Source organism: Leptospira congkakensis (assembly GCF_004770265.1).
GTDB lineage: Bacteria > Spirochaetota > Leptospiria > Leptospirales > Leptospiraceae > Leptospira_A > Leptospira_A congkakensis.
The window spans coordinates 115,344-230,686 of sequence record NZ_RQGQ01000017.1; the positions used below are offsets into that span (position 1 = coordinate 115,344).

General features: G+C 38.4%; 102 protein-coding genes, 1 tRNA gene and 1 pseudogene (2 of these 104 cut by a window edge). 52 read left to right on the forward strand and 52 right to left on the reverse strand.

Features of this window, described 5'->3' with window-relative positions; translation table 11 throughout:
- On the forward strand, positions 1 to 3 hold the 3' portion of the coding sequence (locus tag EHQ70_RS14030; RefSeq protein WP_135588487.1) for a MutS-related protein. The gene continues 1,521 nt to the left of window position 1, outside the view; only the last 3 of its 1,524 coding nucleotides appear in the window; its start codon lies beyond the left edge, outside the window; it ends in the stop codon at positions 1 to 3.
- A gap of 82 nt (positions 4 to 85) precedes the next feature.
- Here EHQ70_RS14030 and EHQ70_RS14035 read toward each other — a convergent pair whose 3' ends face one another.
- Genes EHQ70_RS14035 through EHQ70_RS14065 form a run of 7 tightly spaced genes read right to left on the reverse strand, consistent with a single transcriptional unit; the run spans position 86 to position 9,185 of the window.
- On the reverse strand, positions 86 to 2,164 hold the full coding sequence (locus tag EHQ70_RS14035) for an AsmA family protein (RefSeq protein ID WP_135587431.1): 2,079 nt from the start codon (positions 2,162 to 2,164) through the stop codon (positions 86 to 88).
- A 7-nt stretch (positions 2,165 to 2,171) separates the two neighbouring features.
- Entirely contained in the window at positions 2,172 to 3,128 is a 957-nt protein-coding gene (locus EHQ70_RS14040; protein WP_135587432.1) for an ABC transporter ATP-binding protein, read from the reverse strand.
- Positions 3,121 to 4,110 carry an ABC transporter ATP-binding protein gene (locus EHQ70_RS14045; protein ID WP_135587433.1) on the reverse strand — a complete coding sequence of 330 codons (990 nt, stop codon included), beginning with the start codon at positions 4,108 to 4,110 and terminating at the stop codon, positions 3,121 to 3,123. Before EHQ70_RS14045 ends, EHQ70_RS14040 begins: the two co-directional genes overlap by 8 nt.
- Entirely contained in the window at positions 4,107 to 5,156 is a 1,050-nt protein-coding gene (locus tag EHQ70_RS14050) for an ABC transporter permease subunit (RefSeq protein ID WP_135587434.1), read from the reverse strand. Before EHQ70_RS14050 ends, EHQ70_RS14045 begins: the two co-directional genes overlap by 4 nt.
- Positions 5,153 to 6,163: an ABC transporter permease subunit gene (locus tag EHQ70_RS14055; protein WP_135587436.1), complete on the reverse strand. Its 1,011-nt coding sequence runs from the start codon at positions 6,161 to 6,163 to the stop codon at positions 5,153 to 5,155. The genes EHQ70_RS14050 and EHQ70_RS14055 overlap by 4 nt, the downstream gene beginning before the upstream one ends.
- A 3-nt stretch (positions 6,164 to 6,166) precedes the next feature.
- Entirely contained in the window at positions 6,167 to 7,213 is a 1,047-nt protein-coding gene (locus EHQ70_RS14060) for a carotenoid 1,2-hydratase (RefSeq protein ID WP_135587438.1), read from the reverse strand.
- Complete coding sequence (locus EHQ70_RS14065; RefSeq protein WP_135588488.1) at positions 7,206 to 9,185, reverse strand: SpoIIE family protein phosphatase; 1,980 nt, start codon at positions 9,183 to 9,185, stop codon at positions 7,206 to 7,208. Before EHQ70_RS14065 ends, EHQ70_RS14060 begins: the two co-directional genes overlap by 8 nt.
- 138 nt (positions 9,186 to 9,323) lie before the next feature.
- Here EHQ70_RS14065 and EHQ70_RS14070 point away from each other — a divergent pair, with 138 nt between their 5' ends.
- Complete coding sequence (locus EHQ70_RS14070; RefSeq protein ID WP_135587440.1) at positions 9,324 to 9,776, forward strand: hypothetical protein; 453 nt, start codon at positions 9,324 to 9,326, stop codon at positions 9,774 to 9,776.
- On the opposite strand, the gene ispF is transcribed toward EHQ70_RS14070, so the two are convergent.
- Genes ispF through EHQ70_RS14085 form a run of 3 tightly spaced genes read right to left on the reverse strand, consistent with a single transcriptional unit; the run spans position 9,773 to position 11,793 of the window.
- Complete coding sequence (gene ispF, locus EHQ70_RS14075) at positions 9,773 to 10,267, reverse strand: 2-C-methyl-D-erythritol 2,4-cyclodiphosphate synthase (RefSeq protein ID WP_135587442.1); 495 nt, start codon at positions 10,265 to 10,267, stop codon at positions 9,773 to 9,775. The two genes, EHQ70_RS14070 and ispF, sit on opposite strands and share 4 nt — an antisense overlap.
- 5 nt (positions 10,268 to 10,272) lie before the next feature.
- Positions 10,273 to 11,259, reverse strand: coding sequence for a quinolinate synthase NadA (gene nadA / locus EHQ70_RS14080; protein WP_135587444.1), 987 nt, complete (start codon positions 11,257 to 11,259; stop codon positions 10,273 to 10,275).
- Positions 11,260 to 11,280: 21 nt separating this feature from the next.
- A complete protein-coding gene (locus EHQ70_RS14085) occupies positions 11,281 to 11,793 on the reverse strand; it encodes a hypothetical protein (RefSeq protein WP_135587446.1) in 513 nt (170 codons plus the stop codon).
- Here EHQ70_RS14085 and EHQ70_RS14090 point away from each other — a divergent pair.
- Genes EHQ70_RS14090 through EHQ70_RS14100 form a run of 3 tightly spaced genes read left to right on the forward strand, consistent with a single transcriptional unit; the run spans position 11,753 to position 14,549 of the window.
- Positions 11,753 to 12,511: a hypothetical protein gene (locus EHQ70_RS14090; protein ID WP_135587448.1), complete on the forward strand. Its 759-nt coding sequence runs from the start codon at positions 11,753 to 11,755 to the stop codon at positions 12,509 to 12,511. The two genes, EHQ70_RS14085 and EHQ70_RS14090, sit on opposite strands and share 41 nt — an antisense overlap.
- 35 nt (positions 12,512 to 12,546) lie before the next feature.
- On the forward strand, positions 12,547 to 13,125 hold the full coding sequence (locus EHQ70_RS14095) for a penicillin-binding protein activator LpoB (RefSeq protein WP_135587450.1): 579 nt from the start codon (positions 12,547 to 12,549) through the stop codon (positions 13,123 to 13,125).
- 17 nt (positions 13,126 to 13,142) lie between these two features.
- Positions 13,143 to 14,549: a COG3014 family protein gene (locus EHQ70_RS14100; RefSeq protein ID WP_135587452.1), complete on the forward strand. Its 1,407-nt coding sequence runs from the start codon at positions 13,143 to 13,145 to the stop codon at positions 14,547 to 14,549.
- A gap of 3 nt (positions 14,550 to 14,552) precedes the next feature.
- Here EHQ70_RS14100 and ftsZ read toward each other — a convergent pair whose 3' ends face one another.
- From ftsZ to EHQ70_RS14135, 7 genes are all read right to left on the reverse strand, one after another.
- Positions 14,553 to 15,743 carry a cell division protein FtsZ gene (gene ftsZ, locus EHQ70_RS14105; protein ID WP_135587454.1) on the reverse strand — a complete coding sequence of 397 codons (1,191 nt, stop codon included), beginning with the start codon at positions 15,741 to 15,743 and terminating at the stop codon, positions 14,553 to 14,555.
- Positions 15,744 to 15,753: 10 nt separating this feature from the next.
- On the reverse strand, positions 15,754 to 16,992 hold the full coding sequence (gene ftsA, locus EHQ70_RS14110) for a cell division protein FtsA (protein ID WP_135588489.1): 1,239 nt from the start codon (positions 16,990 to 16,992) through the stop codon (positions 15,754 to 15,756).
- A 1-nt stretch (position 16,993) separates the two neighbouring features.
- Positions 16,994 to 17,725 (reverse strand): cell division protein FtsQ/DivIB, encoded by a 732-nt coding sequence (locus EHQ70_RS14115; RefSeq protein ID WP_135587456.1) that lies wholly within the window; start codon positions 17,723 to 17,725, stop codon positions 16,994 to 16,996.
- A gap of 120 nt (positions 17,726 to 17,845) precedes the next feature.
- Positions 17,846 to 18,211, reverse strand: a complete 366-nt coding sequence (locus EHQ70_RS14120; protein ID WP_135587458.1) for an LIC_10421 family protein — start codon at positions 18,209 to 18,211, stop codon at positions 17,846 to 17,848.
- Positions 18,212 to 18,506: 295 nt separating this feature from the next.
- Positions 18,507 to 20,216 carry a caspase family protein gene (locus EHQ70_RS14125; protein ID WP_135587460.1) on the reverse strand — a complete coding sequence of 570 codons (1,710 nt, stop codon included), beginning with the start codon at positions 20,214 to 20,216 and terminating at the stop codon, positions 18,507 to 18,509.
- Positions 20,217 to 20,287: 71 nt separating this feature from the next.
- On the reverse strand, positions 20,288 to 21,553 hold the full coding sequence (locus tag EHQ70_RS14130; RefSeq protein WP_135587462.1) for a DUF1574 family protein: 1,266 nt from the start codon (positions 21,551 to 21,553) through the stop codon (positions 20,288 to 20,290).
- Complete coding sequence (locus tag EHQ70_RS14135; RefSeq protein ID WP_135587464.1) at positions 21,543 to 23,099, reverse strand: MBOAT family O-acyltransferase; 1,557 nt, start codon at positions 23,097 to 23,099, stop codon at positions 21,543 to 21,545. Before EHQ70_RS14135 ends, EHQ70_RS14130 begins: the two co-directional genes overlap by 11 nt.
- Positions 23,100 to 23,159: 60 nt before the next feature.
- Here EHQ70_RS14135 and EHQ70_RS14140 point away from each other — a divergent pair, with 60 nt between their 5' ends.
- The 8 genes from EHQ70_RS14140 to EHQ70_RS14175 all read left to right on the forward strand — a co-directional run bounded on the left by EHQ70_RS14140 (position 23,160) and on the right by EHQ70_RS14175 (position 35,197).
- Positions 23,160 to 25,067, forward strand: a complete 1,908-nt coding sequence (locus EHQ70_RS14140) for a RecQ family ATP-dependent DNA helicase (RefSeq protein WP_135587466.1) — start codon at positions 23,160 to 23,162, stop codon at positions 25,065 to 25,067.
- A gap of 120 nt (positions 25,068 to 25,187) precedes the next feature.
- On the forward strand, positions 25,188 to 26,432 hold the full coding sequence (locus EHQ70_RS14145; protein ID WP_135587467.1) for an amidohydrolase family protein: 1,245 nt from the start codon (positions 25,188 to 25,190) through the stop codon (positions 26,430 to 26,432).
- The gene (locus EHQ70_RS14150; protein ID WP_135587469.1) at positions 26,422 to 28,506 is read left to right on the forward strand and encodes a sensor domain-containing protein; all 2,085 of its coding nucleotides are present in this window, start codon (positions 26,422 to 26,424) and stop codon (positions 28,504 to 28,506) included. The genes EHQ70_RS14145 and EHQ70_RS14150 overlap by 11 nt, the downstream gene beginning before the upstream one ends.
- Before the next feature lie 42 nt (positions 28,507 to 28,548).
- Positions 28,549 to 30,948: a phenylalanine--tRNA ligase subunit beta gene (pheT, locus tag EHQ70_RS14155; protein WP_135587471.1), complete on the forward strand. Its 2,400-nt coding sequence runs from the start codon at positions 28,549 to 28,551 to the stop codon at positions 30,946 to 30,948.
- A gap of 47 nt (positions 30,949 to 30,995) precedes the next feature.
- Positions 30,996 to 32,957: a 7TM diverse intracellular signaling domain-containing protein gene (locus EHQ70_RS14160; protein ID WP_135587473.1), complete on the forward strand. Its 1,962-nt coding sequence runs from the start codon at positions 30,996 to 30,998 to the stop codon at positions 32,955 to 32,957.
- Between the two features lie 25 nt (positions 32,958 to 32,982).
- Entirely contained in the window at positions 32,983 to 33,540 is a 558-nt protein-coding gene (locus EHQ70_RS14165; RefSeq protein WP_425270049.1) for a gamma carbonic anhydrase family protein, read from the forward strand.
- 44 nt (positions 33,541 to 33,584) lie between these two features.
- Positions 33,585 to 34,823, forward strand: a complete 1,239-nt coding sequence (locus tag EHQ70_RS14170) for an MFS transporter (protein WP_135587477.1) — start codon at positions 33,585 to 33,587, stop codon at positions 34,821 to 34,823.
- A 53-nt stretch (positions 34,824 to 34,876) separates the two neighbouring features.
- A complete protein-coding gene (locus tag EHQ70_RS14175) occupies positions 34,877 to 35,197 on the forward strand; it encodes a DUF1330 domain-containing protein (RefSeq protein ID WP_135587479.1) in 321 nt (106 codons plus the stop codon).
- Positions 35,198 to 35,199: 2 nt separating this feature from the next.
- Here the strand turns inward: EHQ70_RS14175 and EHQ70_RS14180 are convergent, their stop codons facing one another.
- Positions 35,200 to 35,703, reverse strand: a complete 504-nt coding sequence (locus EHQ70_RS14180) for an acyl-CoA thioesterase (protein ID WP_135587481.1) — start codon at positions 35,701 to 35,703, stop codon at positions 35,200 to 35,202.
- An 89-nt stretch (positions 35,704 to 35,792) separates the two neighbouring features.
- Between EHQ70_RS14180 and EHQ70_RS14185 the strand changes: the two genes are divergently transcribed.
- Both EHQ70_RS14185 and EHQ70_RS14190 read left to right on the forward strand, forming a co-directional pair.
- The gene (locus EHQ70_RS14185) at positions 35,793 to 37,685 is read left to right on the forward strand and encodes a putative bifunctional diguanylate cyclase/phosphodiesterase (RefSeq protein WP_135587483.1); all 1,893 of its coding nucleotides are present in this window, start codon (positions 35,793 to 35,795) and stop codon (positions 37,683 to 37,685) included.
- 82 nt (positions 37,686 to 37,767) lie between these two features.
- Positions 37,768 to 38,694 carry a cation diffusion facilitator family transporter gene (locus EHQ70_RS14190; protein ID WP_135587485.1) on the forward strand — a complete coding sequence of 309 codons (927 nt, stop codon included), beginning with the start codon at positions 37,768 to 37,770 and terminating at the stop codon, positions 38,692 to 38,694.
- Here EHQ70_RS14190 and EHQ70_RS14195 read toward each other — a convergent pair.
- Both EHQ70_RS14195 and EHQ70_RS14200 read right to left on the reverse strand, forming a co-directional pair.
- A complete protein-coding gene (locus EHQ70_RS14195) occupies positions 38,686 to 39,288 on the reverse strand; it encodes a glutathione S-transferase family protein (protein ID WP_135587487.1) in 603 nt (200 codons plus the stop codon). The two genes, EHQ70_RS14190 and EHQ70_RS14195, sit on opposite strands and share 9 nt — an antisense overlap.
- Complete coding sequence (locus EHQ70_RS14200; protein WP_135587489.1) at positions 39,272 to 39,928, reverse strand: DAPG hydrolase family protein; 657 nt, start codon at positions 39,926 to 39,928, stop codon at positions 39,272 to 39,274. The genes EHQ70_RS14195 and EHQ70_RS14200 overlap by 17 nt, the downstream gene beginning before the upstream one ends.
- Positions 39,929 to 40,055: 127 nt before the next feature.
- On the opposite strand from EHQ70_RS14200, the gene EHQ70_RS14205 reads away from it, so the two are divergent.
- Positions 40,056 to 40,712 carry a TetR/AcrR family transcriptional regulator gene (locus tag EHQ70_RS14205; RefSeq protein ID WP_135587491.1) on the forward strand — a complete coding sequence of 219 codons (657 nt, stop codon included), beginning with the start codon at positions 40,056 to 40,058 and terminating at the stop codon, positions 40,710 to 40,712.
- Positions 40,713 to 40,825: 113 nt separating this feature from the next.
- On the opposite strand, the gene EHQ70_RS14210 is transcribed toward EHQ70_RS14205, so the two are convergent.
- Positions 40,826 to 41,932 carry an MltA domain-containing protein gene (locus EHQ70_RS14210; protein ID WP_135587496.1) on the reverse strand — a complete coding sequence of 369 codons (1,107 nt, stop codon included), beginning with the start codon at positions 41,930 to 41,932 and terminating at the stop codon, positions 40,826 to 40,828.
- A 436-nt stretch (positions 41,933 to 42,368) separates the two neighbouring features.
- Here EHQ70_RS14210 and rpmH point away from each other — a divergent pair, with 436 nt between their 5' ends.
- The 8 genes and pseudogenes from rpmH to EHQ70_RS14250 all read left to right on the forward strand — a co-directional run bounded on the left by rpmH (position 42,369) and on the right by EHQ70_RS14250 (position 49,213).
- Positions 42,369 to 42,530 (forward strand): 50S ribosomal protein L34, encoded by a 162-nt coding sequence (gene rpmH / locus EHQ70_RS14215; RefSeq protein WP_081431642.1) that lies wholly within the window; start codon positions 42,369 to 42,371, stop codon positions 42,528 to 42,530.
- A gap of 29 nt (positions 42,531 to 42,559) precedes the next feature.
- Positions 42,560 to 42,862 (forward strand): annotated as a pseudogene (locus EHQ70_RS14220) (ribonuclease P protein component); the annotation flags it as partial.
- A complete protein-coding gene (gene yidD / locus EHQ70_RS14225; protein ID WP_135587499.1) occupies positions 42,859 to 43,086 on the forward strand; it encodes a membrane protein insertion efficiency factor YidD in 228 nt (75 codons plus the stop codon). The pseudogene EHQ70_RS14220 and the gene yidD, both read left to right, overlap by 4 nt.
- Before the next feature lie 3 nt (positions 43,087 to 43,089).
- Positions 43,090 to 45,045, forward strand: a complete 1,956-nt coding sequence (gene yidC, locus EHQ70_RS14230) for a membrane protein insertase YidC (RefSeq protein ID WP_208729561.1) — start codon at positions 43,090 to 43,092, stop codon at positions 45,043 to 45,045.
- 28 nt (positions 45,046 to 45,073) lie between these two features.
- Positions 45,074 to 45,805, forward strand: coding sequence for an RNA-binding cell elongation regulator Jag/EloR (gene jag, locus EHQ70_RS14235; protein ID WP_135587501.1), 732 nt, complete (start codon positions 45,074 to 45,076; stop codon positions 45,803 to 45,805).
- The gene (gene mnmE / locus EHQ70_RS14240; protein WP_135587503.1) at positions 45,798 to 47,183 is read left to right on the forward strand and encodes a tRNA uridine-5-carboxymethylaminomethyl(34) synthesis GTPase MnmE; all 1,386 of its coding nucleotides are present in this window, start codon (positions 45,798 to 45,800) and stop codon (positions 47,181 to 47,183) included. Before jag ends, mnmE begins: the two co-directional genes overlap by 8 nt.
- Before the next feature lie 80 nt (positions 47,184 to 47,263).
- On the forward strand, positions 47,264 to 47,515 hold the full coding sequence (locus EHQ70_RS14245) for a hypothetical protein (RefSeq protein ID WP_135587505.1): 252 nt from the start codon (positions 47,264 to 47,266) through the stop codon (positions 47,513 to 47,515).
- Positions 47,516 to 47,578: 63 nt separating this feature from the next.
- Entirely contained in the window at positions 47,579 to 49,213 is a 1,635-nt protein-coding gene (locus tag EHQ70_RS14250) for a hypothetical protein (protein ID WP_135587507.1), read from the forward strand.
- A gap of 30 nt (positions 49,214 to 49,243) precedes the next feature.
- On the opposite strand, the gene EHQ70_RS14255 is transcribed toward EHQ70_RS14250, so the two are convergent.
- Both EHQ70_RS14255 and EHQ70_RS14260 read right to left on the reverse strand, forming a co-directional pair.
- Entirely contained in the window at positions 49,244 to 50,155 is a 912-nt protein-coding gene (locus EHQ70_RS14255; protein WP_135587509.1) for an ankyrin repeat domain-containing protein, read from the reverse strand.
- Positions 50,152 to 51,909 carry a GMC oxidoreductase gene (locus EHQ70_RS14260; protein ID WP_135587511.1) on the reverse strand — a complete coding sequence of 586 codons (1,758 nt, stop codon included), beginning with the start codon at positions 51,907 to 51,909 and terminating at the stop codon, positions 50,152 to 50,154. The genes EHQ70_RS14255 and EHQ70_RS14260 overlap by 4 nt, the downstream gene beginning before the upstream one ends.
- A gap of 132 nt (positions 51,910 to 52,041) precedes the next feature.
- Here EHQ70_RS14260 and EHQ70_RS14265 point away from each other — a divergent pair, with 132 nt between their 5' ends.
- A complete protein-coding gene (locus tag EHQ70_RS14265; protein WP_135587513.1) occupies positions 52,042 to 53,073 on the forward strand; it encodes a DUF2804 domain-containing protein in 1,032 nt (343 codons plus the stop codon).
- Positions 53,074 to 53,083: 10 nt separating this feature from the next.
- Here the strand turns inward: EHQ70_RS14265 and EHQ70_RS14270 are convergent, their stop codons facing one another.
- Both EHQ70_RS14270 and EHQ70_RS14275 read right to left on the reverse strand, forming a co-directional pair.
- Positions 53,084 to 56,170: an efflux RND transporter permease subunit gene (locus tag EHQ70_RS14270; RefSeq protein WP_135587515.1), complete on the reverse strand. Its 3,087-nt coding sequence runs from the start codon at positions 56,168 to 56,170 to the stop codon at positions 53,084 to 53,086.
- A gap of 63 nt (positions 56,171 to 56,233) precedes the next feature.
- Positions 56,234 to 56,908: a DsbA family oxidoreductase gene (locus EHQ70_RS14275; protein WP_135587517.1), complete on the reverse strand. Its 675-nt coding sequence runs from the start codon at positions 56,906 to 56,908 to the stop codon at positions 56,234 to 56,236.
- A 52-nt stretch (positions 56,909 to 56,960) separates the two neighbouring features.
- On the opposite strand from EHQ70_RS14275, the gene EHQ70_RS14280 reads away from it, so the two are divergent.
- Positions 56,961 to 58,145 carry an Acg family FMN-binding oxidoreductase gene (locus tag EHQ70_RS14280; RefSeq protein WP_135587519.1) on the forward strand — a complete coding sequence of 395 codons (1,185 nt, stop codon included), beginning with the start codon at positions 56,961 to 56,963 and terminating at the stop codon, positions 58,143 to 58,145.
- 34 nt (positions 58,146 to 58,179) lie between these two features.
- Here EHQ70_RS14280 and EHQ70_RS14285 read toward each other — a convergent pair whose 3' ends face one another.
- From EHQ70_RS14285 to EHQ70_RS14295, 3 genes are read right to left on the reverse strand one after another with little or no spacing between them, the layout of a single operon-like run.
- Positions 58,180 to 59,166, reverse strand: a complete 987-nt coding sequence (locus tag EHQ70_RS14285) for a sulfite exporter TauE/SafE family protein (protein ID WP_135587522.1) — start codon at positions 59,164 to 59,166, stop codon at positions 58,180 to 58,182.
- Positions 59,167 to 59,171: 5 nt separating this feature from the next.
- Positions 59,172 to 59,744: an LIC12231 family lipoprotein gene (locus EHQ70_RS14290; RefSeq protein WP_135587524.1), complete on the reverse strand. Its 573-nt coding sequence runs from the start codon at positions 59,742 to 59,744 to the stop codon at positions 59,172 to 59,174.
- Complete coding sequence (locus EHQ70_RS14295; RefSeq protein ID WP_135587526.1) at positions 59,725 to 60,165, reverse strand: hypothetical protein; 441 nt, start codon at positions 60,163 to 60,165, stop codon at positions 59,725 to 59,727. Before EHQ70_RS14295 ends, EHQ70_RS14290 begins: the two co-directional genes overlap by 20 nt.
- Before the next feature lie 152 nt (positions 60,166 to 60,317).
- On the opposite strand from EHQ70_RS14295, the gene EHQ70_RS14300 reads away from it, so the two are divergent.
- Positions 60,318 to 60,731 carry a hypothetical protein gene (locus EHQ70_RS14300; protein WP_135587528.1) on the forward strand — a complete coding sequence of 138 codons (414 nt, stop codon included), beginning with the start codon at positions 60,318 to 60,320 and terminating at the stop codon, positions 60,729 to 60,731.
- Here the strand turns inward: EHQ70_RS14300 and EHQ70_RS14305 are convergent.
- Positions 60,716 to 61,552 (reverse strand): YihY/virulence factor BrkB family protein, encoded by an 837-nt coding sequence (locus tag EHQ70_RS14305; protein ID WP_135587530.1) that lies wholly within the window; start codon positions 61,550 to 61,552, stop codon positions 60,716 to 60,718. The genes EHQ70_RS14300 and EHQ70_RS14305 overlap by 16 nt on opposite strands.
- Positions 61,553 to 61,662: 110 nt before the next feature.
- On the opposite strand from EHQ70_RS14305, the gene EHQ70_RS18595 reads away from it, so the two are divergent.
- From EHQ70_RS18595 to EHQ70_RS14320, 4 genes are read left to right on the forward strand one after another with little or no spacing between them, the layout of a single operon-like run.
- Positions 61,663 to 61,824 (forward strand): hypothetical protein, encoded by a 162-nt coding sequence (locus EHQ70_RS18595; protein ID WP_165779465.1) that lies wholly within the window; start codon positions 61,663 to 61,665, stop codon positions 61,822 to 61,824.
- A gap of 48 nt (positions 61,825 to 61,872) precedes the next feature.
- Entirely contained in the window at positions 61,873 to 63,813 is a 1,941-nt protein-coding gene (locus EHQ70_RS14310; RefSeq protein ID WP_135587532.1) for an ABC-F family ATP-binding cassette domain-containing protein, read from the forward strand.
- The gene (locus EHQ70_RS14315; RefSeq protein WP_020776119.1) at positions 63,813 to 64,154 is read left to right on the forward strand and encodes a rhodanese-like domain-containing protein; all 342 of its coding nucleotides are present in this window, start codon (positions 63,813 to 63,815) and stop codon (positions 64,152 to 64,154) included. Before EHQ70_RS14310 ends, EHQ70_RS14315 begins: the two co-directional genes overlap by 1 nt.
- A gap of 2 nt (positions 64,155 to 64,156) precedes the next feature.
- Positions 64,157 to 65,206: a 3-deoxy-7-phosphoheptulonate synthase gene (locus EHQ70_RS14320; protein WP_135587534.1), complete on the forward strand. Its 1,050-nt coding sequence runs from the start codon at positions 64,157 to 64,159 to the stop codon at positions 65,204 to 65,206.
- Between the two features lie 3 nt (positions 65,207 to 65,209).
- On the opposite strand, the gene panB is transcribed toward EHQ70_RS14320, so the two are convergent.
- The 3 genes from panB to EHQ70_RS14335 are packed head-to-tail and all read right to left on the reverse strand — an operon-like array spanning position 65,210 to position 67,332.
- On the reverse strand, positions 65,210 to 66,016 hold the full coding sequence (panB, locus tag EHQ70_RS14325; protein ID WP_135587536.1) for a 3-methyl-2-oxobutanoate hydroxymethyltransferase: 807 nt from the start codon (positions 66,014 to 66,016) through the stop codon (positions 65,210 to 65,212).
- A complete protein-coding gene (gene folK / locus EHQ70_RS14330) occupies positions 65,991 to 66,464 on the reverse strand; it encodes a 2-amino-4-hydroxy-6-hydroxymethyldihydropteridine diphosphokinase (protein ID WP_135587538.1) in 474 nt (157 codons plus the stop codon). Before folK ends, panB begins: the two co-directional genes overlap by 26 nt.
- A gap of 4 nt (positions 66,465 to 66,468) precedes the next feature.
- Positions 66,469 to 67,332, reverse strand: a complete 864-nt coding sequence (locus tag EHQ70_RS14335) for an ATP-binding protein (protein WP_167481720.1) — start codon at positions 67,330 to 67,332, stop codon at positions 66,469 to 66,471.
- 233 nt (positions 67,333 to 67,565) lie between these two features.
- Here EHQ70_RS14335 and fcpA point away from each other — a divergent pair, with 233 nt between their 5' ends.
- On the forward strand, positions 67,566 to 68,468 hold the full coding sequence (fcpA, locus tag EHQ70_RS14340) for a flagellar coiling protein FcpA (protein WP_135587542.1): 903 nt from the start codon (positions 67,566 to 67,568) through the stop codon (positions 68,466 to 68,468).
- A gap of 158 nt (positions 68,469 to 68,626) precedes the next feature.
- Here the strand turns inward: fcpA and EHQ70_RS14345 are convergent, their stop codons facing one another.
- Positions 68,627 to 71,170, reverse strand: a complete 2,544-nt coding sequence (locus EHQ70_RS14345) for an ABC transporter permease (protein ID WP_135587544.1) — start codon at positions 71,168 to 71,170, stop codon at positions 68,627 to 68,629.
- Entirely contained in the window at positions 71,167 to 71,943 is a 777-nt protein-coding gene (locus tag EHQ70_RS14350) for an ABC transporter ATP-binding protein (RefSeq protein ID WP_135587546.1), read from the reverse strand. Before EHQ70_RS14350 ends, EHQ70_RS14345 begins: the two co-directional genes overlap by 4 nt.
- 553 nt (positions 71,944 to 72,496) lie before the next feature.
- On the opposite strand from EHQ70_RS14350, the gene leuS reads away from it, so the two are divergent.
- A complete protein-coding gene (gene leuS, locus EHQ70_RS14360; protein ID WP_135587550.1) occupies positions 72,497 to 75,100 on the forward strand; it encodes a leucine--tRNA ligase in 2,604 nt (867 codons plus the stop codon).
- 5 nt (positions 75,101 to 75,105) lie between these two features.
- Here leuS and EHQ70_RS14365 read toward each other — a convergent pair whose 3' ends face one another.
- From EHQ70_RS14365 to thrC, 3 genes are read right to left on the reverse strand one after another with little or no spacing between them, the layout of a single operon-like run.
- Positions 75,106 to 76,266 carry an LIC10486 family protein gene (locus EHQ70_RS14365; RefSeq protein WP_135587552.1) on the reverse strand — a complete coding sequence of 387 codons (1,161 nt, stop codon included), beginning with the start codon at positions 76,264 to 76,266 and terminating at the stop codon, positions 75,106 to 75,108.
- The gene (locus EHQ70_RS14370; RefSeq protein ID WP_135587554.1) at positions 76,266 to 76,976 is read right to left on the reverse strand and encodes a hypothetical protein; all 711 of its coding nucleotides are present in this window, start codon (positions 76,974 to 76,976) and stop codon (positions 76,266 to 76,268) included. The genes EHQ70_RS14365 and EHQ70_RS14370 overlap by 1 nt, the downstream gene beginning before the upstream one ends.
- Before the next feature lie 50 nt (positions 76,977 to 77,026).
- On the reverse strand, positions 77,027 to 78,376 hold the full coding sequence (gene thrC / locus EHQ70_RS14375; protein WP_135587556.1) for a threonine synthase: 1,350 nt from the start codon (positions 78,374 to 78,376) through the stop codon (positions 77,027 to 77,029).
- Positions 78,377 to 78,471: 95 nt separating this feature from the next.
- On the opposite strand from thrC, the gene lepB reads away from it, so the two are divergent.
- Genes lepB through EHQ70_RS14390 form a run of 3 tightly spaced genes read left to right on the forward strand, consistent with a single transcriptional unit; the run spans position 78,472 to position 82,790 of the window.
- Positions 78,472 to 79,071, forward strand: coding sequence for a signal peptidase I (gene lepB / locus EHQ70_RS14380; RefSeq protein WP_244288350.1), 600 nt, complete (start codon positions 78,472 to 78,474; stop codon positions 79,069 to 79,071).
- A gap of 2 nt (positions 79,072 to 79,073) precedes the next feature.
- Positions 79,074 to 80,885 carry a penicillin-binding protein gene (locus EHQ70_RS14385; protein ID WP_135587560.1) on the forward strand — a complete coding sequence of 604 codons (1,812 nt, stop codon included), beginning with the start codon at positions 79,074 to 79,076 and terminating at the stop codon, positions 80,883 to 80,885.
- Positions 80,886 to 82,790 (forward strand): motility associated factor glycosyltransferase family protein, encoded by a 1,905-nt coding sequence (locus tag EHQ70_RS14390; RefSeq protein ID WP_135587562.1) that lies wholly within the window; start codon positions 80,886 to 80,888, stop codon positions 82,788 to 82,790.
- 9 nt (positions 82,791 to 82,799) lie between these two features.
- Here the strand turns inward: EHQ70_RS14390 and EHQ70_RS14395 are convergent, their stop codons facing one another.
- Genes EHQ70_RS14395 through EHQ70_RS14420 form a run of 6 tightly spaced genes read right to left on the reverse strand, consistent with a single transcriptional unit; the run spans position 82,800 to position 91,351 of the window.
- Positions 82,800 to 83,843 (reverse strand): OmpA family protein, encoded by a 1,044-nt coding sequence (locus tag EHQ70_RS14395; protein ID WP_135587564.1) that lies wholly within the window; start codon positions 83,841 to 83,843, stop codon positions 82,800 to 82,802.
- Between the two features lie 48 nt (positions 83,844 to 83,891).
- Positions 83,892 to 85,403, reverse strand: coding sequence for a sigma 54-interacting transcriptional regulator (locus tag EHQ70_RS14400; RefSeq protein ID WP_135587566.1), 1,512 nt, complete (start codon positions 85,401 to 85,403; stop codon positions 83,892 to 83,894).
- Positions 85,404 to 85,407: 4 nt separating this feature from the next.
- Positions 85,408 to 86,535 carry a peptide chain release factor 2 gene (gene prfB / locus EHQ70_RS14405; RefSeq protein WP_135587568.1) on the reverse strand — a complete coding sequence of 376 codons (1,128 nt, stop codon included), beginning with the start codon at positions 86,533 to 86,535 and terminating at the stop codon, positions 85,408 to 85,410.
- 25 nt (positions 86,536 to 86,560) lie between these two features.
- A complete protein-coding gene (locus EHQ70_RS14410) occupies positions 86,561 to 87,400 on the reverse strand; it encodes a hypothetical protein (RefSeq protein ID WP_135576242.1) in 840 nt (279 codons plus the stop codon).
- Entirely contained in the window at positions 87,400 to 88,677 is a 1,278-nt protein-coding gene (gene purD, locus EHQ70_RS14415) for a phosphoribosylamine--glycine ligase (protein WP_135587571.1), read from the reverse strand. Before purD ends, EHQ70_RS14410 begins: the two co-directional genes overlap by 1 nt.
- Entirely contained in the window at positions 88,667 to 91,351 is a 2,685-nt protein-coding gene (locus tag EHQ70_RS14420) for a valine--tRNA ligase (protein ID WP_135587573.1), read from the reverse strand. Before EHQ70_RS14420 ends, purD begins: the two co-directional genes overlap by 11 nt.
- A gap of 116 nt (positions 91,352 to 91,467) precedes the next feature.
- Between EHQ70_RS14420 and EHQ70_RS18600 the strand changes: the two genes are divergently transcribed.
- From EHQ70_RS18600 to EHQ70_RS14440, 5 genes are all read left to right on the forward strand, one after another.
- Positions 91,468 to 91,617 carry a hypothetical protein gene (locus tag EHQ70_RS18600; protein ID WP_002972862.1) on the forward strand — a complete coding sequence of 50 codons (150 nt, stop codon included), beginning with the start codon at positions 91,468 to 91,470 and terminating at the stop codon, positions 91,615 to 91,617.
- Between the two features lie 3 nt (positions 91,618 to 91,620).
- The gene (locus EHQ70_RS14425) at positions 91,621 to 92,094 is read left to right on the forward strand and encodes a thioredoxin family protein (RefSeq protein ID WP_135587575.1); all 474 of its coding nucleotides are present in this window, start codon (positions 91,621 to 91,623) and stop codon (positions 92,092 to 92,094) included.
- Positions 92,095 to 92,160: 66 nt separating this feature from the next.
- The gene (locus tag EHQ70_RS14430; protein ID WP_244288392.1) at positions 92,161 to 92,703 is read left to right on the forward strand and encodes a hypothetical protein; all 543 of its coding nucleotides are present in this window, start codon (positions 92,161 to 92,163) and stop codon (positions 92,701 to 92,703) included.
- 120 nt (positions 92,704 to 92,823) lie between these two features.
- Positions 92,824 to 94,254 carry a flavin-containing monooxygenase gene (locus tag EHQ70_RS14435; RefSeq protein WP_135587580.1) on the forward strand — a complete coding sequence of 477 codons (1,431 nt, stop codon included), beginning with the start codon at positions 92,824 to 92,826 and terminating at the stop codon, positions 94,252 to 94,254.
- On the forward strand, positions 94,199 to 94,978 hold the full coding sequence (locus EHQ70_RS14440; RefSeq protein WP_135587582.1) for a M23 family metallopeptidase: 780 nt from the start codon (positions 94,199 to 94,201) through the stop codon (positions 94,976 to 94,978). Before EHQ70_RS14435 ends, EHQ70_RS14440 begins: the two co-directional genes overlap by 56 nt.
- A 25-nt stretch (positions 94,979 to 95,003) precedes the next feature.
- On the opposite strand, the gene EHQ70_RS14445 is transcribed toward EHQ70_RS14440, so the two are convergent.
- Together EHQ70_RS14445 and EHQ70_RS14450 are read right to left on the reverse strand one after the other, a co-directional pair.
- Positions 95,004 to 95,315 carry a hypothetical protein gene (locus EHQ70_RS14445; RefSeq protein WP_135587584.1) on the reverse strand — a complete coding sequence of 104 codons (312 nt, stop codon included), beginning with the start codon at positions 95,313 to 95,315 and terminating at the stop codon, positions 95,004 to 95,006.
- Between the two features lie 79 nt (positions 95,316 to 95,394).
- Positions 95,395 to 96,987, reverse strand: a complete 1,593-nt coding sequence (locus tag EHQ70_RS14450) for a sodium:solute symporter family protein (RefSeq protein WP_135587586.1) — start codon at positions 96,985 to 96,987, stop codon at positions 95,395 to 95,397.
- Between the two features lie 678 nt (positions 96,988 to 97,665).
- Between EHQ70_RS14450 and EHQ70_RS14455 the strand changes: the two genes are divergently transcribed.
- The 10 genes from EHQ70_RS14455 to EHQ70_RS14500 all read left to right on the forward strand — a co-directional run bounded on the left by EHQ70_RS14455 (position 97,666) and on the right by EHQ70_RS14500 (position 106,200).
- Positions 97,666 to 98,838, forward strand: a complete 1,173-nt coding sequence (locus EHQ70_RS14455; protein ID WP_135587588.1) for an ACP S-malonyltransferase — start codon at positions 97,666 to 97,668, stop codon at positions 98,836 to 98,838.
- Positions 98,838 to 99,794, forward strand: a complete 957-nt coding sequence (locus tag EHQ70_RS14460) for a WYL domain-containing protein (protein ID WP_135587590.1) — start codon at positions 98,838 to 98,840, stop codon at positions 99,792 to 99,794. Before EHQ70_RS14455 ends, EHQ70_RS14460 begins: the two co-directional genes overlap by 1 nt.
- A 1-nt stretch (position 99,795) precedes the next feature.
- A complete protein-coding gene (locus tag EHQ70_RS14465) occupies positions 99,796 to 100,713 on the forward strand; it encodes a 4-(cytidine 5'-diphospho)-2-C-methyl-D-erythritol kinase (RefSeq protein ID WP_135587592.1) in 918 nt (305 codons plus the stop codon).
- Positions 100,714 to 100,717: 4 nt separating this feature from the next.
- Positions 100,718 to 100,793: transfer RNA gene (locus EHQ70_RS14470), tRNA-Gln, on the forward strand.
- Between the two features lie 27 nt (positions 100,794 to 100,820).
- Positions 100,821 to 101,582: a sugar phosphate nucleotidyltransferase gene (locus EHQ70_RS14475; RefSeq protein ID WP_135587594.1), complete on the forward strand. Its 762-nt coding sequence runs from the start codon at positions 100,821 to 100,823 to the stop codon at positions 101,580 to 101,582.
- Positions 101,579 to 102,520, forward strand: coding sequence for a ribose-phosphate pyrophosphokinase (locus EHQ70_RS14480; protein WP_004784340.1), 942 nt, complete (start codon positions 101,579 to 101,581; stop codon positions 102,518 to 102,520). Before EHQ70_RS14475 ends, EHQ70_RS14480 begins: the two co-directional genes overlap by 4 nt.
- Positions 102,521 to 102,537: 17 nt before the next feature.
- The gene (locus EHQ70_RS14485; RefSeq protein ID WP_004785697.1) at positions 102,538 to 103,170 is read left to right on the forward strand and encodes a 50S ribosomal protein L25/general stress protein Ctc; all 633 of its coding nucleotides are present in this window, start codon (positions 102,538 to 102,540) and stop codon (positions 103,168 to 103,170) included.
- A 19-nt stretch (positions 103,171 to 103,189) separates the two neighbouring features.
- Entirely contained in the window at positions 103,190 to 103,753 is a 564-nt protein-coding gene (gene pth / locus EHQ70_RS14490) for an aminoacyl-tRNA hydrolase (RefSeq protein ID WP_004786830.1), read from the forward strand.
- A 29-nt stretch (positions 103,754 to 103,782) separates the two neighbouring features.
- On the forward strand, positions 103,783 to 105,735 hold the full coding sequence (gene ftsH / locus EHQ70_RS14495; RefSeq protein ID WP_135587596.1) for an ATP-dependent zinc metalloprotease FtsH: 1,953 nt from the start codon (positions 103,783 to 103,785) through the stop codon (positions 105,733 to 105,735).
- 9 nt (positions 105,736 to 105,744) lie between these two features.
- Positions 105,745 to 106,200, forward strand: a complete 456-nt coding sequence (locus EHQ70_RS14500; RefSeq protein WP_135587598.1) for an EVE domain-containing protein — start codon at positions 105,745 to 105,747, stop codon at positions 106,198 to 106,200.
- A gap of 16 nt (positions 106,201 to 106,216) precedes the next feature.
- Here EHQ70_RS14500 and EHQ70_RS14505 read toward each other — a convergent pair whose 3' ends face one another.
- From EHQ70_RS14505 to EHQ70_RS14525, 5 genes are read right to left on the reverse strand one after another with little or no spacing between them, the layout of a single operon-like run.
- A complete protein-coding gene (locus tag EHQ70_RS14505) occupies positions 106,217 to 106,612 on the reverse strand; it encodes a response regulator (protein WP_135587600.1) in 396 nt (131 codons plus the stop codon).
- A complete protein-coding gene (locus tag EHQ70_RS14510) occupies positions 106,605 to 108,638 on the reverse strand; it encodes a PAS domain S-box protein (protein ID WP_135587602.1) in 2,034 nt (677 codons plus the stop codon). The genes EHQ70_RS14505 and EHQ70_RS14510 overlap by 8 nt, the downstream gene beginning before the upstream one ends.
- A 53-nt stretch (positions 108,639 to 108,691) precedes the next feature.
- On the reverse strand, positions 108,692 to 109,534 hold the full coding sequence (locus tag EHQ70_RS14515; RefSeq protein ID WP_135587604.1) for a CAP domain-containing protein: 843 nt from the start codon (positions 109,532 to 109,534) through the stop codon (positions 108,692 to 108,694).
- Between the two features lie 8 nt (positions 109,535 to 109,542).
- On the reverse strand, positions 109,543 to 110,115 hold the full coding sequence (locus EHQ70_RS14520; protein WP_208729562.1) for a hypothetical protein: 573 nt from the start codon (positions 110,113 to 110,115) through the stop codon (positions 109,543 to 109,545).
- A gap of 48 nt (positions 110,116 to 110,163) precedes the next feature.
- Positions 110,164 to 111,549 (reverse strand): SLC13 family permease, encoded by a 1,386-nt coding sequence (locus EHQ70_RS14525; protein WP_135587607.1) that lies wholly within the window; start codon positions 111,547 to 111,549, stop codon positions 110,164 to 110,166.
- Positions 111,550 to 111,656: 107 nt separating this feature from the next.
- Between EHQ70_RS14525 and EHQ70_RS14530 the strand changes: the two genes are divergently transcribed.
- On the forward strand, positions 111,657 to 114,077 hold the full coding sequence (locus EHQ70_RS14530; protein WP_135587609.1) for a 1-acyl-sn-glycerol-3-phosphate acyltransferase: 2,421 nt from the start codon (positions 111,657 to 111,659) through the stop codon (positions 114,075 to 114,077).
- A gap of 56 nt (positions 114,078 to 114,133) precedes the next feature.
- Here the strand turns inward: EHQ70_RS14530 and EHQ70_RS14535 are convergent, their stop codons facing one another.
- Positions 114,134 to 114,616 carry a DUF4442 domain-containing protein gene (locus EHQ70_RS14535; protein WP_135587611.1) on the reverse strand — a complete coding sequence of 161 codons (483 nt, stop codon included), beginning with the start codon at positions 114,614 to 114,616 and terminating at the stop codon, positions 114,134 to 114,136.
- A protein-coding gene (locus EHQ70_RS14540; protein WP_135587613.1) for a DMT family transporter crosses the window boundary here: on the reverse strand, positions 114,613 to 115,343 show its 3' portion. Its footprint extends 163 nt past the window's final position; 731 of the gene's 894 nt are visible here — the last part of the coding sequence; its start codon lies off the right edge, out of view; the stop codon is at positions 114,613 to 114,615. Before EHQ70_RS14540 ends, EHQ70_RS14535 begins: the two co-directional genes overlap by 4 nt.

Sequence of the window (115,343 nt, forward strand, 5' to 3'; positions counted from 1 at the left end):
TAAAACTCCCGTAAACTCGAAGATCAGATTTAGGATTGGTATTGGAATCAAAGTAAAATCCTTCCTCGAGAAAACTAGAACTAAGTTATTTTTCTGGCTCTTCCTCTTCCTTACCACCAAACAGTGACTTGATTCCCTTCCAACCTCTTTGAACACCACCAGTCACATTATCCACGGCTTTATTCACATATTCAGACATAGCTGAGCCTGCAATCCCACCAACAGCGGCACCTGCAGGACTTGCCAAAAATATTGTCCCCACATAAACAGAACCAAGCCAGATCGGATCAATAAATGGTGCCGAAACTCCGTAAGTTCCGCGATAGATAATGGGAAGTTTTAAAGCCTTACCCGCAACACCAGGCATAGCAATGGTAAATCTCATATCTATATTTTTATTGAATCCAATTTTACCACCACCAGAACCTACAATTCCATCTGCTTTTAGAGCAAAGTTTTTAACTTCTATTGTTTCTTTAGAATATTGAAAATCAAACTTTAGTTCGTTATACGGTGTTGCTCGACTGAAATCTATTTTTTTTAAGTTGATAACACTTCCAATAGAACTGATTGGTTTTAAAATATTGGTATAACTTAACAATTCACCATTTTTAGCATTGATATTCCCAGTGATTTGTAAATTTTTTATGAGTCCATCTTCTGTATCAGCTGGTGAGGATAAAAGAAATTCTGAATCTAATTTTCCGGTTATGGGTGAAATATTAAATAAATCAGATAGGATAGGAGCAACGGCTAAATTTTTAATATTCCCTTTGATCTCGAGACCAGCATTTTTACCCCAAAGATAGTGGCCTGTACCAATAGCATTTCCTTCGTAAGCTCTTAATTCATATTTAGTAATATTTAACTTTCGTTTTGCATAATGAAGATTTAGTTTCAATGAATCAGCATGAAAATCGCCTGCATTTAAATTTCTTAAATTAAAATTCAAATACACATTCATTCGATTCACATAACCAGTGCTTGGAATGTTTCTTGTTAAGATTGATTTTTCTAAATCGGGATCTACCCAAATTTTAATGACTTTGATGAGACTCGGAACATCCAAATAATCTGATGTCCCTTCAAATGATATTGTTGGCGATAGAGGTGGTTTTAAAAAGTTAACAAACCCTGATCCGTTTAATTTAGATTTTCCTTTCCAATCCACTACGATATCAGCAAAAGACAATTTGCTCTCCAGAATATCATAGTTCATGATTGTAGAAGCATAACCATCCGCGAATGGTTTTCCATCCTTTAATGCTAAATCACGAATGTGTACCCGATCAGCAATGGCATAAATTTTGGTTTCATCCCGTTTGTAAAAAGGAATGGCGCCACTTGCCCTTGCAAATCGCAAATCTCCATACGTAAAAATGATGAGTATATCGTGAAGATCGATTCCTTTAATATTCTGGAATGTAAACTCTCCTTCCAAACGTGCCGATTCATAAGACATTTCATCAGTCACAAAAAAGATATTTGTGCTAAAGGAAATGGTTTCTTCGTTTAACTTTCCGTAGATGTAAATATCTAAGTTTCGTAAGTCTTGGTCCAACTGAAATGTTGTTTCCCAAAGATACAATTTGATATTTCGTGCATACAATTTGTCTTCAAAGAGAATTGTAACATTTTTAATTTCGATTTGATTTACAAAGTTTGCAAAGGTTTTAGAAAAATAGGTTTTTGAATTGGTGTTAGCCGACTCTTCCGTTTTAGTTTGAGTTTCTTGGAGATTAGTTTCTGATTTGGAAAGGATTCGTTCAAACAAAGGAAAGGATTCATCCTTTTCTCGTACCAGTTCGACAGTACCTGTATTCAGATAAATTTTTCTAATTTCGAGTGCTTGTCCTACAAAAACACCATAGTACACTTCGATCCTAAGTTTGTGAACTTTAATCAACTCATCGTCATTTTTGGCTACTGATACATCCGCTAGTTCAATTCCCGGAAATGGAAAAAAAACAGGTTCCGAAGTTTGATAGTTTACCTGAAGTCCTGTTAGTTGGTATGTCGTATCTAAAATTAATTTTTTATAATAATCTGGATCTGCAAGCAGCGGATACAAAATAAAAAACATCGTCATCGATAAAACAAAAATTCCCGTTAGCAGGATTTTGCCGACAACACCTTTGATTTTGTCACGGATACTTAATTTCATCAGAATTTTACTTTAAAGGGAAATGACATTTCACTCTACGTGTTGGTGTAGGAAATGTTTCCATAGGTTCTTGGATTTTACAAATATCTTTTACAATGGGACATCTTGTATGAAATCGGCAACCGGTGGGTTTGTTCATCAAACTAGGAATTTCCCCCGTTAAAGGTTCAGAAATTTTGGTTCGATCCTTTAAATCAAAACTGGCAGAAAATAATGCCTTTGTATAAGGGTGGAGTGGTGTTTTGCTAATCTCATCACGACTACATTCTTCGACGATTTGTCCTAAATACATGACAGCGATGCGATCTGATACGTGTTTTACAATGTTCAAGTCATGAGATATAAACAAATAAGATAGTCCATATTTCTCACGTAATAACAAAATATTATTAATTACTTGAGCTTGAGTAGAAATATCCAATGCAGAAACTGCTTCATCACAAACAACAAGACTAGGTTCTAAAATCAATGCTCTTGCGATTGCAATCCTTTGTCTTTGCCCACCACTAAATTCATGAGGATATCGGTGTAAAATATCGGAAGGCAAATTGACTTCCGCAAGAGCCTTAATCGCTTTTTCTTTTTTTTCTGCGATACTTAAATTTCGGAAATGGATTTGTAAACCCTCAGTGACAATTTCTTCTATCGTAAAACGTGGGTTTAACGAAGAATATGGATCTTGAAATACAACTTGAATCTTTCTTTTGAGAGCTTTCTGTTCTTCTTTGGGAATATTTTTAATTTCCTTAGATTCAAACTGGATAGAACCAGAATCAAAAGGTAATAAAGATAATATCGCACGGCCGATTGTGGACTTACCACAACCAGACTCACCAACGAGGCCTAAAATTTTTCCTTGAGGAATTGTGAAACTAACTCCCTCAACTGCCACAAGTCTTTTAGTAGAGAAGGAAAGAGATTGGGATTGTTTATAAGAAACAACTAAGTCTTTTACATTAAGCACTTTCTTTCCCTCCATATAAAAAACATTCTACTGATTGGTTTTGAGACATCAGAATCGCCTTGGGAATAGATGTATGACAAACTTCTAATTTTTGATTACAACGAGTGTGGAAACGACAACCTGAAGGATATGATTTTGGTGAAGGAACGATCCCTTCTATTGTAACTAATTTTTCACCTATATTTTCATGGCTTGGGTAGGCAGCAATGAGTGCCTTAGTGTATGGATGTTTGGGATTATCGATCACCTCATCCACAGTTCCTTGTTCGATCATTTTTCCTGCATACATTACCGCAATTCGATCGGCGATATGACTCACAAGTCCAATATCGTGAGAAATAAAAAGAACAGACATTCCATTTTCTTTTCGTAACTCTTTGAGGAGTTCAATCAATTGTAATTGAATGGTGACATCGATGGCACTTGTTGGTTCGTCTGCGATCAAAATTTTGGGATCACACATGAGAGCCATAGCAATACAAACTCTTTGTAACATACCACCAGAAAATTGATTTGGGTATTGATCCAGTCTCAGTTTTGCATCTGTAATCCCAACTCTTTCTAGTAGATAAATTGCCTTCTTTTCTGCTTCTTCTTTGGAACCAAGGCCATGTAATAAAAAACCTTCCGTGAGTTGGACTCCAATTTTATGAAGCGGGTTTAGTGCTGAAAATGGTTCCTGAAATACATAAGAAATTTCTCTCCCACGAACTGATCTTAGGTGATCCGAAGAGGTTTTTAATAAATCCTCACCTTCAAATAAAATAGAACCTGTAGGGTACAAAGTAGTGTTCGAAGGAAGGATTTGTGTCAGTGCCAAACTTGTGATCGATTTTCCACAACCGGATTCCCCAACAAGAGCTAATGTTTCCCCTTTCACCAAATGAAAATTTACATTGTCAACAATTGGCAAAACTCCATCATCTGTTTTGATTTGGATGGATAGATCTTTGACTTCGATGGCTTTTGTGATACTGGTCATTCGTAAACCACCTTATCCTTAGGATCGAACGCATCGCGTAATCCTTCTCCTACAAAAGCAGAAAACAAAATGGTGAGAAATAGTGCCACTGATGGAAAAGTAATCAACCACCAAGCAGTTAACCTTTCCCTTCCTTGTCCAATAAGTTCTCCCCAAGAAGGATTAGGAGCAGGAATCCCATAACCTAAAAAGTCAAGTGCCGACAAAACGGAGATGGCAGAGATTAAAATAAAAGGTAAAAACGTAACTAGCGGCGTAATGGAGTTTGGTAACAAATGGCGCATTATGATTGAGAAGGAAGAGGCTCCTAATGTTTTTGCCGCATCGACAAACTGTTGTTTGCGTAGCTTTAAAAATTCACCACGCATATAATAACTAAGCCCTATCCAACTAAGTGATCCATAAGTTACAATTAATACAAAAAACCCTCGCCCAAAAAAAGAACCCATAATCAAAATCAGATAGAGAAAAGGAATCGCCGATAGGATTTCAATGATTCGTTGCAAAAACAAATCAAGTCGCCCTACAAAATAACCTTGAACCCCTCCAATAAAGGAAGCAAGAAAAATCTCCACGATGATCAGGATCAAACTAAAGGTCATTGCAAGTCTATATCCATAAATAATACGAGTGAATACATCCCGACCCCGATCATCAGTTCCCATCCAATGACTGAACGTAGGTTTAGAAGGTGGATTGGTTCCTTCTTCTAAACTTTCTAAATTGTCTTCATTCACACCAAAAGGTATTGGAGGAAATATCATAACATTGGAAGAATCATGGAACCTTGATTCCTTACTTAGTTTTTTATAATTGGGTTCCGTGAGATTTGCTCCCCCAAACTTTGTTTCTGGATAAAAACTAAAAATAGGGAAAGATAAACTCCCTTCATACAAAACAAATAGCGGTTTGTTATTGATCAGAAGTGGAGAAAACAAAGATAGAACATAAGTATAAAAAAGAATTAACATCGAGTAATAGGCTCGTTTATTTTTTTTAAACTTTTCCCACTTACGAATGTTTGCCGGGTTTGAAATAAAATTCATTCGAAATCAATCCTCGGGTCAATGAGTATATAACAAAAATCAGAGATGATTTTTCCAATCAGTCCTAAAAAACTTTGAGCAAGAAGTAAACCCATCATTAGATCTGTATCTCTTTCTCTGACGGCTTCAAAACTAAGAAGACCCATCCCATCAATATTAAATACAAGTTCGATAAATAAGGATCCAGAGAAAATCAAAGTTAAATTACTTCCGAAACCTGTGGCAATTGGAATAAGGGAATTACGAAAGGCATGGCGAAAAATGGAATCTGAAAAACTAAGTCCTTTGGAAACAGCAGTTCGAACATATTCCTTTGCAATTTGATCGAGTAGACTGTTTTTCATAAGTAAGGTAAGGACAGCAAAACTTCCTACCACATAACAGATCACAGGTAAAAACATATGAGTTAAACGATCATTTACCTTTCCCCAAAAACTCAAATCTTCATAGAAGTCGGAGACTTCATGTCCCAAAGGAAAAAAAGAAAACACTTCACCAGAGGCAAAAACATACAAAAGTAACATCGCAAAGGCGAAAACAGGAAGGGAATAAGTAAAAAAGATGATAAAACTAGAAATGAAATCAAAACGGCTGCCTTCTTTAAGGGCCTTTTGGATCCCTAAAGGAATACAAATCAAATACGTTAGAAAAAAACCAGAGAGTCCAAAAAAAAGTGATACGGGAAGTTTTTCTACAATGAGATCAGAAACTTTTCTGGAATGCAAACGAGACTCACCCAAGTCAAATTGAACAATTTGTTTTAACCAAAGTAAGTAGGCCACGGGTGCTGGTTTGTCTAAATGAAGCCTTTGTTTGATGAGTTCAATTTCTTCCTGGGAAATTTGTTTGGTAGAAGCACCCGCTAAATTGCCACTACCTTTCAATTTTGCAATTTCGCTATTGAGTGGGCCACCGGGAGCAAAATGGGAAATCAAAAAAACAAGGAAAGTAATTCCAAGTAAGGTAGGAAAGATGAGTAAAAACCGTTTTAGAAAATATTTCCACATATCTTAGAACTCCCACCACTCTTTCGGTTTTTTATAACCTTTCAATTCTAAATATCCTTTCGCAGACTTTTTTTGTTTTGAATCTACGGCCGTCACCCCACCTTCCCAATAGATAGTCGCGGTTGATTTGGTTCCATCAAACTCTTGTTCATTGAATAGAGGAGAAACCATCCAAATACCACCTGGATATTGGATTTTCCAGTGTAGGGGATATTTGATTTTAGTATTTGGACTTTTCCAATAAGGCTTTGTGGGTTCCATTTGGATTTGACCAGGCTTCGTCCAAGAAGTAATTTTTCCTTCTGGATTTCGATAGGTTCCAAAAATCTCTGGGGGACGTGTATCCGATTCGCGAAATCGAAAAAAAACATAATCACCACCGAAATCATCTGATAAACAAATCCAGTCCCAGCTGGTTTTTCCTGTGGCAAGACTAGGAATGGACTTTGCATTTTTTTCGCTCCATTCATGATCCATCCAAGAACTTCCCGAAACAATGGTTTCTTGTTTTCCATTTACTGATAGTTTTCCTGTAGATTTCAACCTCGGATAACTATAATAATACGAAAATATATTTGGATTTCGATTGGATTTGATGGAAACACCATCTTTGCCATGAATCAGAATTTTTCCATTCCCCACTAAGTTCAAATCCAAACGCAAATCTTTTGATTTTGATTCGGCCAAGATATGAAACTGGTCTTTGGAAATGATTTTTAATTGGTAATCACCGCTATAAATGGTTTTGTCTGTATACCCAGCAAGGTCACCTATGGTTCGTTTGATGGATTGCGACTGATAATGTTTTTTAGAGGAAAAATCAGAAATGGCAAAATGAACAGGAAAAATTTCAGGATTCCAATCTGTATCATCCGAAAACTTCAATCGGAAAAAAGAAAGTTCGTAACCATAAAGATTTCCCGACTTAGATTCTACAAACCCAACGAAGTAACACCACTCCAATCCATAATCAGAATGGAAACTATGGTCTTTAGGAAAACTAAAATGAAAAAAACAAAGTGATAAAATTAAAACTTTAATTCTATTCATCGGATAAAGACTCCCACTTCTTTTCAAGTGGAAGGATATGAAGATAAGTTCTTTCAATCGATTTCATCTTTTCGATGATATCTTTCATTTTTTTCTTTTCATTTAATTTTTTATAAAGTAACGCCATGTTGTATAAGTTAGATAAATTAGAATCATTAATGGAGTGCGCTTTTTTCCATTCAAGTTCCGCTTTTTCAAATATTTCCATTTGGTAATAACAATATCCCAAAACAGAATGTGACTTAAAATGATTGGTTTTGAATTTATTATAAGATTCTAACAATTGAATGGCTCTTTCAAAACTACCACTATAAGCCAATGCTTTTCCATATAGAAGTTGGGTATCTAGTTCGCGAGGTAAAATTTGATGTGCTTTTTCATAAAAGGTAACTGCCTCTGAAAATTGTTTGTTCCGATAAGCTTCATCACCTTTGGATTTGATCAAATTAAATTCTGATAATCTGGGTGATAACTGAAGGCCGAGAAGAGTGATATCATCCATGGGATCTGTACCCATAGTAAATTCTTTGTGGATGCTAAGAATGGTTTCTACCGTTTCTTGGATGGATTTTTCCGCGCAAGATTCTATGATTTCGATAAGTTTGTCTTCTCCAAAAGCTTTTCCTTTATCATTTTCTGCCTCTGTGAGTCCATCAGTGTATAAAAATAATTTATCACCAGGTTCCAATTGGATTTGAAAATCCGAAAAAGTTTCGCCAGCATCAGGGAACATTCCGAGGAAAGTTCCATCCCCTTCACAAATTTCAGTTTTGTTTGTTTTCGCACGAAACAATATTGGCCTTGGATGTCCGGCAATGGAATACAAAACTTTATAATCATCATGAATTAAAACATAAACACAAGTTGTATATCCTTGTTGTTTGACTAAATCTAAAAGTTCTCGATTGATGAGTTTGAATGTTTCCGATGGTTTTGGTTTTTTATAATTCGAAAACAATAACTTAGACAAAGCAGTAATGAATGCCGCAGGAACTCCGTGACCGGACACATCACAAACAGCTACCCCCAATTTATCCATGTTATACGGAAAATAATCATAATAATCACCGCTGACTTCTTGCATCGGAGTAAACCCAGTCCAAAACTGGATTCCATTCCAGTCGGGAATGATTTCTGGAATTAATCCTTTCTGTATGTTTTTTGCCAGACGTAAGTCTTTTGCCATGGAGAGTTGTTTTTTTTCCAACTCTTGTTTGAAAGATTTTAAAACTTCAACGGCTGCTTCCAAATCCCTGTTTTCAATCGCAAGTTCCCTGGACCTTCTTACTACATCTTTGACATCCACAATCGAAATTTCTTCCAACTGAGAATCCATACGAGATGTCACCATCACACGATGGCGGTTCGATACATCGTCTTTTGTCAATCGAGATCTAGACAAAAACATTTTATCTTCCGACCACTCCAACTCATACTCATTGGAGTCGGCTCCGAACTGAATGTCTTCACCTAACTCTTTATGCGAAACATGGATTCCAAAAAGCCGAGTTTTTGTCATCCGGATCGTAAACGTTTTAAGTTCAAAAAGAACGGCTAGACCGTTTAGCATTCCTTGAAAAAAGACAGCATCATACCATTTCTCTTGGTACTCTGGTAAATACTTGAATATAAATAAAACTTTACGATCCGAAATTGGTTTTAGATTTAAATAAACTGCGCGTGTTAGTCGACCAATTAAAATAGGAAGACGTTGGATCATTTCCTCTAAATCAATCCTTGAATCATCAAGAGGTAATAAATCATAAGCATTGGTGATGAGACTTTCTGTTCCCAGATGGTATAAAATTCCAGAAATGTCCAGAGACTGAGCTATGATTTGGATGATTTTATCTTCCAAATCTTGAGAGATCCAGTAATTAGGATCTTTCAGAATTCGAACATAAACCGTATCATCTAAAATTTCAGGAAATGGATTGTTGTGGCGTGATAGATGATTCTCGCGTTGGTACACCTGCACCAGTCCCGAGACACGTTTTGATGATATTTCTCTTCCTGCTTGCAGTGGCAAAACCCTCACCTAGGGTTTCCCTTCGGTAGGAGAAAAATAAATTTCAATCGATCCCTAGGCAATAGATTTTTCAATGGAGATATGATTTGGTATCTTCGTGTCTTTGGCGTTTTTGTTTTGGTTTTTGCGGTAGCCGTATTCCGACAAAGTGAAACAAGAGTCGAGCGGACTTGGGACGTCACAATCAAACCGGAACAAGTACAAAAGATTCTTTATGAATCCTTCCAACCCAAATCCTTTCGCGCCCCTGTAGTGGGGGAAACCTGGGAATCCAAAATAATGGGTGAACCAGTAAAAAGCACAACCACCTTAACAAACGCACAAAATTCTGGATTCCAAATCTCTACAGAAGGATTCAAACATTACCGAATTCTAAAAGAGTCATACCGTTGGGAGATCATCCAGAACGGTGTTCGCATTCATGGAACCTGGGAAGCCGAAACTAGTCCCAATACCCTTTCCAAACTTTTATTTTTATTTTTTAGCACTGCGGATCTAAACCACATTGCTGATGGAAAACAAAAATTGTTCTAAGATTTAGCCTTCGTACTTTCGAGTAAAACGGTCGCCATCACCATCGCACCTTCGCTTCGTCCAAGAGAACCCATTCCTTCCGAGGTAGTTGCCTTAATCGAAACACAATCTAACGGTAATTTGATGATATTGGCCAAAGATTCGTTCAGTTCCGCACGGATCGGATTGATTTTAGGATGATCACCCACATAAGTACAATCAACGTTCACAAGTTTGAATTTTTTTTCTGCGATGAGTTCTAAACATTTATCAATGATACGAGTGGACTTCATGTTTTTATATTGAGGGTCTGTATCAGGGAAATGAACTCCAATATCCCCGAGAGCCAAAGCTCCGAGAATGGCATCTGCCACTGCATGTAAGACGATATCAGCATCGCTATGACCAAGAAAGGCAAATTCTGATTTTATCTCTACACCGGCAAGTATGAGCGGGCGAAAAGGTTCATGGATTAATTTATGAAAATCGATTCCGTTTCCAACTCTAAACATAGTTCCTACTTTTTATAACTCAATTCTAACATTCGGTTCACAGACTTTTGTGCGAGACGAATCACTTCTTCATCCAAAAAGATTTCATATTGTTCTTTGAGAAGTGCGTCTCTTACTTTTTCCAAAGTAATTTTTTTCATGTGGGGACAGGTTTGACAAGTGGATACAAATTCTTTTTCTGGAAACTCGGCCCGAAGGTTGTCACCCATCGAACATTCTGTCACTAACATAATTTTGTTTGTTTTGCTTTGGCGAATGAAATCCACCATTTGCGAAGTAGATCCAGAAAAATCCGCTTCTTTTACAACATCCTCATGGCATTCAGGATGAGTGATGACAGTTAAATCACCAGAGAACAATCGTTTTGCGGATTTAATGTCTTCAGGAGTGTACATTTCATGTACCATACAACGACCAGGATGGGAAATAATAGTTTTAGTTGTATGATTGCGAACATTTCCTGCCAAATATTCATCCGGCAAAAAAATAACAGTATCTCCTTCTACTGCATTGACGATTTGTAAGGCATTGGCCGAAGTACAACATACATCAGTTTCTGCTTTTACTTCCGCCGAACAGTTGACATACGTAACTACGGGAACACCTGGGTATTTTGCTTTGAGTGCTTTGACATCGTCTCTTGTGATGGCTTCTGCCAAAGAACAACCAGCTTTTAAGTCTGCGATGAGAACTCTTTTTTCTGGAGATAAAATTTTAGCAGTTTCTGCCATAAAATGAACCCCATTAAAAAGGATCATATCGGCCTTTGTTTCCTTTGCCATTTTGGAAAGATACAAAGAGTCTCCAATGATATCGGACACTCCCCAAAAAACATCGGGAGTCATGTAATTATGCCCAAGGATGACTGCATTTTTTTCTTTTTTAAGGCGGTTTATTTCTTCCGCTAGTGGAATGATCCGTTCCTCGATTTCGTGAGGAAGATAAATAGGATTTAATTTTTGAACCAACTGGTCTTTAGTAACTAGAGACATATAACACTCCTTAAGTGAAGATTAAAACGGATCAGAACGAAGCATAGTGTTCGTTTCCGCAATTCCAGAATCGGAAGGTGGAACTTCATTTTCCAAAGATCCACATTTGTTGAAGGCTACACGCCAAGATATTTCTGCCTGAGAAGTCCCTACTCTTTGGACTCTTCGGTAATCAGAATTAGAATTAAAAGAATTTTGGCTACAAGCCTTGGAAAAGTTATACGCATAATTAGTTTTTGTAAAACAATCAAAGTATAAAATGGCTACCGAATCTGTACTCAACTCTTGTGGAAGGATTTCTCGTTTTAGGTTCGAAATCAGCCCAGAACAAACATTGGAACTGGAATCGGAAGCTGCCACGCAGTTTGATTCTGATAAAATAAATCTTTGACAAGCGGCTTGGATCGCGCTTCCTTGCGATAGAATCGAACCCAGTAATTCTGTTTCAGAATCCTCTGTTGATTCTTTTTTACAACCATTCGCCGAAAAGACAATGCCTGTTAATAAAAAGAAAATAACTATCTTCCTTTTCATACTGATTCTACTTTCCCTCCTTTTGGGTGGTCTTGTCTATTTCCTTTTTCAGAAAAAAACGAACCCTGATCATAAAGAATCTTCTTACGATTCCCGCTCTGAGGTCTATTGGCAGAGGTTACAAAATCGTCCAGAGGTTCTACAAGGGCCTGGATATCCTTCCGATTTACGTGATTTTTTAGAAACCCTTCGCGGAAAGGAATCCTATCAATGGGAAGGGGACAGGGACAAAACCTATGCCCATTTACTCGAAACCTATCCAGACGAAAGAGGCCATGTCCTCTACGCAGTGTATGTTGCATTTATGAATTGGAAGGAAAAAACTTTGGAAGTGGAACAAACAGAAGGTCTTTCTTCCTTTGAAAAACTAACAGCCGTGAATCGCCTGGCAGAAGAAATTTTTCCCCTTGTACTTCGTAATCTCATTTTTCCAAAACACCCGACAACCCCACCAGTTTGGCTTCTTTCTTATCTCGAAGATTATATTCAGAAAAATCCCTACAGTTATTCCAGGGAACGAAAGAGAATTTTTCTAAAGAAAAAAGCCGAACTCTACCAAAAAGAAAAATGGGAAATCCAATCCTGGGAAAGCCCTATGTTTTTCCGCAAAGTGGTAGACCTGATCTATGCTAGGGAATTATTAGAAATGTCCGAAGAAGAAAAAACTTCTTATCGCAGTGCAAAACAGGAAGAACTGAAAGTCGATTTTTGGAATTGACAAGACCGCTTTTCATACCCCATATAAGTGGGGTTATGAAACAAATTCTTTTCTCGTTTCTCTTAGTAGGATTCTTATTCCAATGCAGTAGCAGTCCCAAACGACTCGACAACGCTGATGATTATATCTCCGACTCAGGTGGGCTTACAAGCCAGGAATTGGTGAAAGCCGCAGACAAACTTGCAGGCCAAATTGGGGAGTACTTTAAAGAAAACCCACATGAAGAAGGTGTCTTCGTTGCTCACTTCCCCACTCGTAACGATACATCCGAACAAATCCAAACCGAACTTTTTGATAATGCTTTTGTTTCCAAACTCATCAAAGGTAAAATTTTTACAGTTCGCACAAAAACAAGAGAACAGTCTCTCAACGAAATTCAATTCAGTTTGTCTGGACTCACATCCAATAGACTTTCCATCGGTAAACTCAAGTCACCTAACTTCTTTGTTCGTTGCGAAATCAATGAAAACATGTTTACTTCTGATGGAGAAAAAATCGTAGAACAATCCATCAATATTGAACTTGTGGAAGTAGAAACTACGATTGCTGTTTGGTCCGAAAAAGTATCTTACCGCAAACTCGCCGTTCGAGGAAATAAAGGGGTTAGCTGGTAATCTCTGCCCATCACTCCATGAAAAAATCGATCCTTCTCCTTTCTTTTCTCATTCTCGGTTGTGCCAGTGATTATAACAAAATCATCCAAGCAACCGAATCGGCATACTACGGGCAAAACTATGATTCTGCCATTCCTAAAATTAGAGAACTCTACGAGGGTTCTTCCAATAAGGACAAACTTTTGTTTTTGATGGAAGCTGGTATGATCTTTCATACCAAAGGGGATTACGTTACCTCTAATAAAGTTTTCAAAGATGCAGAAGATATCGCAGACAATATCAAAGTCAGTATGACGCGGTCAGGGTTATCGTTTATTTTATCAGATAACGAATCCAATTATACCGGGGAAGACTTCGAAAGAGTGATGATCAAATTTTACATTGCGAACAATTACCTACTCCAAGGTGATACAGCCAATGCAAAAATCTATTTCAGAAGACTCGATTTCGAACTAAAAGAAATGCGTTTTTTGTCAGCAGATTATCGCCAAAACAATGCTGCTCGTCTGATCGATGCTTATGTTTCTGAAAGTCTTGGTCGTTACAATGACGCTAGAGTCCAATACAAAAATATGGAACAACTCATTGGAAAAAGCCAAAATCTAACTGCCGACAGGTATTTGTTAGCTGCAAAAGAAGGTGATTCTACTGACAAAGCAAAATACGCAGCTGGACGTTCTAGTTTACAGGCTTACAATAGTTCTATGCAAAGAACTTCCCCAGAAAACGACAAACTTTCTGAGGTCATCATCATCCATGAAGCTGGGAAATCTGCCATCAAAATGTCTCGGGGAAAACTCATCGAAGATGAATACTTTGCTGCAGTCCTTCGTGGTGCTGTGGAAAAAGGGCTTATCGCCAAGGGAGCCGGTGCTTCTCTTGCAGGTGCCATTGCTGCGTTAGCAGTTGCAGAAAACCCAATTCCTATTTACAAAGAAAGAGATCCAAAAGGTTCCCTTCCTAAAAAATATTACGTCAATGGTGTGGATGTTGGGTATTCGGACGTCATGAACAATTATTCTGAAACAGCGATGAATAACTTCAATGAAAGTTATAAAACTCTCATCACAAAGAACCTAACTTCTTTGGCAGTTAAGGTCGTGGCTGCGGTCATTGCATCGGAAGCTTTGGCTCGTGCCATTGAATCTGGTGGAAAAGGAAAAAACAATGATTTGGTATCTAGTTTGATCCGAGTTGCGGCCGGTGCTGCTGCTGGACTTGCTGTTTCACAAACGATTGCTCCTGACTTACGTTGTTGGAGGACCATTCCTGCCAACTTCCAAGTCAAACGAATCCTTCTCGCTCCTGGAGAATACGATTTTAAAGTAGAATCTCCAGGATCAGTAGTCACTGCGGCTCCGAAAAAACTTCTTGTAGAAGCCGACAAACCTTTGTTTGTTTCTGTTCGCTCTTATTCGAACTAATTTTTAATCGTTCTTTCTTCTTAAAAAAGCAGGGATATCGTAATCCTCTCCGTAGTTTTGAAACGGGGAGGATTGTTTTTGCGAAGAAAATCCTCGGTTTGTTTGGCGGATGGAACGAGTCGAATCCACATCCTTTCCAAACCCAGATTCTTTTTCTTCCGACTTTCGGATATAAACCATAGGAGAAATGGATTCTTCTGAACCCACAACCTTTTGTTCTCTTTGGTATTGTTTTCCTTTTTTGTTAAATCCGGTTGCAATCACAGTCACTCTAATTTGTTCCGAAAGAGACTGGTCTTCATTCAATCCAATGATGATATTGGCATCGGGATCTGCCTGTGCTGTAATGATTTGAGAAACTTCATTCCATTCATGGATGGTAAGATCATTTCCCCCAGTCACATTGATAAGAAGAGACTTAGCTCCTTGGATGCTGGAATCCTCTAACAGAGTGTTGTTGATGGCTTGTTCTACAGCCTCACTCACACGAGTTTCTCCACTTCCCTCACCAACACCTAAAATTGCATCCCCAGTATCCTTCATGATAGTTTTTACATCAGCAAAGTCTACATTGATGATCCCTGGATGGTTGATAATATCACTAATCCCACGAACACCGTTTAACAATATATCGTCGATCACTCGAAATGCCATATCCACAGGAGTGTTTTTGTCCACCACTTGGAAGATAGAATCGTTACGAATGGTGATGAGTGTGTCTACGTTTGCGCGAAGTTGATCGATTCCTTGTTTTGCAAGTTCTGCTCTGCGTTTTCCTTCAAAAGAAAAAGGAACCGTCACCACACCCACAACCAAACACTTTAGTTCTTTGGCAATGGCAGCAATGATGGGAGCAGCCCCTGTTCCCGTTCCACCACCCATTCCTGCGGTGACAAACACCATATCAGCACCTTTTAGTGCAGATACAATTCGTTCCTTGTCTTCTAGAGCTGCTTTTTCACCGAGTTCTGGATCACCGCCAGCACCCATCCCTCTTGTTACTTTGTTACCTAATTGAATTTTTACTTCTACAGGAGATTTTAATAATACTTGTTCGTCGGTGTTCATAACAATAAAGTCAACACCTGTCATTTTAGAATGAACCATTCGTGTGACGGCGTTCATCCCGCCTCCACCGACTCCAATGACTTTAATAATTGCTGGGCTTGTTTTTTCTTCTTCTAGGTACAACATTCACTTATCCTTAGAGATTATTCTCCATCCAACGACGAACCTTCTTCATCCATCCGTCTGAATCAGATCCGGAGTGCATGTTTCTTTGTTCTAGATTTTGTATTTTTGAACTATATTTTATGAGACCAACAGCTGTGGCATATTCAGGAGAGGAAATTTTATCCACAAGTCCACTAAGGCCTGCTGGTTTCGCACGACCAACTGACAGACGTAATACTTCTTCTGCAGTGGCTTCAATTCCTTGTAAAAGAGAAGTTCCTCCGGTAAGGATCACTCCCCCCGCCAAACTAGACTTAAATCCTGATCTTACAAGTTCGTGATCAATCATCTCTAAAATTTCGCGAACCCTTGGTTCTAAAATTTCAACAAGCTCCTGCCGAAAGACAGAACGAGCTGGCCTACCCGAAATCGATGGGATTTCGAATTTTTCAGTAGGATCCACCATATCAATGCGGGTATGGCCGTATCTTTTTTTAATGACTTCCGCTGTTTCCACAGTGGTTTTTAATCCAATGGAAATATCGCTTGTGATATGGAATCCACCAAACGGAACCACGGAAGAGAAAGCAATTCCACCATCCACATAGATAATGATGTCGCAAATTCCGGCACCTATGTCAATGACAGCAGTTCCTAAATCCTTTTCACCTGAAGTGAGGATTGCTTCTGAAGAAGCAAGACTTGATAACACTCGGTCCATTTGCAAAAGACCAGCTTGTTCCACACAACGATCAATATTATTGAGAGCCGTATTCCCGCAGGATACAATATGTACTTCTGCTTCTAAACGAACCCCTGTCATTCCGATGGGATCTTTGATATTGACTTGGTCATCAACTTTGAATTCTTTTGTGAGGACATGGATGACTTGTTGGTCGTTGGGAACATGTACTGCTTGTGCAGCTTCTACAACTCGCATGATATCGGTTTCGGAAACAATCCGTTCTCTGTTTGTTACGGCGATAATTCCTTTTTCATTGAACCCATACACTGACTTTCCAGAAACATTTACTACAACAGTACTTACTTCTTGGCCAGCCATCAGTTCCGCATCACCAAACGCTTCTATGATGGACTTGGTTGTGGTTTCTATATTAACAATGGAACCATTTTTAATTCCAGCGGAAGGATAAACTCCCGTTCCAATAATTTCGATTTCGTGATCTCCTACCAGTCGTCCAATGACAACTTTGACAAGTGAGGATCCTAAATCCAAGGCCGTTATGATAGGTGCATCATCATAGCTCATATTAGTGGTAAATGGCATCCTCTCCTCTTAAATCAATAGAAACCGCTTTTACAGATTCGGTTTCCATATAAGCCAAGGATGCATATAACTTGCGAAAAATATTTAATTCTAATTTATCACCTAAGTATACTTTTATGGAGTTTGGTGATTTTAAATACATTGTAAAATTGCCGTCTCGTTCAGCGACAAGTTCTGAAATTCTAGACTTGAGTGGTGGATATAAGGAGAGAGCCTGTCGCATTTCTTTGGTGATATCAAAAATCTGTCTGCCTTCTAGTTTCCCATCCCCAACAGTGAACTGCCCACTAATCACAATTATATGATCAGCTAACACCCGATCTCTGGAAAGTATCTCCAGGTCTTCATCCACTTCATACAGGGAATTTCCTACATGTATGACAAATTCGGCGACTTTCTCCTGTACATTGATAATCAAAAATCCATCGGGGTCTCTAGTAACTCGGACTCTCCGAATTCTAGGATGGGTTGCGAGTTTTTTCTCCCAGTCCTTCCAATCTCCAATTTTAGGTGATTCCGGATCCACCTCTAGAAACGTAAGAATCAAAGTTGGGGAAAGAGCCACAAGACCTTCCCATTCCAAACGAACTACCGGCTTCGCTGGTCTGCCCCAACGGAAGACAAGTCCCAGAGCCACAAGACCCACAAAGACAAGTAAGATTGGAACTACACGCCCAAATCGTTTTTCTTTGATTTCTTGGGGAGTGTCAACCATATATTGATTATGTCACATAGTGAGGCTGTATGGAAAGCATTAATATGAATTGGGTGGGTACAAAAAAAGGCCAGGCGAACCTGACCTTTCTCATAAATCTCAAACTGAAGTTGAGGTTGATTAGTTTTGTGCTACCAACATGGACTTTTGGCTTAGGTCCATGGAGACAGTGCGGTATTTTTGTGCTTCTTTTTCAAGAGCCTCAGCACGGCGAAGAAGTTCTTTCTTCTCGTTCATTTGGCTAAGAATTTTTCCACCGCGAGGAGATCCCGCTCTGTCACGAAGTGCCTGAGCGAGCTCTACTTTTTCTTTAGCGACGTTCGCTAGGTATTCCGAAACAGCAGATTTTTGCGCTGGAGTAGTTGCTTGTTCAATCATAGCAGTCTCCAAAAGCTCTAATCTTTCGTTTGTATCTAAAGCTTGAAGATTTGCAGTAGCAAGTCCGAAAGCTAAGATCCCTGTTGCGATTATCTTTGTTGTTTTCATGTGATCCTCTCTAGAGTGGGAACCTCTTTTTCCGATTCCCTATTTGTATTCTATGACTCTAAAACTCTTCTCATTAGGATTAAATTCAATCGGAAATTACGTAGAATTTCCCCACCAAAGGCCAAAAAAAAGAAAAAACAATGAATTTTGATTAATATTAATCAAAATTAGATTAAATTTAATCATTTTGATTGATAATCTGGTTCCAAAGGGCGATTTCAGGTTCCTTTTGGGTATAAAAAAACCCTCCGAAGAGGGTTTTCTAAAAAATCAAAATCCTAAATGAGGCTTTCGATCAGTATTTTGTCTTTGTATAACTCAATTTTTTATTGAGGATGATGTCCACATTGGTCACTTCGCCTGGTTTTACGTGAATCTCTGAATTTTCAAGTTTCATTTCTTCCATGAAACTAGCACGGATTTCGTATTTTCCTGGTTTTAGGTTGGTGAACCAAAAGTAGCCATCTTTGTCGGTGGTAACCTTGAAGATTTGGTTTGTGGAAACCACGGTTGGCATATAGATAGGGTGTTTTTCTATCGGGTTGTCCAAGGTTTTGTAAAACACTCGGCCTCGAATCGCACCAAATCCATCCATAGAGTTGACCGCGTCCACAGTGACAGTTTGTTTCGGAAGCACTGCCGTTGCGGTTTTGTAAATCGGATACTTGTCTGCACGGATTTCAATTTGGTGTACTCCGGCAGGAAGATTGTCTATTTTTACATTATAGATATCGCCCTGGATCAGAGTTCCATTTTTTGTAACCGAACCCCAAATTTTGGATTTCTCGGTAGTGACTTGGGAAGTGTACTCCTGATCATCCACAAGAACCTTAATCGATCTTACTTTGTCTTCGGCAGGGGAAGATTTTAATTTCCCTTGTTTGTTGAGCAGGTCATAAGGCGATTTTGTTGCAGCTCCCCCAAAAGATTTGTCTTTGATGATGGAAGTGCGAATGAGGATACTTCCTGTTGTGACAGATGGTGGTGCCGGTGGTTCTACTTCCACAATGGGTGGAATGACCACAGTCGTATCGTTGGCAGGAGTTGGCTCCGGCTCTGGAGTTACGGGAGGGGTCGTTGTGTTGTTGTTTGGCGGAGTTGTGGTTTCCACCGGTGTGATTGGCACGTTGATGACTACATTGGGTGGTTTCGGTGGAGGGGTTTGTGGTTTAGGAGAACCTGACAAAAAGATCCCTGCCGCATTCCCAGAAACCTGTGGGGTTTGTTCATGGTTGAACTGACGAGCCATCTTCACTGTATCTTCTTTTGCTACAAAGAAGGCTTCGAGGGCTGTGACCACGCTATCTTTGTTTAAATCCCCTTTTTCAAGGGCGTTTCCAAAGTTATAAGTGAAAATACCATGGTTGATGGTTCCACCTACTTCGATGGAAGTTTGGTCATCGTCAGAGGAAGAAATGACAGCTTTGTCTTGGAAAAAATAGTCTTCTGCATTTTGGCGAACCACCCCATCATTTCCTTGGGCAATTGGGATTTCTGCGGCCCCACGAGTATTTTTCCCTTTTTTGGCAATCCCTCCCGAGTAACAACAGTCCATAACTAAAACCGTTTTTTGGGATTTGATTTCTGTTAAAAATTCATTTAACTCTTCATCAGAAATATGAGGGCGATCGTAACAAATCAGATAGTTACGCATTCCGTTTTTTGCTTTCGCATCTTTCATATACATTCCGTGACCGGAGAAGTATAAAAAAACAGAATCTTCTTTTCCCACAACTTTACCCAATTGGGTAATTGCATTTTTGACATTATCACGTGTGACCATGGAACCTAACAGGACTTTGATATCCTTGAAGTTTCCTTTCTTTTGGATTTTTTCTTTTAAGAAAGTAGCGTCCGCTTCACAAAGATTTAACTCAGGGATTTTAGCTGTGTTCCCTTTATAGTTAGAGCCAATGAACAACGCATAACGGTTCTGCCCAAACACCGGTAAACCGATGAGATAGGCCGATAAAATACAAACAAATATGTTTCGAAACGAAAACATGGTTGGGTTCCCTCTTATCCGGATGGAGTGCCTAATTCTCCATCACCGGAAATCGGAAATCAATTGGATTTTTATTTAGAATTCAAAAAACGAAACACTCGAGGGAGAACATAATTACGAAATTCTTCGTTTACCCGTTTTTCCCCTCGGCAATCGTAATGGATATTATCTACAAATTGGTCCGCTGGATAGGAAGAATCGGGAAACATAAAGAGTTCCACATCTGGATAGTCTCTAAAAAAAAGTTTAAGATCCGCAAGTAAATCTTTAGATTCTCTGGATTCTTGTCTTTCTTTCATCCAAGGCATATAAACCATTCCAAATCGAATCCCATTCGCTCGTGTATATTCAATCAGTTCTTTTATTACAACAAAGTCTGGTTTCTTATAAACATATGGCTTTGGATTGCTTAGTTCAAAATCCAATTCCTTTCGAATCATTTCTTTAGAAAACAATACAAGTTCTGGTTTCAATCGATTGGAAATATTATACTTTCCGAAATGGCGATTGATTTGGTCTTCGATTGTACGATTGTCTTCCAATTGTGATGAGGCAGGTTTACAAAGTCCTGCTTCCACATTTTCACAAGACTCACAAAATAGAGATCGTTCTTTGTAATTTTTATCCACTTTCCAATTGGAAACACTTAGGCCATTGCGAATGGCTCCATGAAACCGATAAGATTCATATAAAAGTGGCATTGCTTTCGAAAGAATATACAAACGTTCTACGCCAGAATACTGATTGGATAATTCGGAAAATGTAAATTGGTGGAGATAACGATGCCCAAAAAATTCCCAAAGGATTTGGTTTGCATCTTCTTGTTTTCCACTGTAACTGATGATATTTGTAGGAGTGACTGTTCGGAAAAAATTCTTCTGGATTCCTTCGTTCCATCTTCGATTGAGATAGGTGGAAACAGATTCGTTTTCCTCCACTTGTTTTGCATCCGGATCATAAAGTGGCGGACCATATCCCGTCGAATAGAGTTTAGGTGATGCAGCAAACAAAATCATTTTTGGTTTGGCATTTCCCTTTTTTAGATACTTATCCAAAAAGAAACGATAGTATTTGGGTCCCATGGCCGGTAAACTATGATTATAAACCGAATACTCAATACCTGGTTCTTTTGGGTATCCCGCAAGTGCCATTGAGCGAGAATCACCTAACACGATGATATCGGCATCACCTTTGCCAGATTCCACGAAGTTTTTCTTTAAGTTTACAAAAAAGATTTCTGGTTGTTCTAAATAGTGAATTCCTGTGAATCGAACCACAATTTCCAAAACCAAAAAAAACAAGAGGGTAATCCCTATTCCTAAAAATTTAGAACGCAAAGTAAATTACCTCCTTTCCGAAAACTCCACGTGTAAGGATGAGAAATCCCATGAAGGATAAAATAAAAGCCTGCACAATTGGATGAGTCAAAAAAATCCAGTATCTTTCCTTTTTGAAATAAGAGATTCCATCGATGATAAGGAGAGGCAAAAAGATTTTAAAATATTCACCAAAAAGACCCAACATATCTTTTATATTGTTATTTGGATATAGATCCCAATCCCAAACAAATAAAATCTTTTGCATATAAAGAAACATCATGTGAGCATCATATGCACGAAATCCGACTCCACTAAATGCAACGAGTGTATAAATTAACACTCTTGCAAAAGTTCCTGAAAGGATACTTTTGATTTTATCAACTAAGGAATGTTTTGTGGTTTCTGCAACTTCGGTTTTGTCTTCTTTCTTTTTAGCAAAAGCTACAAGATAAACAATGGTATAAACACCTTGTAAACAACCCCAAGTGATAAAGGTCCAATTGGCTCCGTGCCAAAGTCCGGACAAAAAGAAAATAATGAATAGGTTTCTGTATTGCGCAAACTTACCATATTTACTCCCTCCAAGGGAAATATAAATATAATCGCGAAACCACCTGTTTAGCGTTACATGCCAGCGATTCCAAAACTCTGTAGGTGTTTTGGAAAATTCAGGTGTTTCAAAATTAACGGTGAGAGTGACACCAAGAAGCCTAGAAACACCAAGAGCAATAAAGGAATAACCTGCAAAGTCACAATATATTTGTGTTAAAAATAAAAATCCACCAGCAAAAACTTGAGAGCCGTCCATGGCTTGGATGATGTCTGGATTTTGTGTATAAAGAGATTTTCCTGCTAGGAAAACTTGGTCTACGTACGTGGACAAATTATCAGCCACATACACCTTCATAAAGTAACCAAGAAGGATATCATACAATCCTTTCTGCACCCCATCCCAGGTGGGGAATTTTGGTTTTTTCAATTGAGGAAGGAGGTCTTGGGCGCGTTCGATGGGACCTGCCACAAGTTGTGGAAAATAATTCACAAAGAGAGCAAAGTCAAAAAAATCACGTTCCGCTTTGATTTGTCTGCGAAACACATCGATGGTATAGGACATGGTTTGGAAGGTATAAAAACTAATCCCCACCGGCAGGATGATATTTCTTAACAAGTATGTATTCGAATCGGTAGCAGCAGTGGAACCCATCCACAAGGCCAACTGGTTCCAAGAGTCAATGAGGTTCACTGCGAAAAAATCGTAGTACTTCATTGTAAAAAGAAGGCCCAAGTTGGCAACAATGGAAACCGATAGATAGAGGCGACGACGGATTTGGTTTTCTGTACTTTCAATGAAGATGGCAGCACAGTAGTCGATGATGGTACTAATGAGGATGAGAGTTAGAAAAAACCACTCCCACCACCCATAAAAAAAATAGGATGCTAGAAGGAGCCAAAGGTTTTGTGCACGGTAGGCCCATTTCTGTTTTCCGGCAAACCATCCGAATCCCAAAAAGACCGAATACACGACCAGAAAGAATAACAAAAAGACAAAAGTATTAAAAAGCATCGGTCTTCGTTACAATTTCCGGATCACTCGATTCTGTAAAATTGAAAAAATGAGGGTAAAATGGGGAATCTTATCGTTGACCCTTTCGGATTTACGGAAATCTTGAGAGTTACCTTGGATCTACGTTCGGAACTCAAAACCAAATTCGGTTTTTCGGAATTTCGCCCAGGCCAAGAAGAGGCCATTCGTTCTGTACTGGATGGGCAGGATACCTTGGCCATTTTACCAACTGGTGCGGGAAAATCTCTGATCTACCAATTCCCCGCCAGCATTCAGAAAAATAAACTAACCCTAGTTATATCTCCTCTCATCGCTTTAATGAAAGACCAAACCGAGAGTTTGCTTGCCAAAGGAATTCCCGCTGCTTTTTGTAATTCCACTCAAGATGAAGTGGAACAAATGACCATCCTTGCCAAGTCGGTGAAAGGAGAAATCCGAGTCCTACTTGTTTCCCCAGAGAGAGCTTTGTCGAATGGATTCTTACGTATCTTTCGGGAACTGGATTTATTTGCCCTTGTTGTGGATGAAGCCCATTGTGTTTCGCAATGGGGACATGACTTTCGTCCCGAATATCGCCAAATCCATATTTTGCGGGAACGCCATCCTCGTCCCCATTTTCCCATCCTGGCACTGACTGCCACAGCCACAGGGAAAGTACAAACCGATGTCCAAGCAGCATTGGGAATGAAATCACCGAAAGTGGTGCTTTCTACTTTTTATAGACCCAATTTAAAATTCAGTGTGGAATATCCGGCTGCCGAAAGGGACAAAGCAGATCGATTGATCGAACTATTGGAACCTTGGAAAGATGGAAGAAAATTTCCGGGTCGTGCCATTGTTTATTGTGCCACAAGAAAAAAAACCGACGAAACGTATGATCTTTTAAAAGACTTCGGATTCTCTGTGGGAAAATACCATGCCGGCAGGACTGATGGAATCCGAGAACGAACGCAAAATGCTTATACTTCAGGGAAGGTTCCTATCCTTGTAGCCACCAATGCCTTTGGAATGGGAATGGACCAACCTGATGTTCGTTTGGTGGTGCATTACCAAGTCCCTGCCTCCCTCGAAGCCTATTACCAAGAAGCAGGTCGAGCCGGAAGAGATGGACTTGGTTCGGAATGTGTTTTGTTTTTTAAAGCAGGTGACGTGGCCACACAAGCCTTTATGTTATCAAAGGAAACAAACTTTAAAGGGGGAGACACTCTCCTCAAATACATCAAAGAATATGCTGGCAAAGAAGAATGTCGGCAAGTCCAACTCTGTTCTTATTTTGGTGAATCCATTTCTCCTTGTGGAAATTGTGATATCTGTACGGAAGTGGGAGCAAACCTCCATCGTACTCATTTTTTAAAATCAGAAGCTGCCAAAGTCCAAAAGAAAAACGAAAAAAGAGAGTATCCTCTTTCCGAATGGGAAGAAGATACCATTCAAAATTTTTTAAAGGAACATCCAGCTGTATTTGGAAAAACCATCATCGCAAAAACTCTTGTGGGTAAACGTACAAAAGATGTGCTCCGGTACCGAATGGAACGAAATCCATATCACGGAAAGTTAGATGGGATTCCCGAAGAAGCAGTGGTGGCAAAATTAGAAACTTGGGTAGAGGAAAAAAAAGTTTTAGTAGCTGGTGCCAAATACCCTAAACTGTATTTACCCAATTTTGCAAAAATAAAATCTAAACTATCATCATCTAACTCTGATGAAACGAATAGTTTAAAAACAAAACTAAAAAAACCTCCCACTCTGAATTCACAAATTTTAAAAGAACTCATCAACTACCGAGACAGAAAAGCAAGACAACTCAAATGGAAAAAATTTATGGTATTTCAAAATCCCGTTCTCAAACGAATTGCGGAAAGAAAACCAAAGAACCTTTCTGAATTAGAAGCCACAAAAGGTGTGGGACCTGCCAAAGTAGAACGATTTGGAAATGATATCATCGAGATCTTATCTAAATGGGACTAAGATTCTAATTTTTGATCCGTACCTTTGGAACTAGGAACAGGGTTCTAGACTCTCGAATCCAAAGTAAATTCCCTTGAAACTTTCCAAGTCTCTTAGAATCTGCAGATTCATAGGGGCAAAATGGGAAAAATTGCAGGGAAGATCGTAACTCACGAAAGGGAATTCGAAGGCACAATCGAGTTTGATTCGAATACTGGGCTTATCACAGATGTGAAAGATGGGATCGATGCCGATGCTCGCCAGTTTTCTGATGGTTCGGTGATTTTTCCTGGTTTCGGAGATATCCACATCCATGCAAGAGAAGATGTGAGTGGAAAACATACTTACAAAGAAGATTTTATCTCAGCTGGTAACGCTGCCATCAATGGTGGTGTGATCCATGTGGCGGATATGCCAAACAATCCGGTTCCTCCTATTGATGATGAATCTTACGCCGCAAAACAAGCGCTCACCAAAAAAGCACCCATCCATATCACATTGTATGCAGGGATTGGACCTCATACCAAACCACTAACAAAAAAAGTTCCCTATAAAGTGTTTATGGGTCCGTCGATTGGAGAATTATTTTTTCATGACAATGCTTCTTTAGAAGAAGTCATCAAACACTATGTGGGCCAAGACATTAGTTTTCACTGCGAAGATCCAGAGATTTTAATCGCCAACCAATCACAACCCACACATGAAGAAAGACGTCCCAAAGAAGCAGAAACAGTGGCTACTGATTTTGCTTTGTATTTGATCGAAAAATACAACCTCAAAGGCAAACTTTGCCACTACTCGACAAAAGACGGTCTTTCTAAAATCATCGCGGCTAAAAAACGAGGAGTGAATGTAACTTGTGAAGTCACTCCCACTCATTTGATGTTTGATACGGATATGTTAACAGAAACCAATCATAAATGGTTTCAAATGAATCCACCACTTCGTGGCAAAGAAGATCGCGAAGCTATGGTAAAAGGAATTTTGGATGGACATATTGACTATTTAGCAACGGACCATGCCCCTCATTCCATAGAAGAAAAACAAAAAGGGACCAGTGGGATCTCTCAACTTGATACATATGGGTTGTTTGTCACCTATATGATACTCAAACTAAACATTCCTTTGCAGACCATAGCAATTATATGTTCCAAAAACCCAGGGGAATTTGTGGCTCCCTACCTACCTGACCAATTTGGCAAAGGAGTTGGGATCATTAATCAGGGTTATGCGGCGAATTTTTCTATCCTAAATTTAAAAAAACCAGTTGAATTTAAAAAATCAATGGTTAAAAGTAAGTCCGGCTGGTCACCCTTTGAAGGATTTAATTTTCCTGGATCCATTGAAGCAGTTTACTTTTTAGGCAAAGAAATACATGCAAAATGAGCCATTAGGCAGTAAAATTCTCTCTGGACTCACAGTTAAGTCACTCCTTGCCGAATATCCGAATAGTTTTCAAGTATTAGATTGGGAAGGAAATTTTGTTTCTGTTACCGAACGTTTTGCTCGGTTTTTAGAATTTGAACCCAAAAACATTGTCGGTAAATCTATCGTCGATTTTGCACACGAAGACGACAAAGAGAACACAAAATATACGTTTGATAGTTTGGGTGAAAATCCGAATATTTTAAACTTTGAAAACCGACTGGTCACCAATTCAAAAGAAGAAGTGTGGATCATTTGGTTGCTCATCCCTTTACGTGAGTCCAAAATCATTTTAGGTTTTGATCGCGATGTCACCATCCAAAAAGACATATCGTTTGAATTCCTCCTCCAACAACAAAAGTACAAATCTATTTTTGACAACTTACCGATGGGCATAGCCATCACTGATGAAAAAGGGAAAATTGTTGAAACCAATAAAACAGCAAGAACCTATTTTAACATCCAAGACGGGGAACTTTTAAATCGGACTTTAAACATTCGTAAATACACTCTCATCCAACCGAATGGAAATAAAATTTACCCGAGAAATTCCAGTCTGATGCGGGCGCTTCGTCACAAAGAAGTGATTCGTAATTTAGAAATTGGTCTGATCAAAGAAGATAAAATTACTTGGTTTGATATTTTAGCAACTCCCATTCCTATGGAAAACTTTGGGCTGGCGGTTGCTTTTCTCGACATCACACAAAGAAGGCATGCAGAAGAAAAAATTGCTTATATGGCATTTTTTGACCAACTCACAAACCTTCCCAATCGTAACTCTCTCATCGATAAACTATTTCCTATCTTTGAAGAAGCAAGAAGACATGGAAACCTTGTGGGAGTTCTTGCCATTGATTTGGATAATTTCAAAATCATCAATGATTCCAGAGGCCATGACTTTGGTGACAAAATCATCAAACTCGTTGCTTATCGAATCCGGGAAAGTATACGAGTGTATGATTTGATTAGCAGACAAGGTGGAGATGAATTCACCGTTGTACTACCTGATCTTTCGAACGAACGTGATGCGGCCGTCATTTCAGAATCCATTTTGGATGCGATGACCCATCCCTTTGTTATTGATGGAGAAAGAATATTCGTAAATATTTCCGTTGGGATCGCCTTATACCCAACAGACGGAAAAGACTCCAATACACTTCTAAAAAATGCAGACAGTGCCCTCAACTTGGCGAAATCCCAAGGAAAAAACTGTTATGTTTTTTTTACAGAAGAACTCCAAACCGTAGTCGCTGAACGATTAGAAATCGAAAATCGAATGCGGATTGCCATCATCGAAAATCAATTCACTTTGATGTACCAACCCAAAATCGATCTTTATACAAAAAAACCAACAGGTGTAGAAGCTCTCATTCGCTGGCGTCATCCGGAACGTGGGCTTATCTCTCCGAATGTTTTTATTCCTATCTCTGAAGAAACAGGAATGATTTTAGCAATTGGGGAATGGGTGATTAAATCAGCCATCCAAACCATGAGGTATTGGAAAGATGAAGGGGTCAGCGATGTTTCTATGGCGGTGAATATCTCCACCAAACAGTTCAAACACGAAAGACTCATCTCGACCATTGCAGAAAACTTAAAATTATTTAAAGTGGATCCACATGATTTAGAAGTGGAACTTACCGAAAGTTCTGTCATGGAAAATGCTGATGCTGCCGTTCGTACGATGCAAGAGATTCGAAAACTCGGGGCTAAAATCGCCATTGATGATTTTGGAACGGGATACAGTAGTTTGGGGTATTTGAAAAAACTTCCGATTTCCTCCTTAAAAATTGACCGTTCCTTTGTTTCCGAAATCACATCCGATAAAGATTCCAAAACCATCATCCATGCTGTTTCCAACCTAGCACATAACCTTGGTTTGAGTGTAGTTGCGGAAGGTGCAGAAACCGAAGAACAGGTGCAATTACTTGCAGAAAGTGGAGTTGACCTCATCCAAGGATTCTATTTTGCCAAACCGATGACTTCTGAGGATTGCCTTCAATTTCTGAAGGCAGAACTTGGAATTTCGGATTGACCCGTTCGCTTTCCCACCGTTTTTATCAATTAAGGATTTCACTTGAAACTTTCAGTTGATTGGTTAAACGAATTTACCCCGCTCTCCCAGATTCCGTTCGAAAAGGTTCTGGAAAAAATTAATACATCCATTTGCGAAATTGATGATGTGGAAGAATTTAAAGTCCACCTATCTTCGGTTATCACTGTCAAAATCAAATCACTGGAAAAACATCCCAATGCGGAAAAATTGCAAACAACCATCGCCACAGATGGTTCCAAGGAATACCAAATTGTCACTGCCGCCACCAATGTAAAGGTGGGTGACATTGTTCCTTTGGCCCTTCCAGGAACCAAACTGGATGGAAAAGAAATTTTAGATTCTGAACTTAGGGGTGTTCGTTCCCAAGGGATGTACTGTTCCGAAAAAGAATTGGGTCTCGCATTAGAATCCTCAGGAGTTTTGATTTTTCCCGCTGACACAAGTCTTGGAATCTCCGTTCGCAAACTTTATTTATGGGAAGATACCATTCTCACGATTGATAATAAATCCATCACACATAGACCAGACCTTTGGAATCATTTTGGATTTGCACGTGAACTCGCATCCCAACTCCAATTGCCTTTGAATGATTTTCCTTTCCAAGCAGATACAAAATGGGAATCCGGAAATGAAGGATTGGTCGTGGAAAAAACAGACAATGCACACGCATATTTTGTTTGTTCGATCCAAAACGTAAACATCAGTCCATCAAATACTAAAATCAAATCTAGACTCGAAAAATGTGGAATTCGTTCGATCAATAATGTTGTGGATGTTTCTAACTATCTTTTGTTAGAGCTTGGACAACCCACACATTTTTTTGACCGCGAAAGATTAAAGTCCACATCCTTTTCTGTTGTAAAATCAAAAGACGGCGACTCCTTTCCTTTGTTAGATGATACAACCCCTAAATTACAAAAAGATCTACTTCTCATTCAAAATGGAAAAGATTCCGTTGCCCTCGCAGGTGTGATGGGAGGAAAGGATTCTGCGGTGATCGATTCTACCAAAAACATAGTCATGGAATCGGCAGTTTTCAAAAGAGAAGATGTTCGTTATACAATCCGTAAAACCAATATTCGTACAGAATCGGCAGTTCGTTATGAAAAAGGTTTAGATAGTTATACTTGTTTGCCTGTGATGAAACGTGCTGTGCAATTATTAAAAGAAAACGGAAATCCAAACATCAAAGTATATGAACCACAGGGTTTCAACCAAACAGAATCAAAATCGGTTTCCATTCAAACGAATCTAACTTTCCTACGTAATAAATTAGGTAAAAACATTTCACAAAGTGAAGTGACAGAAATCCTAAACAGACTTGGATTTAAAGTCACAAACAAGGAAGAAGAATTAACAGTTCTTGTTCCTAAATACAGACAAAACTACGATGTTACCATCCCTGAAGATCTTGTGGAAGAAATTGGAAGGACCATTGGTTATGCTTCTATCAAAACCGAAGCACTTTCTATGGCAGTAGAAACACCAATTCGTAATCCATTACGTGAATTAGAAAGAAGAGTCAAAAACTTTCTCGCTTTAGAAGTGGGATTCAATGAAGTTTATAATTATTCTTTTGCTTCCCCTACTGATTCTAAATTTGAATCAAAAGAAGAAAGTTCGTCTTTAAAAATTGCGAATGAAATGCCCGACGAATATTCCTTACTCCGAAATAGTTTATTTCCTGGCCTTATCAAACAAGCCAAACTCAACCAAGACCGATTCGAATCTGTTAATTTGTTTGAATTAGGTAGAACCTATCACAAAGAAGGAAAGGGAACGGAACTCGCAGAAGAAAGACGTTGGGTGTCGATCCTTTCTCTTTCCAAAAACAAACCAAATGATCTAACAGCGGTTGAATTGGAATTTTTACAAATCAGAGAAACCATTTCTGAACTTTTCCAATATTTAAACTTACCTAAATTCGAATGGGCAAAAACCAATAGAAATTACTTCCATCCTAACGCCGGACTTGTTCTTTCTTATGATGAAACAGAAATCGTGGAATTAGGAATCCTTCACACTCGTTATGCGGATGAATATGATTTAAAACGCAGAGCCATTCTTTCTAAAATCAATATGGAAACGTTAGTGGAAGTTTGGGAAAAGTATGGAAGGAATTCGCATTTTGTTCCACCATCTAACTTTCCACAAGGTCAATTGGATCTTTCTCTACTGATGAACGAAAAAGATTCGACTGAGTCTTTTGCAAACTTAGTACAAACGATGAAGATTCCAGAGTTAGAATCAGTATTTGTTCAAACCATCTTTAAAGGTGAAACAGTAGGTGAAGGAAAAAAATCTGTTACCTATCGTTTTAAACTTATGTCCTATGACAAAACGTTTACCCAAGAAAGGTTTAAAGAACTTTCGGATTCACTTGTAGAAACAGCAAAAGCGAACGGCTATAACTTACGATAAATTTGTTTTGACAACTCCCGATTTTTATCGGGAAATCATCCGAGTTTATGCGGACACTCCTAACAGTCATTTTGTCGGGTTTGGCACTATCATGTTCCCGATTGGAAATTCAAAAGTCCATCACAGATGATAGTTTTGTTCCGCAAAAAATCGATTATGCAATCTCTTCTGCCACTGAAGTCAATTTTCAAAAACTCCGTTGGACACCTATCTTTAAAAACAACTTAAGTTTGGGTTTCCAATCGGATCATGTATACCTTAGAATCAAAGCAACCAACCAAACTTCCGCAAACAAACTGATTCTCGATTTAGGAAATCCACATTTAGATTTTGTTCGTGTATATGAAGATGGAAACCCTGAACCCATAAAAGAAGGTGGTGATTTTATCGCACATTCACACTGGGATGCGTTTTCAAAATCCATCGCTTTCGAATTGGATTGGAAAGAAAATGAAACCAAAACATTAATTTTAGAAACCAAATCTTCATCAAATGTAAGTTATTTGATTCGTTTTTATTCCAAAGATACTTTTTATTTAAAAGAAAATTTAGAAAACACAATTCTCGGATTTTTTTACGGAACCATATTCATTATGGTAATTTACAATTTATTCATTTATTTTATCTTAAAAGAAAAAGCATACATCACTTATTCCGTATCCATTTTTTTTAATTTGGCCCTACAGATGTATTTGAATGGAATATTAAACCAAGTGATCACTCTTGATCATCCAGAAATTCACAATCGGATTGGTAGCATCATTGTTACCTGTTCAGCTGTATCTGGTTGGACTTTTGCTCAACAAACTTTGAATCTACGAGAATCAAATCCCTGGTCTCATAGACTCATTCAATCTTTAAAAATTATTGTTTTGTTTTATATTTTGATTCCTTATTCTTATTTGCCCATAAACATTGCTGTTCGTTTAGGAAATCTCATTGCGCAGTTATTTGTAGTTTCTGTCCTTGTTGTTGCTTTAATCAATTATAGTACAGGAAACAAACAAGCAAGGTTGTTTCTTTTTGGTTGGATTACATTATTATTTGGAATTTTGATGTATACTTTGATGCAAAATGGTGTTTTGCCAGTAAATCTATTTACGATTTATGCAAATCAAATTGGTTCCACTTTGGAAGCGGGAATTTTATCACTTGCTCTCGCCAATAAAATCAATGAACTAAAAGAAGAAAAAGCCAATACTCAAGCCTTAGCACTTGTCACTCTTGAAGAAAAAGTAAGAGAACGAACCAAAACTTTGGATGAATCATTGAACTTAATCAAAAAGGATTTAAACGTTGCTAAAAAAATCCAAAAAACTTTGTTCTCTGATATCAAAACAAGTGATCCCAGAATCCACTTTCATTCCTATTACCAATCGATGTCAGAAGTCGGTGGTGATTTTTATGACTTAACACAAGTAAAACCTGATTACTATCGTATCTTTGTAGCAGATGCCACGGGGCATGGAATCCAAGCTGCTCTCATTACCATGGCGATCAAAGCCGAATATGAATCACTCAAAATGATTTATGACCATCCAGATGATTTGGTCTTTCATATGAACCAAATCTTTATCAATAAATATAGTAATATCCAAACTATTTTCACATGTTCTGTCTGTGATATTGATCTTAAAAACAAATTATTGTTTTATGCCTCAGCCGGCCACCCAGACCAAATCCACCAAAGAGTTTATGATATCAAATTACTTCCAAGAACTGGAAAAATCATTGGGCTTATGGACCATACCCAGTATAGAATCATCGAACACCAGATCGAAGAAGGGGATCGGATTTTCCTTTTTACCGATGGAATCTTTGAACAGTTCAATGAAGAGAAAGAACTCTTTGGAGAAGAGCGTTTGTATGATATTTTAAAAGAGAACCTAAAGATGAGTTTGGATCATACAATGGCAAAAGTACTCAGTGAACTAGCTTCGTTTACTGAAGGAGACGTAAAACAAGACGATATTACATTTATCGGTTGCGAAATTCAAAGTCTAAGTTGATTTTGATATCATGTCCTATTCAGAAATTCCTGTTTTTACTAAACCGTTCATCCACCCTTCTGCAACTGCCTTTGGTATGATCGAATATGGAACTTCCGTATCTTTATGGCCAGGTGCAGTGGTACGAGCCGATATGAACACAATCAAACTAGGAAGTTATGTCAATATTCAAGACAATTCCACATTGCATACAGATAGCACAAGCCCCATTTCGATCGGAGAATGGACGTTAGTTGGCCATAATGTAATGATACATGGTTGTAAAATTGGGAGAGGAGTTCTTGTTGGAATTGGTTCTGTCGTTTTAGATAATGCAGAAATAGGTGACGGTTCCCAAATTGCTGCGGGTTGTATGATTCGCGGAGGAAAAAAAATCCCGCCAAGATCCCTTGTGGTTCCCAATGGTTCGGATATCAAAATTTTTCCGGGTAAGGCAAAACCAGAATTAACAGTAGCAGGTTGTATCGAATACGCCCATCTTTCTGTTCGTTTTGAAAAAAATATCTTTGTTCCTTTTCAAAAAGAAGAAGAAACCCATTTTGTAAACCAAGCGAAAGAAATCATTTCAAACTTAGGAATCTAAGTTTTCAAAATACGATTTCCGACTGTCTAAAACATGTCTCCCTTATGAAAAAAATTATAGATAAACTGCAAATTCTGGGAATTTTTTCGATCACACAAACTGTCTTTCAAATTGGAACTGTTATGATTATGGCAGTCTCTGCGTTGGCAGGGCAAAACATAGCACCCTCTCCTGAATCTGCTTCTTTACCCATATCCTTTGTGATTTTAGGAACCCTGCTCGGTTTAATTCCTGCTTCCAGAATCATGAAATGGAAAGGAAGTAAATTTGGATTACTTACAGGAACAGTCATTGGAATTTTTGGTGCTGCCCTTATATCTTACGCTATGTACGAGAAAATTTTTATTCTTTTCTCCATTGCACATTTGTTATATGGATTTCACCAAGCCTTTGTCCAGTACTTACGATTTGTTGCCATGGAATCGGTTCCTACTCATGATAGAGCCAGTGCCTTGTCTTGGATTTTAATCGCAGGAATTCCTGCGGCTTTTCTCGGCCCACTTGCAGGCCTCTATGGAAAAGAACTTTTTCCAAATTCATTATATTTAGGATGTTATCTAATTTTAATTTTTAACTTATGTTTGCAATTTTTCTTTATTCTGTTTTTACCAACACCTAACAAAGAATCTTCAAACATAACGAAACATCAAACGGAACCTTCGCCCAGATTCGCCATTCGTCCGTTCTCTTATCATATTCAAAATTTTGGACTATGGGTTTCCATTTTAGCAACTGCCTTTAGTTTTGGAATCATGGCAATGCTTATGTCTGCTTTACCAGTGGCAATGAAATCACATGGCCACGAAATGCATGCATCTACATTGGTATTACAATGGCATATTTTAGGAATGTACATTCCTTCTTTTTTCTCAGGTCAATTGGTGCGGAAAATGACAGCACCCTATTTGATTCTTTTGGGAATTTTTGTGATGGCACTGGAAAGTTTTGCCGCAGTTCAAGGAACTGATTTTTTACCCTTTGCAACAGCCTTGATTTTACTCGGTATTGGTTGGAATTTTATGTATGTAGGTGGAACAAACCTACTTGTCGAACAATACCATCCTTCTGAAAAAAACAGCATCCAAGCAGTAAATGATACAATCGTTTATTCTTTTGCAATCCTTTCCACCTATAGCGCAGGTTATTTGGAAAACAAAATTGGTTGGCTTTCTCTCAATTTAGTAAGTATTCCTTTTTTGATTATAATGGCTGCATTGGTCATTTTCTTTATCATACACAATCGCAAAAAATCAAAGATTATATCCACGATGGTTGGTACATAAAACAACTTTGAGATGATTCAAAACATGGCTTAATTTTAAATAGGGCAAACGATATGGAAAAAAATTTATTATCTTATGAAACGATTGTTGGTTTAAAAGTAAAAGATGACCAACTGTATTCTGAATACCGAAAGGCAATGGGTAGTATTTTAGAAAAGTATGAAGGTGGATTTCGTTATGATTTTAGAATAGAGGAAACATTAAAATCAGAAACGGAAAACCCTATCAATCGAGTTTTTTTGATTTTTTTCAAAAACAAGGAAAGAAAGGATCGTTTTTTTGCTGATCCTGACTATTTAAAAGTTAGAGAAAAATATTTTGTTCCTTCTGTGGAAGTGACTACCATAATCGCTGAGTATGAACGGTATTTTTAAATCTATTTTCTTCCGACTTTGATTCTAGCTGCAAATTCCTTTGCCATTTCAATTCGGAGTTTTCCTTCTGCATATCTACGTTTTTCCAGTTCCGATTCCAATCGTAAGGGAGGAACGGGACAAGGTTTTTTATTTGAGTCCAAAGCAACAAACGATAGATAGGCGGTTGTGGCTCGAACCATTTCTCCAGTATATGGATTTTCTCGATTTACTTGCACCCCTACTTCCATCGAAGTAGTTCCCACGTAATTTACCATGGCTTTCAAATTCACATGGTCACCGATTTGAATTGGTGTGATGAAGTTAATTCGATCTATACTTGCCGTCACAGCTTCGTGACCAGAATGTCTTTGTGCTGACATAGCTGCAATCGAATCGATCCAACTCATAATGGCTCCACCGAATGCTGTTCCGTAATGGTTAGCATCATTAGGAAGAACAAGATGTCTAGTTTCTACTGCAGAATCTTGGGGAGACTTGGCCGGTAAATCATTAGTATTCGTCACAATGAGGATAACTTAGTCCTGACCAATCATTAAGAAAAGGCTTTTTTAAAGTTTTCTCAGGTAAGTTCAAGTCGTCTAATGATAATCAAATGGTAACAGAGAAAGCTAACTATGTCTATTGGACGAAATTCAGGAAGGATACAACCCCCCTGCTTCGTCGTTTTATATTCATTGCAGCGACTTTGTTTATTATTGCAGCTTTTTTGCATGTAGTTCCATTTTTTACAAACCAAGGAGAAATTGATTATATTTTCTTTTTTGTAGATCTCTCGATTGCAGTCATTTTATATCTAGAATATCTATTAAAAAATAGAGTCCCTCTGATCATCAGAGTTTTTAGTTTAATTGGTACCGCTGTTTTTATTTCTGTTTTATCTTTTATCCGAAGTGGACTACTCGGAACTGGTGAAATCTCATTAGCATTCATCATTATTTCTTTTTTTGTTTTTCTTCCACCTATCATCAGTTTAATTTCATCTCTCTTAATTTCCATGCTTCCTGGAATATTTGGTGTTATGGTGTATTTTTCCTGGATACAATTTCCAGAATTCTTAGGAATGAGAAACAATAGTCCAAGAGAGTGGTATTTTAAATCCATTAGTCTTGTTATTTTTTCCATTCTAAGTGGATTTTTAATCCAAAGGCTTAGAGCAAAGTTAATTAAAAATATAGTTTATCTCAAAGAATCGAGAAGCAAAATATTAAAATCTCAAAAACATATCGATAAACTTGCATTTTATGATTCCTTAACTCATCTTCCAAATCGTTATCTTTTTGAAAAGTTGATTCAAAACAGAATTCATTCAGGTGTTAAGGAGGCATTTTTACTTTTAATCAATTTAAAAGGATTAAAAGTAATCAATGCACTTCATGGAATAGGATTTGGTGATCAAATATTAGCATTAACTGGTTGCGTGTTAAAATTATATTCAGATGAACAACCAGATTTATTAGTCGCAAGTTTAGGAGGAGATCAATTCATTCTTTGGATCGAAAATTCATCTAAAACAAAAATTGAAGATGCAATTATCAAATTTGATCTTAACAACAACGAATTACTCACTCCAGAAAATTTAGGTCATCGATTACAATACCGAGCATCGGGAATTCAATACCCTATTGACGCGAACCATATTGATGAAGTTATTCGTAAACTTTCTATAGCAATGAATGTAGCAAGAGAAGAGACTTTGCCAAAATTAGTTTGGTTTCAACCTGGAATGGAATTAAAAATCGAAAGAGAACAAAAACTCAAAATATATTTAGAAAAAACCATTAACGAAAAAAACTTTAAAATTGCTTACCAAGAGAAAGTTGATATCATTACGAAAAAAACAATTGGACTCGAAGCTCTGGCCAGGTGGAATGCACCTGAATTTGGAAATGTTCCTCCTGATGAGTTCATCCCCATTATCACAAAATCAGAGTTAATTGTTCCATTTGGAAAATGTATTTTTGAGAAAGTTCTTTCTCACATCCCAAAACTACTAAAATCTTTTGGAAATGACATCCAAATTTCGATTAACATTTCACCTATTTTCTTTTTATATCCAAACTTCAATGAATATATCATTCAATGTTTAACGGAACAAAAAATTGAACCGAAAAACATTATATTCGAAATCACAGAGGATGTGTTTTTAGATGAAATTGAAACCATACAGAGAATTGTTTCCGAACTTAGATCCAAAGGTATTTCTGTTTCACTGGATGATTTTGGAAAGGGGTATTCATCACTTCATTATATGCAGAAAATTCAATTTGATGAATTAAAAATTGATAAATCGTTTTTAGATGATATTGCAAGTTCTGATAGGAATTTTTCACTACTAGAATCGATTTGCCGTTTAGCAGATTCTTTGGGATTAAAAACAATTGCAGAAGGAATTGAAAACGAAGAACAAATCCTTCGTTTAAAACAAACCTCTTGCCATGTAGTCCAAGGTTATCTATATTCAAGACCAGAAATACTGTTTGATTAACAAATTCGAATTTCCAATTAACATCTATTTTCCTTCTCTTTCTTAGTTGCAGAGAAAAATCAAATCTAAAAATATATCCTGTATGGGACAAGGTCATAATCATTCTAAACACGACCACCACGTGCACGATCATAACCATCTTCATACAACTTCCACTTCTAAAAATTTAGCCTGGGCTTTTGCACTTAACTTAAGTTTTTCTCTTATAGAATTGGTTGGAGGAATTTTTTCCAATAGTATTGCCATCATTTCCGACGCCTTCCATGATTTTGGCGATGCATTGTCATTGGCTCTCGTTTGGTATCTACAAAAAGTTTCAACAAAACCTAAAGACAATTTATTTGACTATGGATACAAACGTTTCTCCATACTTGGTGCACTCATCATTTCAGTAATCCTTTCTGTTGGATCCATATTTATGATCATCGAATCTATAAAAAGATTCATCACTCCAGAAGAAACTAAAGCAGATGTTATGTTTATACTCGCCATCATTGGTGTTGTTGTTAATGGTGTTGCTATGATTCGACTCAACCATGGCAAATCATTATCCGAGAAAGCAGTGTTCCTTCATTTTTTAGAAGATATACTTGGATGGGTTGCAGTTCTTATTGGCAGCGTTGTTATGATGTACTTTAAGTTTCCTTGGTTTGATCCATTATTATCTCTGCTTATTGCTTTATGGATTTTATGGAATGCTTACGGTAATATCAAACAAGTAATGATTGTGATGTTACAAGCAGTTCCAGAATCTGTTGATCGTACTGACCTTATCGAACATTGGGAAAAAATCAAAGGAATTCAGTCGGTTCACGATATCAAAATCTGGAGTTTAGATGGAAGTCATCATGTAGCTTCTTTACATGTACTCATAGACAAATCAGTCAAACTAAATGAATTTCAAAATATTAAAGAAAAGATTAGAGAAATTGCCTTGGAGTTTGAAATTATTCACACTACTATCGAATTAGAAACTGACGTCGAACAATGTAAACTTCATTCAGACTGAATTCATTGGTCTGAATTTATCTAAAGATTGGATTTGTTTGATCCAATCTAAGATTTTTGGATATAACGATAAATCAAATCCACCTTCATGAGCAACATGAGTGTAAGCAAACAAAGATATATCTGCGGTAGTTATAAAATCTCCTACCAGAAATTTAGTTTTTGTTAGCTGTGTTTCCATAACTTGTAAGGCTTTATGACCACCCACTTGTTTTGATTCGTATTCGGCACGCCTCTCCTCAGGAATTCCCAAATAATGGCTGATAAATCTTGCTACTGCAATGTATGGTTCATGACTGTACTGTTCAAAAAACTGCCATTGTAACACTTTAGCTCTTTCAAAGTTATCTTTGGGAAGCAGATGACTTCCTTCCGCTAAAAAATTTAGAATGGCATTGGACTCAGATAAAATCCTTCCATCGTTCCAAATCAAAACGGGAATTTTTCCATTTGGATTCATTTTTAAAAATGAATCGGTTTTGGTTTCTCCTTTTTTGATATCAACATCTAACCATTCATAAGGAATTTCTAAGAACGAAGTTACAAGTAAAAGTTTATAACTATTTCCTGATTTTTTGTCACCGTAAATTTTCATTTTCTTTCCTATAAAGATTTGGCAAAAATCTTTCGAACTGACCCACCTCTTCAATGTTATGTTTGATCCAAAAAAAACCGTGTTGTTTGTCAAAAAACAAAAACTCAAAGAATGGTCGTATCAACTTAAAACTCAGTCCCTTCCATCCAACAATCAAACAATTTTCATAACGAGTTCCTTCGTTACTGTCCTTAAAACTATATTCCATTCTTGCTATAGGCAAAAACCCATAAAGTTTTGGATTATGAACGAAACCTTCTTCATCTAATTTTTCGATAGGACTCACTACATTTACTAAATAACTCTTATTCCTACCTAAGTATTCTACAATTCGAAGTTCCGCCCCTGGTCCCACACTGCCATCAGGTTTTCGTTTTTCATAACTGACATGGACATGATCTTCTGGATGCCATACATGATAACGATTGTAAATCTTTCCTTCATATTCGATTTCCCCTTCCAAATGTTGGAACCACCAAACCAACATTTTTGGATGTACGCCTCTGATTGTATCATGGCGAATCCAATATTTGACCCGTCCATCCGCAAGTATCTCCCTTCCTGATTCCGCGGATTCCACGGACTTACGATTCCATTGAATTTCTAACTTTGGTAGTAAACCCAACTTGACTTTTTTCATTTCGACTCTCCTTGTACAGTAATCACTATACCTAGTTATTTCAATGTAAAGTAAATACTATACAAAAAATCAATCGAAAAAATTACCCATGTATAAAAAATGATTCCAAACGGACTCGGGTGAACCCATGAAACTGACCTTAAAATTACTACAAAATGAATTTAATGCTTATCAAAATCCAGAGTCGGAAAAGGAAAAAGACATAGTAAAAGCGGCTGAGGATGTATTTGCTGAATTAGGATTTACCGGCGCCACAACAGCAGAGTTAGCGAAAAGAGCTGGCGTTACAGAACGTACACTCTTTAAATACTTTCCTTCAAAAAATGATTTATACAGACGGGTTTTATCGGGATTACTTCTTTCAACGATTGTACCTGGTCATATGTCCGATCTAAAAGAAAGACTAGAATCGCTGAAACCAAATTTCAAAGATTGGTACATTTCAATTTTAAAAGCAAGGTATGATGCCGTAGCACAAGAACCCAAAAAATTAAAACTACTTCTTGGTGCCCTTCTTTTCTCCAAAGAATTTTCCGAGATCTTTGGTAATCTTTGGAAAATAAACCTATATGATACTTCCGTAAAAGCCATCCAATACTTTCAAGAAATGGGTGATATCAGAAAGGATTTAGATGCAGAGCAAATTGTTAGAGCCTCTTTTAGTTTGGGTGCTAGTTTTTTGATTACAAAATTTGTATTAGCACCAAAGTTTCCCTTGGATCCAAACCAAGAAATCGAAACTCTTTTTGTGATTTTCTTTCAAGGAATAAAAAATGAAAAGTAAAAGTTCTCAAATATCGCGAAGGCTCTAAAACCTCAGATGATGTTCTTCAAAATTATTTTATGACTATTTAATTCATTTTTAAACCATTTGAATTATCTAGTAATAGAAGAGACTTATTTATTTCTAGTTTTCTCCTTTTTGGGAAGTAACAAAGTTACTTTTCCTTTGGTTAACAAATTGTTTGCCATTTCTTCCACACCATCACCACTTCCCAAATAATAATCCAAACGACCCGCACCAGTAATTGCATTGCCTCTATCATGAACAAACACCAACCGATTGTTTATTACTTCTCCTCTCGATGAAAAGGAAAGTAATATGGGTAATCCTAACGGAATTTGTTTGTCCATAGCAACGGATCGAAATGAGACCAATCGAATTCCAGCACTACCCAATGGTCCAAAGAAACTTTCATTTAGTTGTGTTTTTGGCAAAGATTCTTTTTCAAAAAATATATATCTTGGATTCATTAAAATGGCTTCAGTAACTTCTTTAGGTTTGGATTGAATGCAATTTGAAAGATGGTATGGTTTTAAACTGGGGCAAATTCCTTGTAGGTGAACAGAAGGACTAATATAATTCTGATCATTGTCGGCTGCATAATTGATTCGAAATTTTTCTTTTGTTTCTGTTTCAACAAATGCGGATCCTTCCAACTGAGCTAAATGTAAGTCTGTCAAACGCAAAAAAACAATTGGTTTGGAATATTTTTCCCAAACAGACCTTTGATTCCACTTTTCCCTAAGAAAGAATTTTGGATTTTCGGACATCGTTTGATCAGATTTTGGCGGAGACAATGCAGGGTATTGATATTCTCCTTCTGGTTTACTTTTTCCATTAATTCGTACTTCATAATATCCTGTTATAGTGGGAGGACCATCAGAAGGGCTCAATTCAATGAATAAAAATTGTTTTTTGATTTCATTTTGAATTTTGTGAGAGGGTGTATCTCGGATTACCGTTTGGAGATTTTCTAAAGAATGAAGAATCTCTTCATTTGTATATTCCTCATCCCCAAAACGTAATTTGGTATCTTTTGGCATCCGCTTAAAATGTTGGATGGACTCTTTGAAAGCAAACTCTAGATTTGGATCTTTTGTTGGCTCGGCAAGTAAAGCCATAGTCGAAAGGAAACCGATCACAAAGGAAACCGAGGTAATTTTGAACATCAGGCGAAAAGGTAAGTCACTTTCTTTTTTCAGCTGGTTACCTTTGCACATAGAGTATGGTTTCGTTTGGCACCAAGATTTTGAATACCTTTAAAAGAATGGAAACGGAGAGCGAGAAATTCAGGAAAGAGAGTTTCCGATTTTCCTTAGAAAGTGATGGGAAAAGGTAACTCGGTTTCCAAAGAAAGCGATACTATAAAGAAACTCACTATCGAACGAAAGTCGCTGTAAAAGGTAACTCGATTTCCAAAGAAGGTGGCAAACAAACCCAGTTCCCATGATAAGCCCAAGAACGAGCCAACCACCAAGGTAAGGAAGTGGAAAAACTAAGTCCCTCACCTAAAACTGAATGTTTTTGCCTTATGTCTCATAAGAAAGTCGCTGTCCAATCATTTTTCCCAATTCCCCTTGACTTCCATGGGGGTACCAAAAACCTTTCAAAAGACCTCATATTTTTGCGATCATATATAGATTAATTAGGTGTTTCATGAAACGTACATTCCAACCGAGTAAAATTAAACGCGTGAGAACTCACGGATTCCGAGCCAGAATGGCTACCCCAGGCGGAAGAAATGTGATAGCCAACAGAAGAAGAAAAGGACGTGCTAAATTGACTGTTTCCGACGAAAAAATCGGGAGAAAGTTCTAATTTAGGAGCTTCCTGCGGAGACCCTTCGCGACCAAACCAGGATCCAGGAACTCTTTCGTCAGAATCGTAAAATGGGCAGGCCACCGATGCGATGGCTTGTTCGAAAAAACGGCCTTCCGTTTGCCAGTTTTTTATTTTGTCCCGATAAAACTCACAAAACAGCCGTTGCACGAAACCGTTCTAAACGAATTCTCAGAGAACTGGTTCGGAACCATCTTTCTTTAATACCAGTAGGATACGATTGTGCCCTACTCGTTCAGAAAGAATTTGCGAAGTTATCTAAGGAAGACCGAGAGGTTTTGTTCCTTTCGGCTCTAAAACAATTCCCATGAATCGGCTGTTTTTGGTTCTTATTTACCTCTACAAAAAACTGCTGTCCCCACTATTGCCTCCGGCTTGCCGGTTTACCCCCAGTTGTTCTGAATACGCCAAACAAGCGTTTGAAACCTATCCATGGTATATAGCGTTCTGTCTAAGTGTTGTTCGAATTTCTAAATGCCACCCTTATCACGAAGGTGGGCATGACCCATTACCGAAATCCTTTAACAAGAGTTAACTTATGCAAAATGATTCCACTAACAGACAAAGTCGTTTATTCCTAGCGCTATTCATCAGTTTAGCAGTATGGATGGGGATTAACTACTTCTTCTTTCCACCACAAACACCGAAACCCAAAACCGTTGACGAAGTTTCCAACAAGGAAGTCTCTGAAAAAGAGAAAACGAACGGAACTACTACAGATCCGAAAGCAGAATTAAAAAAACCAACAACTGAAACAACAAAGTTAAATCCGGTAAAACCAGAAGATGTAAAAACCTTTGCTTTAAAAACAGATTCTTTTTTAGTTCGTTTTTCTAGTTTAGGTGGAAGGATCACTGAATATTATATCAAAGATCATAAAGAACCAGATGGTTCCGAATTTGCCGTCGCAAAAGATCCTAAGTTTCAAATTGAATTTGATGGACAAACTGAAAAAGCAGTGGAACTCTCGAGAGGCCAAGGTTTTGACTTCAACATCATTGAAGACAAAGACACAATTCCTTTTTCAGCATACAACTTAGTAAACTTTAGTTCCAGTTACAACGCTGAAACAAAAACTATAATCTTCGAAGCACCTTCGTTAGATGGAAAATTTACAATCCAAAAGAAATTTCAATTTTTCCCTTCTGAAAATTATTTTAAATTTCATTTAACACTTAAAAATAGATCAAACGAAACCATCAATATTTCTTCATCAAAATCTGATGTTTATTTTAGATCCTTTAGTTCCCTTGGTCCAGTACTTAAGAAAAAAGAAGATTTTAATGATCGTGACAATGCTCACTACTTCCGTTATTACTATTTAGATGGAAGTTTTAAAGACCACGTAGACGGAACAACTACACAAGGTTTTTTTGATAACTTTTTTGGTTCAAATGATGGAAAAGACACTCGTTACGAGATCAAAAAAGGCTCTAACGAAAAAGTAGACTTTGTGGGAACAGGTAGCCGTTACTTCATTGGAGTTATCGATCCATTGGATGACAAACCAGCAGGAGTTCTTCTTGATAATCGCAAAGGAAACGAAACAGGAGTTCTTCTTGTTTATGACAATTGGAAACTTGGGCCTGGCGAAGAAGTTAACTTAGATTATGCTGCTTATGTTGGCGTAAGAGAACTTGATGGAACCGCTTTCCGTGACAGCAAACTTGATCCAAAAATCAACAAAGACTCTGTATTTGCAGGCCTTAGTGATTCTCTCGACAAATCTTTCAACCAAGGGATTACAACTCCTCTTCGTAACGGAATTGTTTGGATTCTAAAAAAGATTTATCTCGTCATTCCTAACTACGGTTGGGCGATTGTTATTTTTGCCATACTTTTCAAATTAGCATTTTATCCGCTGAACAAAAAACAAGCGGAATCGATGAAGAAGATGCAGGAATTATCTCCACAAATCAAACTCATCAATGAAAAATACGCAGATGATCCAAAACTCAAACAAGAAAAAACGGTAGAGTTATACAAAAAGAACGGAACCAATCCAATGGCTGGTTGCCTTCCGATGCTCATCCAAATTCCTATCTTTATCGCATTGTATACTGCTTTCTCTGATACAGTGGATCTTTGGAATTCTCCATTTTTATGGATCACCGATTTAAGTGAACCGGACACTGTTTATACAACTCCAAAGTTAGCTTTTATTGGTGCCCTTGCGATCAATATCCTTCCACTCATTATGGTGGCTACACAAGTTGTTCAGTCTCGAATGACAACTGTTTCCTCAGATCCTAACCAAAAGATGATGATGTACATGATGCCTGTAATCATGTTATACTTCTTTTGGTCTATGCCTGCTGGTGTGACAATGTATTGGACAATGCAAAACATTCTGTCCATCGCACAACAATTGTATACGAACAAGTTTGGTAAATCGGAAGATAAAAAACCAAAAAATAATGGGCCAGAACCAGCAAACAACGCTTCAGCGGTTGCAAGACCGGGTTTTAGAAACCAGAACAAAAAGAAAAAATGAAATCATTGTTTAACAAGGAAGATCACAGATGAATAATTACATTTTCGAAGCCGAAGGAAAAACTAAAAGTGAGGCAGAAGAATATTCACTCGAAACACTTCGCCTCCAACCAGGCGATTTACGATTCGAAGTAGTTGATTCCGGAAAATCCGGATTTTTAGGAATCACACAAAAAAAACCAGCCGTCGTACGTGCGTTTGTTGCGAACAACGACATCCCATCCGAAAAAATCATTCATGGAGTGATCATTACTATTTTGAAAAAAATGGGGATCCCTGCCGAAGTGGTTGGAATGGGTGATGTAGATGGAAAAATCTATGTCGAACTTACTAGTAAAGAATCTGGACTCATTATTGGAAAAAGAGGCGGCACATTAGATTCACTTCAATTCCTTCTCAACCTAATGGTCGATCCAAAAATTCGTCATAACCGAAAAATCGTTTTGGATATTGAATCGTATCGTGACAAACGCGAGTTATCTCTCATTCGATTGGCAAAATCAATTGCTGCATCTGTCATCAAATCGGGTAGATCAAAACTACTCGATCCAATGAATCCTTTTGAAAGAAGAATTGTTCACATGGCAATCCAAGAAGACGAAAGAGTGTTCACAAGATCAGAAGGAAACGGAACTTTCAAACGAGTTCGTGTCATCTCAGCAAAAGAAAAACATAAATATAAAGATTTGGAAGATCCAACTAAAAAAGGCCTTCCAGTGGAAGACTTTGCTGACGGAGTAGACCAAGAAGATCTTGATTGATACCATTGCGGCATTGTCCACAGCCTCAGGGCCCGGAGCGATTGGCATCCTTCGGGTATCGGGCTCTGCCGTATTGCCAATTGCCCTTGCCGTTCTCCAAAAAAACGGATCTCCTCTCACCGAAGAATTCATCTCAAACCAAAAACGCACTGCCATCTTCTGTGATTTTATAGATTCAGAAAAACCATTAGACCAAATTGTATTTTTTTACTTTCCGGCACCTAACTCATATACAGGTGAAGATTTAGCCGAGTTCCACTTACATGGAAATCCAATCCTTCTCAAACGTGCCTTACAAATCCTTTTTGAAAAAGGAGCAAGACCTGCGCAAAAGGGTGAGTTTACAAAAAGAGCTTATTTAAATGGAAAAATCAATTTATCCGGTGCAGAAGCGATTGGTCGACTCATTGAAGCTCGCTCTCGATATGAATTAGAGTTAGCCCAAAAAAATGTATTTGGCGAAATTACAAAGTTAAGTTCTAAAATCCGAAGTGATTTGATTTCACTCAAAGCAGAATGCGAAGCAGAAATTGATTTTTCTACGGAAGACTTAACCTTCGAAAGTTTGGAAGAAAGGAAAAATCGAATGATTTCTCTAAAAAATCTTTGTTCTAAACTCATCAAAGATTCGGAACGTGCAGAAACATTAATTTTACAATCCACTGTTGTTTTATTTGGAGAGCCAAATACAGGTAAGTCGAGCCTGATGAATTTACTCATTGGAAAAGATCGTTCGATAATCTCTGACATTCCCGGCACTACCAGAGATTATATCGCTGAGGAATTGAGTTTGGATGGAATTCCGATTCGACTCGTGGACACTGCAGGCATTCGAGATACATCAGATAACATAGAACAAATGGGAATCGAACGAAGTAAACGCGAAGCCGATAGTGCCAATGTAAAATTGCTTCTCATCGACACCTCAATTCCATTCGATAAAACTTTGTTTTTAGAAAAACATAAAGAAAGACTTCGTGGTGCCATCCTTGTTGCGAACAAAATCGATGATCAAAACAAAGATTGGAACAGAAACCAATTAGATGAGTTACAAAATGAATTCGAATTGGAAATTACAGAGATCTCTTGTAAAACAAAAATCGGGATTCCTCATTTATTAGAACTTTTGAAAACAAAACTCACCTCCCAAGATAACTCGGAAGATGTGGTTTTATTAGAAGACCGACAAAGATATCATATTCAAAAAATAGAATCTAGTTTATCCGAAGCCATTCGGCTGATGGAAGATAACGCACCTGCAGAAATTTATATTCAGGAAATCAACACTTCTCTCAAAGAAATTGGCGAAGTCAATGGACATGTGGATAATGAAGAAATCCTCGGTAGAATTTTTAGCAAATTTTGCGTTGGTAAATAATTCACAAAAATCCTAAAATTTACGATTGTCTATTCATCGAAATAGTATCTAATTGGTGCACATTCCATACGAGGTAAAAAATGAAAAAAATTCTTGTGATTCTCTCTATTTTCTCTTTCAGCACTTTTGGTGTTTTTGCTCAAACAGAAGCAGACGAAGAGCCTACAATGCAAACTGAAGAGGCTTCCGAAACCGTTAAACCTAAAAAAGAAAAAATCAATAATAAAGACGGTGAGAAAAAAGAGAAAAAAAATCATAAACATGGCGAGAAAAAAGGTAAAAAAGCTAAGAAAGCCAAAAAAGAGAAAAAAGCAAAAAAAGACGCAGAATAATCTAAGTCTTTCTAAAGCAAGGAACCCCTGGTTACAGGGGTTTTTTTATGCCCTAAAAAACAAATGAAACCCATCACTAAAATGACAACCAATCTTTCGTTAGCCGTAATCCTTCTTTTAATCATTTCCTGTTCTAGTTCTGAAAGGAAAGATACGGAAATTACGAAACCAATATCCGTAAGTTTCCAATTCAAACTCAAATCCATTCCCAAAGAGTTGAAAGGGGAAAGCATTTCTTATCGCTTAAAATTCTATTTTTGTCCAAATACAAGTGCTAAAGACTGTTATACTCCCGTTGCCATCCTATCGCATAAGAACGCAAAAAAAATTCAGTCATCTACGGATCAAATAGGCTTTCAAGAGGTTACACCAAACCAGTGGACTCATCTTTCCATTAGCTTAGAAGGAATAGAAAAAGTTTACGGAAAATATTCACCAGGTCATAATCCATTTTGGATTCAAAATACAGATTCGTTTTCTAAAAATCCAAACATAACTCATGAGTTTACTTTTGTAAGTCAAGAGAACCTAATCCCAAATCGAAAACAAGAGGAGTTAGCATCAAAATTTGCTCCCATCCTTGTCTTTCACAAAGATAAAAAATACTTACCGACGAATATAGAAAAGTATGCAAATTATTTTCAGTCAAAAGAATACACTCTTCCCAATAAAGACATCCGTCGTAAAACCACAGGCCAAACTACTTGGAACTATGTAGAATTTCCTGACCTTAGAGAAACAGAAAAACAAACCCATTTGTACTATCATGTACGTTATGCCAATTCCACTGTATCGGGAACTGGAAAGGAAGCCTTACCTGGATTTAGAGATAATGGAAACTACTGGTATGAAATAGGAAATGGAGATATGGTTATTTCGTATTGGATTTGGTATGATTGGAACGAAGGGCCAACTAAGTTCGGGAATATCCACCAAGGTGACTTAGAATCCTATGCTTTGCTGGTTTCAAAAGATGGAAAACCAAAACGAATTTTACTCACGGGTCATGATCATATCCTTCTCGATACTGATTTTCGAAATATCAACTCCTTAAAAAACCATCCGATCCTTTATGTGGCCAAAGGGAATATGGGCTCCGATGGCGGGAACCCAACATCAGCTTATGGTGGTTATACGGTCAAACTCCATGCAGGGAATGCACTCTTTAATTATATTTCTGATCCTTGGGATGTATTTCCTAGTTTTGATCCGGAAAATTCGATTCTCATCATTCCTAAAGATTTGTCAGAAAAAGATTTAACCAATGTTAAAATTGGATCAGGAATCACGGACAAAACAGCAACATTGGATGATTGTGAATGTAAGGACCTCCCCGAACCAACCCGTTATGTAGATGCACGTAAAATGATCAAAGCAAGAATTGAAAGGCTCGTTTCTTGGGAAGAACCAGGATGGATAGGCCAACCAGCAGACAAAGATCCTGACGGCCACCATAAGGTAGATCCAAAATTATCCTCTTTCTTTCAGTTCCAAGGAAGACTTGGAAAACATCCCAGATCCGATTTAAGAATTAGAGAGTTACACCAATACGGCGAATCTCCGGAGAATGCTCCTTTCAAAACGAATATTGAACAACATTATTCGTTTGAAAGTCCTAAATCGGAAAGATCCTATACGGACAGGGAAGGAAACTATGGGCCAAAATTTTTAGGAGATGATTCCACTCCGCAAAAGTAACAAAACCTGGTCTAATCAAAAGAAATAAAATCAGATCAGATCAACTAACTTAGCTTTGGTTAACTCTTCTGGTTTGAGAGGTTTTTCTTTTCGAAGAAATTCGATCATTTCTTCTCGGCGTACATACCCCGCGCCGAGGATTGCTTTTTGGATCACAAAGTCTTTCCAAGTTTTGAACGAATGACCAAACTTTTCACGGTCAAGTAACCTCGTGATTGATTCCTCATTTTCGCCCCACACAAAAGGATTGGCACCGGCATGAAGAAGGTCAGTCATACATTCAACAGCATCGGCGGAAGCAGATAAAAACAAAGCCGTATTTCCGAAATTATCTTTTGTTTCTAATGAAACTTTTTCTCCTTCCAAAAGAAACGAACATAACTCATGTAAGTTTCTTTCAGCAACCAAATGGAGTGCTGTTTTTCCTTCACGATCTATTTGTTGATCGATATCTGGAAACTTTGACAAAAGTTTGGTGACGATCTCAATTCGGTCTTCGATGATTGCTTCTAAAAATACAGAGCGACCTTCTTCATTTCGCAAAGAAACTATCTCATCCGATAAGGAATTGAATAATACATCCCAAAGAGATTCTGCTGACTCAAGAACTGCCAAATGAAAGATGGTGTTCCCGTTTTTATCTCTGGTGAGAAGATGATTTGAATTTTTCCAAACAGAAACTGTATCCACTAAAATTTGTAGAAAGGATTCTTTGTTTTGGTTGATTACATCAAAGATGACGTTGCCAGGAATGCGATAAGGAGAAGAAGGATCGGCCCCTTTTTGGATGGCGTGACGAAAGAGCTCCGCACTCTCCATCTTTAACATCCAGGAGAGAGCATTCGTTCCATAAGAATCTAATTCATTCGGATCGGATCCGGCACTGATCGCGGCATCCCATTCCTCGATGTTACCTGATTTGGCTATGTCTATCAAACTCATTTAGGTAATGATAAACGTTTCCTCACAGAAGTCGATTTTTTAACGGAAGGATTTTTCGGAATCGAACCAAGGATTTTATCAAAACCTTTTTTGGTTTCAAAAGATAAAAATTGGATCGCTGTTTTATCCTTGGTAGGAACAAAACTCATGGCTCGTTCCGAAAGCGCTGTAATGGTCAAACTAGGATTCACACCTAAGTTTACTGTAAGCATGGACGCGTCACAAACACGTAGGTTCTCGTATCCAAAAACTTTGTTTTCCATATCGATCACACCCCTTTCCGGTGTGTCAGCGACAATACAACCACCCATGATATGGCCTGTCAAAGGGGCACTGAGTAAAGTGTCATTGAAAGAACTGCGAGGAATCCCACCGACAATCTCTGCAAGTTTCCTTGTAAAGGCATTGGCAATCGGAATATAAGTTGGTGTGGGTTCACCAGTGGAAAGAGCCGATGTGATAGTTCTTTGGAAAGGCCAAATGATTCGTCTTTTACGAACAAGTCGTACGCTATTATCAACAGTTTGCATCACAAGTAAGATGATAGAGTTTTTTGCAAACCCAACTGGGTTATGGGCTTTTAAAAAATAAATTGGATGGCGAAGCATCGTCCAAAAAAATTTAAGAGGTCGAGGAAACTTCCCTCCCCCATCGGTCATCACACTGGCAAGGAGAGCAAAAAAATCTGAACCTTTGGAATACCTAACAGGTTCGATATGAGTATTTTCATCGGGATGGACAGAAGATGTAATGGCAATCCCTCGTGAATAATCAACACCCTTACTTGCAGGAACTGTTACCGGTAATACGGTTTCGCTATTGGTACGAACTGTATCACCTAACTTTTCTGATAAACGAATCATTTTGTTTTCAAATTGCATTTTAAGTAGAAGTCCAACTGTTCCCATCACTCCAGCAGAAAGAACTACTTGTTTGGATCGAAACTTTCTTTTCGGATAACCAAACCAACCTGTTGTACTGTTTGATTCTAATTCATATCCGAACTCACCACTGGCTTCTGGGTCAGGAATTCCTTTTTCATTCAGAGGAATGAGAGAAGTGACTTTAGTTTCTGGAAGTATAACAGCTCCCAACTTTTCTGCTAAATACAAATAGTTTTTGTCGAGAGTGTTTTTCGCGTTATGACGACAACCCACCATACAACCACCACAAAAATTACAAGGATCTCGATCAGGGCCGTCCCCTCCAAAAAAAGGATCCTTGAGATCTTTTTTGTTTCCAAAATAAATTCCCACAGGCGTTCTTCGGAAAGTATCTTCTTTACCAAAGGTTTTGGCAGTTTCTAACAAAATTTGATCCGGTTCCCAAAGTTGTGGGTTCTCCGTTACACCAAGCATATGCTTTGCAACATCATAATATGGTAATAATGATTTTTCCCCACCCATTTTAGAATACAAAGGAGAGTTTAAAACTTTCGCTGAAGGAACATATAACGTACAAGCATAAACTAATGAACCTCCACCCACACCTGCCCCACTCACGAGTAAAAAATCATTCAGTAAATTGATCCTTTGGATTCCGTAAAAACCTAACTTTGGCATCCATAAGTATTTACGAAGACTCCAATTGGTTTTTGGGAAGTCGGTTGATTTCCATCTTTTTCCTGATTCAATTACTAAAACCTTATAACCTTTTTGAGATAACCTGTAAGCAGAAACAGATCCTCCAAAACCAGACCCTACTATAATAAAGTCATAATCATAATTTTGTTCTTTTGGAATGGATTGACTCATGGTTCGTTTTTCCTTATTTGCGGTGCGTAAGCGAAACCGAGTCTGCAATGGAATTCATTTCCTGTCAATTCGCTCTTAGTGATTCTAATAAAAACTTCTCGCCGAAAGTGATGAATCCTTTTGAATCAGTTTATGCCTGAGATTAAAAAACAAATCCCTTTACTAAAAACTGATGGAACCCTTACGGAAGAAGGTTGGGCTAGGTCTCCTTTTTGGACTTATAACCGTGAAAGTATCGCCGCCTCCGCATTAAAAATCAAGGAATGGGATTATTACTCTATTTTGTCGCCTACAAAAGAATTTGGAATCACAATAACGGCATCTGATTTAGGTTATGCGGGACTATTTGCAATTTGTTTTTTAGATTTCAAACATGGAACATTCAAACAAATTGATACTCTCTCTGTTTTACCTTTGGGATCTACTGGATTCCCTCGTGTTAATAGCAGTGGACTCGTTCAGTTTGAAGATAAAAAATTACGAATTCGATTTGAAGTCATAAACGGAAAACGAATTTTAGAATTTGAATCCAAATCTTTTGATGCACCCGATGGTCACAAAGGTATCCAGGGAAAAATTGAACTTACCGAACCCAAAATGGATTCGATGAATATCGCAACCTCTTGGAAAGAAAACAGAAAAGCATTCTATTATAATACTAAAATCAATTGTATGCCTGCTTCGGGCCAAGTGTCTGTTGGAAATACCACTTATCAATTTGATTCCAAAAAAGACTTTGGGGCTCTAGATTGGGGGCGTGGTGTTTGGACTTATAAAAACAGATGGTATTGGAGTTCCGTCTCTGCTTGGGTGGATGGGAAACCATTTGGTCTCAATTTAGGATATGGATTTACAGACCGAAGTCCTGCTTCTGAAAATATCATTCTTTATGATGGTAAAATTCATAAACTAGAGGAAGTGGATTTTATCATCGATACCAAAAACTACATGGCTCCATGGAAATTTACTTCCAATAACAATCGTTTGGAATTAGATTTTACGCCAATTGTCGATAGAAATTCTTATATGAATTTTTTAATCATTAAAACAGTCCAACACCAAGTGTTTGGAACTTTTAACGGAACCGTGGTTTTAGACAATGGGAAAAAATTGAAACTTGAGAACATCCTCGGGTTTGCCGAAGATGTTCTCAATCATTACTAATACAACTAACTTACGTTCGTTTTTTTAGTTTGTAATAAGCAGAGAAACTTGCAGGGATAAAGATGAGTGATCCAAAGGTTCCAAATCCAAGTCCCCATGCCAAAGAAAGTGTCATAGGAATGAGAAGAGGATCCGATCCACCGATCGCATAAGCTGTAGGAATCATTCCGGCCATGGTGGTGAGTGTTGTTACCAAAATCGGTCGGAATCTTTCTGCTGATGCGGTAATGAGAGAATTATACAAACCTTCTCCCTTTGCTTGAAATTCTTCGATGGTATCCACAAGTACAATGGAAGCGTTCACGATCACTCCCGCAAGACCAATGATCCCGATCATAGCAAGAAAACTTAAAGCCTTTCCTGAAATCAAAAACCCAAATACAACCCCAACAAATCCTAAAGGAATCGATAACAAAATCAGAATTGGTTTTTTGATACTATTGAAGATGATCGCAAGGATGGCAAAAATTCCAAAGAATGCCAGAACACCAGCGGTAAGAAGTGAAACCATAGACTTGGCAGTTTCTTCTTGTTCTCCTCGAAATTTGATTTTATAACCAGGATACTTTTTACCAATGTTTCCAAACTCATCCACGATTTTAGCATTCACAATAGAAGAACTTGTTTTGGCTTCATCCACGTCAGCAAGGACAGTAATGGCTTTTTCATAATCATTATGATACAACGCTTCAATCCCTTGGACGGTAGTTTTTGTGGTAACCGCAGTGATTGGTGTTAGGAGACCAAATTTATTAGATATTTGAATAGAATCCAAGTCTTCCAATCCATCACGGAACTGGTCATCATTCTGGATTACGATTTTGACTTCATCTTTACCCTTACGCAAGTTAGATGCCTCTAACCCTTCCATCGCAGTTCGCACATAATAAGCAGTAACTTCAGTATCAATTCCCGTAATGGCAGAGGCAGTGTCTTTCATACGAATTTGAATTTCTTCTCTACCAGGTTTGTAATCATCATTGATATTGATCACACCTTCTTGTTTTTTGAGAAAACCTTGCATCTCATTCGAAATTTGTTTCAAAGTTTTATAATCGCGTCCTTCGATTGCAACAGTCACCGCAGCCCCAATTGGTGGACCGTTCACAACCAAATCCACCATAACTGAAACAGCACCTGGAAGTTTTTTTAAATCTGGTTCTAATTCACCAAAAATTTCCTGGGCAGTTCGTTTTCGTTCTGTTTCTGGAACAAGAATGATCTGTGCCATTCCCAACTGTTCCCCAATCCGAGTTAATGGATCTGTTGGATCCGTTTGTTGGATTCCAACTTTTAAAATGATACTTTGTACTTCTTCTTTTGGAATTTTATCCAAAATTGGTTGAAAGTATTGCAGTTGTTTGGTGGTTTCTTGAGCTGAAAAGTCAGGAGGAAATTCCGCACGAACCATTACATAATCAATTCCTTCCTTCGGAAACAAATTGAAGTTCATGAGTCCGACAAGTCCGCAAGAAGATAAAAACACGATTAGAATACAACCTAGTGTGAGAAAAGGACGATTCACAACCTTTGTGATAAAATTTGTGAATCCAGACTTTAAAGATTCAAATCCATTTTCTAAAACAGAACGAAACTTTTCGCGATGTTTCGAACGTTTTTTGACTTCGTGAGATGTGAACTGTGCATAACGAACAGGAAGTAATAAAAAAGATTCAAACAAAGATAAAGTCAAAGCAACGATCACCATAAATGGAATCTGCCAAATGAATTTACCCATAATTCCAGACATAAATGCCATCGGTAAAAATGCAGCAACAGTGGTTAGGTAAGAACCAATGATAGGAACAAACAATTCACTTGCACCAAGAACAGCTGCTTCTTTAGAATCAACTTTTTTAGATCGATGTTTGTAGATGTTTTCAGAAATGATAATACTATTATCAACTAACATCCCCAGGGAAATGATAATCCCGAGCATTGATACTAAGTTGAAAGATACATCAAAAATAGGAAATGCAATGGTAGTTGCAAACAATGTCAGTGGTAAAGATAAACTTGTTAAAAGTGAATCTTTAAAACTAAAAAAGAGGATTAGAACAACAACAACCAAAAACAAACCTTGAAGTGAGTTTGTAATTACAACATCCAATCTTTTGATCGCACGTGCTCCTTCATTGTTTAATTCCGTAAATTGAATGTTTGCTGGAATTTGTTTTTTTAATTCATCAATTCGTTCTTGAACTGCTTCCACTGTACGAATGATGTCAGCACTGTCTTTTTTAATGATTTGTAAGACGTAAGCCGGTTCCCCATTCACAACAGCAATCACACGTGGCCTTTCATAAGTATCTTTTACATTGGCAACTTGCGATAAAAGAATCGTATTTCCGGTTTCATTCGAACGAATGGGGATATTTTTAATATCGTTGATTTCATTAATTTCACCAGTCACTCGAATGTCTTGAGTGATCGGTCTTAAAAAAGAACCTGCAGGAACACTGATATTTCTTTTGGAAATGGCATTGATGATATCTGAAAAACCAAGTGTGTATCGTTTCTTTAATTCAGGATCAACACGAATGCGCCACTCTTCTTTTCGTTTTCCAAAAGCATCCACACGAGAAACACCAGAAACTTTGCGCATTTCATCTTCGATGAATCGACCCATTTCCTGAAGTTCCATTTCATTCATGGCACCATGAATCGCAATCTCTAACACTGGAAAGTTGGAACTCTTTTGTTCTGTAACAATAGGTCTGTCTTTGACTTGCGTAGGTAAATTAGTCACACGATCTACAGCACGTCTGATATCGTTCACAACACCATCAGGATTACTGTGTTCTAAATCGATTTTGATACTGATATCGGATTCGGAGTTACGAGAGATGGAACGAACAGAATCCAATCCTTCTACTTCACGTAATTTCTCTTCAATGGGAATGGTAACTTTTTTCTCTACGTCCACAGGACTTGCGCCAGGATAAACCGTAAGAACACGTACCTGGCGAAAGTTTACCCGAGGGAACGCTTCTCGTTTCATAGATAAAACGGAAATCATCCCCGCAAGGAACAAAAAGATAAAAACCAAATTGGCAACTAATGGTTTGTAGACGAAGAAATGGATAACTTTTTTCATAAATAGAATTCGATTAGAATCAATCTAAAAATCTTGAATGTTGGGTCAAGATGAAACGTTAATTTATTGACTTTGTTTTTCTGACTCGCGTTCTTTTAAAACAGTTTCAATCACTTCCACAAAAACAGATGGGTCTTGTGCCCCACTCACAGCATACTTTCCACCGATGATAAAATAAGGAACCCCACTGATTCCATTTTGATGGTAATAAGCTATTTCTTGTCGGATATGTTCTTTGAGTTCTGGATCTGCAAAAATTGCATCAAACTTAACACGGTCTTTGTACAATGGTTCTGCCACTTTCCAAATGGTTTCTTTGTCAGTAAGATCTTTTCCTTCTGTAAAATTGGCAGAAAAAAACAAATCCACGAGCTTAGCTTGTTCTTCTAAAGTAGAAAGTCCAGCTACAAGTGCATGTAATATAAGTGTGTTCGTGGCTTTCGGTATGGCTTCAAACTGAAAAGGAATTCCAACAGATTTTCCGATATCTGTGAGACGTTGCCAAGCTCCATCCAATCTATCCAAACTTCCAAATTTTTGTGTTAGGTGTTCTTTGTAATCAATTCCTTCTTCTGGAATTTCTGGTGAAAGTTGGAAAGGTCTCCATCGAACTTGTGGATCAATTTTAGTTCCTACAGTTTGGAGAGCCAACTCCAGTTTCTTTTTTCCTACATAACACCAAGGGCAAGCTACATCGGATACGATATCAATGGAAAAAGGTTCAGAGTTGGTTGACATTTTAGATTAGACTCCTATCCAATTAAGGTCTAGAACCATAAATGGGAAAATAATGAAGCTCACAAGAAAAAGATTTCTAATTAACAGTTTTGCCACCGGTGCCTTGGTTTCCCTGTCCACATTACAAAAGAATTTATATGCTTACGGGGCCGAATCTTCCGCCCTACACAGAAAAGACCCACTTGGGTTTGCGGAGTCTTTGGGGTTCACCAAACCGCTAGACCAGATCCTTGTGACGGCCCTACTTGCTCCCAATTCTCATAATTCCCAACCTTGGAAAATCAAACGGGTTTCCGACTCCGAATTTTTGCTTTTTGGTGACGGAGAAAAACAACTCCCAGAAATCGATTCCCTAAACCGGCAATTTTTCCACACACAGGGTTGTTTTTTAGAACTTGCTCACTTAACAGCCGATAAACTAATGTTTGATACCAAAATCGTGTACTTTCCAAAAGGGAAACCAAGTCCAAAAACTTTTTTGTCCACACCTATTGCCAAATTTCAAATTTTTCCCAAATCAAAATGTGTGCATGACTTTTTATTTTCTGGAGTACCTGACCGCCGAATGAACCGTTCCATATATTCGGGAGATTTGATGACTAAAGAAGAAATAGAAGACTTAAAAATGTTAATGGGTCCAAGCCATCATAAATTGCTTTTTATCAATGATCCTAAACAATTAGAATCTATACTTCCGATACTGGATGCAGCTTTCGCTATGGAAACCAATCGTACCGAATCGAATGAACTGAATCGCAAATGGTTTCGCGTTTCTAAAGAAGACATCTATCAAAAACGAGATGGACTCACACTCGAAGGGAATGGACTTTCGGGAATCAAACTTTGGTTTGCCAAAACATTCTTTGTGGATTTATCTAAGGAAGCTTGGCATTCCGAATCTTCCAAAGCTGCCGGAATCCAAATGTTCCAAAACCAAGTTTATTCTTCCAAGGCACTTGTTTTTTTGATTACGGAAGGATCTGACGAAGAACGTACATGGATCGAAACCGGAAGGGATTTTATGCGTGTTAGTTTGGCCTGTGCGGTTCGAAAGGTTGCCTTTCATACCATGAACCAATCTGTGGAAGATTATCCTGAAAGTAGAACTTTCACCAAACACTTGAAAACGATACTCGGACTAAAATCCAAAGAACAAATCCAATTGATTGCAAGGATGGGAAGAAGTTCCTATGAATACGATTCCCCTAGACGTGAATTAGAAAGTTTTATGATTTAAAGAGTTTTTACTGTAGTTTGAATTTTCTAACAAATTAAAACTTTGGTAGTTTTCCAATTACATACCAAATCACTACTAAGAATTGGAATGTGGCTGTAACAAGGAGAATGGTGTATGGTTTGGCATTGATTGCTTTTAAAGAACCAATCCTTGCCCCAAAGATCCCACCAAAACTTCCCACAAGGGCAAGTTCCAAATGTAACTTTCCTTGGAAAAAATACAATACACTGGTTCCAAAGGAAGTGAGAAAAATTCCAAGAAAAGAAGTGGCAACGGCTTCCACAGGACTCATTCGAAAGTAATACACAAATAAAGGGACTGCTAAGAACCCTCCACCAATTCCAAAAAAAGAAGAAAACAAACCAAAGAAGATTCCCGTCAAAAGGACAATCACTACCGATTTGCGAGAATAAGAAAAAGATTCTGAATGATTCTTTTGAGTCGATGCAGACAAACCCGCGTTTGAACCAGAATTGGAATTAGAATCAGAGATTTCGGAAGAGGCCATAAGAGTTGGATAAGAATTTTGGGACTGCACTTCCAAAGATTGGTAGTATTTTTTCCTTCTTTTTAGTGCTGTTATCAAATTATAAATCGCAAGGATTCCTAAAAAAACAGTAAATACAATTAGATAGATAAACTCCGAAAACGGAATCCCATAATACAATTGTTTGCCGAGTTCGGTGTCCTCAAACCTACCAAATTTATAGGCAGTGTACTGGGCTGTAGGGATTGACGTACAAAGTAAAAGGAACCCTTGTTTCCATCTAATTTTATTGTTTTTATAATAAACAAAAAGTCCGGAAAGAGAAGATACCGGCATCTGTGCTAGAGAAACAGCAACTGCTTGAACTGCCGTTAGATGGAAAAAACTATGAAAGAAAGGGGTGTAAATGAATCCACCCCCGAGTCCCAAAAACGATGCTAAATACCCAACAAAGAACCCAACTCCAAATACAACGATGATCCCGGGCCAAAATCCCCAAACAAACTCATTGTATATTTGAAAGTTGAGATCCAATGATTTTAGAAATGTTCCTTGGCATCCTCAAAAAACTTGAGAGTGGTTCTTTCGAATACTTCTCTTTCCGTTGCAGTTTCAAAATTGTACCAAGAGATAGGAACAAATAAAAGCCACTGCGCATAGGTTCTAAAAATATGGTAATCATAAGTTGCTACTTTTTTTCCATCTTTATAGAGAAGGTATTGGATATCGTATCCGTCTTGTGTTGACCATGCAGGAAGTAATGTCGCTGTTAAAGTGGAAATTCCAAGAAACACAGTTGCTTCTGGGGACGGTGAACGGTAGTTAACCTTTACATTCACCAAATACCCTGACTTTGGTACATCCACTCCTTCCACTGTGTTTTTAAAACGAGTTTTGTTTTGAAAATAATTCTTTAAGGCTTCCCTTCCCCCTAAGTTGAGTTGGGGAAAAGTGGGAAGTACATAAACAAAATTTGCATCAATTGTTTTTTCTTCCGCAGGAAGAGGAAGAATTTTTGGATGGTCTTTATAACTAATCAAACAATTGGATAAAACAAAAAATACAGAGATTAATAATCCTAATTTTAAAACTTTAGTTCTGGCTATGGTCATGTAAACCTTCCTCATCATGTCTTCTTTCTAATTCTTCGTACAATTCTTCTTGGTCTTCACTAAAAAATAATTCAAATCCAATTCGTAAACAAACAGGATCATCTTCAATGGAAACATTACTAGGCAAAATTAAATTCATCACATAGAATGTATTGGATTCTGCTTCTTCTAAAAAAACTTCTGTGGCATCCCATTCATCAAATTCTTCTACATCGGGTTTACGAAATTCTTTTAAAATTTCATCAAAGGATTCTGTGATGTAGTTAAATTCGCCAGATTCACTATCGATGATGAATTGAATGTGATGACAACCAGGCCCTTCTTCCTCTAAGGGACTAAGAACAAGGCTCCCACAAGCTGGGCAGTGGATGATGGGATCGATGGCTCCACTAGGCCAATTGATATTGATGGTTTCGATCATATTGCAAACCTCAGGCTCCCCATTCTAATGAATCTCCTTCTTAGGGAAACCGGAATTTGTTTTTCTTTTTCAAAAAACATTTTAAATCTTTCTTAGAAAAAATGAGATAAAATTTGCCTTAATTCTAGGGTTTTATTTCTATCAAAAAAGAAATGGGGATCACAGCCGAATACCAATCTGCTTTTACATCTAGTTTTCAAGAATTTTTTGGAAATGCAAAAGAGATAGGTTGGGAACTCTACCACTTGAGTTCGGAACCAGAAAATGATTTCCCCACATGGCTCACTTTCACCATCAGAAATCCGTTAGGTGGAAGAGCCTTGGTATTTCGTTATCATAGTTTAGAAAATAAATTTTATGCACATCTCAAAGTCCAAGTCATTCCTGGAGAAGAAAACTGGAGCCTTGACCAATTGTTTCACAAAAAAGGATACACCGATCTTGATGCGGATGATATCCTTTCTTCTGGTGGAGAGTGGCTTTTCTTTTCGCTCGCACGCCACTACTTTGGGATCATTATATCCTTTTGTCCAAGGATCTTAGAACCTGATTATTTTTTAGACTGAGATTTTTTATTTCGATCATCCGCTAGGACCTGGTTCCATAAAAATCCCCAAATAAAAAATGTTGAGTTGATATAAGTATACAACATCAAAACTACCATCTTAGATATCAAATCGTAAGCTAAAGAATAATTCACACCTACGTTTTTCATTTTTAAATAAAACTGAAATCCAAAACTCATTCCAAGAACTAGTAGAGATGCAAAAATGGCACCCGGCAAATTTTCTTTTAAAGTGGTTTTTGCTTTGGTAATATAAGCATAATAAAATGTAAAAAGTCCAATGCTATATGGCAAAATAATCAGAGAGACTGATAAATAAGGACTATTTCTAAAAAATCCAAATCGAAACTTTTGGAACAAATATCGTTCTGCGTGAACCATTCCATAGGTTAAATAAAAATACAAAACAAGTAACACAAGAGAGATCACAAGCAATCGAAAGTTGATCCACTGCGAAGCAATAAAACCAACCTTTGTTTCATCCCTTGAAATAAAACGAAGGGCTTTGGATATGGTTCCAAAAATGGTTAAACTCGAAAAAAACGAAATGGCAATGCTCAGAGCAATTACATTGTAACTTTTAACTTTTGTTAGATTTTCTACACTTTTGTCTATAGGTTGGAAAATGGGTGCGGGTAAAAATTTACCAATTTGATCGGTCACTAAGTTGATCGTTCTCGGATCTTGCAAAAGTCCAAGTAAGGTCACAAAAACCACAAGAAGTGGGAAGAGAGTCAGAAGGAAAGTAAACGAAAGTTCCGAAGCCAGACCATGGACATCGTACAAGTACACTTCACTGAAAAATCGTCGGAGTCGTTTCATCCGGTCAGTTTGAAACTTGTCTGTATTTTTGTCTTATTTTTCTTGCAGTCTCATTTACCGAGGAAACTCTGGAAGAATCTCAGTGACGTACCTAAAAGGGGAAAACTTCCATGTCAGAAGAAAAAGAAAAGAAGAACAAAAAAATCGCGAAAATGACTGTAGCAGAAATTGACTCAGCCATCAGCAAATCAGTGGAAACCATGAACGGCGAATCTAGCCTTTATGTAAAACACCTTCGCGAAAGAAAGGCGGAACTTCTAGCCAAGAAATAAGGTTAGTCCCTCCTAAATTCCCCGCCTTACGGCGGGTTTTCACAGCCCTTGATCCAATTCATCCAAATCCACCAACACTTCGGCCCCAAAGTCCTCTTTGAGGGATTCAGCTGGCATATCAAACCAGGGTGTCGCGTAGCGATTGTTGGCCCGAACGGTTCCGGAAAAACCACCCTATTCCAAATGGCGGCCGGAAAGATGAAACCCGAATCTGGGGAAGTCATTCGTTCCAAAAATACCGTCCTTTCCCTTTTCCAACAGATTCCAGAATTCAGTCCCGAGACTTCCGTCATAGACACTGTCCTTGATGAAAACAAACTCTATGCCGAGTATGATGGAAAACGAAAACTCATCGAATCCAAATTCGAAACGATAAATCATGAAGATCCTGCTTTTGAAGATTTACTCCACGAACAAAGTGATCTAGAAGAATTTGCCCACTTACACGACTTACACGGTCTGGAAGCAAGAGCCAAAAAAATTCTATCGGGCCTTGGATTTTCTACGGCTGACTTCCAAAGAAAAACCAGAGAATTTTCTCCGGGTTATCACCACCGGATTGGTCTAGCCATTGCCCTTCTCAATCCACATAATTTATTACTACTCGATGAACCTACAAACCATTTGGATGATAAAACCAAATCATGGTTAGCTGACTTTTTAGTATCTCAAAACCAAGCCTTTGTTCTTGTAACACACGATCCAGAATTTTTAAACCAAACGGTTGATACCATCATCGAAATCAATCCTCATGGAACGTTTGAATTCCAAGGAAGTTTGGAAGAATTCTTTGAAGCCAAAAATGAAATCCAAGAACAACTAAGAGCCCAATTCGAAAAAGAAGAAACCTATCTAAAAAGCCGAATGGAATGGGTGGAACGATTTCGTGCCCAAGCAACAAAAGCAAGGCAAGTCCAATCAGTCATCAAACGATTGGAAAAAAGAGACAAACTGGAAAATCCGGAAGAATCTTTTTGGAATCAAAAACCTGATTACCAATTCCAATTTGTTCCCTCTAGTAATATCATCCTTCGTTTAGAAAATGCCTCCTTTTCTTATCCCGATAAAAATACAGGTGTGAAAAAAACCATCTTTGAAAATGCAGAAATCGAAATTTCTGCTGGCGACAAAGTCGCACTCGTTGGCCCGAATGGAGCAGGGAAATCAACCCTAATGCGTTGTCTTTTAGAAAGGCATAAGTTGGATTCTGGTTCTCTCTATTATGGCCCAAAAACCAAACTAGGATATTTTTCCCAAACTCACGGGGAAGATCTGGATGAAAGCCTAAACCTTGTTGAAACCGTAATCAAAAAATACCCAGAACTCAGTGAAGAAAAAGCAAGAACCTTACTTGGACACTTTGCCTTTCCAGGAGATGGAGTTTTTAAATCCGTAAAACACTTATCAGGTGGAGAGCAGAGTAGACTTCGGCTGGCCCTCCTTGTGAACCATCCGACCAATTGCCTATTTTTAGATGAACCCACAAACCATTTGGATATTGTGATCCGGGAAGCGGTCAAACGGGCTCTCATTGATTTTCCAGGAAGCCTTCTCATCATTAGCCACGATCCTGATTTTATGAAGGGACTTTGTAACCGCACCTTCCAACTTTCTGGCGGTGTCTTACAAAACCTAAATTGCAGCTTTGACGATTACCTCAAGTTCCATAAGGAAGATGAAACGGAATCTCCGGCCCAAAATACCACCGGCAAATCTAAATTTGAAGAAAAAAAAGCCAATCCACAAGCCAGCAAAAACAAACGAAAAAAATTAGAGAAAGAAATTGCCGATTTGGAAGTCCAAATAGAAAGACTGGAAAAAAATAAAAAGGACAAAGAGGAACTTTTACAGGATCCAGAGTTCTTTAAAAACAGAAGTTTTCAGTTGGAAATGGACACTTATAACGATATTAAAAGAGAGATTGCCCTCCTCACGAAACGTTGGGAGGATGTAACTATAGAACTAGAGGAAATGGGCGGAGTCACATAATGGTACCGGAAATCGATGTAGTCAGTTTTAAAAAACGTCTAGATGCACGTGCAGAAGGAAAGGATGATTTTTTTGTATTGGATGTAAGAAACCCGAATGAACAACAAATTGCCCTGGTTCCCGGAACAGACAAACTCATTCCCGTGAGCGAACTTGCAGCTCGGATCGAAGAAATCAAAAACCAAATCGATAAAGAAATTTTAGTGTATTGCCGTTCGGGTGGAAGATCAGGAATGGCCTGTGGCATTTTGGCCCAAGCAGGATTTAAATCCTACAAAAACGTAGCGGGAGGAACCTTAGCCTATTCCGATTTAGTCGATCCTTCCATGCAAAAGTATTAATTATGAAACCTACAGCCAATTTAAGAATTTTAGAACAACATAGTCTGATCCCTCCTTCTGTCATTATGGAAGAATTTCCGTTAACTGACGAAGCTTGTGAAGTAGTCGTTCGCACCAGAAGTGAAATTTCTGATATCATCCACGGCAAAGACAACAAGCGTATGTTAGTTGTTGTTGGACCTTGTTCTGTCCATGACATTGGTGCCGTGATGGAATATGCATCCAAACTCAAACCAAAAATCGAAGAGTTTAAAAATGAACTTCTGATTGTGATGCGAGTTTATTTTGAAAAACCGAGAACCACTGTGGGTTGGAAAGGACTTATCAATGATCCAGATTTAGATGGATCATTTCATATCAACAAAGGCCTCCAACTAGCTCGTAAACTTTTATTAGATCTTAACAATATGGGAATTCCTTGCGGAACCGAATTTTTAGATGTCATCTCTCCCCAGTACATTGCTGACTTAGTGGCATGGGGTGCCATTGGGGCAAGAACCACAGAAAGCCAAGTCCACCGGGAATTGGCTTCTGGTCTTTCGGCACCTATCGGTTTCAAAAATGGAACCGATGGCAATGTTCAAATTGCAGTGGATGCCATTCGTTCTGCAAGTTCTAGTCATCATTTTCTTTCTGTTACCAACCAAGGAAGTAGTGCCATCTTTCGCACGGCTGGAAACAAAGACACTCATGTAATTTTACGTGGGGGAAACAAAGGACCTAACTTTGACGAGGCGTCAGTCAACGAAGTGGGTGCACAAATTGAAAAAGCAGGCCTCCCTCCAAAAGTAATGGTAGATTGTTCTCATGGCAATAGCCAAAAAGACTATCGCAAACAACCAGCTGTGATTGATGTTGTGGCAGAACAATTTGCCAAAGGTAGTAAAAACATTTTAGGTGTGATGATTGAAAGCCACTTAAAAGAAGGAAACCAATCCATCGATGCCAAACCTCTGACTTATGGCCAGTCCATCACAGATGCTTGTGTCTCTTGGGAAACAACAGTTCCTATGCTCGAGAGATTGGCCGAAGCGGCGAGAAAGAGAAAATAAAGTTTAAGTATCTAAAAAAGCGTGGGCTTCCGATGGATACTCACGTTTCGAAACTTCGCGGTGGTATAAATTCACCGCATCCTTCACTGGCCCCGCAAAATTCCCAAACTTCTTTAAAAACTTAGGATGGAAGTCTTCATTCAGACCCAGTAGGTCTTGCATCACAAGCACTTGGCCGGAAGTATATTTTCCAGCACCAATCCCAATCGTCGGAATCCGAATGGATTCGGTGATTTCTTTTCCGAGAGATTCAGGAACCATCTCGAGTAACAAGGCAAAGGCGCCTGCGTCAGCAAGTTCTCTGGCTTTACGAACCATTTTGGAGCGAGCGACTTCGGTTTTTCCTTGGACACGGTGTCCACCGAGAGTGTGAACCGATTGTGGTGTGAGGCCTAAATGAGCAAAAACCGGAATCCCCGATTCTGTCATTCGTTTGGTGAGTTCTATGATAAAATCGGAATCGCCTTCTAGTTTGACACAAGAAGCATTGGTTTCTTTGAGCACACGGCCGGCAGAACGAATCCCCTCTTCAATGGATGTTTGGTAAGATAAAAATGGTAAATCAGCAACGATGGTTTTATCAGGTGCCCCTTTACAAACTGCTTTTGTATGGTAGATGATTTCATCCAGAGTTACGGGAAGTGTCGAATGATTTCCTTGGATCACCATTCCTAAAGAATCACCTACAAGAATACAATCGATTTCGGTTCGGTTAAAGAGAGTGGCAAAAGTATAATCGTAACAAGTGATGACAGAGATAGGTTCTCCGGCATCGTATTTTTTTTTATACTGAAGAATAATGTTTTTCATGGTTTAGTTCCAAAAAGAGTGCATACACTCCAATTTCTCCCATATCGGTTAATAGTTGTTTAATGAATGGTCTTGAATAAAGCGAATGGTGAGGCAGGTGTAAAAAATCTGTTTTCATTACCACTGATTCGTAGGTAAGGATATCGATATCAATTTCTCTTGGCCCTTTCCAAGACCTACGTTTTCGACCCAGTTTGTCTTCGATCCCTTGGAGAGAATCCAACAAACAAGGAAGAGTGAAGGCAGAAGAAACCATCACCTTTAAAATTTGATTTAGAAAATAAGGTTGGTTTGTATTCTCAAGTGGGGCCGTTTCCAATCTTTCCGATTGTTTTAAAATTTGCACTTCTGGTAAGGTAGAAATTTCCCAAATTGCCTGATCCATAAAATGGTGCCTGTCACCGATGTTAGAACCCAGAGACAAAAAGGCAATATTGGAATACTTCATGATCTTACCTCTTTACAAACTTAGTCCGATAGTCCGGACACTTGAGTTCAATTTCCTTTGTCATTTCCATAAGCCGTGAATAAATTCGACCTTGGCCTCTGTCTCTCCACTCCACTAAAGAATGGTTTGAAGTGAGAAGTGTGAGTTTTTCTTGTTCATAACGGCTATCAATTAGATCGTATAACTTTCTATTGTTGAATTCGGATTCTTTTTGGACACCAAAATCATCAATCACAAGTACATCAACGTTTGCAAATTCCCTTTCGATGGAACGTTCTTGTCCATGGGTTTCGCTATCGGATTGGTAAGTATCACGAATGGCTGATAAAAAATCTTTATTCACCTTTGCATACTTACAAGTAATTCCATAACGAAAGATGAGTTCATTTAATATGACGCAAGCAAGTAAGGTTTTCCCAGATCCAGTCCCACCCCAAAGGTAAAATCCTTGTGGGGAAAAATCTGCATTTTTAAATTTATGAACCAGTTCGTTTGCCCAGTCGTGAGCAATGATAAAGGACATATCTGGATCATTGGCTGTGTCTCCAATGTCGATATTGGACAAAAATTGGAAGCGATACCTTGCAGGAATGTTGGCTTTTTCGACCAAATTTTCCCAATTGCGAAGGGAGAATCGGGCATTATGACAAACACAAGGAAGCATTTTGTCCAACTTCCTATCAAAAGTCATAAAAGGTGCCTGTCCCTTCGACTCACAAGTGTTACAGTCACTCCCAATACAATGGCAAAGAACAAGAGCACCAGAACGAGAGCCGCGAACATGTTCCGCTAAGGTAATTCCAACCCCACCACAGGTTTTACACTGTGGATTTCCGTCCCGGATGGCAGTAATTTCGGATAAATTCATCTCCAAGGAGCAATCTTCCCGAATTCTCTAAGCTGTCAAGGAATGAGATTTTTTAGGTGATTCAGGACTTATGTCCCTTTAAATGGAAAAGAATCGAAAGAAAAAGTTCACAATTAGGTTTTTTTCCTCTTTAATTCGTTATTATTGACTCTTGCCATTCCGATACTTTCATTGAAGAAATAGATAAACCTGTTCCTTCAAAATATTGAAAGAGACAAAAGGGTCACACGACTATGAAGATTATTAAGTATCTCCTTATTCTCCAACTGGTGTCCGGCTTCAGTGTGCTTTTCGCACAAACTCAGCCTGCGAACGCTCAAGATAGCCAAGCGGCTAAAGACCAAGTCGACGAACTTCTCAAAGGCGAACTCGTTCCTGAGAATGACGATGCGGAACTTACCGAAGACCAAAAAAAGAGAAAGAAAGAAATTATGGAACAGGAATCTCTTTGGAAGAATCCTGATTTTAAAGGGTATAACAAAACTTTCCAAGAGTTACACCAACTTTCTAAAACTTTTGCAAACAACCAATTCCGTTTAGCACTTTCTAACTACCAATCCGGTGTTAACACCGTTATGAAAAATAGAGATTGGGTAGAGCAGTACCGCAAAGAAGAAGCTGAAAAGAAACGCTTAGATGAAAAATGGTACTGGCAAAAAGTTGATCGTAAAGCTAGAGAAGAACGCGTTGTTTACCGTGAAAAAATGAAAGCGAAACAAGACGCTCTCAACTACTTCTCTAAATCGATCAATCACCTTGATGAAATTAAAAACCCTGACTTAAGAGAAAGACCTGAGTTCAAAAGACTTCTTTCTGACGTTTATCGTTCTTGGATTATGGCTGAGTATGACCTTCAAAATCTTCCTCAAACCATCCCAATTCTTGAACTTTACATCGAAATCGATGATAACGAGAAAGAATATCCTGCTCACAAGTATCTTGCAAGTGCATATAGCTTCGAAGAAAACATGATCAAAAAGACAAAAGGTCCAGATGATATGCTCTTCAAGTATCGTTACAAAAAGAACGTTCACTTATTACGTGCCACTGAGTTAAAATATGGAAAAGATTCTCCTGAATACAAACATATCGTTAACGTAATCAACCGAGATGAGGTTATTTCGGTAGCACAATAATCCCGAAAACATCTCTTTCAATGAGAAAGCCCGGACTGCAAACCCGGGCTTTTTTGTTTTTAACGAGATAGAAATAACTTTCTTAATTTAAATTCTTATCTTTACATTACAAAAGAACTCACACAAATAAGATCTGATTCATACACCGAATCTTCTCTTTATTTAATTTCCTTAAGAACCGTCTTCGTTGGCATTCGAAAGAAACTAAATAGTCCGAGTGCGTATAAACTCACCGTAACAAAACAAATTCCTAAGAACACAAACACCAATTGTCCGTAAGGATAAACACTTCTTAGTTCTAAAACCGAACGATTGAGAACTTCGTTGGATACTATGGAATAAACAAGTCCCAGTAAAAATGAAATCACAGAAACAAGTAAGGCTTCCCTGAGAAAATGTTTTACCATAAAACGACTGTTGGCACCAATCACTCGTAACAAAGCAAATTCACGTTTCCTTTCCGATTGGCTGGCATATAACGTTGTAAATACGAGAACAAAGGAAGCTGCCAAAATAAAAGCAGTCATAAGTGCCATCATCTGTGTGACCTTCTCAAGAATTCCCATAAAGGCTTGGATGGTTTTTTCCGTATCAATCACTGTGATATTCGGAAACTGATTCACAATGACCTTTTGTAATTGGTATCTGTTTTCACTAGAATCAATGAGTAAGGAAACTATATAAAACCTAGGCGCTTTCTCCAAAATTCCCTTAGAAAAAAGCACAACAAAGTTTGGTTTCATATCGGCCCAGTTCACCGAACGTAAGTTTGATATTTTTCCAGAAACTTCACGGCCTTGGACATTAAAAGTCAGCTCATCACCCACTCCCGCTTGCAAATACCCAGCAAAGTCCCGTTCTACCGAAATTTCATTTCGCCCTGATTCCTCCCAAAAGGACCCTTTGGTCACCTCTTCCGTATCATACAACTCGTCCCGATAGGACAAAAAATATTCCCGGGTTCTTGCGGTGGCTCGCCAATTACGATCCATTGCATTTTTGATGGTATCCTCTTTTTTAATGGGCTCTCCATTGACTTTGGAAAGCCTCGCGCCAATCACAGGAGCCAAGTATTGTTTCTCCACAGGAAAGGCCTTAATTGCCGTTAGGAGGTCATTTTTTTGAGTCTCTCGAATGTCCAAAAGAAACATATTGGGTCTACGTTCAATCTCACGGGCACCACTCAGTTCGAGTAAACTCTCTTGTAAGATCAGTGATAAAGTGAGGATAAACAGAGCCGATCCAAGACCAATGATAGAAAGTCGTAAAGCTCCTGATTTACGAGTGACTTTTTTAGTCACAAGACTCCATTCTTTGGACAACCAACCGAGTTTGGAAATTTTTGTGATGAGAAGTCCAAACAATATGTACAATCCGTACACAAGGACTGGCAAAGTTAACAAAACTAATGTAAAAAGAATTCCTTTAAAGAAACTTTCTGTTTCAAGAATGGCAAGACTGGTAAACAAAAGATAAATCAAAAGAAAGGATCCGAATTGCCATTTGGATGTGGATAAATTCCCACTGGTTTGTGATTCCACTTCTTTTAAAGCAGCTAAAGGTTTTACCGATCTTGTTTCTAAAACAAGAGGAATAGAGATAAGAAGTGGTAACACCACTCCAAGAACCACACTCCATAGAAGAGAAGAAAAAGAAAGGCCAAAGGCAATACCAGTTTCTACTGACATCAGTCCGCTGATATCGGGTAAAACAGATTGGATTCCATATCCAAGGACAAGTCCAAGAGTGGTTCCTAGTATTGATAAAATGAATATTTCAGCAAAAACCAAAAGTAAAATCAAATTGGGTTTGGCACCAAGACACATAAGGATTGCAATTTCGTTTCGTTTTTCAAGTAACCGAGTTCTTACTGCTGTATAAACAGATATGGCTCCTAAAAAAAATCCTGCCAGAGCCAGGAGTGCCATATAATCAAAAGTGTTTTTGATAAACTGTTGGGATCCCGAATTGACTTCTGTATTGTGATAGATGGTTAAATCTTCTTTGATGAGGGCTTCAAACTCTTTGTCCTTCCAACCCAAACTGTCTACAGATTCAGGAAATTTCGCATAGATGGTATAACGAATCCGACTTCCTCTCTGCACAAGTCCTGTTTGGTTGGCGGTATCTCTCCGAATGATGGAACCCGGAGCCGAACCTACAAAAGATCCCACAGCACCCGGTTCTTTGACCACAACACCAGCTAACATGAGCAAACTATCACCCAACCGCACTCGATCACCAATTTTTAGTTTGAGATTTTCCACAAGAGACTTATCGAGTAGAACTTGGTTTGGTTTTAAATTACGATACGCAGACTCCGGTTCGGTTTTCATTTCCCCGTAAAAAGGATAATTGGTCTCTACCGCTTTGATAAAACTAAGAGAGTTTTCTTCCCCTGATTCATTGGAAATCATGGATAAAAATTGGATGGAAGCACTGGTCTCCGAACCCTTTGGAAGGCTTGTTTCGACCAATTTTTCTGCTGTTTTTGTGATTTCTTGGGGGGATTGGAGGGCAATATCGGCCCCCATAATTGATTTTGCCTCTCTTCTAATGGCATTTGCCGTATTGTCTTTGTAAGAATGGATTCCAATCACAGAACCCACACCGAGAGTGATGGAGACTACAATGAGTAAAGAATACCGAAACCTAGAGAAAAGCTCACGTTTTAGATAAAAACGAAACAAAGATGCTTTCATCGACGCGCCTGCTTAGAAGTAACGTTCGTATTTTTTTGTTTGGTGGTCTTTTTTGTAGCCAGTTTTTTCAAAGAACCCGACTTACTTTGTTTTTTGTTCCTTGAATCTGAAATAATTTCCCCATCTTTCATTTCTAAAACACGATCTGCAAGTTTTGCTACGTCTGGATCATGAGTGACTACAACTAAAGTTGTGCCTTGTTCTTTATTTCTATATAACAAAAGATCCAAAACTGTTTTACTATTTTTGAAATCTAAATTAGCTGTCGGTTCATCTGCGAAAATAATCTTTGGATCGTTCACAAAACTTCTTGCGATGGCAATTCTTTGCTCTTCACCACCTGACAATTGTTTTGGGAAGTGTGTGGCTCTGTGTGACATAGCAACAGATTCTAATATTTTTTCTGATTTTTTTAAAATCTCAGCCTCTGACAGAGAAGATTTTAAGTATAAGGGAATCCCTACATTTTCAATGGCATTGAGTCCAGGAAGTAATTGAAAGTTCTGAAAGATAAAACCAATCTTATCAGCACGTAAATCAGCTAAATTTGATTCATTTTCCTTGGTAACATCGGTTCCATCCAGTGCCACAATCCCTGTATCAGGTTTATCTAGACCAGCCGCTACACCTAGAAGTGTTGATTTACCTGATCCAGATGGGCCTATAATCGCTACAAATTCGCCTGTTTCAATGCGAAATGAAATATTTTTCAACACATCAATCGTTTCTGATTCATTGTGAAATGACTTAAACACATTTTTAAATTCCAACACTAGGTTTTTCCCCCAAAGATTTTATCACCTAACACATAAGACATGACTAATAACGGGCACTTAATAGAAAAAATACCACCTAACAACGATTTTTTAATTTTTTCCATAACAGTTATAATTTTTTCAATTTTCATTTTCGTTCCAACTATATTGCACCGATTCGAAAAAATTCTGACAAATTTTTACTTATCTTTTTGAGCGTACATCCTAATTTTTTTTGACCCCAAAGGTGGGGTTTCATATAAAGTAACTTCATCGTAGTGTTTCCCCTCCCCTCTTTTTTGGAGATTTTTGGGAGTTATGAACAGCACTGTCGATAAGCGGACTCATACAGGTAAATATAGAATGCTCGAATGCAATACACAGATAAAAAATGCAGACTTTATGAATGTGAAAATTAACAATCTTAAACCTTGTGCGGAATGTGGATCCGTCACCAACCTCTTTCAATACAATCTCTGTAAAGTTTGTCTGTCTAAGAGTTTCAAAAAGCTTGTAAAAATCATCGACTCCGTGAGAAAGTAGAATTACTACACTTTCTCTACGTTAGTCGATGAATTATCCATTCCAAGATATTGAACAAAAATGGCAAAAACACTGGGACGACAACCAGACCTTTCGCACAAACGCCCATTCAACCAAACCTAAATACTATTGTTTAGACATGTTTCCCTACCCAAGTGGCGCTGGCCTTCACGTAGGCCACCCTGAGGGATATACAGCCACCGACATCATTTCAAGACTCAAACGAATGGAAGGATTTGAAGTCCTCCATCCTATGGGTTGGGACGCTTTTGGTCTACCCGCAGAACGATATGCGATGACGACAGGAGTCCACCCTCGCACCACAACAAAGAACAATATCGATACTTTCCGTCGCCAAATCAAAAGCCTTGGCCTTTCTTATGACTGGGAAAGAGAAATATCCACCACCCATCCCGATTATTACCGGTGGACCCAGTGGATTTTCCTGCAAATCTACAATTCCTACTTTGACAGAAAACAAAACAAAGCCCTCCCGATTGCTCAACTCATCAAAACTTTGGAATCAGAAGGATCTGTGTTTTTTGAAGGAAAGGAACTCCCGAAAGGAGTGCAGTTCTCTGCTGCCGATTGGAAGTCCAAATCCCGCAAAGAAAAAGAAGATATTTTATCCCATTTCCGATTGGTGTATGAAGCCAATATCCCAGTCAACTGGTGTGAAGCTCTCGGAACCGTTCTTGCCAACGAAGAAGTGGAAGAATGGACATCGAAAGGGTATTCTGTAGAAAGAAAACCCATGCGCCAATACATGATGCGCATCACAGCTTACGCCGAACGTTTGCTAAATGATCTTTCTCTTTGTGAATGGCCTACTTCCACTTTGGAGATGCAAAGAAATTGGATTGGGAAATCAGAAGGATTGGAACTGTGTTTCCACGTTCCTCACGTTTCCAAAGACATCACCGTTTATACAACAAGACCTGATACCATTTTTGGTGCTACTTACCTTGTCCTTGCTCCAGAACACCCATTGGTAAAAGAACTCACCACTGCAGAACAAAAATCCGCTGTCGAGAAATACCAAAAAGATTGTTCCTTAAAAAGTGATTTGGAAAGAACCGAACTGAATAAAGATAAAACCGGAGTTTTTACAGGATCTTATGCTAGTTTGCCTACGGATTCCTCTGTAAAAGTTCCTATTTATATTTCCGATTATGTTTTAATCTCTTATGGAACCGGTGCCATTATGGCCGTTCCTGCTCATGACCAAAGAGACTATGACTTTGCCGTGAAGTTCCAACTTCCGATCAAACAAGTGATCGATGGAAAAATGGAACCAAACCTTGCTTTTGATTCAAAAGACTCTGTTTGTATCAACTCTTCTTCCGCAGAAGTTAAGTTAGATGGTAAATCTTACAAAGACGCCTTCCAAACAATGACAACTTGGGCGGAAGGAAAAGGAATTGGTCGCAAAAAAATCCAATTCAAACTCAGAGATTGGTTATTTGCCAGACAAAGGTATTGGGGTGAACCCATTCCACTCGTTCACTTTGCTGATGGAACTCCGAAAGCCCTCTCTGAATCAGAACTTCCTTTAGTTCTACCTGACCTAGAAGAATTCAAACCTTCGGGAACTGGTGAATCTCCCCTTGCCTTAGCAAAAGATTGGCTTGTATACACGGATCCTGTAACGGGAGAAGTAGGAAAAAGAGAAACCAATACCATGCCGCAATGGGCAGGTTCTTGTTATTATTACTTAAGGTATATCGATCCAAGAAACAACGATAAACTCATTGATCCAGAGCTGGAAAAAGCTTGGATGCCTGTCGAGGTTTATGTAGGCGGGGCAGAACACGCCGTATTACACTTGCTATACTCAAGATTCTGGCATAAAATCCTTTTTGATTTAGGGCATGTTTCGTCCCCAGAACCTTTCCAAAAGTTAGTCCACCAAGGTCTCATTCTCGGTGAAGATAAAGGAAAAATGTCAAAGTCAAGGGGGAACGTTGTCAATCCAGATGACGTTGTTTCTGAATTTGGTGCTGACACACTCCGACTTTTTGAAATGTTTATGGGTCCGTTTGAAATGTCCAAACCTTGGAGTAAAAACGGAGTGGATGGGGTGTTTCGATTTTTAAATCGAGTTTGGAGACTTTTTCATTCTGGTGAAAACGAAACTTTCTTTGTAGAAGATATCGAACCAAACGAAGCCGAACTCAAAACTCTTCATCGTACCATTAAAAAAGTAAAAGACGATATCGATAATTTCTCATTCAACACAGCTGTGTCACAAATGATGATCTTCATCAATGAGTTCACAAGTAATCCAAGAAAACCTAAAAAAGTTTTAGAACCTTTTGTTCTGGCTCTTTCTCCATTTGCACCTCATTTGGCGGAAGAACTTTGGGCGAAACTCGGTTATCAAGAATCTCTTGCTTACCATCCTTATCCAAAATGGGATGAGAAGTATTTAATTGATGCCAACATCACAATCGTGATTCAAGTGAATGGAAAGATGCGAGGAGAGTTCCTTGCACCTAGAGACATTGAAGAGAAGGAAGTTTTGAGCCTTGCCAAAACAGTGGAAAAAGCAAAACCATTTTGGGAAGGCAAAGAAATCAAAAAAGAAATCTATGTGAAGGGAAAACTCGTTAATATCGTAGTTGCCGGGTGATCTTGTTACAAGATCACCATCACAAAAATCAAAACTCCAAAAAGAACAATCGTAACAAAAGCACCCATTAACATAAATAAGTTGGCACCTGAAGACTTGGATTCTTGTGCCGCGGCATTTCCCGCTTTTTTCTTAGCACCTTGCGCCGCAGAACCTTTGTTTGCACCGCCCGTCATACCGGTTGGTTTAGGAATGGCAACTTTTACAGGATGTTCCTCTATGGAATGAAGTAAATACTGGTTTGGACCTTCCGCGAAGATATGATATTCTGTTTTGTTTCCCGCAATTCCGAGAAACTTTCCCACAACTGGTTCTTTTGAAATTTTACCTTCTTCATCAATCAGGCCCAGGATTTGTGCGTTTGTTAAACCTTCAGGAGTCTCTGTTGGAACTCGAAACAAAATTTCCATACCTTCGATTAAGTTATCAAACTCCACACCATTGATAGGTGAAATGACCGTTTTCATATTTAGTTCTTTAGGGAAGGCAGTTCGGTATTGAGCAATTTGACGATCCAGTGGAGAAAGTTCACCTCTGGTTGGTTCGGTGGAGACACCTGGAACCGAAGCATCCTTGGCAGAAGGAGTTTCATCTTCTGGTTTAGGAATGGGTAAAATTACACCTTTCATCGGATTTTCATAACGAAATTTTGCTGTAGAAAGTTTATCTACTTCTGCTTGGAGTTTTATATTTCTTCCTTTCGTAGCAGCGAGAAGTGGCATTTCCAAAATTTCCGTAATATGAGAAGGATCTTTTTTTTGCCAAAGTGGTAAAAGTTCTTCTAACTTCTCTTTGGTGAAGGCTCTGTGAACCGCACGACCAATGTTCTCGGAAATTGCTGGATCATACCCACCAGATTTTCCAATATCACCTAAGTCAGTAGAAATCTGAACATGATCGGCGAAGGTACGAATTCGTCGGAATGTTGGTGAGGTTCCCACAACAGCATAAAGTTCCATTACATGTTTTCGAATGGAAGACACAAGAATGAGAACCATTCCGTTCAAACTGTCCAAGTCGATTTTGATTTTCACAAGATAACCATCTGTGATTTTACCTTGTAAAACTTCTTTGGCTTGTTCGTCCGTAAACACGGCTTCTCGGGTCAGACCAATTAGGTCTGCTTGTTTTTTGAGTTGGTCTGCTTTTGAACTTAATTCGGACATTATTCTACAAACAATTGTTCGTGAGTTTCAGCGGATTTTGATATTCCACTTAAATGTACTTCCACACGCGCTACTGTTTCCTTTTTCCTTTCTGATGAATATATAGAGAGCAAACGACGGTCAAAACCAGATTGGGACAATAATATTTCTACCATTGTGATTCCCATTCCCGCTCCTTCCGTACTATCGCCGTGTTCCATAAAGAACTCGAATAGATTATCATACTTTTTCGCATTAATAAACTTTTCTTTTACTCGTTCAGCCTCAATAGGCAATAATGGAAAATTATTTCTAATTTCTAAGTCGATTTTATCCTTTTGGTAAATGCAGCTGATTTTTACAAAAAGACCAGTCTCTCTCATTTTCTTTTTATAATTGGGAAATTTTCTTTCATTGAGACTGGTTTTAAATAGTTTCATTCCCTCTTCATAATCTTTTAAATTTTGAATGTTGAGATTGAGTTCTTCAAAGATGATTCGTTTGATTGCTGCTTTGGTTGAATTGACAATGAGTTCTTTGGCGGCTGTGTAAAAAAGTTCCATCAAATCAGCTCGACCCAGAGAATCCAAAATCCGCAACAAAATGTATTTGAGTTTTGCCTCTCCGATATCCCCCATCACGTAAGTGATCATGGAAACCTTTTTTCCCAACTCCACAGCACGATCGACAGAAGTGCAGAATTGAGAAGTTAGTTGGATCTCTTGGGACATACCGGTAAACTGAAAAAATTTGCCAACATGTAGGGGATTTGTCTAGCGATTTATGATTTCTTCAGTTGATTACCTAGGATTTCCATCACTCCTTCAAGAGTTGGTTTGCATGCTTGGATGCGGTTTTTCAATTTCTCGTCAATATTAGGGATTTTCCCTTCATGAAAGGCCAATTTGAATTCTGTGAATTTAAGTCCATTCGCAGTGGAAATCACAACCACGGATTCACCCTTTTTCACCACACCCGATTCCACTGATTTTAAAAGTGCCGCAAGAGCCACACCTGTATGAGGATCATTATAAAGTCCGTACAAATCCCCACGAGCTGCGGCATTGGCCAATTCTTCTTCTGTAGCCACTTCCACAACTCCATTGAATTTCTTTAAAACACGAATTGCCTTTTTGACGGAAACAGGATCACCGATTTGGATCGCAGAGGCTAAAGTTTTTTCTGCAGTCACAGGAGAGAAGTCCGCAAAACCTTTCTTATACGATTCGTAGAGAGGACTTGCATTTTTTGCCTGAGCCAAAATAATTCTTGGTAATTTATCAATAAGACCAAGTTCCAACATCATCTCGAATCCCATTCCGAGCGCGGATACGTTGCCTAAATTTCCACCAGGAATCACAATCCAATCCGGGACTTTCCAACCTAACTGTTGTGTAATCTCAACCGAAATAGTTTTTTGACCTTCGATTCGAAGCGAATTCATTGAGTTTGCTAGATATATCGATTTTTCTTTGGTGAGTTCTTTCACTACCGCCATACAACCATCAAAGTCTGTTTCCAGTGCTAATACAAGAGCACCATTGGAAACAGGTTGGATGAGTTGAGCCGTTGACACCTTGTTAGCTGGTAAAAGTATAATGGAAGGAATTCCTGCTTTGGCCGCATAGGAAGCAAGAGCCGCCGAGGTATCACCTGTCGACGCACAAGCGACAGCTTTGATGGGCACTCCGTCCGCGATCATTTGATTGACCTGGCTCACAAGAACCGTCATCCCTAAATCTTTAAAAGAACCGGTATGAGAAACCCCGCACTGTTTGACATGAAGGCTCGAAAGTCCCAAGTCCTTGGCAAATCGAGAAGCGTCATATAAATGAGAGGTCCCTTCTCCGGAAGTGATGATATTTTCATCGCTAATTCCAGGGAGAACCCATTCTTTTTTCCCCCAAACCCCAGAGGCATTCGGAAATTGACTAGAACGGAACCGAGATTCAAATTCCGACTTCCATTCTTTTGCCGAAACTTGTTTGAGACTGTCTATATCATGTTCGACATTTAAAAGTTCCCCACAAGATTCGCAGGAATAAATCACCTGGTGGAGGGGATAGGTTTTGCCACAAGATTCATTGGTACAACGAAACTGTGCTCGGAATTGATATTTTGTAAGTGACATAGACTTCTCTAGGCTTCAGATTTACGGAAAGTTCCTTTTCCATTCTGGAGAAAGGGGAAAAATGCACGAATGATTTTTATCGTTTTTTGATGGATATGGAAACAGAAACTAAAGTCTCCCGCCTGTGGGCCAAATTCAAACGTTACACTCGGCGTAGCATTTTGATCTTTTTATTCCTCTGTTTCCTCCTATTTGTGCGTATCTTTTTATTCCAAATTTATTCCATCCAAGGAAATTCCATGTATCCGACCTTAGAACACGGATCGGTGGTTTTTGTTTGGAAAGGTGGATTTGCCATTTCTGCCAAATTCTTTGGAACAGAACTTCTTTATACGGATCCCAAAATTGATAAATTGGATTTAGTATTATTTGTCAGCCAAGAGGATGAACTAGTCGTCAAACGAGTGATAGGTTTACCAGGAGAATTTTATTCCATCGAAGCAGGACGGGTTCTGATCGACTCTACAGAATTATTGGAAAATTATCTTCCGAAAGGGACTTACACAAGCGAACCGAGTACATCTATTTTTATCAATCGCCACAACTCTCCTTTTTTGGCTATGGACAGACAAGGAAGGATCCCTCCTGGTTATTATCTTCTTCTGGGTGACAACAGACAGTATTCAACAGACTCCCGTTCGTTTGGTCTTGTCCCGGTTGAAAAAATCAAAGGCAAAGTAATTTTTTATTTCTAACGATGACCGAATACAAACAACGTTTTAAGTATATAATTCTTTTTATACTCTCTCTATTCGCGATTTTACTCTTTCGAGTAATTTATCTTACCTACTTTAACGATAATATCATCAATCTTAAATCGAGTAAGTATGTCCAACGCGGAACCATCTTTGACAGGCGAGGAATTGAGCTCGCCATCTCTCGTGAATCGGCAACCGTTGGAATTGATCCCACAAACATATATGATCCAGAACTCACCGCACAAGAGTTAGGCCCCATTCTCGGGATCACTCCGAACAAACTCATAGATACCATCAGAGAAAAACAAAACTACTTTTTATTAAAAAGAGAAATTGAACTTACCAAAGCAGAAAAAATCAAAGCTTTGTCTCTCCCCGGTGTCCGAGTGGAAAAAGAATACAAACGAATTTATCCGCAAGGAAGTTTGGCCGCAAGTTTACTTGGATTTACCGGTTACGATGATGACAAAGCCCTTTCGGGCCTTGAGATGTTATTCAATTTGGAATTGTTATCCACACCCGATGCCGAATCTAGCAAAGGAAATAATGTCCATCTAACTATCGATAGTATCATCCAATACCGATTGGAAAAATCATTACAAAAAGCTTTTATCCAAACTGCATCCAAACGTGGAATCGGAATGATTATGGATACAGAAACAGGAAAAATTCTAGCGATGGCTTCTTATCCTAATTTTGATCCCAATCATTTTCAAGATTTTCCATTGGAATCTCATACCAATTGGTCGATTCGCCATGTTTATGAGCCAGGATCCACGATGAAAATCTTCATTGCCCTTATGTTACTCAATGAAGGAAAAATCCTTCCTAATGAAAGGTTCCATTGCCCAGGTTATATTGAAATTGGAAAAACAACCATTCGTTGTACGGACAATCATGGTCATGTCAATTTGGATGAAATTTTACAATACTCTTGTAACGTAGGAATCATCAAAGCGGCACAAAAGATTGATGATGCAACTTATTATAGTTATATGGAGAAATTTAAGTTCGGAAAACGAACTAACTTTTCTATCCATGAAGCCAAAGGATATTTACCTCCTTTAAATAAATGGAATAAAAGTACACCCTACTTTTTATCTATAGGCCAAGGACTTTCGGTCACACCCATCCAACTCATCTCCGCAGCTGCTGCTGTTGTCAACGGTGGGATTTTATTTGAACCATCCGTTGTCTCTCAAGTGACCAATTCATACGGCGAACTAGTACATGAATTTTCAATTAGAAATGAATTACTCGGAATCAAAGAAGGGGCTGCCAAAAAAACATTAAATGCGATGGGTAAAGCTGTATCACAAGGAACAGGGAAAAAAGCGTATTTAGAAAACTACTTCATCGCAGGAAAAACAGGAACTTCACAAAAAGCAAAAGCAGGAGCCGGTTACCAAGCAGGTTTATTTACAGCCAGTTTTCTTGGATTTTTCCCCGCAGAAAAACCTAAGTATGTGGGTCTGATTGTTTTTGATGAACCTGGTGGAGAGGCCCATACAGGTGGTGGGATTGCAGCACCTGTCTTTCGTGAGGTGGTGGAAAGTATCATCCCCATCGTAGAAAAAAGTGAGAAGGCTCTAGTCTATCGATTGAAGGGCGAAAGAAATAAAATCTATAAACTGGATCCTAAGGTGATGCCTGACTTAACTGGATTCACTGCTTCTGAAACCATTCAAATTGTAAAACAATTACAACTCGAATATAAAATAGAAGGTTCTGGATTTGTAAAATCACAAGAACCTAAGGCGGGAACTTCACTTTCACCCAATGCCGAAATCAAAATTGTTTTGGAACCGTAAGTGAACGAGTCTTATCTAGAAAAAAATCTAGCAGCCTTACCTTCCCAGTTGGCAGAAGTAATTCAAAATCCAGAGAAAACTTTTACTGCAATCAATTCGCAGAATTTTGAAACGAATCCGTCCTACCAACTAACAAAATCTAAAACAGGAGATCCTACTTTAGAACTAGATGGAGTTTGGATCCATAGTCGTTTTGATCCTAAAAAAGAAGCCGAACGGTTTGCCACCGAACTTCCCCACGATGGAAGTGAACGCATCTATTTGTTGTTTGGTGCTGGACTCGGATACATCATTCCTTATTTACTCGAAAGAGAAAAAGTAACCATTATATGGATGGAACCATATCCGTTTTTCATTAGAGAATCCTTTCAAATTTTTGATTTTTCCAAATCATTCTTAGAGGGAAAGTTAATCCTTATCACAGGAGAAGGATTGGAAGACCAACTCTCCGAAGCAGTTAAGGGAAAAGGAACTCATCCCATTAGTTTTGTTCCTCATCGGGGGGCTTGGCAATGGAGAGAATCGGATTATATAAAACTCCGTCATACCGCCGAACAAATGTTTCACAAAAAAGATGTGAACCTTGCCACCCTCACACGGTTTGAAAAAATCTGGGCGAAAAATATTTGTTATAACCTGCCTGAATTATCCAAGTTTCGTCCCGTTTCGGATCTCTTTGGAATTGCAGAAGGGATTTCAATTGTTGTTTGCGGGGCAGGTCCGAGCCTTTCCGAATCCATACCCGATTTAACAAAATTTAGAAATCAATTTCTCCTACTCGCAGTGGACACGGCCCTTCCTATCCTCACTTCTTTTGGTGTAGAACCCGATTTGATATTTTCTGTCGACCCGCAGGCCTTAAATAGCCAATACCTGGAAGATTATTCGGGAAATGCCATTCTCATTTTTGATCCCACATCTACCTATTTGAGTCTTAGGTTAGAAAAAGGACCAAACAAAGGTTTTGTGACCTCCTCTCCATTTCCTTTGATTGGACTTCTTGAAAGAACAGGTAGTGAAAAAATTGGTTCTGTACCTTTTGGTGGTTCGGTGTCTACCAATGCCGCAAGCCTTGCGACTCTTATGGGTGCAAACTCTGTTTTTTTAGTGGGCCAAGATTTGAGTTTTACTAAGGGTCTCGCTCACTCCAAAGGAGCCGTGCTCGAAGAGCGATTGAATTATTTAGAATCTAGAAAATTTCGCAGAGAAAAACACAACTACAAACAACTGTTTGCTTTACCCCAAAAAAAAGTCACAGGGAATTTGGAAGAAACCTATATCACGAATGAAAAGATGTTAATCTTTAAAAAATGGTTCGAAGACCATGCAAAAGAAAATCCTTGGACGAACCTAACCAAGTTTGGTGCAAAATTAGAAGGTATCCGGCATTCCGAGTTTGAAAAAGAGTTTGCGAGTGATGAAAACGAAATAAAAACCCAAACCAATTTAGTACAATCTGTTCGAAATCGAATCCAATCTCAGTTGAAAATTGAAATTCCTTTTTTCGATCCAAAACAGTTAGTCTCCGAAATTAAGTCCACAACGGAAGCATTGTCGGAATTTGTTTCCATAATCAAACGTGGCCTTGCTGTTTCTCAAAGGATTTACAACCAAATCCAACGGAACCAAATCAATCCCAAAACCTTTTCCGAAGACATCAAACAAATGGATTCAATCGATGAACAAGTATCTGGAAAAAAGGGACTAAATGAAATTTTAAGTTTGGGAATCCAAAGAGTCATTTTAACCATCACGGAAGGTTATGATGATCAATTGACTTTGGAAGAAAAAGAAAATCCCAGGCTAGGTGTGGCAAAAAAATCTTTATTACTTTATGAAGGATTATACGAGTCCGTTCGGTCAACCAAACGGATGCTCACAAAATCACTCTATCGAATGTTGTAACTAATTTTGTTATTCTGTAACAGATAAAACTGTAAAATCAACACGTCTATTTTTGATGCGACCTGCTTCAGTGGAATTGGATTCAATTTCCGCAGTTTCACCAAACCCACGATAGTCGAGTTGTGTAGCGTTGACTCCATTTTTTACCAATTCATCAAAAATAAATTTAGCACGTTCATCAGATAAGATTTTGTTTTCATCCATCTCACCAATAAAACAAGTATGTCCTTTCACTCGAATTCGAACTGCAGGATAAGCTTTTAATGCTTCTGCCAAAGTGGCAATTTTGTCTGCTGCCACATCTTCTGTTTGCATACTTTGTTTGATAAAACGGATTTGAAGTTCGTTGATATATCGAATGGCTGACGCTCTAGATTCAAATCGGTTAGAAACCTTTCCTTCTGAAAGCGCCACTCGTTCTAAAGACCGAGATCCAACTTCTGAAGAAACATTTGAACTTTCGATTTTGGATTGAGATGAATTGCGATTACAACTACGAATTCCAAAGATGATGAGAACAATAAAAAATACTAACACCAACCCAAGTAGAATAAATCTTCCCAGGCGATTTTGTTTAGGAGTGATTTGAAATTTATTTAAAGCGACGAGTTCATTGTATTCTGGTGTTGGTGCAATTTCGTCTTGAGAACTTTCATCAGATTCATAACTTTCGGTATAAGGAGTAAATCCTTCAATTGAGGATTTAGCGGAACGAGCGGAACTTCGTTTTGTTGTGGATTCTTTTTTCGTAGAAACCTTTGAAGAGGATTTTTTCTTAGCAGCAGGAACCGAAATTTTTGCTGCCCATTTACGAATTTCTGTACGAAGGTATTCATCGGCATCAGGAGAAAATTTAAAATTATCGCGAATGTATTTTACAGTACGTTTTTCAACATCTGTATAATCACCGCCATCTTTGATAGCATCAAATAAGGTCTTGGCGACGTTTTTACCAATAGGAGCTTTGCTACGTTTGGTGGCTTTTTCAGCAATTTCTAACAATTCATTATCATATTGTTTACCACTTATGGTACGGTAATAACTATCTGCCACGTGAAAGCTCCTTTATAGATATATCGACAGGTAAGGCCAATCTATCCATTATTTTCTTGGGCTTTCTGCATTGAATCCGTCCAGAAATTGGTTATTTTTGATCTTATATTGCAAAGATCCTCGGCTAATTCCTAGAAGTTTTGCAGCTTCCTCCTGTGTGGAAACTCTTTGGAAGGCTTCTTTGATCCAAATGGCTTCTAATCTTTCTATCGCGCTATTTAAGGATAAATTTTCGGAAGGAGAGAGGATCTCTGTCCCCACACCAAAACTCTGCGCCTTTGCCGTTGGTTCTGATTCGCGTTTCCCATCCTGTAAAAAGGAGTGAGGTTCCAAAACCGTTTCTGGTGGGACAAGAACTGCATATTGAATGACACTTTGTAATTGTCTTACATTTCCACTCCAGGGCATTCCTGTCAGAGCTCTTAAAGCATCTGTTGAAAAAGTTTTGTTTCTTCCATATTGTTTGTTGTATTGGTATAAAAAATGATGTGCGAGAAGCGGAACATCCCCTCTTCGTTCGCGTAATGGTGAGACTCGCAATGGAACTTCCGCTAGGCGATAATACAAATCCATGGAAAAAGTTTCTTTCTGAATATCTTCTAATAAATCTCTTTTACTACCTGTAAAAATTCGAATGTTCAAAACTTCGTCCTTCTTTTTGGCAGAAGGATTGGGCATTGTTTTATCTCTTAAGGTATGAAATAGTCTTGTTTGTAAATTTGATGGTAAATCACCAATGGATTCAATGTATAAGGAACCACCATTGGCCTGCTCCAATTTTCCTGGATTGAATATTTTTCCACTTTGACCGCCAAATAATTCTGCTTCCAAAAGTTCATAACTAAGCCCTGAACAATCGACTGTGAAAAATGGACCATTCTTTCTTTGGGAAATATAATGTAAGGCCTTGGCGATTAAGTTTTTACCAGCTCCCTCCTCTCCAATGATCATGACTGATGTATCAGAGGGACCCACTTGACGAATTCTATGTTTTAAAAATAAAATACTTGGGTCATAACCAAGAATTTCTTCAACAGGATCTTCTTCTCTTTTGGATTTATCAAAGGCTTCTTTCGCAATTCGTTCTTCAAGTATAACAATGGTAAGTTGTGATGCAAAGATTGTGGCTTGATTGATGATGTCTTGTGAGAAAAAATTTACCTTATCAGACTCTAGGTTTAAAACACCAATGGTCGAATCTCTAGTCACAAGGGGGATGGCAAGCTCCGAACGAACCGTTTCGATTAATTTTACATAATCTTTATCCAAAGTTACATCAGGAACGTAGATAATTTCTCTTGTAGAGGCCGCACGACCAGTAACTCCCAAGTTAAACGGAAGTTTGGCAGCAATTTTTTTCTCCCAATCCATTCCTTTGGCCGCAACAATGGTAAGGACTTTTTCTTCTTGGTCCATAATGGAAATACTACCGGTAGAGGCTCCAAACAAAGTTAGAGTCATGTCCAAAATGAAATTCAATCGATCCGTAATATTCGGAAGTTGTTGAATTTCTTTTTGGATTTTCCTTAAAGTACCGGAAATATCCTGTTTTACAGACATTTGATTATACTTTTGCGTTTGCCTTTTGGTTTGTCAGGTATTTTAAGTAAGCAATGATAAAATCTTCCAAGTCACCATCCATCACTGCATGAACGTTTCCTGTTTCAAAATCGGTTCTATGGTCTTTTACCAAATTATAAGGATGGAACACATAACTTCGAATTTGTGATCCCCAAGAGATATCACGTTTTTCACCCGCTTTTTTTGCGTTTTCTTCTTCAGCTTTTTGTTTTTCCATTTCATACAAACGAGCACGTAACATTTTCATTGCGGTGTCACGGTTTTTGATTTGTGATCTTTCCATCTGGCAAGAAACCACAACCCCAGTAGGAATATGTGTGATTCGCACAGCAGAATCTGTTGTGTTGACGTGTTGTCCCCCTGCACCCGAGGAACGATACACATCCACACGAAGGTCTTTTTCTTCGATATTCACTTGGATGTCGTCATCCACTTCCGGTGTTACATAGACAGATGCAAAGGAAGTATGTCGTCTTTTATTGGAATCAAAAGGAGAAATCCGAACAAGTCTATGGACTCCGGATTCACATTTCAAATAACCAAATGGATGATCCCCTTGGATGTAAAGTGTCGCGTTTTTGATTCCGGCAGTTTCACCCGGTTGGTAATCGACGAGTTCTGCACGATATCCTTTTTGTTCGCAGTATCTTGTATACATACGAAGTAACATATCAGCCCAGTCTTGGGATTCTGTTCCACCAGCACCAGGATGGATATTGATAAAGGCGGCTTTACCATCATCTTTACCAGCAAGAGCATCTAACATTTGCAAGTTTTCAAATGCCTCAAACATACGATCAAAATCATCGTTTAAAGATTTTAGGCCTGCCTCGCCCATTTCTTCCGAAGTGAGTTCAATCAAATCAGGAAAATCAATCAGTTCCTTTTTTAAATCTAACCAAGGATCTAACTTTAGTTGTAACTCATTTCGCTTTTGAGTGACTGTTTTTGCTTGGTCAGGTGAGTCCCATAATTTGGGATCGTTTGCTTTTTCGATGAGTGATGATAAACGGTCGTAGTCTTCCTGAAAATTTTGAGCTGTCCAATAGGATTGGAAAGTCTCAATCATTTCTGATGTTTGTTTTTTTAAGTCTTTTAGTGATCTATCCATAATGCGTAAATCCGAAGTGGAAGTTTTAAAACAAAGAATCTTTGCGAAGTCGTTCCACTTCCCATTGGAATGTTGTTTCTCTGAGTTGTGGAGTGTTTCCTTCGACAGTTCCTACAAGAGAATAACTTGATTCTTTTCCGTATGTATCAGGCAAACGTTTGAGTATGAATTTACCTGATTTTATGAGCTCAATGACATGGAGTAAAAAAGGATCTTTTTCTTTTCTGCTCATCTCTTCCATAGAATAATAAAAAGTAGAAAGTCCTTTATAAAACCAATCGATGTATTCGTTTTTGCCTCTTGGCCAAATTTGTTCTAAACGAATTTCTGATTCTTGGACAAGCGACTTACCAAGAAATGGTTTTTGTAAAACACGGCACTGAGAATAAATTTCAAAGTTTAAATCCCGATCTCCACCCTTTTCAAAATCCACACCGATCCAACGGATCCAAGATTTTTTTTCCTTAATGGACAAAGCAGGAATCAGTGCAAACAAATAGCCTTGGTCTTTAAAGATTCGTTCATGAGCCAGATGTTCTAAAATTTCCATCGGAATCATATAATGGCCTTTGGCCCATTCAATCACATAAGGAATGGATTCCAATTGAAGGTACTCAGGGGGAGTTTCCGAACGAATGATATCACCAAATTGAGTGAGGATAAAAATAAAAGATAACAACTCCTGACGACTGAGTCCCGAAAGAACACTCACAGATCCACTTAAGTTTTGAAGAGCCCTACGAATCATCAAATGTTGTTGGAGTTGGGTTTGGTTTTCAGATAAAATGATCCCTAGATGTTTTTCAAAATTGCGAAGGTTCGTACGTTCACAATTTTTAAAATTTCCAGAGATACTAAATGGCATTAGAGAGCACGCCTTCCTATATCTTTTCTATAAAACGTATCTGGTGCTTTGATTTTTGTCAGAAACGCATAACAATCATTAATTGCATCTTTTAAAGAATTACCAAAAGAAGTGATTCCGAGAATCCTACCGCCATTTGCCAAAATTTGATTTTCTTGGCTTTTGGTTCCCGCATGGTAAACCACCACATTTCCTTCGTTAGATGGAATTTCCAAAGACATTCCTTTTTGTGGCGCGTCAGGGTAACCTTTGGCAGCAAGTACCACAACAGCAGAAGAACCTTCTTTTAGTTTTAGGTTTCTCTCCGGAAGATTGCCCACCGCCGAAGCATAAAAAATAGGTAAAATATCTTCATCCAACAAACGAAGTACACACTGAGTTTCTGGATCTCCAAAACGACAGTTAAATTCCACTACATTGGGATTTCCTTCTTTAGTAATCATAAGACCAACATAAAGAAGTCCTTTATAAGGATGGCCGGTGGACCTAAATTCAGCTAACATCGGTTCGATGACTTGTTCTTTTACTTTGGAAAGAACAGAATCGGTGACAATCGGTGCTGGGGCATAAGCTCCCATCCCACCAGTATTGGGGCCAATGTCTCCATCATAGGCACGTTTGTGGTCCTGGGCCGCTGGAAGGCACATATACCTTTCTCCATCGGTTATCACAAAAAGTGAGGCTTCTTCCCCTTCTAAAAAAGATTCCAAAACCACTTTGTTCCCACTTTCACCAAATTTAGATTCTAAAAATATTTCATCTAACGCCTGTTTTACCTCTTTCATTTCAAAGGCAACAGTCACACCCTTTCCAGCAGCAAGACCATCTGCTTTGACAACCAAAGGTAAAATTTCTTTTTGGGCATAACTCCAAGCAGACTCATGGTCTGTAAATACAGCAAAGGAAGCTGTTGGAACTTTGGCCCGTTTCATCATTTCTTTGGCAAAGTGTTTGCTTCCTTCCACTTGCGCACAATAGGCAGAAGGTCCAAAACAAGGGATACCTATTTCAGCACACCAATCCGAAAGTCCATTCACAAGGGGGTCTTCTGGGCCGACCACAACAAGATTTGTTCCCGAAGATTTTATATAATCAAAAAATTTGGATTTATCAGTGATGGATATATCATTTGCATCCAATAATAATTCTTTCGCAAAACCACCGTTACCTGGAAACACCTTAAGAGATTCCAAAGATTTTGATTTTGCGATAGCATCCGCTAACGCATGTTCTCTTCCGCCACTTCCAATGAGTAAAACTTTAAATTTATGTTCCAATTTTTTCTAAAGCCCTTACCGTACTATCTAGTTTCTCTTTCCAAGTATTATACTTTTCTCTTTCTTTTTCTACGACATCAGGTTTTGCTTTTTCTAAGAAAGATGGATTGTTGATTTTATTTTCCAACTTTTCCATTTCCAATTGGATTTGTTTTTTCTCTTTTTCCAATCGTTGTTTTTCTTTTTCAAAATCAAAAATACCTTCCAAAGGAAGAAAAATTTCTCCGATGGAAAAAGCACCTACGGAATCCGTATTTTTTGCTTCATAAGAATCTAAAAATTCCAAACTCTCTGCTTTGGAAAGTTGGAGGATGGATTTGATTTCTCTTTCCATCATTTCTTTTAATTCTTTATGGCTACACTTGATGATGACCTTACATTTTTTCTCAGGTTTGACTCCGAGTTCTGCGCGCATGTTACGGATCTTTGTGATGATCTCACGCACAAGTTCCATACGAACGACTGCCGGTGCGGAATCAGAAACTCCATAAGGTTTTGGAAATTCTGTTTTCGCAAGTTCCGTAGGTTCCAATAAAGAATGGATTTCTTCCGTGATGAATGGCATAAACGGATGTAAAAGCCCGAGCGATTTTTTTAATACACTCACAAGCACAAAGCGAGCTTTTTCTTGTGATTCGGGAGTTACATTCCCATACACACGAGCTTTGGTTAATTCCAAATACCAATCACAGAACGATCCCCAAACAAAATCATAAACAGCATTTGCCATTTCGAAAAATAGATAACCGGAATAAGCTTTTTCATACTTACTAAGCATCCGATCAAATTCATTCAAAATCCAAAGGTCAGTATCTTCTAAAGAATTAATATCTGGTTCTTTGGTTGTGAACTCTTCCGGTAGGTTCATAAATATAAACCGGCTCGAATTCCAAATTTTATTGCAGAAAGATCTATAGCCGTCTAACCTTGATTCGTCGAATAGAATGTCCTTTCCTTCCGGCAAAACGGCTGCGAGAAAAAATCGAAACGAATCCGTTCCGTATTTACTCATCATATCCAAAGGATCCACTACGTTTCCAAGGGACTTACTAAACTTCTTACCATCTTTATCACGAACAAGTCCATGGATGAGAACCTTCTGAAAAGGAACATCACCCATAAATTTAAGACCATTCATAATCATCCGAGCCACCCAGAAGAAAATGATATCAAATCCGGTCACGAGTACTGAGGTAGGATAGTATTGTTTGAGTTCTTCCGAATTTTCAGGCCAACCAAAAACAGTGAAAGGCCAAAGCCCGGAAGAGAACCAAGTATCTAAAACATCTTCATCTTGTTTGATGGTTTCTTTGGTTACGGAAATTCCTTTTTTGGAAAATAAAGATACCGCTTCCTCGACAGATTCTGCAACCACCATCTCACCATTTGGTGCATAATAAGCAGGAATTCGATGGCCCCACCAAAGTTGGCGAGAAATACACCAATCGCGAATATTTTCCATCCACTCAAAATATGTTTTTTCCCACATCTTGGGTTGGAATTGAACCTTACCGGATTTCACAACTTCAATCGCAGGTTTAGCAAGAGATTCAATTTTTACAAACCACTGTGTGGATAACAACGGCTCGATGACCGCTCCCCCCCTTTGGTTGTGGCCTACACTATGGATATGAGTTTCTATTTTTTCAATATAACCATTTGTTTCTAGTTCTTCTACAACTCGTTTACGAGCTTCAAACCGGTCGAGTCCATTGTATTTACCAGTTTGTTCGTTGAGTGTCCCATCCAAGTTCATAATGTTGAGTGGAGTGAGTTTCAAACGAAGTCCTGCTTCATAGTCATTGATGTCATGAGCAGGAGTGATTTTCACAAGACCCGAACCAAATTCTTTATCTACAAAGGAATCAAACAAAACAGGAATTTCTTTTCCAGCGATTGGTAAAAATACAAACTTATCCTTCAATTCCGTATAACGTGCGTCATCTGGATGAGCACAAACAGCCACGTCACCAAACATTGTTTCGGGTCTTGTGGTTGCGACAACAATGTATTCCCCTTTGGCCAGAGTTTTTGGATCTTTCGATTTAAATTCTGCCTTAGGATATTTGATATGATAGAGTTTACCTTGTTTTTCTTTATACTCAACTTCAATGTCAGAAATAGCAGTTTTGGTAACGGGACACCAGTTGATGATTCGTTCACCACGATAAATCAAACCTTCATCATACAAACTACGGAATACTTTGATTACCGCTTTAGAAAGTCCTTCATCAAAAGTAAAACGTTCTCGTGACCAATCTACCGATTCACCGAGTAACCGTTGTTGTTTGGCAATCATTCCACCGGAATGCGCTTTCCATTCCCAAACTTTTTCGATAAATCCTTCGCGAGTAAAATCAGTTCTAGTTTTTCCTTCTTTTCCTAACTCACGTTCCACAACCACTTGTGTTGCAATCCCTGCGTGGTCCATTCCAGGAACCCAAACTACATTTTTACCTTTTTTACGTTCGATGCGAATGATGATGTCTTGGATGGTATGATTGAGTGCATGTCCAATGTGTAAATTCCCTGTAACGTTTGGTGGAGGGATGACGATCGAGAATGTTTCTTTGCGAGAAGAGTCAGGAGCAAAGGTTTGTTTTTCTTCCCAGGTTTGTATCCATTTGGGCTCTACAGATTCGGGATCGTAACGGTCAGGTAGCTGTGATTTCATAGGGTCTTTGGATTTCTTGCACTTTACTATGTTTCGTAAAGAGTTTAGGGGTCAAGGATGAAACAGCAACCAAGGTTCGCATTGACAGAAAGGAGAGGCAAAAGAATCTGGTTGGCATGAACGCAAAAACAGCAAAAATCCTCGGCAAATATGCAACCTTCAAAGGTGTTTCAGAAAAACAATTGAAACGCGATTGGTTGTCTCTTTCCCATATCGATAAAGATAAAAAAAGACAAGAAATCCTAAAAGAAATCGCTAAGAAATAAGATATGCGGAAGTATCCTTCCGCTTTTTATATGGAACACAGATTCCGAATTCTTTTCTCCTTCCTATTTTTTGGATTCACACTTACCGCTGTCTCCTACTGTTCCAAACAAAGTGACATAATATTTTCGAATTACGAAGAAAGTTTGGTTTTGGCAAAAAACTCAAACAGAAAACTCATCGTAGTTTTTGGCGCCGACTGGTGTCCCGACTGTAGAGCATTAGATGGGATCTTTGAAGAACCAGAACCAAAAGCTCTCCTCAAAGAAAATTTTATCCTCTTCAAAGTAGATGTGGGTCGTTTCGACAAAAACTTAAGTCTAAATGATACACTTGGGAATCCCATTGAAAATGGAATTCCTGCTCTTGTTGTCATTGACCCTTCAGGTAAAATTCTCACCTCCACCAAAGGAGGAGAATTCTCTAACGCGAGTAAGATGACAAAAGAACAAGTTTTAGAATATTTATACCGTCTTTAGGAGAAGTTTGTTTTTAACAAACAGTTCGATTTTATGAACCAAACCAAAAACCAATTAACAGATAATATGTTCTCATATAAATTCAAAACAACTTTTCAATTTTTTAAAAACTCAAGTCTATCTCTTATTTTGCTTTTAACTTTTTCTCTTTCCGCCGAAGAACCGGCCGCTCCGACTCTTGTTCTTGGGAATGTACTTCCGGAAATCAATTATACCAATCAATGGGAAGAACCAAGTCCCATTCCATCAGAAACTACAAAGGTAATTTTTATTGCTGATATGGATGCGAGTAAAATCATCCATCCAATTTTAGAGAAAGAAGGAAAAGGATATTTGGAATCCAAACAAGCTGTATTAGTCTCTGATATCCACAGAATGCCTTCGCTAATTTCAAAATTTGTAGCTTTGCCAAAGATGAAATCCTATCCGTATACTCTTCGTTTGGTGAGAGAAGAAAAACTGGCAGACCCTTTTCCAAGAACAAAAGGATCCTTAACTCTGATTCAATTAAAAGCAGGGAAGATTACAAAGATCCAAATATCCAATCTGGAAGCGGAGATTCGTAGTTTTCTCGAAACCCAAGAGAAACCTTCCCAATCCAATCGTTAAACATCGAATATATGTCAAAATGACGATTTTTTTCCTTAGAAATGTAAAATCTTCTTGATAACGACGTTCGCTATTCACAAAATCTCTCCCTAGTCTATCTTTAGTTGCGAGAGAAATACTATGGCACTTCCTAAAGTTTGTGTAATTGGGGCCGGTTCTTCCGGTATAACAGTCATTAAATCATTAAAGGAAAATGGAATTCCTTTTGATTGTTATGAAAAAGGAAGTGATGTTGGCGGTAACTGGCGTTATAAAAACGACAATGGCCTCAGTAATATTTATAAATCCCTTCATATCAATACTCACAGGGATCGTATGGAATACCGCGATTATCCCATGCCCACAAATTATGCGGACTACCCTAATCACGAACCCATTCAAAATTACTTTTTATCTTATGTGGATCATTTCGGACTTCGTAAACACATCCAATTCAAAAATGGAATCAAAAAAGCAGAACGAACCGAAGATGGAATTTGGAAAATCACTCCAGAAAAAGGTCCTGTTAAATACTATGACGCGTTAGTTGTCGCCAATGGACACCATTGGAATGAACGTTGGCCGAATCCCGCTTTCCCAGGAAAATTTTCTGGCCAAGTCATACATTCCCACTCCTATGTTGACCCAAAAACACCCGTTAACTGCGAAGGCAAAAATGTTGTTATCCTTGGTATGGGAAATAGTGCCATGGATATCTCTGTGGAACTTTCTAGACCTGGGGTTGCTAAAAAAGTATTTTTATCCGCAAGGCGTGGTGCTTATGTCATTCCTAACTATCTATTTGGAAAACCATTAGATAAACTTACAGAATACACACCTCACTGGGTTCCGTTTTTTATCCAACAAACACTCGCTCACCTTCTGATTCGATTTGGTGTTGGGAAAATGGAAGACTTCGGTTTGCCAAAACCAGATCATAAGTTTGGTTCTGCCCACCCAACCATCTCTCAAGATTTACTCGTAAGGCTTGGCCGAGGGGATATCAAACCAAAACCAGTGATCACAGAACTCAAAGGTAAAAAAATCGCCTTTGCGGATGGAACAGAAGAAGATGCTGATGTTCTCATTTACTGTACCGGATACAATATCAAGTTTCCATTCTTTGATGAAGATTTTTTATCAGCCCCCGATAACTACATCCCTCTTTACTACAAAATGATCAAACCAGGAATCAATGATTTATTTTTTGTAGGACTTATGCAGCCATTAGGTGCTATTATGCCACTGGCGGAATGCCAAGGAAAATGGATTTCACAATATCTCACTGGAAATTATGTATTACCTTCCAAAGTGGATATGGAGAAATTCATCGAACGTGACCAAGAAAAAATGAAAAAAAGGTATGTGAGTAGCACTCGCCACACCATCCAAGTGGATTATGATTCTTTTCTTTATGAGATGAAAGAAGAAATGGCAACAGGTAAAAAAAGATCCGCGAAACTCGGAAACCATTTGCCAATCGAAGCACGAGCGGAATTCCTTTCGGAAGGACGTCATGATTCTTTTAAATCTTCGAGATCTTCTAAAAAGAAATTGGTTCGCAGCAAATAACCAATTTTTTCCTTTTTTACTCACAATCTGTCTATCGCTACTTGGGACAGGTTGTGTTTCCAAAGGTTACACCTACCAAGGAAATCCTCTCTTTGGTTGGATGGAATCTTCTGGCGAAGTTCGTGCCACAGACCCTTATCCCATTCTCAAACGATATCCTTCTTTCCAAGCGACCGACTTCGAATTCCCAGTAGGTGGAAAGTATGCCGAAGGATTCTACTTAGCGCAAAAGTTTGGAGCCGAAAATGGTAAGTTTGGTGGTAGAAAACATTTAGGCGAAGATTGGAATGCCATCACGGGAGGTGACAGCGATTTTGCTGCTCCCGTATACACTTTTGGTAACGGAGTAGTTTCAGAAATTGCCGACTATGGTGGTGGTTGGGGAAAGGTAGTTCGAATTGTTCACTACCATAATGTAGGGAACGGAGACTTCTGGTATTTGGAATCTGTTTATGCCCACCTACATACAATCGATGTAGAACCAGGTCAATTGGTAAAAAAAACAGAATGGATCGGAACCATCGGTGATGCTGGTGGAAGTTATCCGGCGCATTTACATTTCGAACTTCGTTCGACCATTGGTGCACCGTTAGGTGGTGGATATGCGTTAAAAACAGAAGGATTTTTACCACCAACACGGTGGCTTATGCAGTATGGACCGAAGGAAAAATCTTTTACGGAAGAAAGTTTTCAGTATCTACTGGAAAAAGGCGGAACCCTTTAGCTTAGGCTTGTATCTTTCTAAAAAATTAGTAACTACTGATAAAACCTAATACTTCGTCTTCTTTTTCAGCATTTGTGTCATAAAAATTACAATGAATCTCAAACAGAGGTTCGTTCCCTATTTTTTCGCTCTTCAATGTTTTCACCAGAAAGTCAACAGAACCTGTCATGGAAATCATCTTTAAGGATATTTTTAATATCGAAGGCACTTCAATGTCATAAGGATGGTAAAACATGATTCCTCTTGCACTGATGTGTTTTTTAGAATCATAATCCCTTAGATGTTCCAATTGAACTTCGAACGTAGCTGGAATTTCTGTATAATGATTTGGTTTCATAGTCTTCGTGTATATAGCAACAAACATAGGATAATTAAACCCTCATTCAATTACTATTTTATTACGTACGTATAAATCTTTATGCAAAAATGATATTAAATCCGGCAAGAAGGACAATTAATCCAACTCCCCAGGCTAAAATTCGTGGATCCCAAAACGGATTTGTTTGATCTCGATCGGAATAAACAAGTCCGTGTAAGTCTTTCTGTGGATCTTCTTTTTCAATCAAACTAACAATCACCATTGTTAAAAAACAAACCATTCCGGAAACGATAGCTCCGTAAAAGTTGGAAACCATATCTGATTTGTAATATATTCTCCCCAATGAATATAGGATAAAATGAACGAGTCCACTCGCTGTTCCGAGTAACATTCCGTAGAAGGCACTCCAACCAGAAGCACGTTTCCAAAACATTCCAAGTAAAAATATAGCGATTAAAGGAGCATTAAAAAATGAAAATAACAACTGGATGTAGTTCATAATATTCTCAAACTGCATCGCGATATAGGATGCAAAAATAGCAAATATAACTGCAAACATTGTACAGAGTTTTCCAATTTTTAAATAATCCTTATCCTCTCTGTTTTGGTTGATATATGTTTGATAAATATCATAAGTAAAAATTGTGTTCATTGCGGTGATAGAACTGGACATACCAGCCATAAAGGCAGCTAACAGTGCAGTTGTCCCAAGACCCAACATTCCTGAAGGATAATAATTTTTTAGTAAAATTAAAAAACTTTTATTATATTCTCCATTCATTTCTTTAGAAAATTCAGTTAATGCAATTAACCCTGGTATGACGGTTAGAAATGGTAAAAACAATTTAAACATGGCTCCGATAAGAGGAGTTCTTCTTGCCGCTCTATAATCTTTGGCAGCCATTGCTCTTTGTACTTCAGTGAACCCACAAGTCCAATAGGAAAAAGATAATACAAAACCAAGGCCCACTGTTACACTTAACAAATCCCAACCTAGTTCGTTTTGTCCATTGGTTAGTCCCGACCACATATGTTTGTGTGAATGTGGGATTTTTTGCATAAGGCCATCCCATCCACCTAACTTTGTTAACCCGATAATCACTAAAGGAAAAAGACCAAGAACTGTTAAAAAAAATTGCATCACCTCTGTATAAATCGAAGAACTAAGTCCTCCAAAGTATGTATAAACCAAAACTATACAGGCACTAAAAAGAATCGATATGTGAGGATTCCAACCAAACATCGTTTCAAAAACCAAAGACAAAGAATAAAGATAAATCCCCGATCCAAGTGCTAACGATAATAATGTGATAGATGCATTTAAGAGGTGCGCTGGTCGATTAAACCTAAAACGTAAGTATTCTGGAACACTTCTGATTTTTGAAGAATAGTAAAATGGCATCATAAAGATCCCAAGAAAAATCATTCCAGGAATCGCACCTAGGTAGTAGAAGTGAAAGGTTAAAAATCCATATTCGGCACCACTGGCACTCATCCCGAGTAATTCCAGTGCGGAGATATTGGCGGAAATAAAAGCAATGCCCGTAATCCAACTGGGTATCTTTCGACCTGCCAGAAGGAAATCGCTCGATTGGTTCATGGATTTCTTCAGAAGAATCCCAATCAGAACCATAAACCCAACAAAAACAAATAGGATGGAATAATCGATGGGAGCGAGCGAGACAAACATACGCTCGCATATGATGGGAAAATCGGACTTTGTAAAGAGGAAATCCCGAATCACCCCTGCCTGGAATTATTTTCCTTCAAAATTTTGAAAACCAACCGACACTCAATGTAACTCTTTGAACGAAAAAGACTATCCGAATTATGTCGCATTACTAGATTCGGAACCACCAGGAGGATCTATGTTCTATCTTCTTTTAGCCCTTCTCCACGAAGACTATTCTTCCGGCAGAATCGATTTCTCTACCTATTTTGAAAATACCGTCCTTTTAGCCTTAGATCATGAACGCATTAAGTTCAATCTAGAACAAAGTAAAGCCGCTTAAATTGGTAACTTTTGCGATTTAGAAAGTCGCTCACTTCTGAGAGGGGCTTTCTTTCTACACTGGTTATCCTTCAATACTGCCTTTCTTTCGTAAGTGGCTTTCTTTGGAAAGTCACTGGAAAAGGTAACTCACTTTCTTTTTTCACCCGCTTTCTTTAGTAACGAAAGATCCAAAGTAACCCAGTTTCCATCGATCCAGACCTTCGGATTTCAGTGACTTTCCGTCGAAATTCACTCTCCAAAGACATTAAATGCAAAAATCCACTCCCTTTCTTAGGTTCCTCCCTCGAATTTTCTCCTTGTTCTAGGAAGTCCGATCTGTATGGTAACAGAAAAATCATATCTCAGGAAGATAAAATGACATCGGCCAAACTCCTTACTGGTACCCTCCAAAATTCACAAAAATTTTTCCTTCAATTTGGAGGACAGGGTTCACCTTATCTAAAAGAACTCGTAAAATTATATGCAGAACCAGAACTCAAAGAATTTTTCGAAACAAGTTTCAAAACCATTGCTGAAATTGCCGCTCGTGATGGCAAAAGTCCGCTTCTCAATGAAGGATTTGATTTCAAATCTTGGATTGAGAATCCAGATGGCGCTCCTTCTGAAGATTATCTAGCGCGCGCACCGATTTCTGTTCCAGGAATCTTTATGACACAAATTGCAAATTACGTTTTAGTTTCAAAACGTGGTTACCCAACAGCTGAACTCATCAAAGCAACTGGTGCTGTCAGTGGACATAGCCAAGGGGTCATTGCTTCTGCTCTTGTTGGTCTTGGAAAAGACGGAGCCGATTTTCTAACTGCATACTCTGATTTCTTAAAATTTGTTTTTTATCTTGGATTCAATGGTCAAAAAGTTTACCCTAACTTTGTTGTTCCGGAAGAAGTTGTGAAAGAAAACGAAGCCAATGGAGATAAAAATCCAGCACCAATGGTTGCAGTGATTGGTTATTCAAAAGATGAATTAGAAGAAAGAGTTAAAAAAACAAATGATTCCCTTGGACTCAAAGGCCAAGACACAGTTTTCATTTCTCTATACAACACTCCAGATTCCATGATTCTTTCTGCACTTCCTTCTTCTCTTCTTGCATTCCGTAAACAATGGAAAGCAGAAATGGATGAAAAGAAATTTAAGTTTGTGTATTTGAAAACAACTGCACCTTTCCATTGCCCATTTATGGAAACTTCACTTGATAAATTCAATGCGGAAGATGCATCTGTAGTTCCATTCCCATATACCGGTGCTGATCTAAAAGTTCCTGTATACAGTATCTTTGATGGTCACAACTTACAAAAAGATGGGAACCTTCGTGACATTCTTTTTAAAATGGTCCTCATTGAGCCACTTTACTGGGATTTGGCGATTGCTCCTATCTTTAATGACAGTGCCATCAACACAATCATTGACTTCGGACCAAGTGTTGTGAGCCAAAGATTAACTGGTGGACATTTAAAAGCAAAAAACATCGAAAAACAATCATTATGCGCATCTAATGCAAAGGAATTAAAAGTAATTCTAGAAGCATAATGAATCCATCTACTGCTCGGGCCGCTTCCAAGTTAAATTTAATCCGCCTTCTGGCTTCACATCCAGAGGGGCTTGGATTAGAAGAAATTCAAAGCGTAACGGGTCACAAATCAATCGCTGCTCTCAAAAAAGATTTGGGTGAGTTGTATATGATTGAGATGTATCCGTATTCTCCAACTGATGCAGTAGATTTAGATTTTGATGGGGAGAAAGTAAAAATCCGACTCCCCATTGCTGTTGATTCTGCACTACCGCTTTCCCCAAAAGAATGGTCTCTCCTTCGTTCGCTTCTAATCACTGATAAAAACACCGAAGATTCTAAAGTTAAAAAATCCATTTTAGACAAAATTGATTCGGTCATTCCTTCGGGAGACTGGTCTCCTTACCAAAAAACAAAGGAAACCATAATTGAAGCCATTGGTGCAAAAAAAACACTAACAATTGTTTATTGGAAAAGAGACACCCAAGAGAAAGAAACAAGAACTTTAGCTCCTTGGTTGTTATGGGAAGAAAATGATTCTTACCTATTGGCTTATGATTTGGCAAAAGAAGGATTCAGATCCTTTCGATTGGATTATATTTTAGACCTTAGTATTACTGATACAAAATATCCAACCCTACCTGATACAGCAGGGGAATTCCTAGAAGGATTCAAACAATTGTTTGGTGCCGATTCCGAAAACAAAGAAAATGCAAAACTTTGGATCACGGATGGAGCTTCTTATCATTTGGGAATGAAACTGAACCTGACACCAACAGGGAACCAAAAACAAATTGGTGATTCTAATTATCGAGAATTCCAAGCTCCTATCCGAGACCAAAATTGGTTCATCCAAACCATTTTGGGATATGGAACTTCTGTGTTTGTTTCTGAACCAAAAGAAATCAAAACTTCCATCCAATTGCACCTACAATCAGTAGCACCATCAAAACCAAATCTCCATTCGTTATCTTAGTATGACTTCAAAATTCATTTCGTTTGGAAAGATTAACATTGGTTTGTTCGTTCCATACAAAAGAAAAGATGGACTTCATGAAATCCGAAGTGTTTTTGTTCCCATTAATTTGGGAGATCCGATGGAAATAGAGGTAAACCCTCTACCAGATGGTTCAAACTCTGTGCTCCATCTCGTTTCCGAAAATCACCTAAAGGGTTATCGACATTCGAAATTCGAAGAAGTTTCCGAAAGAGGAGATTTCACTAGAAACATTCTCTATAAGGCCTTTCAAAAGTTAGTCACTTACCTTTCTCATCCTGTTTCCATTTCCATCCACTTACAAAAGTATCTCCCTCCTGAAGGGGGAATTGGTGGTGGGAGTAGCAATGCAGGGTCTTTTTTAAAAGAAACCTTCCCTTTGACAAAACTTTCCAAAGAAGAGCAGATTTCCCTAGCGAAGTCGATTGGGGCCGATGTCCCCTTTTTCCTCCAATCTTCCGCTTGTTTTGTGAGTGGGATCGGTGAGGTGCTCGAACCCATTTCTGTTGCCGAAGGAAAAGGGATTTTGGCCATCCCTCCCTTCGGACTTTCTACCGCATCTATGTACGCAGGCCTTCAAAAAAGTTTACAAAAACCCTATGGTTCCCAAGTATGGAAATCTCTGGCAGAGGATTTAATTCGAAGTCTTCAGGTCGGGGATTGGGCATACCTGCAAAACAGGCTTGAGAACGAGTTTGAAAAAATCGCTTTTCAGACCCAACCCTTACTAAAGGAATTGAGATTAGGGTTTTTTGAGTCGGGAGCAGTCTATGCTTCTTTATCGGGTTCGGGTTCTTGCTTTTACGGCATTTATCCTTCAGATAGGGAAAGAGACGAGGCCCTTCGCATTGTCTCCAATCGATTTCCCGATATGGAATTTCGAACGTTCTCTTTTTAGAAACTGGCCTGTAGCCAAGCGGTAAGGCAGCGGTTTTTGGTATCGCCATTCCCTAGGTTCGAATCCTAGCAGGCCAGCCAGTTTTAAAAGATCCGATAGAACGAACGATGAACCTACATAATACTGTAACTGCTGTTATTTTGGCGGCGGGGAAAGGAACTCGAATGAAGAGTGAACTTCCCAAGGTTGCGGTTGTACTGAACGAATCCCCACTTTTACTTCACGTTCTTCGTAATATCGAATCCGCCGGCATCGAACGAAAAGTCGTCGTTGTTGGTTACCGCAAAGATATCGTTACCGATATCGCAAAATCATTCTCCGGTGTAGAATTTGCCGAACAAACAGAACAATTGGGAACAGGACATGCTGTCCTTTCGGCAGAAACTCAATTAGCACCTTATACTGGCTATACGATAGTTGCCTGTGGCGATGCCCCTCTCATTTCTGCAAAATCGTTTTCTGAACTTATAGAACTTCATAAAACCAACGGATACTCAGCGACTGTTCTTTCCGCCAAGATGGAAAATCCAACGGGTTATGGTCGTATCATTCGTTCTGCAGATGACGGCAGCCTTTTACGCATTGTAGAAGAAAAAGATGCAAGTCCTGAAGAGAAAGTTGTGAACGAAGTGAACACTGGAACCTATTGTTTCAACACTGAGGATTTGTTTGGTGCCTTAAAACAAATTGGTAATCACAATGCTCAAAAAGAATATTACCTTACAGACGTGATTAAAATTTTTAGAACTTTGGGAAAAAAAGTCGGAGCAAAAACTTTGGCAAATGCGTTAGAAAGCCACGGTATCAATTCTCCTGATGATTTGGCTCTCGCAAAACAATATATAGATAAAGGGTTGGTTGGAGTATGAATCCCAGCGAAGTAGTTGTATTTTCTGGAAATGCAAATAGACCTCTTGCCGAGGAAATTTGTAAACATCTGGGCATTCCGAACGGCCAAATCTCTGTAAAGAGATTCTCCGATGGAGAAAGTTCTGTAAAAATCGAAGAAAACGTTCGTGGCCGTGATGTGTTTGTGGTTCAATCCATAAGCTATCCAGCTAACGACAGCTTAATGGAACTTTTACTCATCATCGATGCTGCAAGAAGAGCATCTGCGCGTCGAATCACTGCGGTCATTCCTTATTATGGTTATGGACGCCAAGATAGAAAAGTGGAACCACGGGTTCCGATTTCTGCTCGTATGGTTGCTGATTTGATTGAAACTGTTGGTCCAGATCGTGTCCTTACTATGGACTTACACGCAGACCAAATCCAAGGATTCTTTCGTATTCCTGTAGACCATTTGTATTTCTCGCCAGTCCTTGCTGAGTATATCAACTCACTGGGTATGGAAGACCTCGTGATTGTTTCTCCAGATTCTGGTGGAGCTGAGAGAGCCCGTAACTTTGGTAAAAAAGTAAACGGATCACTTGCCATCATCGACAAACGTAGACCAAAAGCTAACGAGTCTGTGGTGATGCATGTCATTGGTGAAATCAAAGATAAAAACTGTTTATTATTGGATGATATGATTGATACAGGGGGAACCATTGCGAAAGCAGCCACTGCCCTGTACCAAAATGGAGCAAAATCGGTATTATGTTGTGCATCTCACGGAGTTCTCTCTGGAGAAGCGCCAATTAAATTGAATGAAGGTAACTTCAAACAAATCGTGCTCTCAAATTCTATCGCCATTCCGGAGACCAAAAAAATAAATCACTTGAAAACGCTCTCCATCGCCCCACTCTTTGCTAAAGCCATCGAGCGGATTCATAACGAAGAATCAATCTCTAGTCTGTTTTCATAACTTTAAGGAACATAATCATGGAAAAAATCAGTATCAAAGCACAAACAAGAACTTCTAAAGGAAAAGGTCCTGCAAGAAGAATGCGTGTGGAAGGTTTAGTACCGGCGAACATCATCGGAAACGGTGAAGCAAGATCGGCAAGTGTTGTCGAAAAAGAAATCCAAAGACTCATCGACTCCGGAATCCGTAAGGCAACTCTCATCGACCTCGAACTTGATGGTAAAACAGAAAGAGTTTTCGTAAAAGAAATCCAAAGATTTCCACACACAGGTCAAATCCGTCACATCGACTTCTTTAAAGTAACTCCTGGTAAAAAAATCCTTACAACAGTAGCCATCAAAACTACTGGTGTTGCGAAAGGATCAAAAGCAGGTGGACAGTTCGAACATCTAGTTCATGAAATTAAAGTTAAATCTACTCCTGAAGACTTAACTGACGTAATCACATTAGATGTTGCAGGTTTGGATATCGGAATGATGATCAAAGTTTCTGAAATTCCTCACCCAGCATCTTGGGAAATCCTTGTGAATGGTGATCCAATTGTTGCTTCTTGTAGCAAAACAAAAGCGATCTTAGCTGCAGAACGTGCTGAAAAAGCAGAAGCAGACAACAAAGGGAAACCAGCAGCTAAAAAAGCTGGAAAGAAATAAGATCTACTTTTAGGAACCAATGAAGTTAATTGTAGGGCTGGGAAATCCTGGCGATAAGTATAATAACAATCGATCTAACATTGGTTTCAAGATTCTAGATGTCATTGCGAACAACATTGGCATCGAAATCAAAACAAAGAAAAAGAAATCTCTCATCGGTCGTGGTGACTTTGAAGGGGACGAAGTGGTTTTGCTCAAACCACAAACCTTCAGCGACCTATCCGGTGAGTCGGTTCTCTACATTGCCTCCTTTTTAAAAATCCAGGTAAAAGATATCGTTGTCATCCACGAGGACGTAGGCCTTGAACTCGGTCAGATCGTGGTCACCAAAGGTGGGGAAAACGACGTCAACCCTGGGGTCAACTCGGTTTCTGTCTCATTACGATCCCCCAATTTTATACGAATTCGGATCGGCGTTCTTAATTCGAGCTTCAATCCTAAAAAAAGAGAAGAATTTTTACGTGAAGATTTTGAGCCATTAGAGAACCTGAGTTTGATACAGATCATCAATGACGCCGAAGCGGCGATTCGTTCCATATCCATGGGGGATATTGACGAAGTGATTCAGAAATATCACCTTTGATTTCAGTCTAATCATCGAGAAGTCTTTACATGAATAAAAACATCAAAACCGTATTTCTATTTTTACTCGTATTCCTTGTCATTTTGGCAACGGTTTATAAAGGTCAGGACTTCGCTGGTAAACCCGACGAAATCAGTTATTCCGATTTTTTAAATATGGTAGAACCCATCGAAGGTAAAAAGCCGATCGGGAAAATTACCTCCAAAGACGGAAAGGAAGCTTCCGCAAAACAACAAATCATCATTGATCGTGAGCTCATTGAAGGTTGGTACATTCCTGAAAATAGTAAGGACAACAAACCAAAACTCTTCAAAACCAATGTAGCACAAGTGAACGATGATTTGGTGACAAAACTTCGTAAGTCACGCCTCAGTTTTACTGCTAAATCTACAGAAGAAAATAAGTTTTGGAGTGTTGTTTCTGGCATCATTCCTTGGTTATTCGCTCTTGGTATCATTTGGTTCATTATGATGCGCCAACTCCAAGCATCTGGTAACAAAGCATTTACCTTTGGTAAGTCTCGTGCCAAGATGAATGTGGATCCAAAAGTCAAAGTAACATTTAACGATGTTGCTGGATGTGAAGAAGCAAAAGTTGAGTTACTCGAAATCATTGAATTCTTAAAAGATCCAAAAAAATTCCAAGCCATTGGTGCAAGAATTCCGAAAGGAGTTCTACTCGTGGGTCCTCCAGGAACTGGTAAAACCTTACTTGCGAAAGCAGTTGCTGGAGAAGCAGGAGTTCCTTTCTTTTCCATTTCTGGATCTGACTTCGTAGAGATGTTTGTGGGTGTAGGAGCGTCGCGAGTACGTGATCTATTTGACCAAGGAAAAAAGAATGCACCTTGTATCATCTTTATCGATGAGATTGATGCTGTCGGTCGTCTTCGTGGTGCCGGCCTTGGTGGTGGTCATGACGAAAGAGAACAAACCCTCAATCAGATGTTAGTCGAGATGGACGGATTTGAAATGAACGAAGGTGTCATCGTGATGGCGGCAACAAACCGCGCGGATGTCCTTGACCCAGCCCTCCTTCGTCCCGGTCGTTTTGACAGACAAGTGATTGTAGATCTTCCTGATCTAAAAGGTCGTGAAGAGATTTTAGCAGTTCATGCTAAAAAAGTTCCGTTAGTATCTGATATTTCTCTGAACTCCATTGCACGCGGAACTCCTGGATTTACAGGAGCAGATCTTGCCAACCTCATCAACGAAGCGGCCCTTCTTGCAGCACGACGTAACAAAAAACGTGTGACCCAAGAAGAATTGGAAGAAGCTCGCGATAAGGTGATGATGGGACCGGAACGTAAGTCCATGTTCATCTCTGACAAAGAGAAAGAAATGACCGCTTACCATGAAGCGGGACATGCCCTTCTTGGCACCTTACTACCGTATACCGAACCGGTTCATAAAGTAACCATCATCCCTCGCGGACGTGCCCTTGGTCTTACTCAATCATTACCTGTGGAAGACAGACATTCCTATCGTAAAAACTATTGTTTGGATCGAATTGTAATGTCTATGGGTGGATACATTGCCGAAGAACTGATCTTTGGTGATCCTTCCAATGGATCTTCTAATGACATCCAACAAGCAACAAACATTGCTCGTCGTATGGTTTGTGAATGGGGAATGTCTGAAAAACTCGGAACCATCCATTACGGATCTGGTGAAACTTCTCCATTTATGGGAAGAGATTACGGACATACTAGCAAACCTTACTCTGAAGAATTTGCAGCAATGATCGACCAAGAAGTCAAACGGATCATCCAAACTTGTCTCGACAAAGGTCGCGATTTGGTGAAAAAGAACCAAAAGAAATTGGATGCGATTGCCAAAGCGCTTCTTGCAAAAGAAACCATTGATGCTCAGGAACTAACAGACATTGTCCAACCATCCTTTGATAAATTCTCTGATTCCAAATCGGGATTAGGATCTAAAAAAGGAAAAGGTGCTTCGGCAACAAAACCTGCATACTCTTCCTAAGAGACATCAATGAAGTATTGGCTCTTTAAAACAGAACCAGATGTATTTTCCATCGACGACCTAATAAGAGAAAAACTCTCTTATTGGGAAGGTGTGAGGAACTACCAAGCACGTAACTATCTCCGCGACGAAGTCAAATTAGGTGATATAGTTTTATTTTATCATAGTAGACTTGATCCACCTGGGATTGTAGGAATTGCCGAAGTGGCAAAGGAAGCAACTCCCGATCCGTATCAATTTGATCCGAACCATAAATACTTTGACCCCAAACTGAAAGGAACAGAACCACGATGGTTTGGAGTCCACTTAAAACCTCATACAAAGTTTAAAGAATTAATTCCTTTGGATACACTTCGTACAACGAAGGGATTGGAAAAAATGGTGGTGACTCAAAAAGGATCGCGGTTGTCCATCCAACCAGTGACTAAGAAGGAATTTGACATCGTTGTCAAAATGGCAAAGTAAAGATCTTAAAGAGACTTCAATTCATTGCGTAAATAATTTCTTTTAATTTTTCTAGGGTGATGGGTTTTACAATATAATTTCCACTAAGATTGTATTTCTCTGCCCTTCTCATATCATCCTCGCTAGACGAACTAGTGACAATGTATATGGTAATTTTCTGATCTAGAGAGATAGAAGTAATTTCGTCTAAAAATTGCCAACCATCCCAAACCGGCATATTCAAATCTAATAAAATTAAATCAGGTAAAGTTTCGGATTTAGAAATTCGAGAGACAAGCATATCATACGCATCTTTACCGTTTTGGCAAACAAGAGTCTGTTTCACAAGCCCCGATAGGGAAATGATTTGTTTTGTCAAAAAAAGATGAACGGGATCATCTTCCACAACACAGGCTAAATTAATTTCATTCATAGGGTAAAAATACAGTAAACTTTGTACCCAATCCTACGGTACTTTCAACCTCTATTTTTCCTCCCATCGTTTCTATTTGGTTTTTTGAAATGAATAATCCAACTCCCCTCGCCTCAATATTTTCATGAAATGTTTTATACATTCCAAAAAGTTTATCTCCATGTTTTTTGAGGTCAATTCCTTGCCCATTGTCTTCAAATTGAACTTCTATGAATTTATTTTTACGAATTCCAGAGATTTTTAGAAAACTATCCCGATCATTTGCTTTGTATTTAATGGCATTGGTGATTAAATTTAAAACAATACTATCTAGATAAGCAGGAATGACACGAACCAGAAATTGATTTGGTAGATTTATCTCTACTTTTAGTTTTGATTCTAAAATTTGTAAGGCCAAACTTTCTAAATTTTTCTGAACCACCTGCTCAATATCAACCAATTCATAATTTTCCTGGGCTAAGTTTACCTTAATGACTGCCGTAAGATCTTCGATTGTACGTTTTAGATTTTCTGTGGCTCCAAGTAACAATGACATCATTTCATTTTGAAAATAGTCAGGGTAGGTTCTTTGTAAAATATCCATCATCCCACTAATTCCAAAACTATGAGAACGTAAATTATGAGAGACGATGTTAGTGAAATTTTTTAACCGATGGTTTTGTTCGTTTGTAATGTCGAGTAACGATTGGATTTCTGCTTCTGCTTTTTTAAGTTCCGAAATATCAACTGCTACACCGAGATAACCAGATATTTTATCATTTTGTTTTACGGCAGTTATGGACAAAAGAACAGGAAATGTAGATCCATCTTTTCTTTTATGTGTCCATTCCAAGGTATTTGGTTTTCCAATTTTTGCATTGTAAGTTAAAATCTCAAATCCTTCGAGGGAACGATTGTATTCGCTAGAAAGTAACTTTCCTCTATTTTCTACCTCTTTTTCTATATGAAAAATCTGAGGTGTAAACTTACCAATAAGTTCGTCTGCAATATACCCCAACATTTTTTCAGCACCATGATTGAAATCAGTTATTGTTCCTTCGGTATCAGTGCTAATGATGGCAACAAGTGTACTAGCATCCAAAATTGCTTGGTTTTTTGCCAAAGCTATCTTTAATTTTTGTTCAACTAACTTCCATTCAGTGATATCTATAATTTGAGATACAAAATAAAGAACCTTTCCTTCATCATTTTTTACCATAGAAACTGCTAAAATGGCGTATACAATGTTACCATTTTTATGGAAATATCGTTTTTCCATTTGGTAAAACATTCGTTTGTCAGCAACGAGCTCTTCTAAATATGTTAAATCTGCATTTAAATCATCTGGATGCGTGATGTCTTGAAACGTGAGCAACATGAGTTCTGCTTCCGTATATCCGAGAATATCACAAACACGTTTGTTTACCCTGAGCCATTTTCCATTTTCATCCAGTAAAGCCATCCCAATGGCTGCGTTATCAAAATTTCCACGGAAGGCAGCTTCCGTCGCACGAAGTTCTCTTTCTATTTTTTTGATCTCACTGATGGCTTGGTTGGATCCAAATACAGACAAGGTGGATTCATTCGGACTACGTCCTTGTAAAATCAATTCACTCATCGGTATTTCTTTTGTTCTTTGGTCGATTAAATCCGCAGTTCTCTTTGTAATTTCTTCCAGTAGTCTGATCTGGGTTTCTTTTAATTTTTTAGATTTCTCATCGAAAATAACGAGGTAACCCAAAACCACTCCTTCCTTTTCCTTTTGCACTAACGGAATTCCAATATAAAATTGGATAGGAGCGATTAAGGATGAAGGGTTTACTATGAAATTTGATTTTGGTTCTAGATTTTCAAAGATAACAATGTCTTTTGTTTCACCGAGTAATTCTGCAGAAAAAGATATAAATATGGAGTTTTGATCTGGTAAAATTCCATATTCGGCCATCGGCATTTGTTCATTTTCTTCTAAAGCGGTGATCAGAGAAATTTTTGAATCAGTAACTTGAGCTGCAAGTTTTGCCAAAAAATAAAATTCATTTATGTCCAATAAAACAACTTCCTAATGTTCCAAAGATTCTGATCAGAATCTTTTATTTGTTTTTAAGGTTTTGCTGTGAATACTTGTACAGCTTTCACCTTGTCTATATCATAAAACTTTTTGTCTTTGTAAAAGGAAGTTCCAGCACCCATATATGTGAATTCTGGATTGAGAATGTTCTTTCTGTGGCCTGGTGAATTAAACCAAGTTTCAACAACGGCTTTTGCCAGACTCAAATAAGTATGATTGGGAATGGGTGTTCCCGCTTTAGTATAACTGAAAAAAGCCCCACCGTTTTGAACAGGTGTGAATACGGCGCGGCCTCCTTGGTATTGAATTCCAAAGGAATTGATAATATTTTCTGCAGAATATGTATCAGAAATTCCCACCAAATCCAAACGATCTCGTAAAGTTTCTTTTCCATTCACTGTACTTGTATGTGAATAAAAATCATAAGTTACCATGTCTTGGGCATGTCCAAAAGCGGCTTGTTCACATTTTTCTGAATACTTAAACGGACGTAGGCCTAGATTTTTTCTTTCTTTAGAACTTACATAAAAAATAGCAGCATTTAACAATGGATAATCGACTTTTGCAAAGTCAATATTTGTATTTGCCGGTGCATAAGAAGGAAATGTATCTTCTGTAAACACATCATACTGTTCTACCTTCCATTTATCAGATTCTGGAAGTTCTCTACCATCTTCGATACTTTCTAAAAATGCTAAATTAGGATCTTGTGCTTCGACCACTTTTTCTACTGGCTCTGGTTTTTTAACTTCAACCACGGGAGCTTTTTTGACTTCGGGAGTTTTACAAACAAAGGCAAAGGAACAAAAAACAAAAATGATGGTTAAGGTTCGAAAACGAATTGAGGATTGGTTTGGTTTTGTAAAAAAGTTCATAAAATCTCCTATAAGTAACGATTGTAATCTTGCACCACATTGTGGATTAGATTCTTTTCTTTATTGAAATGAATTGTTTTCGCTTCTTTGATTCCTGCTTCCCAAATAAAAATAAAGGGTACTCCAAATAATGTAGAATGTTTTTGTCTGTACTTTTCGCGTCCCACAAGTTTATCATTTATATAAAAATCAGCATGAAGGACTCTTTCCTTAGAATAAATAGACGGTAACAATCCAGCAGTTCCTAACATAAACAAGGTGGAAATGGATGAGATCCAAAAATGTTCATATTCATTCACTTCGCTTGTGTACAAATCGATATGGTGATTGGCTCTGACACCATCAGATAAAACACGACCAAAATAACCCGTCTCCATTAGATACTTAGTATAAATAGACGTAATTTCTCGTTTGGTTTTATCATTTTCGGGAGTGGAAACTTTGATGGTAAGGATTGTTATTTGTTGTTTAAAGTCTGGTCTTGTGATGATGGGAACATCTTCACTCATATAATTATAACAAGAGGAAAGAAAAAATGAGACAAAAGCCGTGAAAAATAGCAGAAATCGGAAAGTTCGCATAATTCGAAAATAGAGTAATGGAACTAAAGGAGAGGAAAAGTCTTTTTTTTAAAACTTAGAAAAATCGACGATGCCCAATATATGTAAAATCAGGCCTCCAAGAGTCACAAACAAGATCCAAGCAATGATGGAAATGATGCCACCTACCTTTAACATCTCAAAACTTTTGATGCCACCATAACTAAAGGCCAATGCATTGGGTGGAGTGGACACAGGGAGTGGCATTGCAAGGGAAGCGCCGATGGTAGCACCAATTGCCGCAGGCAAAATGAGATGAGTTGGCAAACCCATGGTAATAGGAAGGATAAGATTGGCAACACTGGTATTACTGAGGAAACAAGAAAGCCCAAGTGATAGGATAGAAAAAAACAAAAACAAACCCAATTGATTTGAATCACCTAACATAAAAATTTCGACAAAATGTTTTGCAAGACCTGTTTCTTCAAAAGCTTTTCCGAGAGCAATTCCCCCTCCCATGAGAATCAAAACATCCCAAGACAAGTTCCGGAATTCTTTTAGGTCTAAAAGTCGAAATCCAAAAAATACAATGATGGGAAATAGAGCAACAGTTCCGTTAGAAAATCCATGTAGGTCAGAACTGATCCAACCTAAAATGGTGATCGTAATGATACCCAAAGCAATCGAACGATCTCTCTTCGAAACTAATACACTGGAATCAGAAATTTGAATTGATGCGATAGAAAGTTCTGATTTGTCCTTTTTTAAATACACAATGTACAAAAGTATAGCAAGTGCCAATACAGAAAGGATGAACACTGGAAAGGCAAAGGCCATCCAGTTTAAAAATCCAATTTCCAATCCTCTTTCTTGTAAATATCCAATTCCAATCACATTGGGAAGTGTTCCCACAGGTGTTCCGATCCCACCTAGATTTGCAGAAAAAGGAACGATAAAAAGAAGTGATTTCCTTAAAGGATTGTTCTCTTCTAAGGATTTCATCATCGAAGAAACAAGACCAAGCATCATGGCAGCAGTAGCTGTATTGTTCATGAAACAAGATAAAAAACCTGTGGCAAAACCCAAAGAAAGCACAAGTAAAAAGGCTGAACCTTTCGTTTTTTGGATCACAAAACGAGCGATGGCAGAATCCAATCCATAAGATGTGATTGCTGAAGAAATGACAAAGCCACCTAAGAAGAGTAAAATGGTCTCAGAAAAATAACAAGAAAGGAAAGTAATCGTTTTTGGGGCACCTGGTCCCCAAGCGGGAATCAACCAGACCAATTCCAAAAATAAAACTAAAAAACCCGTGACATAGAGTGGAAAAAGTTCTGTCACCCAAAGGAAAGAAACTAGTAACGCAATGGCTAAATTGATCTCTTGTGGCCGAGTGAGACCGAGCCAGAGTTGATACCAGCCAAAGAAGGCAGGGATGACGGCAAGACTTGAAAATACAATACCAGCTCGAATCATTGTGACTTGACGATTTACACTCTCCTGATACTTTTTCGATAGACTCGAATCGTTTCAAGCAAACAAATAAAGTGAGATTTCCCCTCGATTCGTATTGTTAATTTTTTATGCAAATAGCCTATAACGACTTAAAACAAGCAGTTCTGGGAAGCGGCCCCATGGGTATCATCATCGCTTCCGTACTGGCACAGAAGTTCGACCCCATCACTCTCTGGATTCCTGACAAAGAATTGGTAGAGGTTCTAAAGAAACGACGCCAAACAGAGATTATGGGAAAGACAATTGATCTTCCTGATCATATCGACATAGTTTCCAGTTTGGATGCTTTCGGACGGGATGATTGGGTTTTCCATGTGGCAGTTCCTTCTAGGTCTTTTTTGGACAGTGTCCACGCCCTTTTGGAAGTTTTAGAACCTACCAATAGTTATGTTTTTTCTTTTTTAACAAAAGGAATTCTGGATTCTAAAAACAGAAAAAAAACAGGATTCATTACTTATTCGCAATACTTACAAAATTATTTAAAAGAAAGAAATTTTTCAAACGCATCCGTTGCCGTTGTCAATGGCCCATCACTACTCGGGGAAATCTTAGAGGAAAAGTTTAGTTTTTTTAATATTGGATCTTATGAAAAAGAAACCTCTGCGTTTCTTGCAGAGGTTCTTTCTTCGAATTTTATTAATACTTCTGTTACCGATGATGTTGTGGGAATGGAGATTGTGGGAGTTGCCAAAAACCCAATGGCCATTGCCAGTGGAATTGTTTCTCTTCTTCCCCGTTATGGTTCTAATTTACTTGGTGAAATTTTATCTGTAGGATTTCAAGAAGTAAGAGACCTTGCCATGCGTTATGGTGCAAGACCCGATACGGTGATGGGAAGATCAGGCCTTGCCGATTTTATCACAACAGCAACTAGTAACAAAAGTAGAAACCGAGGGTTTGGACAAAAAATTGTCGGCGAACTTTTGTCAGGTGGCGAAAAGTTAAGTATCAAAGATCGTATTGAGATTTTCTTTGCACCAAGATCTTTTATCGAAAGAGAATCTACCAAATGGCATGATAACGTAGAAGGAACGTATGCATTGAGTATCCTCATTGAACTTGCCAATGAGATTCGTCTCCCATTTACCTTACACAGAACTTTATTCGATGTTCTCACAAGAAAACAACCACCAGATTCACTGATTGATTTAATCTGTGGTAAAAAAACGGAATCGAAAAACATTCCTCTCGTAGTTCAAAAGAAAGTAGGACTCAACTTAACATCAGGAATTGATTTTCAAAACCTGCTTGTGGATCGAATTTTAAAACACATTAGCAATGTTCCAGGCACCGTGACTCGTGTTAAAAAACAATCCTCCGCTGTGATTGAATCCACGCAAAAAAGACTCTCCAAAGCCACGCGTAAAAAACAAAAATTGGATGAGGTTAAGTTTGCATCAGAACTTGAAATATGGCAACGATTCCAAAATTGCCAAAAAGACGAAGAGAACACTCTTGTTAAAGAACTCGTTCGATTCTATGTAACAGAAATCGCTGACAATTATAGTCCTACTGTTCGGGAATCTGTTCTTAGGTTTGTCGCTCCCATTCGCCTCTTCTCTGGTGGTTTCTTAAAAGGATCAATGATTCCTCATGTTGGTGGTAAAACAGAAGTAGTGAAGGCATTGTCTTCTAAATACAATTTATTGTATGCCCCCACTCATAGATCTCATTTAGATTCCGTTGAAGTTGCTTATTCCTTATTTCACTTAGGACTACCTGTTCCTCGTTATGCGGCGGGTATCAATCTAATGTCTAATCCTTTTTGGGAATGGATGTTAAAATCCCTAGGTGCTTATGCAGTCGACCGTGAAAGAACGAGAAACAGTTTGTATTTGGAATGCCTCACTCTTTATTCACAAGTGATGTTAGAACAAGGAATTCCTTCTCTTGTTTATCCAGAGGGAACTCGATCTCGCACAGGCGGAATTGTTCCTGTAAAAACAGGACTTTTGACAACGGCAGTAAATGCATTTCGTAGTTCTGGAACAGAGATAGTAATTGTTCCCATCTCTGTGTCGTATGAAACTGTTCCGGAAGACAACCAGTTTTGTAATATGCCAGAAGAGTTGGGGATGGCAGGATTTCTTGCAAAACGTTCCAATGTGTATGTAGAATTTTGTGATCCCATTCCTATCTCTGAATATGCACACACAGAAGATCCAACACTAGAACTCAGTTACCGCATCACCAAAGGTTGGAAACAGTATCATAAAATTTTACCAAACCAAATTGTGGCTAAAATTTTAGCAGAGAATGATTTCTCCGTCGAAGTTTCACAGAGTACAATGTTAGTTGAAGATTTTATTTCCCGCCATGATGGAAATTATCTAATCAAAGATCCTGAAGAAGTTTGGGAAAAAGGAAAAAGGATTTTGGAAAAACGAAAGATGATCGAAGAATCCAATCGAGTGGTTCATTCCAAAAACGATGCTTTGCTTCTGTATTACGCAAGTATGATTCCTGAAGACGAAGATAAAAAATACTAGAACAACAGGATAAAAATAAGAATCAGAAACTTATCTATATTTCTTATTTTTTATCCTTATCCATTCTGAACGGGGAGCCTTCCCCGTTTGCGAATATAAACTGTTTTTTCCAAAATCGCAATCACTTCACCTGCTTCGTTTTTGACATCAGTGGTGAATTGATAATCTCCTTTTTTCTTAATATCGATTTCGTTTTTGATCCTTTGGATTTCGGAATCAGAAATGCGAAACTCGGCAATGACCTTTCCCATTCCTGGTTTGACAAAGATCATATTGCCGGCTTTGTCCCAAACAATGTAATCGGAACCCAATCTTTCCAATAGAATTAACATAAAAAATGGATCACACATAGAATACAAAGAGCCACCGAAATGAACTCCCACATAATTTTTGTTATAGAAACGTAACCTCATTTCGGAACGAAAATAGGAAAAGTCAGGAGCAATTTCTTTGATGCGAATCCCAGCCCCTACATAGGGTGGATAAAAATTATATAACCAAATTTTGAATCTTTTTTTCCAAGATGTAACGTTCTTCAAAGGTTTGGTTCCTTCCGTTTTTGTTTCGAATTGATGAGATACACTGCGAGGATGGCTAAGGAACCTCCAATGATGACTGGGATTTGTATCACTTCATTCAAAATCAAAAAACTACTCAAATAGGCAGAGAGAGGAACAATGAAGATAAAACTACTCGCAATCTCGGATCCAAGTCGAGTTGCTGCATAAAAATAAACTGTAGTTCCAAAGGTTGTCGAAATCACTGTTAAGTAAAAGATAGAAGCCCAAAAGGAAAACCCTTCGTCCCATACCTTCCAAAAACTAGGATCATTGAAACAAAATATGAGTTCTATGATGGATCCGACAGCATATACATAAAAACTATAAGTCACAGGAGACATCGATTTTCCTGTTGATTGGCTGTTGAGAGAAAGGATCGCCCAAACGAAAGAACATAACAAAAAGAATAAGTTACCAGATAACAACAAATAATCGATACTGATCTTCCATACTTGTAAAATCACAAGTCCACCAATAAATCCAAAAAATAAACCTATCACTTGGCGTTTGGAAATTCGTTTTTTCTGCACGAGTACAACGATAAAAAAAGTAACAATGGGATTGAGAGTGGTGACAAGCACTCCACCGGCTCCAGGAAGTCCATTTTTTAATCCCATAAAAAAGAACTGATTGTAAAAAGTATAAATGATTCCACCAACAAGAACATTCCAATAGTCCTTCCCTGTTTTGAGTAAAAATGGAATTT

Coding starts and splice junctions, on each gene's coding strand:
- EHQ70_RS14435 (WP_135587580.1), top strand. CDS start 92,824: ATGGCACTTCCTAAAGTTTGTGTAATTGGGGCCGGTTCTTCCGGTATA.
- EHQ70_RS14150 (WP_135587469.1), top strand. CDS start 26,422: ATGCAAAATGAGCCATTAGGCAGTAAAATTCTCTCTGGACTCACAGTT.
- EHQ70_RS14370 (WP_135587554.1), bottom strand. CDS start 76,976: ATGTCCCAAGAGATCCAACTAACTTCTCAATTCTGCACTTCTGTCGAT.
- EHQ70_RS14265 (WP_135587513.1), top strand. CDS start 52,042: ATGCCTGAGATTAAAAAACAAATCCCTTTACTAAAAACTGATGGAACC.
- EHQ70_RS14090 (WP_135587448.1), top strand. CDS start 11,753: ATGCCTGTTAATAAAAAGAAAATAACTATCTTCCTTTTCATACTGATT.
- EHQ70_RS14475 (WP_135587594.1), top strand. CDS start 100,821: ATGAACCTACATAATACTGTAACTGCTGTTATTTTGGCGGCGGGGAAA.
- EHQ70_RS14140 (WP_135587466.1), top strand. CDS start 23,160: ATGGGGAATCTTATCGTTGACCCTTTCGGATTTACGGAAATCTTGAGA.
- jag (WP_135587501.1), top strand. CDS start 45,074: ATGAATAATTACATTTTCGAAGCCGAAGGAAAAACTAAAAGTGAGGCA.
- EHQ70_RS14335 (WP_167481720.1), bottom strand. CDS start 67,332: ATGAATTTATCCGAAATTACTGCCATCCGGGACGGAAATCCACAGTGT.
- EHQ70_RS14320 (WP_135587534.1), top strand. CDS start 64,157: ATGAAACCTACAGCCAATTTAAGAATTTTAGAACAACATAGTCTGATC.
- EHQ70_RS14095 (WP_135587450.1), top strand. CDS start 12,547: ATGAAACAAATTCTTTTCTCGTTTCTCTTAGTAGGATTCTTATTCCAA.
- ftsH (WP_135587596.1), top strand. CDS start 103,783: ATGAATAAAAACATCAAAACCGTATTTCTATTTTTACTCGTATTCCTT.
- EHQ70_RS14400 (WP_135587566.1), bottom strand. CDS start 85,403: ATGTCTGTAAAACAGGATATTTCCGGTACTTTAAGGAAAATCCAAAAA.
- EHQ70_RS14525 (WP_135587607.1), bottom strand. CDS start 111,549: ATGATTCGAGCTGGTATTGTATTTTCAAGTCTTGCCGTCATCCCTGCC.
- EHQ70_RS14185 (WP_135587483.1), top strand. CDS start 35,793: ATGGTAACAGAGAAAGCTAACTATGTCTATTGGACGAAATTCAGGAAG.
- EHQ70_RS14055 (WP_135587436.1), bottom strand. CDS start 6,163: ATGTGGAAATATTTTCTAAAACGGTTTTTACTCATCTTTCCTACCTTA.
- EHQ70_RS18595 (WP_165779465.1), top strand. CDS start 61,663: ATGTCAGAAGAAAAAGAAAAGAAGAACAAAAAAATCGCGAAAATGACT.
- EHQ70_RS14175 (WP_135587479.1), top strand. CDS start 34,877: ATGGAAAAAAATTTATTATCTTATGAAACGATTGTTGGTTTAAAAGTA.
- EHQ70_RS14485 (WP_004785697.1), top strand. CDS start 102,538: ATGGAAAAAATCAGTATCAAAGCACAAACAAGAACTTCTAAAGGAAAA.
- EHQ70_RS14125 (WP_135587460.1), bottom strand. CDS start 20,216: ATGTTTTCGTTTCGAAACATATTTGTTTGTATTTTATCGGCCTATCTC.
- EHQ70_RS14345 (WP_135587544.1), bottom strand. CDS start 71,170: ATGAAAGCATCTTTGTTTCGTTTTTATCTAAAACGTGAGCTTTTCTCT.
- EHQ70_RS14445 (WP_135587584.1), bottom strand. CDS start 95,315: ATGAAACCAAATCATTATACAGAAATTCCAGCTACGTTCGAAGTTCAA.
- EHQ70_RS14465 (WP_135587592.1), top strand. CDS start 99,796: ATGACTTCAAAATTCATTTCGTTTGGAAAGATTAACATTGGTTTGTTC.
- EHQ70_RS14300 (WP_135587528.1), top strand. CDS start 60,318: ATGGGGATCACAGCCGAATACCAATCTGCTTTTACATCTAGTTTTCAA.
- EHQ70_RS14455 (WP_135587588.1), top strand. CDS start 97,666: ATGACATCGGCCAAACTCCTTACTGGTACCCTCCAAAATTCACAAAAA.
- EHQ70_RS14050 (WP_135587434.1), bottom strand. CDS start 5,156: ATGAATTTTATTTCAAACCCGGCAAACATTCGTAAGTGGGAAAAGTTT.
- leuS (WP_135587550.1), top strand. CDS start 72,497: ATGAATTATCCATTCCAAGATATTGAACAAAAATGGCAAAAACACTGG.
- EHQ70_RS14205 (WP_135587491.1), top strand. CDS start 40,056: ATGAAACTGACCTTAAAATTACTACAAAATGAATTTAATGCTTATCAA.
- EHQ70_RS14135 (WP_135587464.1), bottom strand. CDS start 23,099: ATGCTTTTTAATACTTTTGTCTTTTTGTTATTCTTTCTGGTCGTGTAT.
- EHQ70_RS14045 (WP_135587433.1), bottom strand. CDS start 4,110: ATGACCAGTATCACAAAAGCCATCGAAGTCAAAGATCTATCCATCCAA.
- ftsZ (WP_135587454.1), bottom strand. CDS start 15,743: ATGTTGTACCTAGAAGAAGAAAAAACAAGCCCAGCAATTATTAAAGTC.
- EHQ70_RS14070 (WP_135587440.1), top strand. CDS start 9,324: ATGATTTGGTATCTTCGTGTCTTTGGCGTTTTTGTTTTGGTTTTTGCG.
- EHQ70_RS14460 (WP_135587590.1), top strand. CDS start 98,838: ATGAATCCATCTACTGCTCGGGCCGCTTCCAAGTTAAATTTAATCCGC.
- EHQ70_RS14425 (WP_135587575.1), top strand. CDS start 91,621: ATGCGGAAGTATCCTTCCGCTTTTTATATGGAACACAGATTCCGAATT.
- EHQ70_RS14280 (WP_135587519.1), top strand. CDS start 56,961: ATGAAGCTCACAAGAAAAAGATTTCTAATTAACAGTTTTGCCACCGGT.
- EHQ70_RS14430 (WP_244288392.1), top strand. CDS start 92,161: ATGTTCTCATATAAATTCAAAACAACTTTTCAATTTTTTAAAAACTCA.
- EHQ70_RS14275 (WP_135587517.1), bottom strand. CDS start 56,908: ATGTCAACCAACTCTGAACCTTTTTCCATTGATATCGTATCCGATGTA.
- EHQ70_RS14305 (WP_135587530.1), bottom strand. CDS start 61,552: ATGAAACGACTCCGACGATTTTTCAGTGAAGTGTACTTGTACGATGTC.
- EHQ70_RS14365 (WP_135587552.1), bottom strand. CDS start 76,266: ATGTCCGAATTAAGTTCAAAAGCAGACCAACTCAAAAAACAAGCAGAC.
- EHQ70_RS14100 (WP_135587452.1), top strand. CDS start 13,143: ATGAAAAAATCGATCCTTCTCCTTTCTTTTCTCATTCTCGGTTGTGCC.
- pth (WP_004786830.1), top strand. CDS start 103,190: ATGAAGTTAATTGTAGGGCTGGGAAATCCTGGCGATAAGTATAATAAC.
- EHQ70_RS14255 (WP_135587509.1), bottom strand. CDS start 50,155: ATGAGTTTGATAGACATAGCCAAATCAGGTAACATCGAGGAATGGGAT.
- EHQ70_RS14200 (WP_135587489.1), bottom strand. CDS start 39,928: ATGAAAAAAGTCAAGTTGGGTTTACTACCAAAGTTAGAAATTCAATGG.
- EHQ70_RS18600 (WP_002972862.1), top strand. CDS start 91,468: ATGAACGCAAAAACAGCAAAAATCCTCGGCAAATATGCAACCTTCAAA.
- EHQ70_RS14520 (WP_208729562.1), bottom strand. CDS start 110,115: ATGCGAACTTTCCGATTTCTGCTATTTTTCACGGCTTTTGTCTCATTT.
- EHQ70_RS14035 (WP_135587431.1), bottom strand. CDS start 2,164: ATGAAATTAAGTATCCGTGACAAAATCAAAGGTGTTGTCGGCAAAATC.
- EHQ70_RS14190 (WP_135587485.1), top strand. CDS start 37,768: ATGGGACAAGGTCATAATCATTCTAAACACGACCACCACGTGCACGAT.
- EHQ70_RS14060 (WP_135587438.1), bottom strand. CDS start 7,213: ATGAATAGAATTAAAGTTTTAATTTTATCACTTTGTTTTTTTCATTTT.
- EHQ70_RS14115 (WP_135587456.1), bottom strand. CDS start 17,725: ATGGTTGACACTCCCCAAGAAATCAAAGAAAAACGATTTGGGCGTGTA.
- thrC (WP_135587556.1), bottom strand. CDS start 78,376: ATGTCACTTACAAAATATCAATTCCGAGCACAGTTTCGTTGTACCAAT.
- EHQ70_RS14420 (WP_135587573.1), bottom strand. CDS start 91,351: ATGAAATCACAGCTACCTGACCGTTACGATCCCGAATCTGTAGAGCCC.
- rpmH (WP_081431642.1), top strand. CDS start 42,369: ATGAAACGTACATTCCAACCGAGTAAAATTAAACGCGTGAGAACTCAC.
- EHQ70_RS14145 (WP_135587467.1), top strand. CDS start 25,188: ATGGGAAAAATTGCAGGGAAGATCGTAACTCACGAAAGGGAATTCGAA.
- EHQ70_RS14480 (WP_004784340.1), top strand. CDS start 101,579: ATGAATCCCAGCGAAGTAGTTGTATTTTCTGGAAATGCAAATAGACCT.
- folK (WP_135587538.1), bottom strand. CDS start 66,464: ATGAAGTATTCCAATATTGCCTTTTTGTCTCTGGGTTCTAACATCGGT.
- EHQ70_RS14195 (WP_135587487.1), bottom strand. CDS start 39,288: ATGAAAATTTACGGTGACAAAAAATCAGGAAATAGTTATAAACTTTTA.
- EHQ70_RS14315 (WP_020776119.1), top strand. CDS start 63,813: ATGGTACCGGAAATCGATGTAGTCAGTTTTAAAAAACGTCTAGATGCA.
- EHQ70_RS14085 (WP_135587446.1), bottom strand. CDS start 11,793: ATGAAAAGGAAGATAGTTATTTTCTTTTTATTAACAGGCATTGTCTTT.
- EHQ70_RS14295 (WP_135587526.1), bottom strand. CDS start 60,165: ATGATCGAAACCATCAATATCAATTGGCCTAGTGGAGCCATCGATCCC.
- EHQ70_RS14530 (WP_135587609.1), top strand. CDS start 111,657: ATGCAAATAGCCTATAACGACTTAAAACAAGCAGTTCTGGGAAGCGGC.
- EHQ70_RS14170 (WP_135587477.1), top strand. CDS start 33,585: ATGAAAAAAATTATAGATAAACTGCAAATTCTGGGAATTTTTTCGATC.
- yidC (WP_208729561.1), top strand. CDS start 43,090: ATGCAAAATGATTCCACTAACAGACAAAGTCGTTTATTCCTAGCGCTA.
- EHQ70_RS14250 (WP_135587507.1), top strand. CDS start 47,579: ATGAAACCCATCACTAAAATGACAACCAATCTTTCGTTAGCCGTAATC.
- EHQ70_RS14245 (WP_135587505.1), top strand. CDS start 47,264: ATGAAAAAAATTCTTGTGATTCTCTCTATTTTCTCTTTCAGCACTTTT.
- yidD (WP_135587499.1), top strand. CDS start 42,859: ATGAATCGGCTGTTTTTGGTTCTTATTTACCTCTACAAAAAACTGCTG.
- fcpA (WP_135587542.1), top strand. CDS start 67,566: ATGAAGATTATTAAGTATCTCCTTATTCTCCAACTGGTGTCCGGCTTC.
- ispF (WP_135587442.1), bottom strand. CDS start 10,267: ATGTTTAGAGTTGGAAACGGAATCGATTTTCATAAATTAATCCATGAA.
- EHQ70_RS14450 (WP_135587586.1), bottom strand. CDS start 96,987: ATGTTTGTCTCGCTCGCTCCCATCGATTATTCCATCCTATTTGTTTTT.
- EHQ70_RS14385 (WP_135587560.1), top strand. CDS start 79,074: ATGACCGAATACAAACAACGTTTTAAGTATATAATTCTTTTTATACTC.
- EHQ70_RS14120 (WP_135587458.1), bottom strand. CDS start 18,211: ATGAAAACAACAAAGATAATCGCAACAGGGATCTTAGCTTTCGGACTT.
- EHQ70_RS14290 (WP_135587524.1), bottom strand. CDS start 59,744: ATGACCATAGCCAGAACTAAAGTTTTAAAATTAGGATTATTAATCTCT.
- EHQ70_RS14260 (WP_135587511.1), bottom strand. CDS start 51,909: ATGAGTCAATCCATTCCAAAAGAACAAAATTATGATTATGACTTTATT.
- prfB (WP_135587568.1), bottom strand. CDS start 86,535: ATGGATAGATCACTAAAAGACTTAAAAAAACAAACATCAGAAATGATT.
- EHQ70_RS14440 (WP_135587582.1), top strand. CDS start 94,199: ATGATTCTTTTAAATCTTCGAGATCTTCTAAAAAGAAATTGGTTCGCA.
- EHQ70_RS14515 (WP_135587604.1), bottom strand. CDS start 109,534: ATGAACTTTTTTACAAAACCAAACCAATCCTCAATTCGTTTTCGAACC.
- EHQ70_RS14160 (WP_135587473.1), top strand. CDS start 30,996: ATGCGGACACTCCTAACAGTCATTTTGTCGGGTTTGGCACTATCATGT.
- EHQ70_RS14270 (WP_135587515.1), bottom strand. CDS start 56,170: ATGAAAAAAGTTATCCATTTCTTCGTCTACAAACCATTAGTTGCCAAT.
- EHQ70_RS14500 (WP_135587598.1), top strand. CDS start 105,745: ATGAAGTATTGGCTCTTTAAAACAGAACCAGATGTATTTTCCATCGAC.
- nadA (WP_135587444.1), bottom strand. CDS start 11,259: ATGTCTCTAGTTACTAAAGACCAGTTGGTTCAAAAATTAAATCCTATT.
- EHQ70_RS14210 (WP_135587496.1), bottom strand. CDS start 41,932: ATGTGCAAAGGTAACCAGCTGAAAAAAGAAAGTGACTTACCTTTTCGC.
- EHQ70_RS14410 (WP_135576242.1), bottom strand. CDS start 87,400: ATGCCATTTAGTATCTCTGGAAATTTTAAAAATTGTGAACGTACGAAC.
- panB (WP_135587536.1), bottom strand. CDS start 66,016: ATGAAAAACATTATTCTTCAGTATAAAAAAAAATACGATGCCGGAGAA.
- lepB (WP_244288350.1), top strand. CDS start 78,472: ATGGAAACAGAAACTAAAGTCTCCCGCCTGTGGGCCAAATTCAAACGT.
- ftsA (WP_135588489.1), bottom strand. CDS start 16,992: ATGAGCTATGATGATGCACCTATCATAACGGCCTTGGATTTAGGATCC.
- EHQ70_RS14505 (WP_135587600.1), bottom strand. CDS start 106,612: ATGAATGAAATTAATTTAGCCTGTGTTGTGGAAGATGATCCCGTTCAT.